This is a genomic window from Rhizobium sp. KNZ2-6A (genome assembly GCF_056755475.1).
Window position 1 is genome coordinate 1 of the sequence record NZ_JBNDIC010000009.1, and the last position, 115343, is coordinate 115343.

At 59.7% G+C, this 115343-nt stretch carries 100 protein-coding genes (1 of these 100 running past the window's edge); 52 read left to right on the forward strand and 48 right to left on the reverse strand.

The window, feature by feature from the left end:
• The coding region (locus ACPYOP_RS08425; protein WP_481409934.1) for an efflux RND transporter periplasmic adaptor subunit at window positions 1-826 on the forward strand (826 nt) is incomplete at its 5' end.
• Between the two features lie 9 nt (window positions 827-835).
• On the forward strand, window positions 836-3910 hold the full coding sequence (locus ACPYOP_RS08430) for an efflux RND transporter permease subunit (protein ID WP_481409935.1): 3075 nt from the start codon (window positions 836-838) through the stop codon (window positions 3908-3910).
• A gap of 57 nt (window positions 3911-3967) precedes the next feature.
• On the opposite strand, the gene ACPYOP_RS08435 is transcribed toward ACPYOP_RS08430, so the two are convergent.
• The 3 genes from ACPYOP_RS08435 to ACPYOP_RS08445 form a co-directional block, all read right to left on the reverse strand.
• Window positions 3968-5452 carry an MFS transporter gene (locus ACPYOP_RS08435; RefSeq protein WP_481409936.1) on the reverse strand — a complete coding sequence of 495 codons (1485 nt, stop codon included), beginning with the start codon at window positions 5450-5452 and terminating at the stop codon, window positions 3968-3970.
• 100 nt (window positions 5453-5552) lie between these two features.
• The gene (locus tag ACPYOP_RS08440) at window positions 5553-8702 is read right to left on the reverse strand and encodes a multidrug efflux RND transporter permease subunit (protein ID WP_481409937.1); all 3150 of its coding nucleotides are present in this window, start codon (window positions 8700-8702) and stop codon (window positions 5553-5555) included.
• Window positions 8703-8709: 7 nt separating this feature from the next.
• Complete coding sequence (locus ACPYOP_RS08445; RefSeq protein ID WP_481409938.1) at window positions 8710-9894, reverse strand: efflux RND transporter periplasmic adaptor subunit; 1185 nt, start codon at window positions 9892-9894, stop codon at window positions 8710-8712.
• Between the two features lie 241 nt (window positions 9895-10135).
• Here ACPYOP_RS08445 and ACPYOP_RS08450 point away from each other — a divergent pair, with 241 nt between their 5' ends.
• Window positions 10136-10828: a response regulator gene (locus ACPYOP_RS08450; protein ID WP_481409939.1), complete on the forward strand. Its 693-nt coding sequence runs from the start codon at window positions 10136-10138 to the stop codon at window positions 10826-10828.
• Between the two features lie 59 nt (window positions 10829-10887).
• Here the strand turns inward: ACPYOP_RS08450 and ACPYOP_RS08455 are convergent, their stop codons facing one another.
• Window positions 10888-11337, reverse strand: coding sequence for a hypothetical protein (locus ACPYOP_RS08455; RefSeq protein ID WP_481409940.1), 450 nt, complete (start codon window positions 11335-11337; stop codon window positions 10888-10890).
• A gap of 337 nt (window positions 11338-11674) precedes the next feature.
• Here ACPYOP_RS08455 and ACPYOP_RS08460 point away from each other — a divergent pair, with 337 nt between their 5' ends.
• The 5 genes from ACPYOP_RS08460 to ACPYOP_RS08480 all read left to right on the forward strand — a co-directional run bounded on the left by ACPYOP_RS08460 (window position 11675) and on the right by ACPYOP_RS08480 (window position 16478).
• A complete protein-coding gene (locus tag ACPYOP_RS08460; protein WP_481409941.1) occupies window positions 11675-12097 on the forward strand; it encodes an SH3 domain-containing protein in 423 nt (140 codons plus the stop codon).
• Between the two features lie 375 nt (window positions 12098-12472).
• Window positions 12473-13687 carry a TolC family protein gene (locus ACPYOP_RS08465; protein ID WP_481409942.1) on the forward strand — a complete coding sequence of 405 codons (1215 nt, stop codon included), beginning with the start codon at window positions 12473-12475 and terminating at the stop codon, window positions 13685-13687.
• 2 nt (window positions 13688-13689) lie between these two features.
• The gene (locus ACPYOP_RS08470) at window positions 13690-14826 is read left to right on the forward strand and encodes an ABC transporter permease (protein WP_481409943.1); all 1137 of its coding nucleotides are present in this window, start codon (window positions 13690-13692) and stop codon (window positions 14824-14826) included.
• Between the two features lie 4 nt (window positions 14827-14830).
• Complete coding sequence (locus ACPYOP_RS08475) at window positions 14831-15565, forward strand: ABC transporter ATP-binding protein (protein WP_481409944.1); 735 nt, start codon at window positions 14831-14833, stop codon at window positions 15563-15565.
• A complete protein-coding gene (locus ACPYOP_RS08480) occupies window positions 15552-16478 on the forward strand; it encodes an efflux RND transporter periplasmic adaptor subunit (protein WP_481409945.1) in 927 nt (308 codons plus the stop codon). Before ACPYOP_RS08475 ends, ACPYOP_RS08480 begins: the two co-directional genes overlap by 14 nt.
• Window positions 16479-16686: 208 nt before the next feature.
• On the opposite strand, the gene ACPYOP_RS08485 is transcribed toward ACPYOP_RS08480, so the two are convergent.
• The gene (locus tag ACPYOP_RS08485) at window positions 16687-17259 is read right to left on the reverse strand and encodes a cytochrome b (protein ID WP_481409946.1); all 573 of its coding nucleotides are present in this window, start codon (window positions 17257-17259) and stop codon (window positions 16687-16689) included.
• A gap of 432 nt (window positions 17260-17691) precedes the next feature.
• On the opposite strand from ACPYOP_RS08485, the gene ACPYOP_RS08490 reads away from it, so the two are divergent.
• Entirely contained in the window at window positions 17692-18720 is a 1029-nt protein-coding gene (locus tag ACPYOP_RS08490) for an ATP-binding protein (protein WP_481410057.1), read from the forward strand.
• A gap of 132 nt (window positions 18721-18852) precedes the next feature.
• Here ACPYOP_RS08490 and ACPYOP_RS08495 read toward each other — a convergent pair whose 3' ends face one another.
• Window positions 18853-20640, reverse strand: a complete 1788-nt coding sequence (locus ACPYOP_RS08495) for an ABC transporter ATP-binding protein (protein WP_481409947.1) — start codon at window positions 20638-20640, stop codon at window positions 18853-18855.
• Window positions 20641-21109: 469 nt separating this feature from the next.
• Here ACPYOP_RS08495 and ACPYOP_RS08500 point away from each other — a divergent pair, with 469 nt between their 5' ends.
• The 4 genes from ACPYOP_RS08500 to ACPYOP_RS08515 all read left to right on the forward strand — a co-directional run bounded on the left by ACPYOP_RS08500 (window position 21110) and on the right by ACPYOP_RS08515 (window position 24144).
• The gene (locus tag ACPYOP_RS08500) at window positions 21110-21700 is read left to right on the forward strand and encodes a TetR/AcrR family transcriptional regulator (RefSeq protein WP_481409948.1); all 591 of its coding nucleotides are present in this window, start codon (window positions 21110-21112) and stop codon (window positions 21698-21700) included.
• 76 nt (window positions 21701-21776) lie between these two features.
• Window positions 21777-22406 (forward strand): hypothetical protein, encoded by a 630-nt coding sequence (locus ACPYOP_RS08505; RefSeq protein WP_481409949.1) that lies wholly within the window; start codon window positions 21777-21779, stop codon window positions 22404-22406.
• A gap of 110 nt (window positions 22407-22516) precedes the next feature.
• Entirely contained in the window at window positions 22517-23371 is an 855-nt protein-coding gene (locus tag ACPYOP_RS08510) for a cytochrome b/b6 domain-containing protein (RefSeq protein WP_481409950.1), read from the forward strand.
• Window positions 23368-24144 (forward strand): molybdopterin-binding protein, encoded by a 777-nt coding sequence (locus tag ACPYOP_RS08515; RefSeq protein ID WP_481409951.1) that lies wholly within the window; start codon window positions 23368-23370, stop codon window positions 24142-24144. The genes ACPYOP_RS08510 and ACPYOP_RS08515 overlap by 4 nt, the downstream gene beginning before the upstream one ends.
• 158 nt (window positions 24145-24302) lie before the next feature.
• On the opposite strand, the gene ACPYOP_RS08520 is transcribed toward ACPYOP_RS08515, so the two are convergent.
• A complete protein-coding gene (locus ACPYOP_RS08520) occupies window positions 24303-24920 on the reverse strand; it encodes a TetR/AcrR family transcriptional regulator (RefSeq protein WP_481409952.1) in 618 nt (205 codons plus the stop codon).
• Window positions 24921-25026: 106 nt separating this feature from the next.
• On the opposite strand from ACPYOP_RS08520, the gene ACPYOP_RS08525 reads away from it, so the two are divergent.
• The 6 genes from ACPYOP_RS08525 (at window position 25027) to ACPYOP_RS08550 (ending at window position 32136) form a co-directional block, all read left to right on the forward strand.
• On the forward strand, window positions 25027-26103 hold the full coding sequence (locus tag ACPYOP_RS08525) for an efflux RND transporter periplasmic adaptor subunit (RefSeq protein ID WP_481409953.1): 1077 nt from the start codon (window positions 25027-25029) through the stop codon (window positions 26101-26103).
• The gene (locus ACPYOP_RS08530; RefSeq protein WP_481409954.1) at window positions 26100-27170 is read left to right on the forward strand and encodes an efflux RND transporter periplasmic adaptor subunit; all 1071 of its coding nucleotides are present in this window, start codon (window positions 26100-26102) and stop codon (window positions 27168-27170) included. Before ACPYOP_RS08525 ends, ACPYOP_RS08530 begins: the two co-directional genes overlap by 4 nt.
• Before the next feature lie 12 nt (window positions 27171-27182).
• Window positions 27183-30233: an efflux RND transporter permease subunit gene (locus ACPYOP_RS08535; RefSeq protein WP_481409955.1), complete on the forward strand. Its 3051-nt coding sequence runs from the start codon at window positions 27183-27185 to the stop codon at window positions 30231-30233.
• An 11-nt stretch (window positions 30234-30244) separates the two neighbouring features.
• The gene (locus tag ACPYOP_RS08540; protein WP_481409956.1) at window positions 30245-31465 is read left to right on the forward strand and encodes an alpha/beta hydrolase; all 1221 of its coding nucleotides are present in this window, start codon (window positions 30245-30247) and stop codon (window positions 31463-31465) included.
• A 75-nt stretch (window positions 31466-31540) separates the two neighbouring features.
• The gene (locus ACPYOP_RS08545) at window positions 31541-31846 is read left to right on the forward strand and encodes a type II toxin-antitoxin system RelB/DinJ family antitoxin (RefSeq protein ID WP_481409957.1); all 306 of its coding nucleotides are present in this window, start codon (window positions 31541-31543) and stop codon (window positions 31844-31846) included.
• Window positions 31843-32136, forward strand: a complete 294-nt coding sequence (locus ACPYOP_RS08550; protein ID WP_481409958.1) for a type II toxin-antitoxin system RelE/ParE family toxin — start codon at window positions 31843-31845, stop codon at window positions 32134-32136. Before ACPYOP_RS08545 ends, ACPYOP_RS08550 begins: the two co-directional genes overlap by 4 nt.
• A 181-nt stretch (window positions 32137-32317) precedes the next feature.
• Here ACPYOP_RS08550 and ACPYOP_RS08555 read toward each other — a convergent pair whose 3' ends face one another.
• Together ACPYOP_RS08555 and ACPYOP_RS08560 are read right to left on the reverse strand one after the other, a co-directional pair.
• Window positions 32318-32746, reverse strand: coding sequence for a DoxX family protein (locus ACPYOP_RS08555; protein ID WP_481409959.1), 429 nt, complete (start codon window positions 32744-32746; stop codon window positions 32318-32320).
• 172 nt (window positions 32747-32918) lie between these two features.
• Window positions 32919-34070, reverse strand: a complete 1152-nt coding sequence (locus ACPYOP_RS08560) for an ROK family transcriptional regulator (RefSeq protein WP_481409960.1) — start codon at window positions 34068-34070, stop codon at window positions 32919-32921.
• A gap of 262 nt (window positions 34071-34332) precedes the next feature.
• On the opposite strand from ACPYOP_RS08560, the gene ACPYOP_RS08565 reads away from it, so the two are divergent.
• Window positions 34333-35364, forward strand: coding sequence for an AraC family transcriptional regulator (locus ACPYOP_RS08565; protein ID WP_481409961.1), 1032 nt, complete (start codon window positions 34333-34335; stop codon window positions 35362-35364).
• A 35-nt stretch (window positions 35365-35399) separates the two neighbouring features.
• On the opposite strand, the gene ACPYOP_RS08570 is transcribed toward ACPYOP_RS08565, so the two are convergent.
• The 3 genes from ACPYOP_RS08570 to ACPYOP_RS08580 form a co-directional block, all read right to left on the reverse strand.
• Complete coding sequence (locus tag ACPYOP_RS08570) at window positions 35400-37721, reverse strand: putative bifunctional diguanylate cyclase/phosphodiesterase (protein ID WP_481409962.1); 2322 nt, start codon at window positions 37719-37721, stop codon at window positions 35400-35402.
• Window positions 37722-37786: 65 nt separating this feature from the next.
• Complete coding sequence (locus tag ACPYOP_RS08575; protein WP_481409963.1) at window positions 37787-38248, reverse strand: hypothetical protein; 462 nt, start codon at window positions 38246-38248, stop codon at window positions 37787-37789.
• A gap of 408 nt (window positions 38249-38656) precedes the next feature.
• Window positions 38657-39781 (reverse strand): NAD(P)/FAD-dependent oxidoreductase, encoded by a 1125-nt coding sequence (locus ACPYOP_RS08580; protein ID WP_481409964.1) that lies wholly within the window; start codon window positions 39779-39781, stop codon window positions 38657-38659.
• 212 nt (window positions 39782-39993) lie between these two features.
• Between ACPYOP_RS08580 and ACPYOP_RS08585 the strand changes: the two genes are divergently transcribed.
• From ACPYOP_RS08585 to ACPYOP_RS08600, 4 genes are read left to right on the forward strand one after another with little or no spacing between them, the layout of a single operon-like run.
• Window positions 39994-42075, forward strand: coding sequence for a hydantoinase/oxoprolinase family protein (locus ACPYOP_RS08585; protein ID WP_481410058.1), 2082 nt, complete (start codon window positions 39994-39996; stop codon window positions 42073-42075).
• Between the two features lie 6 nt (window positions 42076-42081).
• The gene (locus tag ACPYOP_RS08590; RefSeq protein ID WP_481409965.1) at window positions 42082-44070 is read left to right on the forward strand and encodes a hydantoinase B/oxoprolinase family protein; all 1989 of its coding nucleotides are present in this window, start codon (window positions 42082-42084) and stop codon (window positions 44068-44070) included.
• Window positions 44067-44390 (forward strand): (2Fe-2S)-binding protein, encoded by a 324-nt coding sequence (locus ACPYOP_RS08595; RefSeq protein ID WP_481409966.1) that lies wholly within the window; start codon window positions 44067-44069, stop codon window positions 44388-44390. The genes ACPYOP_RS08590 and ACPYOP_RS08595 overlap by 4 nt, the downstream gene beginning before the upstream one ends.
• The gene (locus ACPYOP_RS08600; protein WP_481409967.1) at window positions 44387-45757 is read left to right on the forward strand and encodes an FAD/NAD(P)-dependent oxidoreductase; all 1371 of its coding nucleotides are present in this window, start codon (window positions 44387-44389) and stop codon (window positions 45755-45757) included. The genes ACPYOP_RS08595 and ACPYOP_RS08600 overlap by 4 nt, the downstream gene beginning before the upstream one ends.
• 31 nt (window positions 45758-45788) lie before the next feature.
• Here the strand turns inward: ACPYOP_RS08600 and ACPYOP_RS08605 are convergent, their stop codons facing one another.
• Complete coding sequence (locus tag ACPYOP_RS08605) at window positions 45789-46688, reverse strand: LysR family transcriptional regulator (protein WP_481409968.1); 900 nt, start codon at window positions 46686-46688, stop codon at window positions 45789-45791.
• A gap of 59 nt (window positions 46689-46747) precedes the next feature.
• Window positions 46748-48073, reverse strand: a complete 1326-nt coding sequence (locus ACPYOP_RS08610) for an NAD(P)/FAD-dependent oxidoreductase (protein WP_481409969.1) — start codon at window positions 48071-48073, stop codon at window positions 46748-46750.
• 225 nt (window positions 48074-48298) lie between these two features.
• On the opposite strand from ACPYOP_RS08610, the gene ACPYOP_RS08615 reads away from it, so the two are divergent.
• On the forward strand, window positions 48299-48775 hold the full coding sequence (locus ACPYOP_RS08615) for an Lrp/AsnC family transcriptional regulator (RefSeq protein WP_481409970.1): 477 nt from the start codon (window positions 48299-48301) through the stop codon (window positions 48773-48775).
• 20 nt (window positions 48776-48795) lie between these two features.
• Here the strand turns inward: ACPYOP_RS08615 and ACPYOP_RS08620 are convergent, their stop codons facing one another.
• The 7 genes from ACPYOP_RS08620 to ACPYOP_RS08650 all read right to left on the reverse strand — a co-directional run bounded on the left by ACPYOP_RS08620 (window position 48796) and on the right by ACPYOP_RS08650 (window position 57297).
• Complete coding sequence (locus ACPYOP_RS08620; protein ID WP_481409971.1) at window positions 48796-50451, reverse strand: ABC transporter ATP-binding protein; 1656 nt, start codon at window positions 50449-50451, stop codon at window positions 48796-48798.
• 2 nt (window positions 50452-50453) lie between these two features.
• On the reverse strand, window positions 50454-51305 hold the full coding sequence (locus ACPYOP_RS08625) for an ABC transporter permease (RefSeq protein WP_481409972.1): 852 nt from the start codon (window positions 51303-51305) through the stop codon (window positions 50454-50456).
• Window positions 51302-52252 carry an ABC transporter permease gene (locus ACPYOP_RS08630; RefSeq protein WP_481409973.1) on the reverse strand — a complete coding sequence of 317 codons (951 nt, stop codon included), beginning with the start codon at window positions 52250-52252 and terminating at the stop codon, window positions 51302-51304. The genes ACPYOP_RS08625 and ACPYOP_RS08630 overlap by 4 nt, the downstream gene beginning before the upstream one ends.
• A 196-nt stretch (window positions 52253-52448) precedes the next feature.
• The gene (locus ACPYOP_RS08635) at window positions 52449-54059 is read right to left on the reverse strand and encodes an ABC transporter substrate-binding protein (RefSeq protein WP_481409974.1); all 1611 of its coding nucleotides are present in this window, start codon (window positions 54057-54059) and stop codon (window positions 52449-52451) included.
• 63 nt (window positions 54060-54122) lie between these two features.
• Window positions 54123-54839: an HAD-IA family hydrolase gene (locus ACPYOP_RS08640; protein ID WP_481409975.1), complete on the reverse strand. Its 717-nt coding sequence runs from the start codon at window positions 54837-54839 to the stop codon at window positions 54123-54125.
• Window positions 54840-55070: 231 nt separating this feature from the next.
• On the reverse strand, window positions 55071-56447 hold the full coding sequence (locus ACPYOP_RS08645) for an aminotransferase class III-fold pyridoxal phosphate-dependent enzyme (RefSeq protein WP_481409976.1): 1377 nt from the start codon (window positions 56445-56447) through the stop codon (window positions 55071-55073).
• Window positions 56448-56460: 13 nt separating this feature from the next.
• The gene (locus ACPYOP_RS08650; protein WP_481409977.1) at window positions 56461-57297 is read right to left on the reverse strand and encodes a GNAT family N-acetyltransferase; all 837 of its coding nucleotides are present in this window, start codon (window positions 57295-57297) and stop codon (window positions 56461-56463) included.
• Window positions 57298-57622: 325 nt separating this feature from the next.
• Here ACPYOP_RS08650 and ACPYOP_RS08655 point away from each other — a divergent pair, with 325 nt between their 5' ends.
• Window positions 57623-58291, forward strand: coding sequence for a haloacid dehalogenase type II (locus ACPYOP_RS08655; protein WP_481409978.1), 669 nt, complete (start codon window positions 57623-57625; stop codon window positions 58289-58291).
• A 14-nt stretch (window positions 58292-58305) separates the two neighbouring features.
• Window positions 58306-59580, forward strand: a complete 1275-nt coding sequence (locus ACPYOP_RS08660) for an NAD(P)/FAD-dependent oxidoreductase (RefSeq protein WP_481409979.1) — start codon at window positions 58306-58308, stop codon at window positions 59578-59580.
• Window positions 59581-59825: 245 nt separating this feature from the next.
• Here the strand turns inward: ACPYOP_RS08660 and ACPYOP_RS08665 are convergent, their stop codons facing one another.
• Window positions 59826-60389 (reverse strand): TetR/AcrR family transcriptional regulator, encoded by a 564-nt coding sequence (locus ACPYOP_RS08665; protein WP_481409980.1) that lies wholly within the window; start codon window positions 60387-60389, stop codon window positions 59826-59828.
• 84 nt (window positions 60390-60473) lie between these two features.
• Between ACPYOP_RS08665 and ACPYOP_RS08670 the strand changes: the two genes are divergently transcribed.
• Complete coding sequence (locus tag ACPYOP_RS08670; RefSeq protein ID WP_481409981.1) at window positions 60474-61538, forward strand: aldo/keto reductase; 1065 nt, start codon at window positions 60474-60476, stop codon at window positions 61536-61538.
• Between the two features lie 204 nt (window positions 61539-61742).
• Here ACPYOP_RS08670 and ACPYOP_RS08675 read toward each other — a convergent pair whose 3' ends face one another.
• The 6 genes from ACPYOP_RS08675 to argE form a co-directional block, all read right to left on the reverse strand.
• Window positions 61743-63200 (reverse strand): NAD-dependent succinate-semialdehyde dehydrogenase, encoded by a 1458-nt coding sequence (locus ACPYOP_RS08675; RefSeq protein WP_481409982.1) that lies wholly within the window; start codon window positions 63198-63200, stop codon window positions 61743-61745.
• A 21-nt stretch (window positions 63201-63221) separates the two neighbouring features.
• Window positions 63222-64262, reverse strand: coding sequence for a tartrate dehydrogenase (locus ACPYOP_RS08680; RefSeq protein WP_481409983.1), 1041 nt, complete (start codon window positions 64260-64262; stop codon window positions 63222-63224).
• An 11-nt stretch (window positions 64263-64273) separates the two neighbouring features.
• Window positions 64274-65737: an aldehyde dehydrogenase family protein gene (locus ACPYOP_RS08685; protein WP_481409984.1), complete on the reverse strand. Its 1464-nt coding sequence runs from the start codon at window positions 65735-65737 to the stop codon at window positions 64274-64276.
• A 159-nt stretch (window positions 65738-65896) separates the two neighbouring features.
• On the reverse strand, window positions 65897-66253 hold the full coding sequence (locus ACPYOP_RS08690; protein ID WP_481409985.1) for a cupin domain-containing protein: 357 nt from the start codon (window positions 66251-66253) through the stop codon (window positions 65897-65899).
• Window positions 66254-66275: 22 nt separating this feature from the next.
• Window positions 66276-67199: a 2-hydroxyacid dehydrogenase gene (locus ACPYOP_RS08695; protein ID WP_481409986.1), complete on the reverse strand. Its 924-nt coding sequence runs from the start codon at window positions 67197-67199 to the stop codon at window positions 66276-66278.
• Between the two features lie 28 nt (window positions 67200-67227).
• A complete protein-coding gene (gene argE / locus ACPYOP_RS08700; RefSeq protein ID WP_481409987.1) occupies window positions 67228-68352 on the reverse strand; it encodes an acetylornithine deacetylase in 1125 nt (374 codons plus the stop codon).
• Between the two features lie 238 nt (window positions 68353-68590).
• On the opposite strand from argE, the gene ACPYOP_RS08705 reads away from it, so the two are divergent.
• The 3 genes from ACPYOP_RS08705 to ACPYOP_RS08715 all read left to right on the forward strand — a co-directional run bounded on the left by ACPYOP_RS08705 (window position 68591) and on the right by ACPYOP_RS08715 (window position 70457).
• Window positions 68591-69490, forward strand: a complete 900-nt coding sequence (locus ACPYOP_RS08705) for a GNAT family N-acetyltransferase (protein ID WP_481409988.1) — start codon at window positions 68591-68593, stop codon at window positions 69488-69490.
• Window positions 69491-69601: 111 nt separating this feature from the next.
• On the forward strand, window positions 69602-69898 hold the full coding sequence (locus tag ACPYOP_RS08710) for a hypothetical protein (RefSeq protein ID WP_481409989.1): 297 nt from the start codon (window positions 69602-69604) through the stop codon (window positions 69896-69898).
• The gene (locus ACPYOP_RS08715) at window positions 69888-70457 is read left to right on the forward strand and encodes a type II toxin-antitoxin system VapC family toxin (RefSeq protein ID WP_481409990.1); all 570 of its coding nucleotides are present in this window, start codon (window positions 69888-69890) and stop codon (window positions 70455-70457) included. The genes ACPYOP_RS08710 and ACPYOP_RS08715 overlap by 11 nt, the downstream gene beginning before the upstream one ends.
• A 206-nt stretch (window positions 70458-70663) precedes the next feature.
• On the opposite strand, the gene ACPYOP_RS08720 is transcribed toward ACPYOP_RS08715, so the two are convergent.
• The 4 genes from ACPYOP_RS08720 to ACPYOP_RS08735 all read right to left on the reverse strand — a co-directional run bounded on the left by ACPYOP_RS08720 (window position 70664) and on the right by ACPYOP_RS08735 (window position 74969).
• Complete coding sequence (locus ACPYOP_RS08720) at window positions 70664-71224, reverse strand: N-acetyltransferase family protein (protein ID WP_481409991.1); 561 nt, start codon at window positions 71222-71224, stop codon at window positions 70664-70666.
• Window positions 71225-71245: 21 nt separating this feature from the next.
• Window positions 71246-73603, reverse strand: a complete 2358-nt coding sequence (locus ACPYOP_RS08725; protein ID WP_481409992.1) for an Orn/Lys/Arg family decarboxylase — start codon at window positions 73601-73603, stop codon at window positions 71246-71248.
• 177 nt (window positions 73604-73780) lie between these two features.
• On the reverse strand, window positions 73781-74173 hold the full coding sequence (locus tag ACPYOP_RS08730) for a copper resistance CopC family protein (protein ID WP_481409993.1): 393 nt from the start codon (window positions 74171-74173) through the stop codon (window positions 73781-73783).
• Window positions 74174-74324: 151 nt separating this feature from the next.
• On the reverse strand, window positions 74325-74969 hold the full coding sequence (locus tag ACPYOP_RS08735; RefSeq protein ID WP_481409994.1) for a response regulator transcription factor: 645 nt from the start codon (window positions 74967-74969) through the stop codon (window positions 74325-74327).
• A gap of 219 nt (window positions 74970-75188) precedes the next feature.
• On the opposite strand from ACPYOP_RS08735, the gene ACPYOP_RS08740 reads away from it, so the two are divergent.
• Window positions 75189-75371, forward strand: a complete 183-nt coding sequence (locus tag ACPYOP_RS08740; protein ID WP_481409995.1) for a hypothetical protein — start codon at window positions 75189-75191, stop codon at window positions 75369-75371.
• Window positions 75372-75545: 174 nt separating this feature from the next.
• Here the strand turns inward: ACPYOP_RS08740 and ACPYOP_RS08745 are convergent, their stop codons facing one another.
• Window positions 75546-77147, reverse strand: a complete 1602-nt coding sequence (locus tag ACPYOP_RS08745; protein WP_481409996.1) for an MFS transporter — start codon at window positions 77145-77147, stop codon at window positions 75546-75548.
• Window positions 77144-78256 (reverse strand): HlyD family secretion protein, encoded by a 1113-nt coding sequence (locus tag ACPYOP_RS08750; protein ID WP_481409997.1) that lies wholly within the window; start codon window positions 78254-78256, stop codon window positions 77144-77146. The genes ACPYOP_RS08745 and ACPYOP_RS08750 overlap by 4 nt, the downstream gene beginning before the upstream one ends.
• Before the next feature lie 431 nt (window positions 78257-78687).
• Here ACPYOP_RS08750 and poxB point away from each other — a divergent pair, with 431 nt between their 5' ends.
• The gene (gene poxB, locus ACPYOP_RS08755; protein WP_481410059.1) at window positions 78688-80418 is read left to right on the forward strand and encodes a ubiquinone-dependent pyruvate dehydrogenase; all 1731 of its coding nucleotides are present in this window, start codon (window positions 78688-78690) and stop codon (window positions 80416-80418) included.
• 225 nt (window positions 80419-80643) lie between these two features.
• On the opposite strand, the gene ACPYOP_RS08760 is transcribed toward poxB, so the two are convergent.
• A complete protein-coding gene (locus tag ACPYOP_RS08760; RefSeq protein WP_481409998.1) occupies window positions 80644-81090 on the reverse strand; it encodes a hypothetical protein in 447 nt (148 codons plus the stop codon).
• Window positions 81091-81574: 484 nt separating this feature from the next.
• On the opposite strand from ACPYOP_RS08760, the gene ACPYOP_RS08765 reads away from it, so the two are divergent.
• The 5 genes from ACPYOP_RS08765 (at window position 81575) to ACPYOP_RS08785 (ending at window position 86339) form a co-directional block, all read left to right on the forward strand.
• Window positions 81575-81901, forward strand: coding sequence for a hypothetical protein (locus tag ACPYOP_RS08765; protein ID WP_481409999.1), 327 nt, complete (start codon window positions 81575-81577; stop codon window positions 81899-81901).
• A 38-nt stretch (window positions 81902-81939) separates the two neighbouring features.
• A complete protein-coding gene (locus tag ACPYOP_RS08770) occupies window positions 81940-83187 on the forward strand; it encodes a cupin domain-containing protein (protein WP_481410000.1) in 1248 nt (415 codons plus the stop codon).
• A 655-nt stretch (window positions 83188-83842) separates the two neighbouring features.
• Entirely contained in the window at window positions 83843-85267 is a 1425-nt protein-coding gene (locus ACPYOP_RS08775; RefSeq protein WP_481410001.1) for a PAS domain-containing sensor histidine kinase, read from the forward strand.
• Window positions 85260-85937, forward strand: coding sequence for a response regulator transcription factor (locus ACPYOP_RS08780; protein ID WP_481410002.1), 678 nt, complete (start codon window positions 85260-85262; stop codon window positions 85935-85937). The genes ACPYOP_RS08775 and ACPYOP_RS08780 overlap by 8 nt, the downstream gene beginning before the upstream one ends.
• A 33-nt stretch (window positions 85938-85970) precedes the next feature.
• Window positions 85971-86339, forward strand: coding sequence for a response regulator transcription factor (locus ACPYOP_RS08785; protein WP_481410003.1), 369 nt, complete (start codon window positions 85971-85973; stop codon window positions 86337-86339).
• 108 nt (window positions 86340-86447) lie between these two features.
• Here ACPYOP_RS08785 and ACPYOP_RS08790 read toward each other — a convergent pair whose 3' ends face one another.
• Genes ACPYOP_RS08790 through ACPYOP_RS08800 form a run of 3 tightly spaced genes read right to left on the reverse strand, consistent with a single transcriptional unit; the run spans window position 86448 to window position 90025 of the window.
• Window positions 86448-87278 carry an alpha/beta hydrolase gene (locus ACPYOP_RS08790; protein ID WP_481410004.1) on the reverse strand — a complete coding sequence of 277 codons (831 nt, stop codon included), beginning with the start codon at window positions 87276-87278 and terminating at the stop codon, window positions 86448-86450.
• A 16-nt stretch (window positions 87279-87294) separates the two neighbouring features.
• The gene (locus ACPYOP_RS08795; protein WP_481410005.1) at window positions 87295-88782 is read right to left on the reverse strand and encodes an NAD-dependent succinate-semialdehyde dehydrogenase; all 1488 of its coding nucleotides are present in this window, start codon (window positions 88780-88782) and stop codon (window positions 87295-87297) included.
• A gap of 16 nt (window positions 88783-88798) precedes the next feature.
• Complete coding sequence (locus ACPYOP_RS08800) at window positions 88799-90025, reverse strand: iron-containing alcohol dehydrogenase (protein ID WP_481410006.1); 1227 nt, start codon at window positions 90023-90025, stop codon at window positions 88799-88801.
• A 338-nt stretch (window positions 90026-90363) separates the two neighbouring features.
• Between ACPYOP_RS08800 and ACPYOP_RS08805 the strand changes: the two genes are divergently transcribed.
• The 5 genes from ACPYOP_RS08805 to ACPYOP_RS08825 are packed head-to-tail and all read left to right on the forward strand — an operon-like array spanning window position 90364 to window position 95325.
• Window positions 90364-91065, forward strand: a complete 702-nt coding sequence (locus ACPYOP_RS08805; RefSeq protein ID WP_481410007.1) for a GntR family transcriptional regulator — start codon at window positions 90364-90366, stop codon at window positions 91063-91065.
• Window positions 91066-91087: 22 nt separating this feature from the next.
• Window positions 91088-92656 (forward strand): sugar ABC transporter ATP-binding protein, encoded by a 1569-nt coding sequence (locus ACPYOP_RS08810; protein ID WP_481410060.1) that lies wholly within the window; start codon window positions 91088-91090, stop codon window positions 92654-92656.
• A complete protein-coding gene (locus ACPYOP_RS08815) occupies window positions 92653-93645 on the forward strand; it encodes an ABC transporter permease (RefSeq protein WP_481410008.1) in 993 nt (330 codons plus the stop codon). The genes ACPYOP_RS08810 and ACPYOP_RS08815 overlap by 4 nt, the downstream gene beginning before the upstream one ends.
• A 55-nt stretch (window positions 93646-93700) precedes the next feature.
• Window positions 93701-94651, forward strand: a complete 951-nt coding sequence (locus ACPYOP_RS08820) for a substrate-binding domain-containing protein (protein ID WP_481410009.1) — start codon at window positions 93701-93703, stop codon at window positions 94649-94651.
• A 59-nt stretch (window positions 94652-94710) separates the two neighbouring features.
• The gene (locus ACPYOP_RS08825) at window positions 94711-95325 is read left to right on the forward strand and encodes a DJ-1/PfpI family protein (protein ID WP_481410010.1); all 615 of its coding nucleotides are present in this window, start codon (window positions 94711-94713) and stop codon (window positions 95323-95325) included.
• A 203-nt stretch (window positions 95326-95528) separates the two neighbouring features.
• Here ACPYOP_RS08825 and ACPYOP_RS08830 read toward each other — a convergent pair whose 3' ends face one another.
• A complete protein-coding gene (locus tag ACPYOP_RS08830; RefSeq protein WP_481410011.1) occupies window positions 95529-96725 on the reverse strand; it encodes an oxidoreductase in 1197 nt (398 codons plus the stop codon).
• A 653-nt stretch (window positions 96726-97378) separates the two neighbouring features.
• A complete protein-coding gene (locus ACPYOP_RS08835) occupies window positions 97379-98584 on the reverse strand; it encodes an ROK family transcriptional regulator (protein ID WP_481410061.1) in 1206 nt (401 codons plus the stop codon).
• A gap of 275 nt (window positions 98585-98859) precedes the next feature.
• Between ACPYOP_RS08835 and ACPYOP_RS08840 the strand changes: the two genes are divergently transcribed.
• From ACPYOP_RS08840 to ACPYOP_RS08865, 6 genes are all read left to right on the forward strand, one after another.
• Complete coding sequence (locus ACPYOP_RS08840; protein WP_481410012.1) at window positions 98860-100131, forward strand: ABC transporter substrate-binding protein; 1272 nt, start codon at window positions 98860-98862, stop codon at window positions 100129-100131.
• A 64-nt stretch (window positions 100132-100195) separates the two neighbouring features.
• Entirely contained in the window at window positions 100196-101080 is an 885-nt protein-coding gene (locus ACPYOP_RS08845) for a carbohydrate ABC transporter permease (RefSeq protein WP_481410013.1), read from the forward strand.
• A complete protein-coding gene (locus tag ACPYOP_RS08850) occupies window positions 101080-101931 on the forward strand; it encodes a carbohydrate ABC transporter permease (protein WP_481410014.1) in 852 nt (283 codons plus the stop codon). The genes ACPYOP_RS08845 and ACPYOP_RS08850 overlap by 1 nt, the downstream gene beginning before the upstream one ends.
• Before the next feature lie 57 nt (window positions 101932-101988).
• A complete protein-coding gene (locus ACPYOP_RS08855) occupies window positions 101989-103134 on the forward strand; it encodes an ABC transporter ATP-binding protein (protein WP_481410015.1) in 1146 nt (381 codons plus the stop codon).
• Between the two features lie 20 nt (window positions 103135-103154).
• Window positions 103155-105296 (forward strand): beta-galactosidase, encoded by a 2142-nt coding sequence (locus ACPYOP_RS08860; protein WP_481410016.1) that lies wholly within the window; start codon window positions 103155-103157, stop codon window positions 105294-105296.
• Between the two features lie 239 nt (window positions 105297-105535).
• Entirely contained in the window at window positions 105536-106489 is a 954-nt protein-coding gene (locus ACPYOP_RS08865) for an NAD-dependent epimerase/dehydratase family protein (RefSeq protein ID WP_481410017.1), read from the forward strand.
• Window positions 106490-106950: 461 nt separating this feature from the next.
• Here ACPYOP_RS08865 and ACPYOP_RS08870 read toward each other — a convergent pair whose 3' ends face one another.
• From ACPYOP_RS08870 to ACPYOP_RS08905, 8 genes are all read right to left on the reverse strand, one after another.
• Window positions 106951-107178 (reverse strand): hypothetical protein, encoded by a 228-nt coding sequence (locus ACPYOP_RS08870; protein ID WP_481410062.1) that lies wholly within the window; start codon window positions 107176-107178, stop codon window positions 106951-106953.
• Window positions 107141-107326 (reverse strand): hypothetical protein, encoded by a 186-nt coding sequence (locus ACPYOP_RS08875; protein ID WP_481410018.1) that lies wholly within the window; start codon window positions 107324-107326, stop codon window positions 107141-107143. Before ACPYOP_RS08875 ends, ACPYOP_RS08870 begins: the two co-directional genes overlap by 38 nt.
• A gap of 211 nt (window positions 107327-107537) precedes the next feature.
• Window positions 107538-108335 carry a maleate cis-trans isomerase family protein gene (locus ACPYOP_RS08880; RefSeq protein WP_481410019.1) on the reverse strand — a complete coding sequence of 266 codons (798 nt, stop codon included), beginning with the start codon at window positions 108333-108335 and terminating at the stop codon, window positions 107538-107540.
• Between the two features lie 38 nt (window positions 108336-108373).
• Window positions 108374-109096 (reverse strand): ABC transporter ATP-binding protein, encoded by a 723-nt coding sequence (locus tag ACPYOP_RS08885; RefSeq protein WP_481410020.1) that lies wholly within the window; start codon window positions 109094-109096, stop codon window positions 108374-108376.
• Window positions 109093-109854, reverse strand: coding sequence for an ABC transporter ATP-binding protein (locus ACPYOP_RS08890; protein ID WP_481410021.1), 762 nt, complete (start codon window positions 109852-109854; stop codon window positions 109093-109095). Before ACPYOP_RS08890 ends, ACPYOP_RS08885 begins: the two co-directional genes overlap by 4 nt.
• On the reverse strand, window positions 109847-110740 hold the full coding sequence (locus ACPYOP_RS08895; protein WP_481410022.1) for a branched-chain amino acid ABC transporter permease: 894 nt from the start codon (window positions 110738-110740) through the stop codon (window positions 109847-109849). The genes ACPYOP_RS08890 and ACPYOP_RS08895 overlap by 8 nt, the downstream gene beginning before the upstream one ends.
• A complete protein-coding gene (locus ACPYOP_RS08900) occupies window positions 110733-111626 on the reverse strand; it encodes a branched-chain amino acid ABC transporter permease (RefSeq protein ID WP_481410023.1) in 894 nt (297 codons plus the stop codon). Before ACPYOP_RS08900 ends, ACPYOP_RS08895 begins: the two co-directional genes overlap by 8 nt.
• A gap of 69 nt (window positions 111627-111695) precedes the next feature.
• On the reverse strand, window positions 111696-112790 hold the full coding sequence (locus ACPYOP_RS08905) for an ABC transporter substrate-binding protein (protein WP_481410024.1): 1095 nt from the start codon (window positions 112788-112790) through the stop codon (window positions 111696-111698).
• A gap of 238 nt (window positions 112791-113028) precedes the next feature.
• Between ACPYOP_RS08905 and ACPYOP_RS08910 the strand changes: the two genes are divergently transcribed.
• From ACPYOP_RS08910 to ACPYOP_RS08920, 3 genes are all read left to right on the forward strand, one after another.
• Window positions 113029-114312 (forward strand): D-amino acid dehydrogenase, encoded by a 1284-nt coding sequence (locus ACPYOP_RS08910; RefSeq protein ID WP_481410025.1) that lies wholly within the window; start codon window positions 113029-113031, stop codon window positions 114310-114312.
• A 9-nt stretch (window positions 114313-114321) separates the two neighbouring features.
• Window positions 114322-114675, forward strand: coding sequence for a RidA family protein (locus ACPYOP_RS08915; protein WP_481410026.1), 354 nt, complete (start codon window positions 114322-114324; stop codon window positions 114673-114675).
• A 114-nt stretch (window positions 114676-114789) separates the two neighbouring features.
• Window positions 114790-115343: the 5' portion of a GntR family transcriptional regulator gene (locus ACPYOP_RS08920; RefSeq protein WP_481410027.1), read on the forward strand. The gene runs 121 nt beyond the window's last position; 554 of the gene's 675 nt are visible here — the first part of the coding sequence; it begins with the start codon at window positions 114790-114792; the stop codon falls past the right edge of the window.

Genomic DNA, 115343 nt, shown 5'->3' on the forward strand with positions numbered 1-115343 from the left:
TCAGCAGATTGCAACGCTACAGCAATACCAGGCATCGGCGACAAACGCGCAGATCGCCTATGAGCGCGATTCAAAGCTGATCAAGGCAAATACTATCGCACAAAGCCAGGTCGATAGTGATCTGGCCACATGGAAGGCTGCGCAGGCACAGGTTGCGTCGCAGCAGGCCTTGATCGATCAATATTCGATCCGCGCGCCTTTCGATGGACATCTCGGCATCCGGCTGGTCAGCCTCGGCGAATATTTGGCGGCCGGAACCGCAGTCGTCACATTGCAGTCGCTCGATCCGATCCAGTTCGATTTCTCGATGCCGCAGCAGGCTTTGTCGCAACTGAAGGTCGGACAGGCGGTGACGGCGACGGTCGATGCCTATGGGAACCAGACCTTCGAGGGGAAGATCACGGCAATCAGCCCGCTGGTGGATACCCAAAGCCGCAACATCACAATCCGGGCGACCTTCCCGAATTCCGATCGCAAACTCCTGCCTGGGATGTTCGGCAACGTATCGGTAACGGTTGGAGAGCCGAAAGATTATATCGCCCTGCCGCAGACCGCCGTCACCATCAATCCCTACGGCAACGTCGTCTATGTCGTGGCCGACAAGGGCGGCGGACAGGATGGAAAGCCGCAGCTCGTCGCAAATCAGAAGTTCGTCAGCACCGGACAGGCGCGTGGCGATCAGATCGCCGTGACCAAGGGGTTGAACGCAGGCGAAATGGTGGTGACCTCCGGCCAGCTGAAATTGAACAATGGCTCACCGGTCATCATCAACAATGAGGTGCAGCCGTCGAACGATCCCAATGCAAGTCCGGCAAATCCCAACTGAGGTGTGGCGATGAATATCACCGATATCTTCATCCGGCGCCCCGTGCTTGCCCTTGTGGTCAGCGCGTTGATTGTCGTGATCGGCTACCAGTCGTTCCGCACGCTGACGGTGCGTCAGTACCCGCAGACCCAGAATGCCGTTGTGACGGTGACGACCACCTATCCAGGTGCGGCACCCGACGTTATCGCCGGCTTCATCACGACGCCGCTCGAAAACGCCATCGCCCAGGCGAACGGCATCGACTATATGACCTCGTCGAGCACCAGCGGTACTTCGACGGTCACGGTCAACCTGCGCCTCAATTATGATGCCGACGCGGCGATGACGGAAATTAATGCCAAGGTATCCTCGGTTCTCAACCAGCTGCCAACGGGCACGCAGCAGCCCATCATGTCGGTGTCGATCGGCCAGACGATCGACGCCATGTATATCGGCTTCCGCAGCGATGTTCTCGCCAGCAACCAGATCACCGACTATCTGACGCGCGTCGTCCAGCCGAAACTGCAGGCGGTCACCGGCGTGCAGACGGCCGAAATCCTCGGCGGAAGGACCTTTGCTTTGAGAGCTTGGCTGAAGCCCGACAAGCTTGCCGCCTACGGGCTGACGGCCGGCGATGTCAGGACCGCGCTAGCGAACAACAACTTTATTTCCGGTATCGGCACGACGCGCGGTCAGATGACGCAGACGGTGCTGACGGCGCAGACGGATCTGCATTCGGCCGACGAGTTCAGGGAGATGGTCGTCAAGCAGATCGGCGATACGATCGTTCGCCTGAAGGATGTCGCAACCGTCGCACTCGGCTCGCAAAATCCCGATGTCCAGATCGGGTTTGATGCCCAGGACGGCGTGTTCATGGGTATCCAAATTGCGCCGACGGCAAATCTGCTCGATGTGATCTCAGGTGTGCGTGCTGTGTTTCCGGCCATTCTGGCACAATTGCCGCAGGGGCTGGAGGGCTATATCGTCTACGATTCCAGTACCTTCGTCACCCAGTCGATCGACGAGGTCGTCAAGAGTCTGATCGAGGCTCTGGTGATCGTCATTTTCGTGGTGTTCGCATTTCTCGGCTCGCCGCGATCGGTCGCTATTCCCATCGTCGCCATACCGCTATCGCTGGTCGGTACTTTCGCGATGATGCTGATCTTCGGCTTCTCCATCAATCTTCTGACTTTGCTGGCTTTGGTGCTTGCCATCGGCCTCGTGGTCGATGACGCCATCATCGTCGTGGAGAACGTCAACCGCCATATCGAGGAAGGCGCGCCGCCGATGCAGGCGGCGCTGGCCGCGGCACACGAGCTGGTCGGGCCGATCCTCGCCATGACCGTCGTGCTGGTCGCCGTCTATGTGCCGATCGGTTTTCAGGGCGGCCTGACCGGCGCTTTGTTTACGGAGTTCGCCTTTACGCTGGTTGGCGCCGTCACCGTTTCCATGATCATCGCGCTGACGCTGACGCCGATGATGTGTTCGCGCATCCTGAAGCCCCATCTGACCGACCGCAGCGGCTGGGAGGAGCGCATTTCCGATTTCATCGACCGCCGCTTTTCGGAAATCCATCGGCCCTATGTGCGCATGCTGCATGGCAGCCTGAATACCGTGCCGGTGACGCTGGTATTTGCCATAATCGTGCTCGGCAGTATCTATTTCCTCTACGCCAGCGCCAAGAGCGAGCTGGCTCCCAATGAAGATCAGGGATTTCTTGCCTCTCAGGTGACCAACGCCCCCAATGCGACACTTCAGCAGAAACTGCTCAATTCCGACCAGGTCACGAAGATCTTCCGCAGCTTCCCGGAAACCGACAAGACCCTGCAGGTCGAGGTGCCCGGCACGTCTTTCGAGGGCATGGTGCTGAAGCCGTGGGATCAGCGCAACCGAACGGCTGACCAACTGCAGCCGCTGGTACAGGCGGATCTGGCAAAGATCGCCGGCGGGCAGGCGGTGGTTTTCCAGATACCGCCGCTGCCCGGCGCTAGCGGCTTGCCGGTACAGTTCGCCATCGGAAGCACCGGTAGCTTCGGCCAGCTCAACGAAGTGTCCAACACCTTCCTGCAGGAAGCGCAGAAATCCGGCGAATTCATCTTCCTGACGAAAGATCTCTACGTCGACAATCCGCAATATTCGATCCAGATCGACCGCAGCAAGGCGGCAACGCTGGGCTTGTCCATGAACAATGTCGGTTCTGCGCTTGCCGCGATGCTGGGCGGCGGCTACGTCAACTATTTCAGTATCGACAATCGCTCGTATCAGGTCATCCCGCAGGTGGAGCAGCGCTCGCGCCAGACCATCGATCAGATCATGAACTATCCGATCGCAAGCGTGAACGGTTCCAAGATCCCGCTTTCGGCGATCGCGACGGCGAAACTCGAGGCGACGCCGCGTTCGGTCGCGCACTTCCAGCAATTGAACTCCGCCACCGTCTCCGGCGTGCCGGCGCCGGGCGTGGCTGTCGGCGATGCCCTGGAAACCTTGAAGTCGATCGCGGCGCGCACGCTGCCACAGGGCTACTCGGTCGATTATGGAGGCCAGTCACGCCAATACGTGCAGGAATCCAGCGGCATGGCCACCACCTTCGCCCTCGCCTTGATCATCGTCTTCCTGGCGCTGTCGGCGCAGTTCAACAGCTTCCGCGATCCGCTGATCATTCTCGTATCGGTGCCGATGTCGATCGCGGGCGCGCTCGCCTTCATTAGCCTCGGCATCGGCGGCGCGACGATGAACATCTATACGCAGGTCGGCTTGGTGACGCTGATGGGTCTGATCAGCAAGCACGGCATCCTGATCGTCGAGGTGGCGAATACGCTGCAGGTGTCCGGAAAGACAAAACGGGAAGCGATCGAGGGTGCCTGCGGCATTCGTCTGCGTCCGATCCTGATGACGACCGGCGCGATGGTCTTAGGCGTCGTGCCGCTGATCCTTGCGACCGGCGCCGGCGCATCCGCCCGCTTCAACATGGGTCTTGTGATTGCAGCTGGGCTTGCCATCGGGACATTGTTCACGCTCTTCGTGGTGCCCGCCGTCTACATGCTGCTTGCCGCCGACCACCACAAGCAGGCTGCGGCAGAAGCAGAGCCGGCCCCGGTGCATTGATCGGCCCGCCTGAGGCGGCGGCCATCGGGCTCACACGCTACGTGGCCATGTCTTCTGCTAGTGCTGGTCGGCGGCCGGTGCTCCTCGAAGCGCGATGAAGACGACGAGGGCGAGGATGGCAATCATCGTGGCGACGAGGATCAATACCGATCCGTGAGCCTGCAGGAAGGCCGTTTTGGCTGCATCCGCAATTGAGGTGCCCATATCGCCGCCAAGATCCCTTGCTGCGGCCATCGCTTCCCCGATCGAATGCGTTGCGCTCTTTGGCGCAGCGGATGGTCCTGAAAAGGAAGACCGGTAGATCGAGTTTACGAGAACGCCGAACAGGGTGACGCCCAGGCCGCCACCCAGTTCGTAGCCCGTGCTTTCCAATGCACCGGCAGCACCGGCGCTCTCCTTCGGCGCGCTTCCCATGATCGCGATCGACGACGCCAGGAGGCCGACACCCAAAGCAAATCCCAAAATCGCCAACAGGAAGGCAACGAGGTAGTTGTGTTGCCCGAAGTCGGTGAACGAAATCGCCAGCAGCGACGCGGCAGACGCCGCCATCGACAGCGACGCGACCGCGCGGAGACCGAAGCGGGTCGCCAGCCTGCCGCCGAGCGGGCCGCCGACGGCGGCGGCGCCGACCAATGGCAGCATGAAGACCCCGGCTTCCAGCGGCGTCTTGCCGAGAACGAACTGCAGTTCCTGCGCCAGCACCAGTTCGAAACCGGCGAGCGATCCGCTGGCGATGAAGGCCATCAGCAGGCCGACGGCGATGGCGGGCTTTCTGAGCAAGGAGAGGTCGAGGATCGGGTTCCGGGAAGAGACCTGCATCCACCCGAACCAGACGAGTATCACGGCGCCGCCGAGCAGCGCTGCCGCGGATAATGCGTGAAGCCCGTCCTTGACGCCGGATTTGATGCCGAAGACCGTCAGGATCAACCCGGCAACCAGCACAAGCGCCTGCCATGGATTCCAGGCGGTTTGCCGGTCACCCGGCCACGATGGCACCAGGATCCAGACCATCGGGATGACCACGGCCATGACGGGAACATTGACGAGAAAGACCGAGCCCCACCAGAAACGCTCGAGAAGCAGGCCGCCGACGAGCGGACCGATTGCTGCACCCGCCGTGCCGACCACGCTCCAGATGCCGAGTGCGGTCGCTCGCTCGGCGTCGTCGTCGAATGCCTGCCGAACGAGCGCCAGGACGCAGGGCATGATCATCGATGATCCGATACCGAGGGCGGCGCGGACCGCGATCAGCACCGGAGCGCTCGGCGAGAAAGCCGCGGCGATGGAGGCGATGGTGAAGATGACAAGGCCGAGCAGCAGCATCCGGCGGTAGCCGACGCGATCGGCAAGCGTGCCCATGGGCACGAGAAGGCCGGCCATCACAAGCGGATATATGTCGATGATCCAGAGGACCTGGTTGCCGGAGGCTTCCAACGCGACTGTCAGCGAGGGGATGGCGATATGGAGGATGGTCATATCCACCACCACCGGGACGAAGGCCGCGATGACCGCGACGAGAACGAGCCAGGGATTGGGCTGCATGGGACACCTAGATACATGGTCTCGGAACGATTGTCTCGTTCGCCGAGATTGGGACGTTTGACGCCTGCCCGTCACCGGGCAGGCGCGCCGCCCATCCGGATCAGGGATGGGCGGCCGGTGCGGGCGGGACGTTAGCACCCGCACCTTTCTCTTCGACCGGTCTTTTGGTCCGCAGGAGGGACAGCACAAAGACGAAAAAGACCGGGACGAAGAAGACGGCAAGGATTGTGGCCGAGATCATGCCGCCGAGGACGCCGGTGCCGATCGCGTTCTGGCTGGCGGCGCTTGGTCCGGTGGCGATCGCCAGCGGCACGACACCAAGCGTGAAGGCAAGCGACGTCATGACGATCGGACGGAAGCGGACGCGTGCCGCCTCGACCGCCGATTCGAGAAGAGACCTGCCCTCGGCATAATAATCCCTGGCGAATTCGACGATCAGGATGGCATTCTTTGCCGACAGGCCGATGATCGCGATCAGGCCGACCTTGAAGTAGAGGTCATTCGGCATGTCACGAAGGATCGCCGCCAGCACGCAGCCGATAATGCCGAGCGGCACCACCAACATGACCGATAACGGGATCGACCAGCTCTCGTAGAGACCTGCGAGCAGCAGGAAGACGAAGAGGATGCTGAAGCCGAAGAGGATCGGCGCCTGGCTGCCGGAGGATATCTCCTCGCGCGACTGGCCGGACCACTCGTAGCCGAAACCTTGCGGAAGTTCTGCGGCGAGGCGCTCCATCTCGGCGATGGCGGCGCCCGAAGACTTGCCCCCGGCTGCTTGCCCGGTGAGGCGGATGGCCGGATAACCGTTATAGCCGACGATCTGCGGATCGCCCTTCCGCCAGTCGGCGGTCGCAAAGGACGAGAGCGGAACCATTCCGCCGCCGGCATTGCGGACATTCAGCTTCATCATATCTTCCACCTGCATGCGGCTGCGGCCGTCTGCCTGCACGATGACCTGCTGCATGCGCCCCGCATTCGGGTAATCGTTGATATAGGAGGAGCCGAGGTTCGCGGTGATGGCGTCGTTGATATCGGTGAAGCTGACGCCGAAGGTGTTTGCCTTCTCGCGGTCGATGACAAGCTTGATCTGCGCGGCCTCCTGCATGCCTTCCACGCGCACGTTCGTGACCACGCTGCTCTGCGCCGCCTTGGCGATCAGCTCCTCTCCAGCCTGCTTGAGCGCCTTCTGTCCGCGCCCGGCGCGATCCTGCAGCCGGAAGGAGAAGCCGCTCGTCGTGCCGAAGCCTTCGATCGGCGGCGGTGAAAGCGCGTATGAGGTGGCGTCCTTCAGGCCGGCGAGCTGTGTATTGACGCGCTCGGCGATTTCCGGCACCGAACTGCCGGCCGGCCGCACGCTCCAATCCTTGAGTGTCACGAAGGCGATGGCTGCGTTCGGCCCGTTGCCCGAGAAGCTGAAGCCCTGCACGGCAAAGATATTCTCGACGGCGGGTTCGGCCCTGAAGATGGCCTCGACCTGCTTCAGCGAGGCGATCGTGCGGTTGGCGCTCGCCTCCGGCGGCCCTTGTATGTCGACGATCAGGGTGCCCTGATCCTCCTCCGGCACGAAAGAGCCCGGCAGATTGACGAAAAGATAGCCGAGGCCCACGACAAGCGCGAGGTAGACGGCCATCATTCGCCAGGACCGTCGCGCAAGGCCGGCGGCCGTCTTGGTATAGCCGGCGGTCATCCCGTCGAACTTGCGATTGAACCAGCCGCCGAACCCCTTCCTGGCATGATGGTCGTCCTTGATCGGCTTCAGGAACGTCGCGCAGAGCGCCGGCGTCAACGACAGCGCCAGGAAGGCGGAGAACATGATCGAGACGACCATGGTCAGCGAGAACTGGCGATAGATGATGCCGGACGCGCCCGGAAAGAATGCCATCGGGATGAAGACGCAGGAGAGCACCAGCGTAATGCCGAGGATGGCGCCGGTAATCTGCTTCATCGCCTTCTGGGTCGCGGCTTTCGGCGGCAGACCTTCTTCCGCCATGATGCGCTCGACGTTTTCAACCACGACGATCGCGTCGTCGACAAGGATGCCGATCGCCAGAACCATGGCAAACATGGTCAGCACATTGATGGAGAACCCTGTCGCATACATGATCGCGCAGGTTCCGAGCAGCGCGATCGGTACGACCAGCGTCGGGATGAGCGTGTAGCGCAGATTCTGCAGGAAGACGAACATCACGATGAAGACGAGCGCGATCGCCTCCAAAAGCGTGTGCACGACCTTCTCGATCGAGGCGTTGACGAAGGGGCTGGTGTCGTAGGGTATCGAATACTCGACCCCTTTCGGGAAGAACTTCGACAGCTCGTCCATCTTCGCCTTGACGGCCTTGGACACCGCGACGGCATTGCCCGTCGAGGAAAGCTGGATGGCGAGGCCCGCGCTCGGATTGCCGTTGAGCCGGCTTGCCGTCGAATAGTTTTCCGCGCCGTCCTCGATGCGCGCGATGTCGCGCAGGCGAACCGTCGAGCCGTCCGGATTGGCCCGCAGGATCACCTCGCCGAACTGCTTTGCGCTGCTGAGCTGCCCTTCGACGATGACGGTCGCGGTCAGATCCTGGCTGATGGGATTCGGCGTGGCGCCGATCTGACCCGCAGCCACTTGCGCGTTCTGCGCGGTGATTGCGGCACTGATGTCGGCTGCCGTCAGATGAAGGCCGACCATCTTGTCCGGATCGATCCAGACGCGCAGCGCCCTTTGCGAGGCGAAGAGCTGCGCACGGCCCACGCCCGGCAGTCGCCGAAGTTCGCCAAGAATGTTGCGGTTGACGTAGTCGCCGAGCGCGATCTCGTCCATCTTGCTGTCGGTGGAGGTCAAAGCCGCGATCAGCAGGAAGCCGGCGCTGGCCTCCTCGACCTGGATGCCGCGCGTTCTGACCGTCTGCGGCAGCCTCGCTTCGACGCGGCGAACCGCGTTCTGCACGTCGACCGTCGCCTTGCCGATGTCCGTTCCGGAGCTGAACGTGGCGTTGATGCTCACCGAGCCGGAATTATCCGACGTCGACTCGAAATCGACGATGCCGTGGACGCCGTTGAGTTCCTCCTCGATCAGTCGGGTGACGCCCTGATAGATTTCCTGCGGCGAGGCGCCGGGATAGGAGGCGAAGATGGAAAGCTGCGGAGGCGCGACCGCGGGATATTGCGCCACCGGCAAAACAGGGATCGTGATGATGCCGGCGATCATGATGAAGAATGCGAAGACCCATGCGAGAACGGGCCGTCTGATGAAAAACTGTGCCATGTCCGGATTACTTTGCAGCCTGGTCTGAGATGTTCTGATCGGCCTTTTGCGGCAGCCAGGGTTCGGTGACGACCTTGCTCCCCGGCGTGACCTTCTGGATGCCGTCGGCGATGATGGTTTCGCCGTCCTTCAGTCCGGAAAGGACGATCCATTCGGGGCCGAGGGACGCGCCGAGAACGACGTTGCGCACCTGAGCTGTCTGGTCGCTAGCGATGACGAACACCTGAGGTTTTCCCCCGGCATCGCGCGTCACGGCTCTTTGCGGAACGGTAATGCCGCCCTGCTGGACGGCCTGCTCAATGCGCACGCGGACATACATGCCCGGCAGGAGATCGCCGTCCGGGTTGGGGAATTCCGCGCGCAGCATCACCTGACCCGTATTGGGATCCACGCTTGCGTTCGAAAACAACAGCTTGCCCGGCTCGTCATAGGCTTTTCCGCTGTCAAACACGAGCTCGACGCTTGCCTGCCCGGGTGCCGGACTTTGCAGCCTGCCTTCGCTGACGGCGCGTTTCAATGTCAGCAGATCCTGCGCCGACTGCGTGAAATCGGCATAGACCGGATTGATCTGCTGAATGAGCGCAAGATTGGACGCGCCTTCGGCGGTCACCAGCGTTCCCTCGGTCACGAGAGCGCCGCCGATAATGCCGGTGATGGGCGCCCGCACCTCGGTATAATCGAGATTGATCTTCGCCTCGTCGAGAGCCGCTTGCTGTGCTGCGACATCGGCGTCGGCCTGGGCGAGATTGACGGCGGCCGTATCATAATCGACCGCGCTTGCGACATTGCGCTCGCGCAGCGAGCGCTGGCGCTCAAGCTGCTGCTTGGCATTGGCCTGCACGGCTTTCGCCTTCTGCAGTGCCGCGTTGGCGCTTGCGACGCGGACCTGGAACAGCTTCGGATCGATGCGGTAGAGGATGTCGCCCTGATGCACGAGGCTGCCTTGTTCGAAGACGCGCTCCAGCAGAATTCCTGAGACACGCGCGCGCACCTCGGAAATCCTGGTTGCGGCAATGCGCCCGGGAAGCTCGCTCATGACCGGTACCGGATGTGCCTTGATTTCGAGCACGCCGACGGCCGGAGGAGGCACCTCGCTGCTCTCCTGGCTGCGTGCTTGGCCTGAAGCCAGCGCGAGCATGGCTGTCGCCGCCAAGAGTGCCTTCCAGCAAGGCAGTTCGAATGCAGATCGCATAGATATATTCCCAATTGACCGTGGCCGGGCGAGTTGGCTGCCGGCGCCTTGACGGCGAACCTATTCGAAGAAACCGCTTCAGCGCTCATTGCGAGCCGCAGGGGCACTTCGTCCGAGCCTAAGAAAAACACCTGCATTGTTGTCCTTTGGTCGACATTTTGTGGAGGTTTCGTGAAGGCGGGCGCGGGAGCGTTGACGCGGGGGCCCTGTCTGGCGTTTGTTTGTCGGCAAGGAGGTGCGGATGGAAAATGCACTGATACTGATCGTCGAGGACGAGGCGGAAATCTCGGATATTCTCGAGCGTTATTTCGAACGCGAGGGGTTTCGCGTGCTGACGGCGGCCGACGGCGAGATCGCGCTTGCCCATCATCAGCGGCTGCGACCGGATCTGGTCATCCTCGATATCAAGCTGCCGAAGCTCGACGGCCACACGGTGCTGGCCACCATCCGCCAGCGCGGCGACACGCCCGTCATCATGGTGACAGCACTTGCCGACGACCTCGACAAGCTGCATGGGCTGCGCTCCGGCGCCGACGATTATGTGGTCAAGCCGTTCAATCCCGTCGAGGTGGTGGCGCGGGCGCGCGCCGTTCTCCGCCGATCCTCGGGCAGTGCGAGCAACAAGGTCCTGCGGATCGGCAGGCTGGCGATCGATCCGGTGGCGCACATGGCCGTGGTCGAGGACGGCAAGAGCCGCATTGCGCTGAACCTGACGCGGACCGAGTTCCGCATCCTCGAATATATGGCGGGCTTTCCGAACCGGGCCTTCGAGCGCGGCGAGATCGTCGACGCCTGCCTGCCCGAGGGCGATGCGCTCGACCGGACCGTCGACAGCCATATGAGCAAGCTGCGCAAGAAGCTGGATGTCGCCGGCGTCGGCGAGCTCCTCAACGGCGTCAGGGGAGTGGGGTACCGCCTTGGCGATTTCGGTTAGCAACAGCCTCAATCGGCAGCCTACCGATATCGCCACCATTGCGGGGTGAAATGCGCGAATCAATGGGAAACAAGGTGGCCACCGACCATCGTGACAAGAATGATGCCACAGACCACGGCAATGAGGCAGATTGCCGGCGTATACTCAAGGGCGATGCTGAGGGCTCTGTTTCCCCGTGAACCTATTATGGTCGCCGGCTCGCAGGGCCGTGCCTGACCGCCATGGATGTTTAAAGTTTCCGTTTCCGGAGAGATCGCCCGCCGTAAATCTTCCGGCATCCACCAGTCAATTTGCAAACCAAGGGCGCGACGGCCGTCATCTGTAAGCACATAGCGCGCGCCATTGTTCCAGCCCGCGCTATCCTCTCTGATCACGCGGAGACTCAGTGCTTGTGCCAGCAGTTTTGTCGTCTTGCGATCGACATCGGCAAAATCGGAAACTTCATAGATGCCGTCGCGAAGAATTCTCCTGAGGAGCTTCAATAGATCGGATTCATCCGGCGTTTGCATGTTCCTGTCCAATAGCATCGGTCGTGTCATAGGCATTGGCAAACTCAGCATGATTGCGTGGACATTGCGTGGACGTTTGCGTGAGAATTTGCGAAGCGGCGGATCGTCAGCAGGCAGGCGACTGCTGACAGAAAATTGCATCTGTCCATACATCTGACATGACAGGAAGGCGCATATTCACTTTCCAGCGCCGTCTTCACCCGACATGCATGTGATCTCCACAGAACCTGCACAAAAGCGGGCTATATCGACGGCAATCATCGCGGAACCCCTCCCAGACATGGGGGTCACAGATATGGGGCAGCCGCAACATGGTCGAGAAGGATGCCATCGAAACATGAAGTTCCGAGCCGAAGCAAAGCAGATGCTACTCGCAAGTGTTCTGGCGGGTGCATGTCCGATGGTCGTTCATGCAGCTGCAACGGAATATTCGAAGACCGACGTGGTGCTTCGATCGGGACCGAACGTCCGGTTTCCGGCCGTCGGAATGGTGATGGCGGGCTCCCGCGTTCATATGTCCGGATGCACGAGAGAGTATCGGTGGTGCGATGTCACCGTTTCGGGGCGAAGCGGATGGATGCCCGCCGCCGATATCGACGTCGAATACAGCCACCAAAGACTGCCGATATCACGCTATATCCGCGTCGCGGAAAGACCGGGTATCGCAGTCGTTTCCTTCGATATCGATTCCTACTGGTCTCGAAACTACTCGCAATTGTACTTCTATACCGAGATCGGGAACTGGCGAAGCATCAATTAATATCACGACGGATATTTGATCGAATCAAGACATTGATGAGATGCGCATAAAGGCTGGAAGCCTATGCGACCACCAGGGCCACGAAATGGATCGCATAGTGACAAGATGATGATCGGCAGATCTTACGGAATTGCGTACCGACTGCGCGGCATACGCCAATGGCAAGCTCACCATGTATCGAATAGCGAGTTCAAGTGTTTGTATCTCTTGTCGATCATGGCCCTCACATCGATATTGCCGGCTTGTCAAACGATGGATTTAGTTCCGCCCGCCGCAGCTCCTCGCTTGCCCGAAGCCTATTCTGGAGCATCGCATGGGGTCTCTCGCGCGCAAGCAGGCGGCCTCGCATGGTGGGAAAGTTTCCACGACAAGACCTTGTCATCGCTTGTCTCTCGCGCGGCCACCAGCAATCTGACCGTTGCGCAGGCTCGGCAGAATCTCGCGGCGGCAAGGGCCATGGCTCATTCCGCGATTGCCGGCTATCGCCCCGAGATCGGCGGCGTTGCGCTTGCAAACGCTTCGACCGGCTCTCGGGTGAACAATGACTTCACACGACGCCCGCTGCAATTGAACCTCGAGGCCAGTTGGGAGGCGGCACTTTTCGGGCAGGACAAACTAACGCAGAGATCGGCTGACCTGAGCGCGGCAATCGCGGACGCGGATCTGGCGGCGGCAAGATTGGCGGTAACGGCGGAAATTGCCGCCAGCTATGTTCACCTGCGGGCGCTCCAGAGACGTCACGCCGACGCCGCTGAGATGATCGGCTTGCTGGAGAAGAATTCAAGGCTTGCGAGCGTCAAGGAGCAGGCTGGGCTGTCCACGGCAATCGAAACCGAACCCCAGAAATTAAGCCTCGATGCTGCGAGATCGAAGCGTCTCGAGCTGGAAAATGAGATAGCCATCACAGCGCAGCAAATCGCGACCCTGGAAGGAACCTCCACGCCGGCCGCGGACATTCTCAAGCCTCAATCGCAACCGGTCGTACAGGCAAGTCTCATCCAAGGCCGCCCTGCCGATCTCCTGCGCTCACGACCTGATGTGGTGCGAGCCGAACTCGCAGTCGCTCAGGCCGGTGCGCAGGTGGGTATTGCAAGAAGCGATCTTTATCCGAAATTGCGCCTTTCGGGAACGATCGGAATTGGCGCTCCGGCCGGTCACTCGTTGTTTGGCGTCGCCGGTGGGCCGTCGCTGCAAATGCCGATATTCGATCTCGGCCGGCGCAAAGATGTCGTCGCAGCAAGCGAAGCGAAATTCCGTGAGGCGGGCCTCGCCTACCAGCAGGCCGTTCTTGTCGCCTATGAGGAGGCGTCGAGGGCACTGCGTGAGTTCAATGCCGCGCGGCAGAGAACGGCAGAACTGAGATCGCGGTTGAAACGCGTTACCACAGTCCGCAATGGCGCCGACATTCTCGTTCGCGAAGGTCTTGAAGATAGATCGAAGTCCATAAAAGGGGCGCTCGACCTCTTAGAACTGCGGGCCTCATTGACCGACAGCATCGAAGACGAGGCTCGCGCCCTCATCGCCTTCCATAAGGCAGCGGGCATTGTAGAGCAGGACGTCCATTCACGCGCGTCGGAAAGGCGGATGTGATCATGGCCGTGCCGATCGCGCGAAAAACCCTCCTCTACGAATGGCGTCGTTTTCTGCCGGCCGTTGCGGCGGTTGCTTTTTCCGGGCTGCTCATGACGGCTCAAGGAGCACTTCTGTTGGGGATTGTGAGCGCGAATTCGCTTTACGTGTCCCAGTCGGACGCCAACTATTGGGTCGGCTTTCCGGGGACTCAAAGTGTCGAACTTGGGCGCACGGTCAAGGTTGGCGTCTTGACGAGCCTGTATTCGGAGCCTCTCGTCTCTCATATCGAGCCGTTGCTGCTTGGGTCGGGCGATTGGCGCGCGACCGGGGGCAATGGCGGCGTCAGTGTCACGGTCGTGGGTGTCGATACGCAAACCGATAGTGCCGGCCTAGCCCGCGTCGTTCCGGCGGATCTACGCAACCAGCTCCGCGAGCCTGGTACTGTGGTTGTCGATGCCTCGGATAGCGACAAGCTTTCCACCAAACCCGGCGATCGTGCGGAAGTGAATGGCCATGCCGTACGCGTCATCGGCCTCATTGACGGGCTTCGCGGTCTAGGTGGGGTGAACGTCGTCAGTTCGCTCGATACCGCGCGCATGCTCGATCAGACGCTGCCCAATGACGGCGCAGCAACTTATTTCCTCTTCGATGTGAAGGCCGGCAGCGATCCATCAGCGGTAATCGCGCGCCTCAATCGAAGAGCATCCGTCGAACGCTTCGAAATCTGGCCCTCGGGACAGCTGGCAAGCATGTCGACCAACTATATGCTATTCGATTCCGGTGCTGGCATCGCTTTTATCTTTGCAACGCTTATTGCCGCCACCATCGGGGCACTCATAACCAGCCAAACTCTAATGGCTGCCGTAGCAGGTGCACTCCCGCAATATGCCACGCTTCGAGCGCTTGGCGTACCATTTGGCAGCCTGAGAACCATTGTTGCCGAGCAGGCGGCCTGGGTCGGTATTTCAGGCTTGATCATAAGCGGCGGCCTGAGTCTTCTCATAGCCCTCATTGCGCAGCTCTATAAGGTTCCCTTCGTACTTGATAGCGCCGTTGTCCTTCTTGCTTCGCTCGTTGTGCTCGTCGTGGCAATTCTTGCGTGTCTTTTGGCAATTCATCGGCTGCGTCAGGCCGATCCCGCTTCCTTGTTGAGATGATCTCATGCGGTCCGCTATCTCAGCCTTCAATCTCCATAAATCGTTCACCGTCCAGAACGTGCGCACGCACGCGCTCATTGATATTTCCGTCGAGATCTATCGCGGTGAATTCACCGTGCTGAGCGGCCCTTCCGGCTGTGGCAAGAGCACGCTTTTGGCGACACTCGGCGGCATGACCAAGCCGGACAGCGGACTTCTGCGCGCTGGTGAAATCGATCTCTCGTCGTCGACAGATGCACAGCGGGATGCTTTTCGCTTGAAAAATTGCGGATTTATCTTTCAAGGCTTCAATCTGTTTCCCGCTCTAACCGCGCTCGAACAGGTTCAGGTGCCGTTGGACTACTTGAACATCCCTGAAGCCGAAGCTCGTGCGAAAGCGCTCGAGGCTCTGGAGCGCGTCGGCCTGCTGCACCGCCAGCATTTACGGCCCTCGCATCTGTCGGGCGGGGAAAAACAGCGTGTCGCCATCGCAAGAGCAATCGTCAAGGAGCCGGCCATCCTGTTCGCCGACGAGCCGACAAGCGCGTTGGACAGCAGCAACGGGCTGCGGATCGTCGAGATTCTGCGAGACACCGCAAGACAGTTGGGAACGGCGGTTCTGTGCGTTTCACACGATACGCGCCTGTTTTCGAAAGCAGATCGCCTCCTCAGGATGGAGGACGGACGCCTGCTGCCCGATGAGCGACCCGCCTCCGGACCAAACATTGACAAACGAGAGTACTGGCATGGATCAAATTAAGCGTTCCCGCCGTCTTTGGGTGACCGGCTTGTTGGGCTCGTCCCTGACGTTGGGCCTATTATGGATGACAGTTGGTGTCCCGCAGGCGGACGAAAACTCGAACACTATCGAGCGAGGGATGCCGGCAATCGCGGCTGCCGCGCGTGGGACGGTCGATGTGGAAGGAGGACTCTATCGAATAACTGCTGTGCGCGATGGTGTCGTTGCCGAGGTGCGGGCGATGGAGGGGGCTTATGTGCGTAAGGGGGATGTGCTTGCCACTCTGGATAGCCGGCAGGAAGAAGCCGCAGCCCGCATCGCCGAACAGGAGGTTTCCCAGGCGGATGATCACCACAAACTCCTCGAAATCAAGGAGAAGTACCTTTCCAAGACTTATGAAAGAATGCGCCGCGCCGCTGTGGGCATGGCCGTGTCGGATCAGGCGCTCGCGGATGCGCGCGACGCCTACGAGACGCAGGTGATAGAAGCCAATTCCGCCGCGACGGCTCTGACCATCGCGCGCGCGCGTCTCGAAATGGCCAAACGTGAGGTAAGTCTGCGCGCCATCAAGGCGCCGGCCGACGGCATCGTCGTGCGCCAGGCGGTGAAGGCCGGCGAAGCTGTTTCCGCACAGGCGATGAGCGAGATGTTTGTCTTGCTGCCAGATGGTCCGAAGATTGTGCGAGCAGACGTTCCGGAAGAATATCTCGATCTTGTCGGTCCCGGCATGACTGTGGAAATCGTTCCAGAAGGACGCACGTCACAAATCGTTCAGGGGCGCATCAGCCGAGTGTCCAAAGTGCTGTCGCATGCGAAATCGACGGAGAATTCTGGAGATCGGAGCGATATGAGAACGGCAAACTGCATCATCAGCGTCGCCGGCGATGCACACCTGGCCATTGGACAGCGCGTCGTCGTCCGCGTTCTAAAATGATGCGGCCGGTCCGTAACATACGACGTCAGTTACGTCGGATTTTGCCTAAACTATTCGCGGATCCGAACGATAATGCTCGTTGTGTAAAGTCGTCATCTATCTAAAGCTTAACCGCCGCGCGTATATGACTGGCTGCAATGGTCGATCTCAGATTACTTTGAACTCGCAACATATCAGCGACAGTCGTGCAATGGATGAACCGTCTTTGCTACAGCATCCGCGGCAGTACATCCGTATCTCCACCCTTGTCCGTCAGCTTGTGCTTCAATGTGCCAGCGCCATGCAGAAGGATACAGGTTAAAAGAACATAGGCGCTGTACCTATGCAGCATTTGAAATATCGCGAATGCTGCATCGTTCTTGGGCAGGAGTTCCGGAATTTGGGAAATGAAAAAGAAAGGTACGCCATCGCTCTGCGTGAAGCTGCTCGACATGGAATAGCCTAGCAACGGAGTGATCAATGTCAGGACAACGATAAGTCGGTGCGTGACATGCGCGAGCCATTTTTCCCAGGGTGCCAAGTGCGAAGGCGTGTTGGGAAGAGAGGCCGTATATTGCCAGCGCAAGATGAGATGTACCAAGGCCAGAAGCCAAACCAGAACGCCAAACTGCTTGTGGTTGGGATACAAAAAGCCTGATGTCGCGACGGCGTCTTCTGGAAGCCGGGTCATGTACCAGCCGGATGCCAGCAAACCAAGGATCAGAGCTGCACGCAGCCAGTGAAGAATCCGCATTGATAACGGATATTTCATAACGCCGCTTTTGCGCGGGTGTTCAGTCATGCCAACTCCTTTCCAGAACGGGGAATCCGTCTTGGTTTGTGAGGATTTGCGATGTAACGAGAAGAATGGAAAAGACAATGGCACACAGCATCGCGACCATTAAAATTCCGGGCAAAAAACGAACCATATCGACAACCCAGCTTCCTTCCCATCTAAGGCGATGATTGTGGACGCTGCGCTATCAAGTCGTGGAGATCTCGTGGAGCGGCGCGGCCCGCTCAGCAAAGAAAGCTGCCGATCGTTGAGGCGAAAGGGCGACTGAAGTGATAAATGAACGGCTTCGACATCCGGTATCGCGGTGTCTTGCCGTCCTTTGATTGTGCTTAGGATTACCTGCGGCAGTTGGTTAACATCCGACTGTTTCGTCGCAGGTTTCCGATAAAATGAGTGATCGTAATGATTAAGAGACTGAACGGCCACATCGTGAAGGCGATGCTTACCGTGGCGCTGATCGCCTTCATCGTCACCTATCTAGGCATCACCAGCTACTATATTTGGGTCGAGCCATGGCTTTATCCAAACGCCATTGACGAGACCCGATGGTCGATCGGTGATTTCGTCCTGATAGGAATTATCCTTGCGATTGGCCTGATGGTGGCCTCCATTGCCGGCTGGCGTCTCACAAAGACCATAGTCGAGCCTCTGGAGGCCGTTGCCTCCGCCGCGCGAGCGATCGCGGAGGGCGATTTCACGGCGAGAGCACCAAAAGTCAGATCCGCTTTCCACGAGGCCCACGATTTGGTCGAGGACTTCAATTCAATGGCGGAGCGCCTGAGCAAAGCGGAAACGGAACTCAAATATTCCAACTCGTCCATTGCCCACGAGCTGCGCACGCCGCTGACCATTCTTCGCGGTCGATTGCAAGGTTTGCTTGATGGTACATTCGAACCGAGCTCGGATCTTTACGGCCGGCTGATCGCGCACGTTGACGACTTGTCCACGATCGTCGAGGAGCTGCGCACGCTGGCACTGAGCAGTGCCGGAAAACTGGATCTCGAACTCGATACGGTTGATCTGGCAGGCGAGGTGAGGGGCATTCTCGACTCCATTGCGGAGGAGCTGAGACGCGCTGGAGTAACATTGGAGGGGTATTTCGCGCCGGCGGTCTCGACGGCCGATCGGACCAAGATCCGGCAGGCCGTGTTGGCGTTGCTGGAGAACTGCCGCCGATATGCGCCAGGCAGCAAGGTTAAATTGCACACCGGGCAGGAGTCGGATTACGCTTTCATACGAATCGCGGATACTGGGCCAGGGTTGGAGGGCACGGGCCGCGAACGCGCCTTCGAACGATTTTGGCGCGCTGATGAATCCCGGACACGCGCTCTAGGTGGTTCAGGATTGGGTCTTTCCGCGGTGCGCGGAATAGCCAGAGCACATGGCGGCGAGGCGCTCATCGTCGATCAGCAGGGTCCCGGATTGGCGATCGAAATTCGTTTGCCATTGAAGCACGTCCAAACGTAGAGCGTTCCATATGGTTGGCAGCGCTGACCCACGTTGCCCATTGGCGGGTCTCCTGTCTTTCAAGGCAACTGCTGAGTATTCCATGGGCATTGTCACCACCGGGGCCGCGATGATGAATGTCATCCGGTAAGATCAAGCCCCTCGCAGCAGTCCGGAATATAGGCCACCTGAGGCGACGAGGTCGTCATGCATGCCCTGTTCGACAATGCGTCCGGCCTGCATCACCACAATCTGGTCAGCCCGACGGATGGTTGAAAGCCGATGCGCGATGGTGATCGTGGTGCGCCCCTTCGACATTTCATCCAGCGCTATCGACATGGCGCGCTCGGTGCGGGTATCCAGAGCGCTGGTCGCCTCGTCCAACAGCAGAATGGGCGGGTTGCGCAAGATGGTGCGGGCCAGCGCGAGGCGCTGCTTCTCCCCGCCCGAAAAGCGATAGCCGCCTTCGCCGACCAATGTGTCGTAACCTTGGGGCAGCGATGCGATATGATCATGGATCTGAGCAATCTTGGCGGCCTCGACCAGTTCCGCCTCGGTCGCGTTCGACTTGGCAAAGCGCAGGTTCTCGGCCACCGACGTGTGCAGCAGGTAGGGTTCCTGCGATACCACGCCCAGCATATCCGACAGCGACTGGAAGCTGAGATCGCGCAGGTCGACGCCATCGAAGCGGATTGCGCCACTGTCCACGTCGTAAAGCCGCGCCAGCAAATATCCGAGCGTCGTTTTGCCCGAACCGGTGGGGCCGACGATGGCGACATGAGTGCCAGCGGCAATGGTCAGGTCGATGTCGTAGACTGCGGGACGATTGCCTTCGCGATAGGCGAAGCTGACGTGGTCAAGCCGCACCTCGCCACGCATTTTCGCGCGCGGCACGCTGACCGGGTCGGCCCGCTCGGTAATCTCGACCGGCTTGTCGAGATATTCGAAGATGCGTGCGAAGAGGGCGCGGGTCTTGCGCATGTCGCGGCCAATTTCCAACAGTTGTTCGAATGGCCACAAGAGCTGCTCCTGCAGTGCGATCATTGCGACCAGCGTGCCGATCGTGGCGGGATTGTCGGTCTGCATCAGCACTCCGCCCGCCAACAACGTCATCGCCGGCAGCACCGCCAGCGCGAAACTGATCAACGACCATTGCCACTCGCCGGCCGTGTGGGACTTCACCTCAAGCTTGGCCAGATCGCGCGAAATGCGGGCGAAGCGTTGTGACAGATGCGAGCCGCGGCCCATTGTGCGAGCAAGGATGATACCCGGTACGGAAAGCGTCTCCTGCACAGCCGCCGACATGTCGGCGGCGCGAGCCTGCTGCGCATAAGTCAGCGCCTCCCGCATCCGGGCCACGCGGTTGCTGATCAGCATCGTCCCCGGTACGATCAGAAGCACGAACAGCGCGAGCCGCCAGTCGAGCAGCACAATGGCGACGGCGGTCATGAGGGCCGAGCTGAGTGAGCGGCCAAGTTCGTTCGCGGTGTCGGTCACCAGCGATTGCAGTCCGGCGATGTCGCTGGCGATGCGCGACTGCACCTCGCCCACCCGCGCGCCGGTGAAAAACCGCAATGACAGACTTTGCAAATGCGCATAGAGCCGCACGCGCAGGTCATGCAGGATCGCCTGCCCGATATGGGACGAAAGGATAACCTGCAGTGCCGCGATTCCAGACGAAACCAGTGCGATCGCCACCATGCCCGCGGCCAGCCAAACCAGCAGCGTCAGATCGCGCTGCGGCAGGGCGGCGTCGATGATCGCGCGCAACAGGAAGGGGCCGACCAGGCCAATCGCCGAGGCGATAACCATCAGCAGCGCGACACCGGCGATCGATCTGCGATAAGGCCGAAAGAGCGACAATACTCGCAAGAGCGAGACATGCTGTCTGGCCAGGTCGGAATAGTCGTCGTCCTCAGGATCGGGGATGTCGCTGTGCATCAGGAAACTCGGTTAGATTTTGTTGCGATCCTCCACCTGAGACCGGCTTTCCTTGGTGGTGCGCTTATTCTTATCTCCAGCGTTTGCGACCCACCGGACAAGGAACAATGCCGATGCGAGCGGGATGCAAAGCAGAAGCAGTTTCGGCAGGGAATGATGCATCATGTCGGTTTGGGTTTGCTATGTATTGCGCCTGTTGACATGTGTTCATGGAAATCCGGCATGGAATTCATGGAGATTTCGTGGAAATGTGTCTGTTACCGAGAAAACGGCTGCGTAATGCAGAGTTAGGCCCGTGCTCGCAGGTTACCGAAACCCTGACGATCGCCGTCACCCTCACTCGCCGACATGTTTGGAAGCAGATCGTGCAGACAGTGTCGTGCCAGGGTCATTGTGCTCAAATGAAGAAAGATCAGGAATTTCCGCTTTCGCGCTTGACTGTCTTCCTACTAGAAGGTAGATAAAGTGCATGAGCAATCTTTTGACGACATCCGACGAAATTCTGGCGTCCGCGCGGACGCTGATCATGAGCGGAGGATATAACGGCTTCAGCTATGCCGATATCGCTGACGTGGTCGGGATTCGCAAGGCCAGCATCCATCACCACTTTCCGAGCAAGACCGACTTGGTCCGAACGCTTGTCATTCGATATCGCGAGGACGCCGAGCTGGGAGTGGCGGCTCTGCAGTGCAACGTGCAGAATCCTCTTGATCTTCTCAAGACCTATGCTGGCCATTGGTCAAAATGTATTGAGGATGCAAGCAGGCCTTTCTGCGTTTGCGCCCTGCTTGCGAGTGAACTGCCGGCGCTACCGACGGAAGTCGCGGTCGAGGTGAAGGCCTTCTTCCGTTTTATCTCGACATGGCTCACCTCCATCATGGAACGCGGCGCCAAGGACGGAACCTTGACGCTCTCAAGCGAACCCAAGGTTGAGGCCGAGATATTCATGGCTTCGGTCCATGGAGCCATGCTCTCGGCGCGAGCTTATGGAGAGTCTGAAGTGTTCGCCACCATTCTGGCGCCCACCTTGCAGCGACTGTCTCCGATGGTCGCTCGATAAAAGCTCGGGACGGTACGAACCCGCCCCGGGGCAAAACTGTACTTCGAAAGCTACCAACTAGTAGGAAGACCTCAACATGATCAAGATTATTCTCCCCGCGCTCGTGCTGGGCCTGTCCAGCATCTCCTCGGCGATGGTTCTAGTCTCGCCCGCCTATGCCGACGATATGAAGGCCGAACAGGTCCATGTCCGGGGCAGCATCGTCAACTACGCTGGCTCTACCCTCAAGGTGAAAACGCGCGAAGGAGAGACTGTCGACGTCGCACTTGCTGACGGCTGGAAAGTCTCGAGCGTCGCAAACGCAAAGGTAACCGACATCAAGCCCGGCGATTTCGTCGGCATCGCGTCCCTGCCGAAAGAAGGCGGTGGTGACGGGGCTCTTGAAGTGCTCATCTTCCCGCCGGCTTTGAAAGGTGCGGGTGAGGGCAGCTACGGTTGGGATCTTAAGCCCAACAGCAGCATGACCAACGCGACCGTGGCGGATGCTGTGAAAGGCGTCGACGGCCGGACGGTCACCGTCTCCTATCACGGCAAGGAAAAGAAGATCTCTATCCCGGATGGCACCCCCGTCGTGACCTTCGCTCCGGCGACCAAGGATGATCTCGTCCCTGGCGCTATTGTCTTCATCCCGGCGGAGAAGGTCGCGACCGGCACGACCGCCCATCAGATTCTCGTCGGAAAGAATGGCGTGGTTCCGCCTATGTGAGCCATGTCCTCGTCGCCGGCCGACCCTGGGCCGCCCCCAGGTTCGGCCGGCGACTCCCAGAAATGCCGCCCACCTAGGGCCTTTGGATTTAAAGGACGGAGAACGCCGTCATGAACGAGAAAATCATCGATGACCATGTTCGACATCCCCGGACGATCTTCATCCGCCGCCATTCCCTCATCACACGACTTACCCATTGGTTGAACGCGCTGTGCTTGAGTTTCCTCCTGTTGAGCGGGCTGCAGATCTTCAACGCCCATCCCGAATTGTACTGGGGTCACTACGGTGCTGACGGCGATCCCGCAGTCCTGACGATAGGCTCCGAGGGACAAAAAGACGAAACGCGCGGTTTCGTGCGTGTCGCAGGCGTGCAATTTGCAACGACCGGTGTTCTCGGCGTTTCGGACGTCGGCGGTGAGCGCACGGCGCGGGCCTTCCCGAGTTGGGCCACCATACCGTCGTTTCAGGACCTTGCGGCTGGACGCCGCTGGCACTTCTTCTTTGCCTGGCTATTTGTTTTCAACGGCATTCTCTACCTCGGCTTCAGCGTCCTCGGCGGCCATTTCCGGCGAGACCTCGCGCCGACGGCGAGAGAGCTTTCGCTGCGTCATCTGTGGCATGAAGTTCTTGACCATGCTCGTCTTCGCTTCCCGAAAGGCGAGGAGGCCAAGCGTTATAACGCACTCCAGAAGCTGACATATCTCGCAGTGATTATTGTCCTTCTACCCCTTATGATTCTGACTGGCCTGACCATGTCGCCCGGCGTCGACGCGGCGTTTCCTACGCTGGTCGATGTCTTCGGCGGGCGCCAATCGGCTCGAACCATCCACTTCGTCACCGCATCGCTTCTGGTGCTGTTCGTCGTCGTTCACATCGCGATGGTCGTGCTGTCCGGGCCCTGGAACAACATGCGCTCGATGATCACCGGCCGTTATGCAATCCGCGAAAAAGGTTCGAATTCATGAGCCAGTTCTTAACTCGCCGCCGGTTCCTGATTGGCAGTACGCTCGGTGCCGGTACGCTCGCCCTTTCCGGCTGCGATCTATTGGAGCAAAACACCGACGTCGCCACGGTTCTTCGTTCAGCCGAACAGTTGACGATGAAAGCTCAAAGGTTGCTTCAGGGTCGTAATGCCTTGGCCCGCGAATTTGCCGAGGCCGACATTTCCCCATCCTTCCGAGTAAACGGCACCAGCGCTCCCGACAGCGACGAATATGCCGAACTGGCCGAGGGAAAGTTCGCAAACTGGAAATTGAAGATAGACGGTCTGGTGGACCGGCCAACGGCATTTTCACTCGCGGACCTCAAGATGCTTGCTGCGCGTAGCCAGATCACCCGCCACGATTGCGTCGAGGGTTGGAGCGCCATCGGCAAATGGACGGGTGTTCCCCTTAAAAGCCTCCTGAGCCTGACCGGGCTCAAGTCCACGGCGCGCTATGCAGTCTTCCATTGTGCCGATGAGCTCGAGAAGACTTTGGATGGAAGCGGTCGCTACTATGAGAGCATCGATCTGATCGACGCTTTCCACCCGCAGACCATCCTTGCCTATGCGATGAACGGTCAGGACCTCAGCATCGGCCATGGCGCGCCGCTGCGTCTAAGGGTCGAGCGGCAGCTGGGCTACAAGCACGCGAAATACATCATGCGCATCGAGCTAGTCGACAGCTTTGCGGGCCTGTGGGGCGGAAACGGCGGCTATTGGGAAGATCGAGGATACGAGTGGTACGCAGGGATTTGACCCTTCGCATCACGTCCTAGAGTGGTTCAGCTTTTCACGGAATCTCTAAACCACTCTATCTCTTTGTTTCCTAGCAATTCCGGACGGAAAACCGCTACGCACTTTTCCTGGAATTGCTTTAAGCCTGCCAGTCTTTTCTTCAGCAAGAGAGCGATGGATCATGTCAGCAGTCCGTGCATGACAAGATCAATATGCGCTTGCAGATAGGTGGTTCTGTCGAGGGTCCGGCGCTCGTCGAAAAGAAGCTTGAAGAATAGAAAGGCGATGGCAGGCGCCACGATCGCATCGCCGAACGCAGCCGGTGCCGGCCGGAATTCCCCAAGCCTTATCCCTTCGTCGATAAGGGACTGCATTTGCCGCTCGAGAGGCTCGATAAATATGTCGTGGTGCCGATCGACGATCTGCGGGAATCGCGAACCTTCGGCAATGACGAACCTCATCAGCTCCCGCAATTTGCGCTCATTGATTATGAGATCGTAGATGAGCTCGATATTTCCCTGAAGCCGCTCGATTGCGGTCCCTTTCAGCTCATTCGCGCTTGCCAGCAGGTTTTCGAGAGGTTCGGAAATGTGCCGGATCATCGCTTCGAAAAGCTGTTCCTTGGTCTCGAAGTAAACATAGACGGTTCCCTTCGTAACGCCGATCCTGCTGGCAATATCTTCGACGCGGGTGGCGACATAGCCGCGCTCGACGAACTCTTCAAACGCGGCATCCAGGATCTGCACGGGGCGGCGGGCCTTTTGCTCCGCGCGCGTCAGTTTTTTTAGATCGGTCATGGTCCCACCTTGAGCGTTATTGACGGTTCGGCGTCAAGATAAATTCTATTGACTAATGGGTCAGTCAATAATATTCGTCTCGCCAACGGATGCAAGAGGTCAAATCATGAAAACTATCCTTGTCATCGCATGGCTGGGTGCGAGCGCGGTCGCGCTGTCTTCATGCGAAAAACAGGCCGAGAGCGAGGCAAAGCCAAAGAACGTGGAGACTGTCGTGGCCAAGGTCACGCCGGTCGTCGAAAGCAACGCCATCACCGGCGAGGTGAGTGCCCGCGTCGAAAGCGATCTTTCCTTCAGGGTTAGCGGACGTATCGTCGAACGTCTGGTTGACGTCGGCACATCGGTGAAGGCCGGGCAGGTGCTTGCGCGTATGGACGCCGAAGAACAGAAGGCCGATCTCGACGTTGCCACGGCGAACCTGCAATCGGCGCTTGCGCAGCAAACGCAGGCGCAATTGGCGTTCGACCGCCAGCAAAATCTCTTCAAGACGCAGGTGACGACCCGCGCCGCGCTCGATCAGGCCCAGGAAACGCTGCTGACTGCCCAGGGAAGCGTGAAATCGGCGCAAGCTCAACTCGACACGGCACAGGACGCGCTCTCCTATACGGAGCTGCGCGCTGACGCCGATGGCGTCATCACCGCCAGAAACGCTGAGGTGGGGCAGGTGGCGCAAGCCGCACAGCTGGTCTTTACGCTCGCGCATGACGGCCCTCGCGACGCCGTCTTCAACGTCTTCGAATCGCTCTATCTCGGGCGAAACCTGGAAAACCAGGTCGCTGTCAGCCCCCTTTCGGCACCGTCTCACAGGATGGAGGCTTCCGTGCGCGAAATCTCGCCGACGATCGATGCGTCGACCGGAACGATCCGGGTCAAGGTTGGTCTCGAAGCCGCGCCGGACATGCAGCTTGGCGCTCCGGTCGTCGGCTTGTTTCGGTCCACCGCGCGGGACGCAATCGAATTGCCATGGTCGGCAATGGCCTCAAAGAGCGGCAAGCCGGCCGTTTGGATCATCGATCCTGCTTCATCGAGCGTGTCGCTGCGCCAGATCGATGTCTCCAGCTACGAGACCGGCCGCTTCGCGGTGCGGACGGGCGTGTCTCCGGGCGAGATCGTCGTCGTCGACGGCGCGAAATTCCTGCGATCGGGCCAGGCCGTCACATACGACAAGGGAGCTGCAAAATGAATATTCGTATCACAGCCGGCCTTGCGATCCTCGGCTCATTGCTGCTGACCTCGTGCCAGAAACAGGAGGAAGCTCATTACGAGCCGGCGCGTCCTGTGCTTTCCGTTGTCGTCAAGTCCACCGCGGCTTCCGCGCTGACCCTGCCGGGGACCGTCGAGGCCAAGATCGAGACCCAGCTCGCATTTCGGGTCCTGGGTCGGGTCATCGCGCGCAAGGTCAGCGTCGGCGACATCGTCAAGAAGGGCGATGTCGTTGCCGCCATTGATCCGCTGTCGTTGGAGCTTGCGGTCAAGAGCTCGCAATCCGAGCTTTCGAATGCGCAGGCGCAATTGGCGAATGCCGCATCCACCGAAGAGCGCCAGCGATCCCTGCTCGAAAGCAGATCGGGAAGTGAAGCGGCCTACGAAGAGGCGGTGCTGGGGCGCAAAAGCGCCAGCGCCTCGGTTGCCAAGGCACAGGCCAATCTGGACAAGGCCGAAGAGCAGCTGGGCTACACACAGCTCAAGGCGGAATTCGACGGCGTCGTGACGGCGACTTCGGCCGAGGTAGGCCAGGTCGTCTCCGCCGGCCAAAGCATTGCCACCGTTGCCCGACCCGACCAGCGCGATGTCATCATCGATATTCCTGTCGCCAGCTTCGACGGTCTCAAGGTGGGGTCGCCCTTTGAGGTCGCTCTCCAGCTGGATCCGACCATCCGCGCGAGCGGTGTCGTCAGAGAAATCGCCCCGGAAGCCGAGGCGACGACCCGCACGCGACGCACGAAAATCACGCTCCTCGATCCGCCGGCCGAGTTCCGCCTGGGCTCCGTCGTCACCGCAACCGCGACTGTTGTTGCAGATCCGATGATCCTGCTGCCCTCTTCATCCGTCCTGATGAAGGACGGAAGGCCGAATGTCTGGGTGGTCGATACCACGGCGCGCAAGGTCTCCATTCGCGCGATCAAGTTCGACGGGGACCTCGTCGAGGGCGGCTCCGTGACGATCACAGATGGCATCAGCCCTGGCGAACGCATCGTCGTTGCCGGAGTTCACAAGCTTGCCGACGGCCAGGCCGTCAGGCTGGATTAAGGAAAGACCCCCGTGAAAAAATTCAACCTGTCCGACTGGGCGCTCGAACATCGTTCGCTTGTCTGGTACTTCATGATCGTCTTCATTCTGGCCGGCGCGTTTTCCTATATCGGGCTCGGCCGCGAGGAAGATCCCGCCTTCACCATCAAGACGATGATCATTCAGGCGCAATGGCCCGGTGCATCGGCCGAGGAAGTGACCAAGCAGGTCACCGACCGCATCGAAAAGAAGCTCGAGGAACTGGATTCGCTCGACTATACCAAAAGCGAGACGGTTGCCGGGCAGACGACCATTTTCGTCGAACTTCTGCCGACGACCAAAGCCAAGGATGTCAATGCCATCTGGATGCGGGTCCGCAACATGATCGGCGACATCAAGGGGAATTTCCCAAGCGGTGTCGTCGGACCGTTTTTCAACGACAGCTTCGGCGACGTCTATGGCAATATTTACGCCTTCACCAGCGACGGGCTGACACAGCGCCAGCTTCGCGATCTGGTCGAGGATGCGCGCGCAAAGGTGCTGACGGTTCCCAATATCGGCAAGGTGGACATTATCGGCGCGCAGGACGAGGCCATCTACCTCGAATTTTCCACGCGAAAGATCGCAGCGCTCGGGCTTAACCAGCAATCCGTCATCGACACGCTGCAGGCGCAGAACGCCGTCACGCAGTCCGGTTTCGTCGATGCCGGTCCCGAGCGCATCGCCTTGCGGGTCAGCGGTCAGTTCACATCAGAGGAAAGCCTTCGGTCGATCAACCTTCGCGTCAACGACCGCTTCTTTCCGTTGACCGATGTCGCGACGATCAAGCGCGGCTACGTGGATCCTCCCTCGTCACTGTTCAGATTTAACGGCCAGCCGGCCATCGGGCTTGCGATCGGCATGAAAACCGGTTCAAACCTGCTTGAATTCGGCAAGGCGCTCGACAAGGAGATCGAACAGGTCACCGCCGATCTTCCCATCGGCGTCGATGTCCAGCGCGTATCCGATCAGCCCGCGGTCGTCGACGAGGCCGTGTCGGGTTTCACGCGCGCTCTGTTCGAGGCGATCGTCATCGTGCTTGCGATCAGCTTCATCAGCCTCGGCGTTCGGGCGGGGCTCGTCGTTGCCATCTCCATTCCGCTCGTACTGGCGATTACCTTTCTCGTGATGGCCTATACCGGCATTTCGATGCAGCGTATTTCGCTTGGCGCGCTGATCATCGCCCTTGGCCTCCTTGTCGACGACGCCATGATTGCCGTGGAGATGATGGTTGCCCGGCTGGAGGTGGGCGATGATCTGAGAAAAGCGGCGACATATGTTTACACGTCGACCGCCTTCCCGATGCTAACAGGCACGCTGGTGACGGTCGCAGGCTTTATCCCTGTCGGCCTCAATACCAGTGCTGCCGGCGAATTCACCTTCACCCTTTTCGTGGTCATCGCCGTTTCGCTCCTGGTTTCTTGGGTGGTCGCGGTGTTGTTCACGCCGCTGCTCGGCGTGACGATCCTTCCGAAATCCATGAAATCGCATCATGAGCAGAAGGGCCGCTTCACACGCGCCTTTGCCTGGCTCCTGGGCGTGGCCATGCGCTGGCGCTGGATTACGATTGGTGCAACCGTTGCAACCTTCGCTCTTTCCATCGGCGGGATGAGCTTGGTGCAACAGCAGTTTTTCCCTTCCTCCGACAGACCGGAGCTGATCGTCGACTGGAACCTGCCGCAGAACAGTTCGATTTCCGAGACGAACAAGCAGATGGCCAGGTTCGAGCGCGAAATGCTGGCTAACAACAAGGATATCGATCATTGGACGAGCTATGTCGGCCAGGGCGCGCCTCGCTTCATCCTGTCCTTTGACGTACAGACACCCGACGTCTCGTTTGGACAGACGGTGATCGTCACCAAGGGGCTCGACGTACGCGACAAGGTCAAAAGTGAACTGCAGGCTTATCTGACGAAGACCTTCCCCGGCACCGACGCGTTCGTGAAGCTGCTCGACATCGGCCCCCCGGTCGGCAAGCCGGTGCAATACCGGGTCAGTGGCCCGAATATCCAGAAAGTAAGGGACATCGCCCAGCAATTTGCAGGCATCGTCGGTCAGCATCCCTTGCTGTCCAACATGACGTTCGACTGGAACGAACCGTCACGTGTGGTCAAGGTCGATGTCCTTCAGGATAAGGCACGGCAACTGGGTGTCTCGTCGCAGGACATTGCAACGGCGCTGAACAGCATCGTCGAGGGATCGGCGGCGACGCAGATCCGTGATGACATCTATCTCGTCGACGTGATCGGCCGCGCCGAAACCTCCGAGCGAGGCTCGATCGAGACGCTGCAGAACCTTCAGCTCGGCGGTTCCAATGGCAAATCCGTGCCGTTGTCCGCGGTTGCGAATTTCCACTACGAACTGGAGCAGCCGACGATTTGGCGGCGCACCCGCATACCGACCATCACCATCAAGGCTGCGGTCGTCGGATCGACGCAGCCGGCAACAATCGTCAACGAACTGCAGCCGAAAGTCGACGAGTTCCGTAAGAGCCTTCCGAGCGGCTACCACATCGTTGACGGCGGCTCGGTCGAGGAAAGCGCAAAGGCACAGGGACCGATCGTCGCCGTCGCGCCACTGATGCTGTTCATCATGGCGACGATTCTGATGATCCAGCTGCAAAGCTTCAGCAGGCTGTTCCTGGTCTTTGCCGTAGCACCTTTGGCGTTGATCGGCGTTGTCGCGGCATTGCTGCTCAGCAATGCGCCGCTGGGATTTGTTGCGATCCTGGGCGTCTTGGCGCTGATCGGCATTTTGATCCGCAACTCGGTGATCCTCATCGTGCAGATCGAGCATCTTCGAAGCGAGGGCGTGCCACCCTGGCAAGCCGTCATCGAGGCGACGGAGCACCGAATGCGGCCCATCATGCTGACGGCAGCCGCGGCAACGCTCGCGCTGATCCCGATCTCCAGGGAAATATTCTGGGGTCCGATGGCCTATGCGATGATGGGCGGCATTGTCGTCGGCACCGTCCTGACGCTGCTCTTCCTTCCCGCCTTGTATGTTGCCTGGTTCAAAATTCCCCGCGACAGCGCGCAGCACTGAAGAGGGAACCCATGTCACAGGCTGGAAGAACGGGCTTTGCCGTGCTGATGACGCTATCGGTATTGGCGGGTTGTGCGGGGCGGCTGGAGAATGTTCTCCAGCCCCTCGCGGCAGCAACTCCAGGCACGAGCACCGTGGACATGATGGTGGCGACCACCCGTCGTCCGACCGACAAGCCGGGCGAACTCTATTCCGGCGAACGCGGAACGGCGATATCCTTCAACGATATCGTCGTTTCCATTCCGCCGGATCGAAATCGCAAAATCGGCGAGGTGCAGTGGCCATCGCATGTGCCGGCCAATCCCGCGAAGGAATTCGTCGTTACGAAGGTCGGAAGGGTCGCATCCGAGCGCGATATTTTTGGGTGGTTCAGCAAGAACCGCAACGCCAAGCGGCAGGTCGTCATTTTCGTGCACGGCTTCAACAACACCTATTCCGACGCTGTTTTTCGCTTCGCTCAGATCATGCATGATTCCGGAACGGATGCCGCACCGATCCTCTTCACCTGGCCCTCGCGCGGGAATGTTTTCGACTATCTTTATGACAGGGAGAGCACGAATTTCTCACGGCGGGCGCTGGAGGATCTTATCCTGCAAGCCGCTAAAAGTCCGGATGTAGGAGAGGTAACGATCCTCGCCCATTCCATGGGGTCCTGGCTGACGGCGGAGGCATTGCGTGGCGTTGCCATGCGCAACAAGACAATCCCGGCCAAGGTGAAGAACGTCATTCTGGCATCGCCCGACATCGATATCGACGTATTTCGCCGGCAGATGATCGAGATGGGGCCGCAACGTCCGCATTTCACGATCTTTTCGTCGACAAAGGATAAGGCATTACAGATGTCTCAATGGCTATCCGGTGGCGTCAGTCGCGTCGGCGGCTTCGATTCGACGCCCTATGCCGCGGATTTGGCCAAGCTCGGGATCACGGTCATCGATACAAGTTCCGTGAAGCCGGACGATGCGCTGGGGCATAATACGTTTGCGGACAATCGGGATATGGTCCAGCTGCTTGGACGGCGGCTGGCGGGACAGTCGTTGGACACTGGACGAGTCTCGCTTGCGGACCGCGTCGGCATGGCGGCCGTCCGAACGGCGGACCTCGCAGGATCGGCCGCGAAAGTCGCGGTAGCAGCGCCCATGTCGATTGTCAGCGGTGATGCAAGGCAGGTGCTGAAGCAGCAATTTTCCTCTGGCCCATCGCCCATCGTCGACGGGCGCGTTTCCTATTGACCTCACTATTGGTCTGATGCAGGCGCTGGATTTTGTCATGCAATTGCATTACGTTGACGGCGAAGGAGATTCGCCATGGCCTCAAATGCACTTATCCAAACCCGAATAGACGCCGATGTGAAGGAGCGCGCCACAGCGGTTCTCGAGGGCATGGGTTTGACGGTGTCGGATGCTGTGCGAATTCTTTTAACTCGGACGGCAAATGAGGGCACATTACCGCTGGAACTCGTCAGCCACAGCGAGGCCTACGACGTTTGGTTTAGGGCTAAGGTATTGGAAGCACTACAGGACACGCGGCCCGATATCGACGATGCTGACGCCGATGCGCCATTTCGAGAGCGCCGGGCGGCGGCTCTGCGCAAAGCAGGGCGTGACGGATGAAGCTTGTTTGGGCGCAGTTTGCGCTTGATGATCGCGACGCTATCTTCAGCTACATAGAAAGAGAAAATCCTCGCGCGGCGGCTCACATTGACGAGAAGATTGTAAGGAGCGCACGTCGCCTTCTTGAATTTCCGGATAGCGGCCGGCTCGGTCGTATTGCCGGAACTCGAGAGCTCATCATAGCCGGCACACCTTATATTGCGGCTTATGTAGTGATGGCCGATCGAATAAGGATTCTGCGTATTCTGCATGGTGCGCAGATCTGGCCTGCTGCGTTGAGGTTCGACTGACGTTAGGTACGGGTCTGTAAACTAGATTCCATCAAGAGCGTCATCTGCGGCTTTGGTCATGGAGCTTGCCTGTCTGGTGGGATAGCAAGATTTGAACTTCGGTTCGTTCAAGGCGAACAATTCAAAACCAGCCGCTCTTTGCATGACCAAACAGGCAATTCATCGTTTATCGCGACGGATGTTACTTGGTTTCTCGGGCCGGCCGTCCCACCGTGGCGGCAAGCACGCTGCCCGGCCCATGTACGGCGGCAAAGAGCAAGCCAGCCACGAAAGTAAAGTGATCGATGAAGAAGCCGAATTCGGCCTGATTACCCGCCCAGTGCGAGGGGCCGTGGAATGAGAATCCAAGGAAGAGGACATAGAGAGCTGCAATGATCGCCGCAGGCGTGAAGAAGGCACCGGTTAGGAAGGCTATGACCAGCAGCGCCTCTAGAGCCGCTGCGCACCAGGCAAGGAATAGCGGCAACGGGAAGCCGGCGGCGGCGATGTAGCCGGCGGTCGCGCTCATGTCCATGAACTTGAATGAGACTGCCATCAGGAAGACGGCCGCAAAGATCAGACGGGCGATGAGAATGGCGGCGGTCTGCCAGGTCGATTGAGTGTTTTCCACGATGTACCTCCGGTTTGAAAGCGTTGATGCCCCAAGGACGGCCAGCGGAAGGAAATCCCGACAGAGGTCGGAAATTTTTTTGGAGCTATCCATCGTCGGAGGCGCATAGCTTCATGGGCGCCGGTCAACTCGTCTGGCACTGATGCCTCAAACCCGCCACGAGCCAAGGCCATCACAACACCGTTTCGAACAAGGGGACCAATGCCGCACCGATTGCGCCAGGGGAATCGATCATCTCTGCTACGGTCAGCTTAGGCACGTCTCGCAATGCGCCGTGACGAGGCAGATTGTTGATCTCGGTCCGTTCGATCATCATCCTCGCCAGCCGATGCGGAAGTTCGCCGCCAAGCACGATCAAGGCGGGGTCGAATACCGCACAGATCGCGTTGATGGCGCGATTATGCGCCGGCATCACGCGATCGACCCATTCGGCGACGTCATCCCAATTCAGCAGCTCTTCGCGTTTGAGATCCCTGAGGGTCAGATCCGGGTATCCTTTTGCACGAAGGTGTTCGAGCAAGACACCGAGCGCCGGGCGATCCTCGTAATCCTGGCGCTCGAAGAGAACCGAAAACTCGCCGGCATTGCCGAAACTGCCGCGAAACGGCATGCCTGCGGACACCAGGCCGCCGCCATAACCATGAAGATGCGCGATATAGGCGAAATCCGGAGCATCGCGACCGACACCAAAGATCGCTTCCGCCAAGGCCGCGGTCCTTGCAACATTGTCTGCCCAAACCGGCAAGCCAAGCCTGTTGCCGACGATCGGCGCCAGGTCGATCAATGACCAGTGAGCCAGCGGCAGCGGACAATTGAAGGCCGTTTCGAGCATGCGGTGCCCGGAAACTGCCAGGCCGACACCGAGGATATCGCCGCGCTTGGCATTCCGGCGGGCAAGAAGCTCTTCGAGCGCGGCTTCGATCCGGTCCAATTCTGCGGGAAGCGAGGATCCCGCCTGTGGTATTTCGATGCTTTCCAGAGGCTGTCCGAAACCCATGAGACAAAGGCCGATCGAACCGACGTTCACCGAGATTCCGAGTGTCAAGCACCAATCTCCGCACAGCGTCAATCCAGGGCTTGGCGGTCCGGGACGACGGGTTTCCGAGGCGGAAAAGACGATCATGCCTCGATCATGCAGTCGCCCGACAATTCGATGCAGGGACTGCTGGGTAAGGTCGAGCGGCTCGGTCAGGTCGGAACGCTCAATGCCGGGAGACTTCCAGATCAGCCGCAACAGGTCCCGTTCGTTCCGGGAAGCCACGCGTGGAGGTTGAAGGTCCCGCAAAAAATGGACGGCAACATCGTCTAGCGGATTATACTTCATTTTTTGGCCATTTTAATTTACACTATAAGTGTGAATCTTTTGAGGGCACTTCGTTTTTGTCAAGCTGAGAAACCCGATCCCTGATTTGCCGGTCCTGCTTACTTCATCAAGGTCGGCCCGGCCAGCGGAGATCGCGCCAATCCCGGCCTGTCAAAAGAGGCGGCATCGGAGCATTCAGGACGTCATATCGGTGTTGCGATAACCTTGAGCGAGATGCTGCATGCGAAGGACGAGTAGGCACGGGGAGTAAGAGCCAAGCTGCATGGTATCGTTGAGCTTCGACAATGTTGCGCGCTCTCATGACGCGTCAGCTTTTGATTTCGCGCCAACCCATAACGGCAGTGATTTCGAGTCGATGGTCGAGGCGTTTTCAGGGGCCTATGGCGTCTTTGGCGCCAGGCCATTGGGCAAGGACCGGGCCTTTACCTGGGCGGCGGATCTGAGAAGAAGCGGATCTCTCACAGCGGTCCATTCGGCATATGAAAGTCCCTGGGAAGTCCGGACGCTCGATGAAACTCCGCAACATCTCGGGCTTTATATACCCCGCGCTGGTTCGCTTCGACTGACCATTGGACGAAGGGTCGCGGAAGGCGGCGCCGGGCACATTCTCATGGCGAACAATCATGAGGCTCGCGATCGCTCGCTTCAGGGCGAGCCGAATAGCCTGGATGCTCTGTTGCTGGACTGGAAAGTCGTAAAGAGAATGCTCGCTTCTCTTCTGGAAACGCCGGTCCTCGAATCGTTGGACCTGGAACCCGTTCTCGATCTCGCAACGCCATCCGGCCAACTGATCGGCAACCTGGCACAAACAATCATCCAGGGCATGCGCAATGACGGACCGCTCTTATCCTCCCCACTTGCCGTGTCGACGATAAGCGAAACGCTTGCCGACCTTGTCATCAGATTTGGCCAGCATCGTCTTTCCTGCCATTTGAGCAAAGAGAAGGTGTCGATGGTTGCGCCGTGGCATGTGCGCCGTGCCATAGACTATATGCACGCCAACATCACCGAGCCCTTCACCATATCGACGGTGGCAGACGATGTCGGGGTTTCGCTTCGTGCCTTGCAGATGGGGTTCAAGGCGTTCAGAAAAACGTCGCCGGGTGCCTATCTACGCACAATCAGGCTGAAAGCTGCGCGCGATCAATTGCGAGATCCGTTGAACCGGCAATCCGTCCGCGAAGTTTGCGCGACGTGGGGTTTCTTTCATCCGGGCAGGTTCTCCATCATCTATCGCAGCACTTTCGGAGAGAGCCCAAGCGACACGCGCGCCAAAGCGGTGGGGCTGCGTTAACGGCGATGTCGCCCGGGGAACTTTCGGTGAAAGGGCTATGCGTCCAAGAAGACTCTTGTGATTGGTGTGGCCGCATTGAGAGCCCTGACCGCATCGGCATCCTTCCGGCTCGGCTCCGGGTGACCAAAGAAATAGCCTTGGACCTCGCTGCATCCTTCGGTCAGAACGCATTGGAGATGCGCTTCCGTCTCCACACCCTCGGCGACGGTCGTGACACCCAGCCGTTTGCCCAGATCGGCGATCGCCCGGACGAGGGCGGCCGATTCCGGTCGCCTCACGGCATCCCTCACGAATGAACCATCGATCTTGATCTTGTCGAAGGGAAAGGCTCGCAGATGGGTCAGGGACGAGTAGCCGGTTCCGAAATCGTCCAGGGCCACGCGAACCCCCATGTCATGAATACGCCGCAGATCTCCGATGCCCCCGTGCTCATCGTCGAAGATCGCGGTTTCGGTCACTTCGATTTCGAGCCGTTCCGGCGACAGCCCGGAAGACGCCAGGGCCGACGATACCGTGGAGGCGATCGTGCCCTTGCCGAGCTGAGAGGCCGACACGTTGACGGCCACGCGCGCGCCGTCCTCCCATTGGACGGCATCCCGACATGCGGTATTCAGGACGAACTCGCCAAGCTGTTCGATCAGTCCGTTCTGCTCTGCGACGGGAATGAATTCCGCGGGTGAGACCCAGCCCCTTTGCGGGTGATGCCAACGGATCAATGCTTCGCGTGCCGTAACCTTGTTGCTGTTGATGTCGACGATCGGCTGATAGAAGACGAACAATCCCCGGCTGTCCCGCAAGGATACCCGCAGCGTCGTTTGAAGCTGAATACTCTCCTGAATGCGATTTTCCATCTCTTCGGAAAACACCTTGTATGCGCTCTTGCCGGCGGCCTTTGCCGCGTAGAGGGCGATGTCGGCTCGCGCCAGCAAAGCTTCCCCGGTCTCGCCATGCATTGGCGCGTACACGATGCCGATCGATGCGCCGATTTGAACCTGGCTCACCTGGTCGAGATCGAACGGCATGGAGAGCGCATCGATGATCCGGCCGGCCAGCCGCGCCACCGTCACGGGTTCGGCATAGGGAACAAGCACGGCAAATTCGTCACCGCCGAGCCGGCCAATCGTCACGGCCGGCGCAGAGCAAATGGCGCGCAGCCGATCGGCGACCGCCTTCAGCAGGGCGTCGCCGACACGGTGGCCTTTGGTATCGTTGACCAGCTTGAAGCCGTCGAGGTCTATGAACAACAGCGATGAGCCATGGTCCGCCTTGCCGAGGCTCGCGTCAAATTGCGTATTGAATGTGGTGCGGTTTGCCAGTCCCGTCAGCGTGTCGTAATGCGCGAGCTGGCCTATGCGCCTTTCCGCCTCCACTTCCTTGGTGACGATCGCCCAGCTGAGCATCGGCCCGAGAAAGCTTCCGTCGTCGGCGGTAATTGCCGAGATCCTGAGATCGAGCACTTCCGGCCCGAGCTTGATGCGGGCATTGTGAGGCAGGTTAGCCGGATCCGCGAGAATGCGGCGTTGGTGCTCCGGATTCCTATGGAAAACATCGATCGAAGTGCCGAGCAGCTCGTCTGCCTTGATCGGCAGCAGATGCTCGATCTTGCGTATGAGGTCCTTAGAGGTCTCGTTGGCGTAGTTGATGATCAGCGTCTCGGGCTCAACCGTCATCACAGCGACGGGCATGTCATCGATCATCCGCAGCAGGCGGCTTTGCGCCGCCTCGCGTCGATGCGCTTCCGTCTGCGAGTTCACCATGCGCGCAAAGTCGCGATAATTGATGTTGAGGATGACGAGCATGCCGATGGACACCAATGCGATGTTGATCGCGGTGGCAATGAAGGTTGGCTGTTCGGTCGCACAGAAGAAGATGATGAAAGCGCCATTGACGATTGCGGTTACGGTGATGGCCGCCGAGCGAAGATGCATCAGGCAGAAGATGCAGGAGATCACCGTAATGGCCATGTAAAAGGCCAGGTGCGAACGCGTATATGCATCACCATAGGGAAAGAGCAGGAACGACCAGGCTGTAAAGGTAAAAGCAATTGCGAAAGCAAGGCGATTGGTCCGTCTCAGGGCATGTAGCGCCACCTCCGGGGTTGGATCCATGTGACGTGACCGCCACCAATGGCGGACGCGGAATATGGATGCCAATGTGAGGACAACAGGAGCTCCAATCGTGAGCCAGGACGGCGCGATCATGATGTGCGTCGCGGCAACCGCCCAGGTGCTCGACATCAGGATGAAATACATCATCGGTATCTGGCGTGAGAAAGCGCGGTATTGCGCTTTCAACAGCTCGGGATTGTCGACCGGTACCGCCATAAATCGTCGAACGCTGTTGAACATCTGCAACATGGAGGCGCTCTTTCCATGCGTTCCGAATCGTCTATGTGCCTTCTCGCCTATGCGTTGCGGGACGGTCATGGATGCAGCAATTTACTGATTGATAAAGCCACACGACCGCAGGCTGCCGCGAAGAACCAGCCGAAGATAAACGTCAGCCATCCGGGATTGAGTTGCACCAGCGAGTTGCCGAATTCTCGGGTTCCGGCGTTCAGGCAGAAAGAGGCGGTAGTCAAACTCATCACGACCCAGGCAATCCAGGACAGATTGAACATGAACCCGATGTTCTTTCGCTGTTTCTCCCGCCGCTGCAAAAGAACAAAGCTGGTAATGGGGATGCTTGTGCCCATCAAGACGAAGGGCGTCCATGAGGGGGAGAGTGCATGTGGAAAGCAAGCCATCAACAAGGCGGCAGCTGCAATAGGCCCAAGAAATACGAGGGCCGCGCTCAACGGCGATGCAGACAGGCTGCTTGTCAAACTATTCGAGTTACCAACTTCCGATAGCAATACTTCAGCATTCCTATCTGCGCTCTTCAAGTGCTTCCCCGATGGTTGTAAATGCTTGTTGTTACGCGCTCATACCTTCCGATAGTTTTAGAATGGTTGCGAAATGTTAATGATCTGTTGGTGTTTCCCGAACCCATAGCGCAGCGTCGTCGCTCGATCGGATTATTGCGTTACTTGGATATCTATTGCGCAAAATGCGGATCTAAGCTGGGACGAGGCTGGCTGAATTTCAGGGCCGACTTTGTTGTTTTCTCGCCGGTTCAGATCAGGGCAAGGCATAGTCATGTACTTGGCTGCGTTGTCCGACCTAGAGCCGGATGATTTCAGGTCGAATCGACCTGAAATCTGAATCCGTCTCTAAATCAAAAAGTTAGAGCGGGATGTCGCCCGAAAACCGCTCACACTTTTCGGCATCCCGCTCTAATCATAAGGGCTCGGTCACGCACCGCAATTCGGCTTTGCGAAGCGCTCGATGCGGAAGTCCTGCAATGGGATATCCGTTCGGCCCGTTGCCATGATTTCGGCCATGACGTCGCCGACGCCGGGTCCGAGTTGAAAGCCGTGGCCGGAAAAGCCGAACGCGTGGAAGAGGCCCGCTGTCGTCGACGACGGCCCCATCACCGGGAGACCATCTTCGACATAGCCCTCGCAACCAGACCAGGTGCGTATCACGGCAACCTCTTTCAACGCCGGCAAAATCGGCAGCAACGAACGAAGCTGGCCTGGCAAGCGAGCCGGGTCCGCCTTGGCGTACCCTGTATCGAGCGAAACATCGGTGCGATCGGCGCCGCCGCCGAAAACGATATTGCCCCTTTCCACCTGCCGCAGATAACCGCCGCCGTGATCATGCCCCCAGACGCCGACGACCGGGAGAATGCGATGGGGGAGAGGTTCGGTAACTCCCATTTGCGGACCTTTGGCAACGATCGGAACCGTTTCTCCGAACAGGCCCGCGACGCGCGCACCCCAGGCACCCGTCGCGTTCAGCAGCATCGAGGCTTCATGCGAGCCCTTCGACGTTTCGACCTGAAATCCATAGTCACTTTTTCTGATGGCCCCGATGCCGACATTCTCGACGATGTCGGCACCCAATTTTCGGGCGGCGTTTGCGAAGGCCGGTGCAATGAGACGCGGGTTGCCGCTTCCATCATTCGGAGAAAAGGAGGCGGCAATCGTGCCCGGGCCAAGGCCGGGAAAGCGCGACCGCACGTCCTTCGCGGTGAGCTCTTCCAGTTCCAGTCCCCACGGTCGGGCGTCCTTGATGAAGGACCGCATCGCCGCAAGTCCTTCCTGGCTGAAGACCAGCCGCAGATGGCCGGTTGCGCGGAATTCCACGTCGCGTCCGAGCATGGCCTCGGCCTGTCGCCACAGGGCAAGCGAGCGGTGAGCAAGCGGCAATTGCGGAATATATCGGCCGCTTCGCCTGACATTGCCGAAGGACGCCACCGTCGCGGCGCTTCCGACGCGATTGCGTTCGATGAGCGTCACGCGAATGCCGCGCCGGACGAGAAAAAAGGCGGAGGCGGCTCCCATGAGCCCGCCGCCCAGCACGATAGCGTCCATCGAGGATCTCCAGAGGCTCAAAACAACCTCCAGCTTGTCCGAGCCGGCTTGCCGCTGTCAAAGTCGGGATTACACAGCGCCCATAAGTCCGGCCTATGGGTTTTGCCGATCGTCAGAGCATAAGTCCGGCTTATGACCTACCGCATTTTCGGTCTTGGACCTCTCCGGCCCGTCCATGCCAGTTTCATGACAGGCAAATGAAAGGAACGGATATGGCGGATGCGGCAAGGCAAGCAGTAGAGGCTTCGCAGCAGGATTGGAAGATCGGTGTCGATATCGGCGGCACCTTCATCGATTTCTGCGCGCTGGAAAGCCGCTCCGGTCGCGTTGCCTCGTTGAAGGTGCTGACGACGCCCGATGATCCGGGTGCGGAATTGATGACCGGGCTTTCCTTGCTTGCCGAGCGCGAGGGATTGGCGCCGGAGGCAATCAGTCGCTTCGTTCATGGCACCACGGTCGGTATCAACACCGTCATCCAGAGGCGCGGCGTGTCGCTTGCCCTCGTGACGAATGCCGGGTTCGAGGATGTCATCGAACTGGCCCGCCTGAGAATGCCTGATGTCTATTCTCTCTTCTGCTCGCGGCCGGAACAGCTCATCGCACGCGACATGATCTTCGGCATCCCCGCGCGGTTGCGGGCCGATGGCAGCGAAGCGCAGGCGCCGGACATGAAGGCGGTTGCCGCGGCGGTCGCAGCCGCAACGGCGAAGGGCGCGGCGGGCATCATCATATCCTTTCTGCATTCCTGGCGCGACAATGCCCAGGAAACTGCCGTCAAGAATGAAATCGAAAAGCTCGCACCCGATCTCTTCGTCTTCACATCCTCGGAAGTGTGGCCGGTCATTCGCGAATACGAGCGGACGACGACGGCAATCCTCAACGGCTACGTCCATCCGAGGGTTTCGGGTTACCTGACGGCTCTCGAGGACAAGCTCGCATCGCAGGGAGTGACGGCGCCGGCCCTGCTGACGAAGTCGAATGGCGGCGTGATGAACGCGGCGGAAGGAAAGCGTTCCTGTGTCCAGATGCTGCTGTCCGGCACGGCCTCGGGCGTGATCGGCGCCGCCTGGCTGGCGCGCCTCGCCGGTGAGAAACATGTCCTCACACTCGACATCGGCGGCACCTCGGCGGACTTCGCGTTGATCATCGACGGCGAGCCGCAATTCGGGACCGGCGAACTGATCGGCGAGTTTCCACTGCACATTCCCTCGGTCTCCGTCAGTTCCATCGGCATCGGCGGAGGCTCCATTGCCAGCATCGACGCCCATGGCGTCCTGCGGGTGGGGCCGGAATCGGCCGGCTCGACGCCTGGTCCTGCCTGTTATGGCCGGGGCGGCGCGCAGGCGACCGTGACCGATGCCATGGCCGTCTGCGGCTGGCTGGGGCATAGCGAGATGGCCTACGGTCAGTTGCAGGTCGACGTCGGGCTGGCACGCACAGCCGTCGCAAAACTTGCCGAGCGTATCGGACGCTCGATTGAAGAGGTGTCCCAGGCCATTCTCGACATTGCGATCTCGGAGATGTTCGTCGAGGTGGAAAAACTGGCATCGCGGGCCGGCGTCGACTTGCGGGAGTTTACCCTCATGCCGTTCGGCGGCGGCGGCCCGATGCTGGGCGCGTTCCTTGCCCGCGAATTCCGCATGGCGAAGGTCATCGGGCCGCCGCGTCCGGGCGTGGTATCGGCTCTCGGCGGTCTGGTCGCGGATCTGCGCGGCGATTTCATCAAAACGGTCTTCACGCATCTGTCGCCGGAGGCCGTACCGTTGCTGCGCGGCTCTTCGGAGGCGCTGTCGGCCGAAGGGCGAAGCTGGCTTATCAACCAGGGCCACGAGGGTCCCGCCGAATTGCGGATTTCCGCCGACATGCGCTATGTCGGCCAGAGCTTTGAAATCGAGGTTCCGCTGCAGGCGGCCTGGGTGGGGGAAGGCAATCTGGCCGCGATGGAAGAGGCGTTCCACGCCATGCACGCCCGCCTCTATGATTTTGCCGACCCGGACGGCGAGATCGAAATCGTCAATCTCCGTCTGTCCGCCATCGGTGCCGGACCGGCGCTGGAAACGACCGTCGACCTCGAAGAGATTGCCGGCATGGCCGAACCGGAGCGCGAAATACCCGTCTATACCGGCAAGGCGTTCGAATGGATCGGACTATACCGGCGGGACCTCTTGCATCCGGGCGGACACTTCAGCGGGCCCGCCGTCGTAGCCCAGGACGATACGACCTTCGCCATTCCGGCTGGCACGCAGGTAACGATCGATCGCCACCTGAACCTTCATCTCACATTTTCGGAGTAGCGGCCCATGTTCGACCGTTCGAACCTTCAAGTGTTTGCCAACCACACCCGGGCCGCCGCCGAAAACATGGCCTATACGCTGCAGCGCACAGCCCATTCGGCCTTCGTCAAGGAGACGGAGGATTTCACCGTCATGCTGATCAATCGCAAGGGGGAAACCTTCGGCGTGCCGATGGGCCTCGGCGCGACATGGTATCCCGGGCTTACCTATACCCGGGCCATCGAAATGATTAGGGATTACAAGCCGGGCGACGTCGCCTTTACCAACGATCCCTATTCATGCTTCGTGGCCACGCACGCACCGGATACGCACCTCTGGAAGCCGGTTTTCTATGACGGCGAGATCATCGCCTGGACAGGCGGGCATATCCACAATACCGACATGGGCGGCGCCGTGCCCGCCTCCCTGTCGCGCGCGTTGACGGAGATCCATCAGGAAGGCATTCGCTTTCCGCCGATGAAATTGGTCAATGAAGGCGTCTTCGACGAAGACATCCTGAAAATCATGACCACGAATGTGCGCAAACCCGACCTCAACATCGGCGATATCAAGGCGCTGGTTGGGGCGCTCAACACCGGCGAGCGCAAGATCCTGGCCATGGTCGAAAAATTCGGCAAGGAGGCATTTCTCGAAGGCGCCGACGTGCTTCTCGATCACGCCGAAGCGCAGGCGCGTGATCTCCTGCGGACGATGCCGGATGGCACGTGGGAATTCGTCGACTATGCCGACGAGGATTCCGTCGAGGCCAATCCGTGCCGGCTGAAGCTGACGCTGACGATCAGGGGCGACGAGGCGATCCTCGATTTTACCGGATCCGATCCGCAGCTCGGCTCGTCGCTCAACGTTCCCTCGGGCGGCGATCCGCGCCACACCATGCTGCTGGTCGGCGTCTATTACATTCTCTATACGCTGAACCCCAAGATCCTGCTCAACACCGGACTGACCCGCCCCTTCACCTGCATTGCACCGCAGGGGAGCGTCCTTAATCCGATATCACCGGCGGCCGTCGGCATGCGTTCGCTCACCTGCGCGCGCCTACGATCCGTGATCTTCGGCGCCTTCTGCCAGGCGGTTCCCGAATTGTTGCCTGCCGCACCGGCCGGCAATAATTGCATCGTCAACGTCATGACCACGGACGAGCGGACGGGCCGCAGCGTGATTGCCGCCGTCAATCCGGTGGTCGGCGGCGGCGGCGGGATGCCGCATCGCGATGGAACCAACGGTTCGGGTGCCGATGCTGCCTATCTGAAGAATACGCCGATCGAAATCACGGAAACCGAAGTGCCGATCGAGTTCGTCAAATACGGGCTTGCCAGGGATAGCGGCGGCGCCGGCCGCTGGCGCGGCGGTCTGGCGACCGAGATGGCGTTCCGCGTTTTCGCGCCCGGGAGCCGCATTACGGCCCGCAACCGCGACCGCAGTTTCTTCCGGCCCTGGGGGCTGCTCGGCGGCAGGGCGGCAGGGCTCTCCGACATGGTATTGAACCCCGGACGTGATGATTATCGCCGGCTCGGCAATATCGATACCGCCGTCCTGCAGCCTGGAGATGTGCTCGAGATCCGCTCGGCCGGGGGCGGCGGCCGCGGAAATCCCTTGGAGCGCGAGGTCTGGCGCGTGCTACAGGATGTGGAGCGCGGCTATGTTTCCCTTGATGCCGCCGAGCGCGATTACGGCGTGGTCATCCGCGACGGCAAGGTGGATGAAGCCGAAACCTCCCGTCTCAGGAGATCGCGCGCGGCTCCAACGGCCCATTTCCATTACGGCGCGGAGCGAGACGGTTACGAGGCGCAGTGGACATCAGCTGCCTACGACCTGCTCACGGATATTCTGGCCTGCCTTCCGATCCACTGGCGGTTCTTTACCAAGACGGAGATTTTCCGCCGGATGAAGGGACGCGCCGGGTATGAGGGCGTTGCCGCGGCTTTTGCCGATGTTCGCGCACGGTTCCCGGAGATGCCCGAGGTTCGTCTTCCGGTCAAAGAGGCGGCCGAATGAGCCAGGATCTGCGTCCGGCCGGAGAAGCGGGGCGCATCGTCCGTCTCGCCGAGCAAGGCCGGGCACCCGTTCGCTTCCTGCTCGACGGCATCGAACGCGAAGGCTTGGCCGGCGACACGGTGCTGACGGCCATGCTGACATTCTCCCCGGTTCTTCGGCAATCCGAATTCGGGCCGGAAGGGCGGGCAGGCTTCTGCCTGATGGGCGCCTGTCAGGACTGCTGGGTCTGGCAACAGGATGGAACCCGCCTGCGCGCCTGTTCGACCCTCGTCGGCAACGGCGTGTCCCTGTTAACCCGGGCGCCGAGAGATTGGCCATGACGACGGCGGATGATCGGAAGGCAATAGTAATCGTCGGTGCCGGTCCGGCGGGCATCCGCGCAGTCGAGCTTCTGGTGGCCGCCGGTATCCGGCCCGTCGTCATCGACGAGGGGATGAAGGCGGGCGGCCAGATATATCGTCGCCCCCCGCAGGGTTTTGCGCGGTCGGCCGAGCAGCTCTATGGATCGGAAGCCGGCAAAGCGCTTGCGCTTCATTCCCTCTTCGATCGCATGGTGGCGCGGGGAGAGGTCGAATACCATCCTCGAAGCTCAGCGATGGCGCTCGCCGCCAATGTGCTGCAGGTGCTGACGCCAACCGGCCGACGGGAGTTCGCCTATGACAGGCTGATACTCGCAACCGGAGCGACCGACCGGCTGGTGCCGGTACCCGGCTGGCAGGCGCCCGGCGTCTACAGTCTCGGGGCTGCCCAGATCGCGCTGAAGGCGCAGGGCGTGGCCTTGGGGCGAAGGATCGTTCTGGCGGGCTCCGGGCCGCTGCTGACCTTGGTTGCGTTCCAGCTTTTGAAGGCTGGAGCGAATGTCGCAGCCGTCCTCGATACCTCTTCGGTTCGAAACCAGGCCCTTGCGCTTCCGGGCATGATGGCAAGGCCGGCTGTGGTTCTGCGTGGCCTGGCAATGCGGATGAAACTTGGCCGCCTATATCGCGCGGGCGTGACGTTGACGGATATCGTCAGCGACGAGAGTGGCCCGGTGGCCGTTCGCTGGCGGGATGCCGGCGGGCGCGACCGTCATACCGAATGCGATATGGTCGGCATTGGCTGGCACCTGAGAGCCGAAACGCAGCTTGCCGGTCTGGCCCAATGCAGCTTCGATTACGATGCGGGCTGGGCCCAATGGTTGCCGCACGCGGATCGGATGGGGAGGTCGACCGGTGGCGTCTATCTTGCCGGCGATGGCCTGCGGCTCCTTGGCGCCGATGGCGCGGAAGTTGCCGGACGGCTTGCCGCGAGCGCCTGCCTCGCCGATATGGGGTTGCCCTATCCTGATCCTGCGCGGGATCTCCGCCGGCTTGCCCGCTACGAACGCTTCGCTCGCGCCATTGCCCGCGCCTTTCCCTGGCCTGCCGGCATGGTCCGATCCGTTCCCGATGAAACGATGGTCTGCCGCTGCGAAGGCATCAGCGCCGGCGATCTGCGTGAGAGCGTCGACTATGCGGGAGGTGAAGCAAACCGGGTGAAGTCAATGGTGCGCGTGGGTATGGGACGATGCCAGGGGCGATTTTGTCAGCTCGCCGGCGCCGAACTGATTGCGGAACGCGCGCAAATCCCGGTCTGCGAGGTCGGTCGTCTGCGCGAGCAGGCGCCTGTTCGTCCGCTGCCGATCGGGTCCTGGATAAACGAGAGCTGACCAGGCGCGCTTTGACCGTATGGGCGCGATTTTACTCCGCGCCATCCTTCAGCACGCCGGCACAGGCCTGGCGCAGATAGCCGCGCATGGTAAGGTGGCTGCCCGTCAAGGGACGGTCCCGGCTGGTCAGCAGGGCGATCGGGACCGTCTTTCGTGGCAGCAGCGGCCGGCGCACGAGGCCGGGAAACTGTTCCCATGGCAGCAGACCATCCACGATCGCGACACCGAAACCATTGCGGACAAAGGGTAGGGCGGTAATGGAGATATCGATCTCGATCGCGGGATTGAACGACTGATTTTCCGCCGCCGCGGCATTGGCAAGCAGCTGACCGGGGAAGGTGTCGGCGCGGTAGGAAATCAGGGTCTCGTTCTGAAGATCGGCGAAGCCGATGCTGTCCCGCGCGGCAAGATGGTGCCCCTCCGGCACGATACAGATGAGTTCGGCATACCCGAGCGTTTCGACATCGATGCCGGGCCGCGCGATGTTGTTCATGACGATGCCGAGCGGCGCATCGCCATTGCGGATCATATCGACGACGTTGACCAGCGGCGCGATCAGCGAGCGCACGACGATATCCGGATAGGTGGTCTTGAAGGCGAGAAGCGCCTTGGGAACGATCGACATGGCAGGCGGCGTCGTTGCGGCGACCCTGATCAAGCCGGTCCGCCCGAAGCGCATGTCGGTCGTTCGGCGCCGGAGCGCTCCGAGCTCGGAGAAAATGCGCTCGGCTTCCGGATAGAGCTCTTCGGCTTCCCTCGTCGGGACCAGCTTGCCGCGCACGCGATTGAAGAGTTTGAACCCCAGCTGGTCTTCGGCATGCAGCAGGATCTGGCTCAGCGCCGGCTGCGTGATGTTGAGCATGGCGGCAGCACCGGTCACCGTCCCGGATCGCATGAGCATGCAGAAGACTTCGAGCTGACGGGCCTGCATCAGGAAATTCCGTATTGTCTGGTTCGGTCGTCGGCGGAGTCTAGCACGGACGAGCCATTTCAGAAGTCCGCCACCTTGCCCCATGCGGATTGCAGGAAGCGGTCGGGATGATAGGATTTCGGATCGACTATCGGCGCGGCACCGGTGACGATATCGGCGATCAGATGGCCGGCTCCCGGTCCGATGCCGAAGCCGTGGCCGCTGAAACCGGCCGCCAGCACGAAGCCTGGTATGGTTGCGATCTCGCCTATGCCGGGCACGCCATCCGGCGTCGAATCGATATAGCCGGCCCAGCTCGCGGTGATGCGGCGGCTTGCAATCGCGGGCAGCAATTCGCGCGCGCGGTCATAGGTCAGCCGGATCGTGCCTTTGTCGACGGCCGGATCGAGGATGCGCATCCGCTCCATCGGCGTCGGCTGGTCCAGTCGCCAGTGCGACAGGTTTTCGTGGCCGCTGCGAAAGCCCTCGAGGCCGCCCACGGACAGAGCGCGCCAGCGGCGAACGAACATCGGCAGAAACTGCGCGCCGAACCGGATGTTCTGAGGTGTCGGATCGACGCGGCCACGTCCGCTGATCGCGAGCGTATGGCCGCCGTCGCCTCTGCGCGTGACCGAAACATAGGCGGTATGAAGGGCATCTGGAAGTTCGCCGTCGCCGGCGCTGACGGAAAGGATCGATGAGCGGATCGACGCCTGTGGGAACCGGACGCCGAACTGGCGGCAGAAGGACGAAGCCCAGGCGCCGCCCGACAGGACGGCGATCCTCGTCCTGATCGTGCCTTCCTCGGTCACGACGGCGGAGAGCTTTCCGCCTTCGGTTTCTATGCCGCGCGCCGCGCAATTCTGCCGCAGGCAGCCGCCCAATTTCATCAGAGCGCGAGCGACTGCTGGGGCGGCATTGGCCGGATCGGCAATGCCATCGGTCGGGGAAAAGACGCCGCCCTTCCAATTGCGGCCGGTCGCCTTGCCGCGTTCGCTGGCTTCAGCGCTGTCGAGCATATGCGTGGTCACACCGACGCCGCGGGCAAAGTCGCGCCAGCGCGCCCATCCGGCAAGCTCTTCCTCGCTATTGCTCAGATAAAAGAGGCCGCAGCGGCGAAAGCCGGTGTCCTCTCCTGTTTCCGCGGCGAATTGGTCCCAGAGCTCGAGGCTTTTCGTCGCCATCGGCAGCTCGCGGGCGTCACGGTTCTGCTGTCTGCACCAGCCCCAGTTGCGGCTGGACTGCTCGGCGCCGACGCGGCCTTTCTCGAGGAGAACGACCGAGAGGCCCCGCTTTGCCAGATAATAGGCCGCAAAAACGCCGACAATCCCGGCGCCGATGACGACGACATCGGCAGAGGCCGGCAATTCCGGAGAGTTTTCGACAAGGGTAAGCGGTGCGGGCATGGATGCAGGTCTCCTATCGAGCCGACAGCATAGCGAAATGACCGGACATGAAGCTGCCGCACAACCGCGCCATGCGGCATAAGATTCTGCTCATGGCGAACCAAGCGGCTTATTGTGCCGGATCGATTCATGCAGAATGAAATAGACAAGACGGACCATGGTGTTATGCTCGATCTTGGAAAATTCGCAGCATAAAATGCTGCCTCATGTGGGAAAGATTTGCCGATGAAGCTCGACCGTATCGACATCAAGATCCTGTACGAACTTCAGAAGAACGGCCGCATCACCAACGTCGAATTGGCGGACCTGGTCAACCTGTCGCCGAGCCCTTGTCTGATGCGGGTCAAGAAACTGCAGCAGGAGGGCTATATCGAGGGATATTCGGCCCAGATCAATATCGGCAAACTGGGCCAGACGCTGACCGTCTTTACGGAAGTCACGCTCAAGAACCACCGGCAGATCGACTTTGCGCGGTTCCTCTCGGCGGTGGAGAAGGTCGATCAGGTCGTCGAATGCCACCTCGTCTCAGGTGGCTACGACTATATGCTGAAGTTCGTGACGGCTGGTATCGGAGAGTATCAAACGATCATGGAGCGCCTGACCGACCTGGATATCGGCATCGACAAGTATTTCAGCTTCGTGGTGCTCAAGTCGCCGATCGTCAAGGCGCATATGCCGCTGACCAGCCTGTTTCCCATGTAGCGCGGCTCAGATATTTCCGGCTAGCCGTGGCCATATTCACGCTTGAGCTCCGGATCCTGGACAAGATTGTCGAGCCAGGTCGGATCAAGCTTCGGAACAGACCCGAACAGCAGTTGGGAATAGGGGTGACGGGGCGTATTTGCGGCTTCGCGCGTGATTTGTTCAACTTTTCTGCCGCCATACATCACGACGATCTCGTCGCAGATCGCCTCGACAACCGACAGATCGTGGCTGATGAAGATGTAGGACAAATGCAGTTCACGCTGCAGTTCCTTGAGCAGGTCGATGATCGCCGCCGCAACGACGGTGTCGAGGGCGGATGTGATTTCATCGCAAATGATCAAGCTTGGTTCGGCGGCAAGCGCGCGGGCGAAATTCACGCGCTGCTTCTGTCCACCTGATAATTCCGACGGATAGCGATAGCGAAGCGCGCGCGGCAATCGCACCATATCGAGCAATTGGTCGACCCTGGCCTCCCGAGCCTTGCGGTCCATCCCGTGATAGAAGGCCAGAGGCCGCTCGAGAATATCGGCGATCGATTTTGCCGGATTGAGCGCCGTATCGGCATATTGAAAGACGATCTGCATCTCCCGCAACTGATCGCGCGAACGCAATTTCGCGGCGCGATTCATCTCGCTGCCGTTGAAGCCGATAGTGCCTGATATTGCGGGCAGTATGCCGGCGATCGCACGCGCCAGCGTCGACTTTCCGCATCCGGATTCGCCGATGATGCCGAGATTTCTGCCCTTCTCCACCTCCAGGCTCACGGATTGAACCGCGCAGACCGCCGGCAGGCCGCTGGGCTGAATATCGCCATAGCCGGCAACCAGGCCGTCGATCCTCAGCACGGGTGCAATCGAGCCGCCCATGCTGCTGCTGCGCAATGCCTGTTTCGGCTCGAAGGCTGCCAAGAGCTCGCGCGTGTAGGGATGGCTTGGCCGTGTGAGGATCGTTTCCGTCGCCGCCAGTTCTTGGATCTCGCCGCCCTTGAGCACGGCGATGCGATCGGCGATCTGAGCGACGACCGCCAGATCGTGTGAAACATAGACGCCGGCAATATCGCCGGCTCGGATGACGGATTTGAACGCTTTCAGCACGTCGATCTGCGTCGTCACATCGAGAGCGGTGGTTGGTTCGTCGAAAATGACCAGCTTGGGCTCGCCGATCAAAGCCATGGCCGCTGCCAGCCGCTGCAACTGGCCGCCGGAGACCTGATGCGGATATCGTTCGCCGATCGTCTCTGGATTCGGCAAGGAAAGAGCTCGGAAGAGCTCGATGGCGCGCCGGCGCGCTTGTTCGGGGGGCATCAGCCGGTGAATGCGGGTGACCTCGATCACCTGCTCCATGATCTTCGTCGCCGGGTTGAAGGCCGCTGCCGCGCTTTGCGGAATATAGGCAACCGTGGTGCCGCGGACCTTCGAGCGCTCGCTTTCGGAAAGGGCGGCCATGTCCCGTCCATCGACCTTGACGGTGCCGCCGGAGATGCGACAGCCCTCGCGCGCATGCCCCATCAGCGTCAGCGCGATCGTCGTCTTGCCCGAGCCGCTTTCGCCGATGAGTGCGACAATTTCGCCCTTGGCGATATTGAAACTGACGCCCTTGATGATCTCGACGATGCGACCAGAGTCGGTCGTCGCCTCGACCTTCAGATTTTTGATTTCAACGAGCTTGGTCATCGTCATGCGCTCCTGTCTCTGATCTTGCGCGGCAGGTTGTCGATCAGCAGGTTGACGCTGATGGTGAGGCTGGCAATGGCAAAGGAGGGCACGAGTACAGCCGGCGCGGCGAAGGGCAGACCGCCGATGTTTTCGCGGACGAGAGCCCCCCAGTCAGCATAGGGCGGCTGCAGGCCGAGGCCGAGAAAGGAGAGGCCGGACAACAGGAGAACGACGAAGACGAAGCGCAAGCCGAAATCCGCCAGAACGGGGCGGATAATGTTGGGCAGAATTTCCGAACCGATGATGTAGCCGACCCGCTCGCCGCGGGTGCGTGCGACCGTGATGAAATCCATCGTGTTGATGTTGACGGCAAGCGCGCGGGCAAAGCGATAGGCGCCGGGCGTGTAGATGACGCCGAGCGTGATGATCAGCACCGGAATGGACGAGCCGACGGCGGCAACGACGACCAGACCGAACAGCTTGCTTGGAATGGAATTCAGGGCATCGAGAAACCGGCTCAGGATCGTGTCGAACCATCCGCCGACAACAGCCGCGATCATGCCGAGGGTCACGCCGCAAAAACAGCATAGCGCGACTGAAGCCAATGAAATGCCGACCGTATAGCGTGCGCCCATCAAAACGCGCGAGAACATGTCACGGCCGAGATAGTCCGAGCCGAGCCACAATTGCCGGCTTATCGGGCCGAAATAGTCCGTATCGACGATGTCGCCGACAGAATAGGGAAGCATGTAGGGCGCGAACAATGCAACGATCGTCCAGCCGAGGATGATGGCAAAAGCCACGATGCCGACGAAGCTGACATTATAGCCGAGAAGGGAAGGGGTGCGGGAAGCCAAGCTGTTCGTGGTCATCGCAGCCTCGGATTTGATAGGATTGCGACGATATCGGCGACGGTGATCAGCAGGAGATAACCAAGGCAGAAGATCATTGCGCAGCTCTGGATGAGCGGGAGATCGCGGGTCGCGACGGCGTCCACCATCAATTTGGCGATGCCCGGATAGTTGAAGATGGTCTCGACGATGATCACGCCGCCGACGAGATAGGAGAGCGAAAGCGCGACCGCGTTGACGATCGGCCCCAGCGCATTGGGCAATGCGTGCCTGAACACCATGCGGCCACGCGAGGCGCCCTTGAGCAGGGCCATTTCCACATAGGGCGTCTTCAGCGTCTCGATCAGAGCCGCCCGCGTCATGCGGATCATCTGGGCCGATATGACGAAGGTCAGCGTAATGACCGGCATGGCGTAGATCTTCAAAAGATCGAAGACCGTGTGCGCCTCGCTGACGGAAGACAGCGCCGGCAGCCAGCGCAGATAGACGGCGAATAACAGCACGGCAAGCGTTGCGACCATGAATTCGGGCACCGAGATGACGCCGATGGAAACGACCGTGACAATCCGATCGTAATAGGAACCGCGAAGCATGGCCGAGGTAATGCCAAGCAGGAGTGCAAGCGGGACCGAGACGAGCGTCGTGATGGCGGCAAGCTCCAGCGTCGCCACTAAGCGGCGGCCGATCAGGTCTGCAACGGGCATGTTGTTTGCGTAGGAGATACCGAGATCACCCTTCATCAGGCCCAAAAGCCATTGCAGGAACCGCAGGATCGCAGGTTCGTCAAGATGCATCGCCTTGCGCAGACCGGCAACGGCTTCGGGCGTCGCCGCCTGGCCGAGCAGGATGGAGGCCGTGTCTCCCGGCAGCATGCTGGTTGCGAAAAAGACGGCGAACGACACGATCAGCAAGGTGATGACCGCAATGAAGAGCCGGTTTAGGACAAGAATGGAGACCTCGGATCTCAAAGGCAATGCTCCTGCGGCGATCTACGAAACGAACGGCGTTCGCGAGCGGAGGTCCCCGGACGGCTTTGCGCCGTCCGGGGAGGTTCAGCGGCAGCTAGAGCATTTCCGCTTTTCCTTAAATCGCGAAAACGCTCGATCTCTTTGTTTTCCAGCAATTCCGGATGGAAAACCGCTGCGCACTTTTCCTGGAATTGCTCTAGGCGTCGAGCCACAGATACTCCGCCATTGCATAGCCCATCATGCCACCGAGCGGATTGGCTTCCAATCCGTGCACCTTGCCCGAAAGCGCATCCACATTCGAGATATAAGCCGGGATGATGGTACCGGCTTCTTCGGCAATCATCGCCTGCATTTCGGCGTAGATCTGCTTGCGCTTGGCCTGATCCAGCAAGCCGCGCGCTTCGATAAGCATCTTGTCGAATTTTTCCGACTTGTACTGACTTTCGTTCCAGGGTGCATTCGAAGCATAGAGAAGCGAAAACAGGATGTCCGGCGTCGGGCGCGGATTGATATTGCCGAAATGGATCGGCGCCTTCAGCCAATAATTGTCCCAATAGCCGTCGGACGGAACGCGCTGGACGTCAAGCTTCATGCCGATGTCGGCGCCGGCCGCCTGGATGATCATCGCCATGTCGATCGACGAAGTTGCCGCGTCAGAAGCGATAACCGGAATGGGTTGCCCGAGCACGCCTGCCTTTTGGAAATGGAACTTGGCCTTGTCCGGATCGAAGGCCTTCGGCTTCAGATCGTTGTTATGATAGAGATTGGCGGGAGAAACGGGCTGATCATTGGCAACTTCGCCAAGGCCGCGCAAGGCCGACTTGACGATCTGCTCGCGATTGACCAGCGACTTCATGCCGTCGATGAAGTCCTTCTTGTTGCCCGGCGTCATGTCGAGGCGCATGTTCAGATTGGTATAATTGCCGCTCGTCGTTTTCGACAGCGTAAAGCCCGACTGCCCGTCGATCAGCTTCATGGCGCGGGGATTGATCGAAGCGGCGTAGTGAATGTCGCCCGAAAGCAATGCATTGACGCGGGCATTGTCGTCGCTGATCGCGAAGAATTCAAACGAGTCGAGATAGGGCTGGCCGGACTTCCAGTAGTTCTTGTTCTTCTCCACGACCGAGCGATTGCCCGGATCGAAGGTTTTGAGAACGAAGGCTCCGGTGCCATTGCCTTTCGAGAAGTCGGTCGTCCCGTCGGCGACGATCATGAAGTGATGCAGGGCGAGAATGGTCGGCAGGTCGGCATTCGGGTCGGCCAGGGTGATTTCGACAGTCGACTTGTCGACGGCCTTGAAGCCGGTCATCTGCGCGGCAATCTTGGCGACTTTCGAGCCGACGCCGGGATCGAGATGGCGCTTCAGCGAGAAGACGACATCGTCGGCCGTCAGCTCCTTCCCGTCATGGAATGTCACGCCCTTGCGCAGCTTGACCGTCCAGGTCTTGGCGTCCTTGCTTTCGATGCTTTCGGCGAGTTCCATCTGCGTCACGCCGGCCTTGTCGATGAAGGTCAGGCGATTATAGAGCGAACAGCAGCGCACATAGTCGGTGGAAAGTGATGCCTTGGCGGGATCGAGAGTGTCGGCGGTCGAGGACGACCAGCCGGCCGCTTTCAGATGGCCACCGGATTTGGGCGTGGCCGCGACCGCATTCGATGCCCTGCCGAGCACTAGGCCGCCCGCCGACATGGCGACACCGCCTGCCAGAAGCATTGTGAGCAGTTCGCGGCGGGTGGCGCCTCGACGAATGGCATTTTCGACCATTGCGTCGTCCGAGGCAGTCCAGTTCATGATCTTGTCGTTCATGTCATTCCCCTTTTTCTGGTTGGCAATCTGCTTTTTATTGGATGCGACGATGGTGACGGTCGGTCAGGCCGCCTCAAGCGCCCTCACGGCTTCGGCGAGTTCGGCCATGGATTTGAAGTGGAAGTCCGGCGTGGTGAATTCCGCCGGTTCGATCGTGCCGCCATATCCGGCCTGTGCGTGACGGCGTTCAATCCAGCAATTGGTCATCCCCAATTGGCGGGATACGCCGATATCGTGGTACTGGCTTTGCGCCACGTGGAGAATGTCGTCCTTGTTGGCATTCTCACCGGCCACGAAGTCGAAAACCTTGCGAAAGAAGGCGGGATCGGGCTTTTCGGTGCCGGTGTCGTCGGCGGTGAAGGCAGCATGGAAGGGATGTCCAAGTTCCGCCGAGAAATGTTCGAAGGCCCAACGGCGGGCGTTCGTCATGGCGATAAGCCGATATTGGCGGGCGAGCTGCGCCAGGGCTTCGACACTGTCGGGAAAAGCTTTCCATTGCCTGGCGGAATCGCGCAGACGCCGACCATGGGCCTCGTCGACCGGTAAACCGAGTTTCGGGGCGATGGCGAGATAGACACGCACGAGATCATCGGGAAACAGATCCGCATTGTCGGCATAGCGCGCGGCTCGATAGAGCGCGAGCGCCTCTTCGCCATCGATCGTCACCTTCGCTTCAGCTGCAATTTCGCTAAGGCAGGCTTTCAGGCCGCCTTCGAAGTCGATGAGCGTTCCGACGACGTCGAAGCTCATATATTTGAATTCTGCCAATGACTTGGTCATGTCTTACCCCAGTCTGCTTGCTGGCGGCACCGGGCGGCCGCCTGGCGGAAGATTATGCTGTTCCCAGGCCCACTTGTTTTCTTAATGTTCCCGAATTTGTCGGGCTGGACCTTCATTAAGGGTAAGTTTGGCACTTCGACCGCACCGTTTGCGCCGAATCGGACTAGTGGTGCGGCACAAAATTCTGAAAAATGCCTGCTCGCGGTATATCGGTCCTGGGCCTTGGCGGGTTCAGTCCTTGAGCGCCCGACGGACGTCGGGATCCTCGAGCGTCTGGTCAAGCGTCTTTTCCGTTCGTTCGATGATCGCGTCGATATCGGCGTCCGTGCAGCAAAGCGGCGGGGCGTAACCCAAAACGCCGTTGTTGAAGGCGCGGATCACCAGGCCGTTTTCCCAGGCCCGGTCGAAAATCCGGCGCGACGGCTGGGCCTCCGCCGGCAGCGGCGTCTTTGCGGCCTTGTCCACGACCAGTTCGATCGCAGCCAGCATGCCTCGACCCCGGACGTCTCCTACCAGGGGATGATCTCTCAGGCTTTCGAGACCGGCCATCAGCCGTGCGCCGGCCTTTATGCCGTTTTCGAGCAGTCCGCCTTCGTAAAGTTTCAAGACTTCCAGGCCGACGGCCGCACTGACCGGATGGGCCGAATAAGTGTAGCCGTGACCCACGGCGGAGGCTCCCGCTCCATCGGCAATGACCTGATAGACGTGATCCGCCATGAAGACCGCGCCCATCGGAACGTAGCCGGAGGTAAGCCCCTTCGCCGTTGTCATGAAATCGGGAACGATCTCGTCTTCGGAACAGGCGAAAAGCGGGCCTGTCCGGCCGAAGCCGGTAATTACCTCGTCGGCGACGAAGAGAATGTCGAGCTCTTTGCAGAGGTCGCGCATGGCCTTCATCCATCCTTTTGGCGGGACAATCACCCCGCCCGAACCCTGGATCGGTTCGGCATAGAAGGCGGCAACCCGGTTTGCTCCGATCGCTTCGATTTTCGCCCTGAGTGCCGCGAGCGAAGCCTGAATGATGGCGTTCGCATCCTGCCCGACGGGATTGCGATAAGGATAGGGCGATGGAATCTTGTGCTGCCAGTCGAGCGGAACGCCGAAGCCGGCATGGAAGCCGGGCAGGGCGGTCAGCCCCGCGCCGACCGTCGAAGAGCCATGATAGCCCTGCTCAAGCGAGATGAACTGATCGCGCTGCGGTTCGCCGCGCGCAAACCAATAGTACCGGATGAAGCGGACGGTACTGTCGATGGCATCCGAGCCGCCCAGCGTGAAATAGATGTGGTTGAGGTCGCCGGGAGCACGTTCGGCGAGCTCGGCGGCAAGGCGGATGGCCGATTCGCAACCAAGACCGAAATAGGCCGTCGCATAGGGAAGCTCGCGCATCTGGCGAGCGGCGGCCTCCACGATCGTTTCGTGACCGTAGCCGGCGTTGACGCACCAAAGTCCCGCGAAACCATCTATCAACTGCCGGCCCTGAGCATCGGTGACCGTCGCTCCCTTGGCGGATGAAAGCACCCGCACGCCTTGTTGCTCATGGCCGCGATAGGAGGCGACCGGGTGCACCAGATGGGCGCGATCGAGCTCGATGAGGGAATTGCTGTACATGTTCTTCTCCGGATCAGCCGAGCGCCTGGTTGGCGAGGGCGAAAGTGGTGACGGTCGAGGAATTGCGGTTGATAACGGGGTTCGCCATGGTGATGCCGCCACCGACATGGACAAGCGAATGGCTGGCCAGCCACGGTCCAAGACCGGTTTCCGTGCCGGTGTCGACGCGCAGGAACGCGCCGGTTTTCCGGCTCATGAAGTGCGACAGCAGCGATTTCGCATCGTCGGTGTCTGGCGCAACGACCGGTCCCACGACCTCGCCTCGGCCGAAGGGACGAAGGCAAGCGAAGGCGGCGACTTTACCGTTACGACGGATGATTGCGAATTCACCCAGATCGGCAAATCGCGCAATAAGAGCGGAGCGGTCGGCGCCGAACGCCTCGCGGTCGAGGGCTGTAATTGCCGGAATATCGGCCTTTGTTGCCGCTTCGGTGTTTCCAGGCTTTTCGGTTGGTGCGACGGGCCCTTGGTGTTGAACGACGGCGCCGGTCTGGCAAAACCCCAGCTTTTCATAGAGAGGCAGGCCATCGGTGGTCGCGGTGAGACGCAGGGGACGGTCATCCGCGAGAGCCAAGGCGGCCTCCATAAGGCGGCGTCCCAGCCCGCGTCCGCGCATGCTTGCAGCGACGATCACCATGTTGATCGTCGCGCAGTCCGTTTCATAAGGCGTCAGGAGGGTGGTGCCGACCACCTCACCATCGGCCCCGATTGCAATCACACCCCTGCTGAGGTCTAGGGCGACTTTCCAGTCCTCCAGACGATGAGGCCAGCCGGCCTCTTGCGACAAGCGGACCGCAGCGTCCAAATGTTCCGGACCGAAAGGTCTGATTTCTATCTGTCGCTCCTGCATGGCGCTCCTCATATTTCTTTTGCGCAAGTGTCGGAGCGTCGGTGCCGGAAGATTATCTGAAGGCGATGCCCTTGACGGTATCTTTCGCCGTAGCTGCTTGCCCTTGCCGCATCTTATGCCGTCACTGTCGTTGACGACGATGCCGAAACTGGGAGCGAAAGGCGTCTTCGTCGGTCGTCCCTGCAAGCAAATGCCAAACCGACGCCGCTATACGAAACTTTCTGCTCCGAACCTCGCAAATTCAGTGGGCTCACACGCCGAAAGCAATCCTATTATCGTGTTCTCCACCAATCGCCTCGAGGGGCAGCACGTAAGGACGAAGCGCATGACCACCTTCCGCCCGAAATATATCACCTTCGATTGCCACGGCACGCTCATCAATTTCCAGATGGCGGAAGCTGCCCGTGACCTCTATGGCGATCGCCTCGACGAGGCGGCCATGCTGCAGTTCATCAACAATTTCGCTGCTTATCGGCTCGACGAGATCATGGGCGCCTGGAAGCCTTATGCTGACGTGGTGCACAATTCGCTCGAGCGGACGTGCAAGCGCAACGGCGTTGCCTTCAAGGAGGAAGACGCCAGGATGGTTTATGAGCGCGTGCCGACTTGGGGGCCACATGCCGACGTTCCGGCTGGCCTTGCCAAAGTGGCGAAGGAAATTCCGCTTGTCATCCTGTCGAACGCGATGAATAGCCAGATCATGTCGAATGTCGCAAAGCTCGGCGCGCCCTTCCATGCCGTCTACACGGCAGAGCAGGCCAATGCCTATAAGCCGCGCTTCCAGGCCTTCGAATACATGTTCGACATGCTGGGCTGCGGCCCGGAAGATATCCTGCACTGCTCGTCTTCCTTCCGCTACGACCTCATGTCGGCGCATGATCTCGGCATCAAGAACAAGGTCTGGGTCAACCGCGGTCACGAGCCGGCCAATCCTTATTACGGCTATGTCGAAATCGCCGGCATTTCCGGTCTGCCCGGCGTCGTGGGGCTCTGAGAAAGGGCAACCAGATGAAGTATTCCTCTTATTGGCACGATACGGCTCCCCGCTTTGCGGGAGCTGCCGCCGGTCCCGTCGAGGGGCATTATGACGTCGTCGTCGTGGGCGGCGGCTTCACCGGGCTTGGCGCCGCCCGCCAGCTCGCCCTCGCCGGCGCGAAAGTCCTTGTTCTGGAGGCCGAGACCGTCGGCTTCGGCGCGTCCGGGCGCAATGGCGGCCATCTGAACAATGGTCTGGCGCATAGTTACATCGCGGCAAAGGCGGAATTGGGCAAGGAGCGGGCCATCGCGCTCTACCGTGCATTCGATGCTTCGATCGACACGCTCGAAGCGATCATCGCGGAAGAGGGGATCGACTGCAATTTCCGTCGCGCGGGCAAGCTGAAGCTTGCCTCAAAGCCGCAGCATTTCGAGGGGTTGGCGAGGAATTTCGAAGCGGTGCATGCCGAGGTCGATCCCGATACCGCGCTGCTGTCCGCCACCGATCTCAAGGATGAGATCGGTTCGCCGTTCCACGGCGCGATGCTCTCGAAGAAAAGCGCCATGATGCATATGGGCCGCTATGTCGTCGGATTGGCCGAGGCGGCCAGGCGACGCAGTGCTGTTATCGTGGAGGGCGCTGCCGTGACGGAGCGCAGCCAGGCCGGCGGCAGGCATGTGCTCAAGACAGCCAAGGGCACGGTGACCGCCGACCAGGTCATGATCGCGACCGGCGCCTATACGACAGCCAATTTCAGTTACTTCCGCCGCCGCATCATGGCGGTCGGCAGTTTCATCGTTGCGACCCGGCCCTTGACCGATGCGGAAATTGCCTCGGTAATGCCCGGCAATCGCACCTGCGTGAATACGATGAACATCGGCAACTACTGGCGTCTGTCACCGGATAACAGGCTGATCTTCGGAGGGCGAGCCCGCTTCTCGGCGACGTCGGATCAGCGCTCCGACGCCAGGAGCGGCGAGATTCTTCGCGAAAGCCTTGCCCGCATATTTCCCCAGCTCGCCGGGGTCGAGATCGATTATTGCTGGGGCGGTCTCGTCGACATCACCAAGGACCGCTATCCGCGCGCCGGCTATCATGACGGCATCTGGTACGCCATGGGCTATTCGGGCCATGGCGCGCAGCTTTCCACGCATCTCGGCATGACGATTGCCGATGCGATCCTGGGAAGGCCTGATCGCAACCCGCTCAAGGGGCTCGATTGGCCCGCCGTTCCCGGCCATTTCGGCAAGCCATGGTTCCTGCCCTTGGTCGGCCTGTATTACAAAACGCTCGACAGATTTCAGTGATATCAGCCGGCGGCGGGTTTTGGCGAAAGCGTCATCGCAAAAGAGGGTGGTCGCGCTTGCGCCAGCCGCTAGCGCATTTCGGCTTTTCTTCGAATCGCGAAAACGCCCTATCTTATTGTTTTTCTTCGTATTCCGGACGGAAAACCGCTGCGACCTTTTCCTGGAACTGCTCTAACTTAAATGTGGAATCGTTGGCCTGACATACAGGTTACTCCCGACGCAGTTCCATGGTTCAGAAAGCCAGCCTAGCCACTCTTGGCGCCCAACCCCCTGAAGATGAGCGCTATTATCCTCGCCGACTGAGCATCCCTATCGGGATGGGATGGAATCTGCCAAAGTACTCCCAGAAGCATCAAAACGTCGTCGGCATTTGCTCCGGGATCAATCACACCTGAGGCCTGACATGCGTCCATGAGGGAACGCACCGCCAAGACTATTTGCCGATAGGTCTCGCGTTCATCATACTCAGAAATGGCGCCCTGCAGAAGTTTTGCTACTCCGCGCTTCATCGCACTGGAAACTGCCAACTGGGCACACCATAGACGAAACGCCTCAAGCGGAGGGTGCTCATCCAGGAGTGTGGATGCAAGAGCCACAACGGCGCTGATCTCCTTGCGGTAGATGGCCAACGCCAGAGCTTCCCGCGTCGGGAAGTGGCGATAGAGTGTGCCTTGCCCAACTCCGGCTGCCTTGCTGATAGCGCTGAGTGGAGTTTCGGGATTGGCGGTTAAAGCCTCCCGCGCCACCTCAAGTATACGATCACGGTTGGCGCGGGCGTCTGCTCGCAATCCATCCTCTTCTCCAGCCATATCGCCTCTTGACTAAACGGACAATTGTCCGCTACGTAACGATAAGCGGACATTTGTCCGAATATAGCGTGTACGGAGATGGACATGCAATATGCTAAGCTCGGCCGGACGGGCCTCGATATTTCGCCTATCTGTATTGGCTGCATGGGGTTCGGAGAACCGTCCCGAGGCTACCCCTCTTGGTCACTCGACGAGGAGGCAAGTCGACGCCTCATTCGCCATGCACTTGAGGCGGGCATCAATTTCTTCGACACCGCCAATCTGTATTCAAATGGTTCCAGCGAGGAGATCCTCGGTCGGTCGCTGAAGGACTTTGCTCACCGTGAAAACGTTGTAATCGCCACCAAACTCAGCGCACCAATGCGCGACGGACCTAATAGTATAGGGCTATCGCGCAAGGCGATCATGACCGAGGTCGATATGAGCCTCAAGCGCCTGGGCACCGATTATATCGACCTCTACCAGATCCATCGTCGTGACAGGACTACCCCTTGGGAGGAAACGCTCGAGACCCTGAACGATGTCGTCAAGGCCGGCAAGGTCCGATACCTCGGTGCATCGTCTATGATGGCCTGGGAATTTGGCAAAGCGCTACACCTGCAGAAATCCAACGGTTGGGCCCGGTTCGTGTCCATACAGGATACCTACAATCTGCTTAACCGCGAAGAAGAGCGCGAGATGCATGCGCTTTGCATCGACGAAGGGGTACAGACCATTATCTATAGCCCTCTCAACCGTGGTCGACTGGCCAGACCGTGGGGAGAGACCACGCCAAGAGCGGAAATCGAAGCCGTCTACAATCTGGGTGCAGCCACTGCCGACAGCGACGAGCTGATTATCGACGTGGTGGGCGCCATTGCGGAGGAACGGGGCGTCGGGCGGTCAATGATTGCGCTTGCCTGGCTGCGTCGCAATCCTGTGGTGGCAGCTCCGATCGTTGGTGCGCTGAAAGCAAAACATATCGATGACGCTGTGGCCTCCCTGTCGATCAGCCTTACCGATGACGAGGCTGCAAGACTGGAGGCGCCATATACGCCGCGGCTCGACCATCAGGGAGTGTCAGACCCGGCCATCCTGCGGCGGGCCGCTGAAGCTGCTACAGGACACAGCATCAGCCGTCTCCCGGTCCGGGCATCGCTCGCCAACTGACGTCAGCTCTCAAGCGCGCCTTAGCCAAGATCGTACGTCTCCTTCCCACCAATCTTGGACATGTCCATATCAGTCTTGCAATAGCGGCTTAGGGCCATCAGCGGTCACGACTGAGAAATGTGGAACCGTAAAATTTTCGGCGATTCCACATTTACGCTGGTGGCTGGCGCGCTTGCGACCCCTTTCAGTCTGACAAGCGGCAGCTCAGGTAAGGCCACCGATGTGGAAGGCCTTTGTTTCCAGATATTCCTCGATGCCGAGCTGCGAACCTTCACGCCCGAGTCCTGATTGCTTTATGCCGCCAAACGGTGCGACCTCCGTGGAGATCAGTCCGGTATTGAGGCCGACCATGCCGAATTCGAGCGCTTCACCCACTCGCCATGCGCGCTTCAGGCTCTCCGTATAGAAATAGGCTGCAAGCCCATAGGGCGTGCCGTTGGCGATGGCGATCGCCTCGTCCTCCGTCTCGAAGCGGAAGAGCGGCGCGACCGGGCCGAAGGTCTCCTCGGCGGCGAGTTGCATGGCGGTGGTGGCCCCGGTCAGGACGATCGGTGCGGTATATTGCGGGCCGGTCGGCAGGTCCCGCTTGGCTGTGACGATCGTTGCGCCCTTCGAAAGCGCGTCGTCGACATGGCGATTGATCTTGGCGATCGCCGCTTCGTTGATCATCGGACCGATCGCAACACCGGCTTCGGTGCCCGGACCGACCTTCATGGCATCGACGCGGGCTGCGAGCTTCTTGGCGAAAGCATCGTAGACGCCGGCCTGGACCAGGATGCGATTGGCGCAGACGCAGGTCTGGCCGCCGTTGCGGAACTTGGAGACGATCGCTCCCTCGACGGCAAGGTCGAGATCCGCGTCATCGAAGACGATGAAGGGAGCATTGCCGCCGAGCTCGAGGGAAAGCCGCTTGATGCTGCTGGCTGCTCCGCGCATCAGCAGCGAGCCGACGGGCGTGGAACCGGTGAAGGAAATCTTGCGCACGGTCGGATTGGCAAGAATCTCGGCGCCGATCTCGGACGGCATGCCGGTGACGATATTGATGACACCGGCCGGAATGCCGGCCATTTCCGCAAGCACGCCGAGCGCCAGGGCCGAGTAGGGGGTGAATTCGGAAGGCTTCACCACGACCGTGCAACCGGCCGCGAGCGCCGGCGCAAGCTTGCGCGTGATCATCGCATTCGGGAAATTCCAGGGCGTGATGATGCCGCAGACGCCGACCGGCTCCTTCAGCACAAGAATGCGGCGGTCGGGCGTCGGGGAGGGAATGGTCTGTCCGCCGATGCGGCGCGCTTCTTCCGCGAACCACTTGACGAAGGAGGCGCCGTAGCGGATTTCGCCCCGGGCTTCGTCGAGAGGCTTGCCCTGTTCGATCGTCAGGATGAGCGCGAGATCGTCGATATGCTCGAGCATCAGATCGTGCCAGGCTTCCAGCTGCGCCGCGCGCTCGGCATGGGTGCGCTTCTTCCAGGGGGCATAGGCCGCCTCTGCGGCCTCGATCGCCGCCCGGGTCTCGTCACCGGCCATATCTGGCACGGTTCCGATGATGGCCTGCGTTGCCGGATCGACGACAGCAACAGTCTTGCCCGAGCGGGCCGGAAGCCAGTCGCCACCGATCAGCGCCTGCTCACGGAACAGGGATGGCATTTTCAGATTTTGCATGTTCGGATCCTTGATGAGACGTCAGATTGCGGCGAGCAGCGCGGCGGTGATCGCGTCGGTCCGGTCCTTGCCCGGAACCGTGCCGATACCGCTTGCGGTTGTCGCCTCGATCGCCGCCATGACGGCATTTGCCGCGTCCCGCTCGCCCAGATGTTCGAGCATCATGGCCCCGGACCACACCGTTGCGATCGGGTTGGCGATGCCGAGATGGGCAATATCGGGCGCCGACCCGTGCACAGGCTCGAACATCGACGGAGCGCTGCGCTCGGGATTGATATTGGCCGATGCCGCGAAACCGAGGCCGCCCTGGATTGCTGCGCCGAGATCCGTGAGGATGTCGCCGAAGAGGTTGGATGCGACGACCACGTCGAGGCTTTCCGGCGCCATCACCATACGTGCCGCCATGGCATCGATGTGGTAGCTCGTGACCTCGACATCGGGATAATCCTGCGCGAGCTGGCGGGTGATTTCGTCCCAGAAGACCATCGAATGCTTCTGGGCATTGGATTTCGTTACCGAGGCGAGCTTGCCGCGCCGGGCCCTTGCCTGCTCGAAGGCGAAACGCAGAATGCGCTCGACGCCTTTGCGGGTGAAGATCGACGTCTCGACCGCGACCTCATCGAGCGTGCCTTGATGAATGCGGCCGCCCGCGCCGGAATATTCTCCCTCGGTATTTTCACGGATGCAGAGAATGTCGAAGGCGGTAGCCTTGAGCGGCCCCTGGACGCCCGGCAGCAGGCGGTGCGGGCGAATATTAGCATATTGCACGAAGTTCTTGCGGATCGGCAGTAGCAGCCCGTGCAGGGATACCGCATCCGGCACTTCGGCCGGCCAGCCGACGGCTCCGAGCAGGATGGCATCGAAACCGCGCAGCGTTGCGATGCCATCGGAGGGCATCATGGCGCCGGTTTCCTTGTAGAAGGCGCAGGACCACGGAAATTCGGTGCCGTCGAGCGTAAAGCTACGGGTGCCGGCCGCCTTTTGCAGAACCGACCAGGCAGCGGCGGTCATGTCGCGACCGATGCCATCACCCGGTATCAAAGCGATCTTATGGGTTTTCATGTTCGCTGTCCTCAAAGACTGATCAAGACGCTCTTGCTCTTGCGATTGGCCTGAAATGCCTCACGGCCGAGATCCTTGCCGATACCGGATTGCTTGTAGCCGCCGGTCGGCAGGATGTGGTCACGTGAGCGGTTATAGCGATTGACCCAGACGGTGCCGGCTTGCAGACGGCGGGTCAGCCGGATGGCGCGCGAGAGGTCGCGGGTGAAGAGGCCCGCCGCGAGCCCGTAGCTCGGATGGTCGGCAAGCTGCAGGGCTTCCTCTTCGTCCTCGAATGTCTGGAGCGTCAGCACCGGGCCGAAGATCTCTTCGATGATGGCAGGAGAATTTTGATCGATGCCGACTATCAGAGTCGGGGCGTAGAAATAGCCTGGCGCGTCCATGCGCGTGCCGCCGGCAAGGCATTCCGCGCCGGCTTCGATAGTGGCGGAGACGATCGTATCGATGCGCTGTGTCTGCTTCTCCGAGATGATGGGGGAGTACCGGCTCGCCGCATCCCAGGTAGGACCGGGAGCGACGTCCTTCATCCGCTTCCGGATGGCGTCGATCAGCTGTGGCGCTATCTTCTTCTCGACGATCAGCCGCGATCCGGCGACGCAGGCCTGGCCGGCATTGCCGATAATACTGGCCGTAACCGCAGCCGCGGCCTTGTCGAGGTCCGCATCGGCAAAGACGATCTGGGGGCTCTTGCCGCCGAGTTCCAGCGTCATCGGCTTTACACCCGTGCGGGCGATGTTCTCCATGATGGCCGATCCAGCCCGGGTCGAGCCGGTAAAGCTGATCTTGGCGATCTCGGGATGGCCGGTGATCGCCTGGCCGGTCGTCATGCCATCACCCAGCACCACATTGATCAGACCGGCTGGAAGGCCGGCGCGAACGGCGAGTCGAGCCAAATAGATGGACGAAAACGGTGTCATTTCGGACGGCTTCAGGACGACGGCGTTTCCGGCGGCCAGCGCCGGGCCAAGTTTCCAGGCGGCCATGTTGATTGGAAAATTCCAGGGCGTGATGGCGCCCACCACCCCATAGGGTTCCGTCATGATCATGCCGATATTGCCGTCGTCGGTCGGCACGAGGTCGCTGCCTTCCTTGTCGGCGAATTCGGCAAAGAAGCGGATCTGCTCAGCCGAAATCGCGATATCGCCATCGACGAGCTGGCCCACGGGTCGCGTCGAAGCGACGGCCTCCAGCCTCGCCAGCGTTTCGGCTTCCTGTTCGATGAGATCGGCCCAGCGGTGGAGCACGTTCAGGCGCTCGCGCGGGCGGACGCCGCCCCAATTGCTTGCCTTCAATGCGGCCTTGGCCGTCTGCACAGCCTGGTCGACGACGGAGGCATCCGCGACCGGGCATTCGGCATAGGCCTTGCCATCCGACGGGCGGTGCATGGGAATGACACCGTTCGCGGCACTGAAATGCTCGCCGATAAAATGTCCGACGGGAAGCGAAAGACTGTCGGGATCGAAGCTCAGGTCCATAATGATACCTCCGGTCAATTTACCGAGATGCTATAGGATCGGCGAAGTAGCTTGATCCGATCGCGTCGATTACCGCGGCGGAAAAACCCGTTTTGAGGCGGTCCGGCAGCGTATTCTTCGGCAAGGCCGACGGCGCGGGTTGAAAGCCGCGCCGTGGCCTCAAGGGGTAACGGTCACGTAGATCTTGCGGACCGTTTCGATCGTCTTCCAGATGCCGACGAAGCCCGGCTTCATGACGAAGCTGTCGCCCGCTTTATAGACGACGGGTTCACCGCCGTCCGGGGTCAATTCGACGATGCCGGAGAGAATATGGCAGAATTCGAAGGTTTCGCCCTTGATCGAACGGCTGGTGCCGGGGGTCGCCTCCCATACGCCAGTGTGCACCGTCTCGTTGCGGGCGGTATCTTGTGCCCAGGTCTTGAGTTTCGGATCGCCCGAGATCAGCCGCTCCGGAGCGACAGCGTTTTCGCGCGGCGTGAAGGCGGGGTTGGGATCGATCGTCTTCAGGAGGGACATAGGGTTCCTTTCGAGGGTGAGGTCAATAACCGCGGCGGCGGTCGGCAAGGCCGAGCGGGTCCATGCCCGCCCGGATCCGCTTGATATTGTCGATGACGGCGCGCGCGGCGCTATGGGGCTGGGTGACGCTCGCGATATGCGGCGTCAGCAGGATGCGTTCGTGGTTCCAGAACGGATGTCCGGCGGGCAGCGGTTCGGGATCGGTGACATCGATCACGGCGCCGGCAAGCCGGCCACTATCGAGCGCGGCCAGGAGATCTTCCGACACGAGCTGCGGTCCGCGGCCGACATGCACAAGGCCCGCGCCCCGCGGCAGTTTCTCGAAGAGACCGGCGTTGAGAAAGCCACGTGTCTCGTCGGTCAGCGGTAGGAGGCAGATCAGGATGTCGGTCGTGGAAAGCATGGCCTGGAGCCCCGTTTCGCCGGCGAAACAGGCAACGCCTTCCAGTTCGCGTTGGCTGCGGCTCCAGCCGGAAAGCACAAAGCCGAACGGCTTCAGTCTTTCAAGCACGGCCTGTCCAAGGTTCCCGAGCCCCAGCACGCCGATGCGGCGTTCGGTTGCCTGAACCTGTGGCAAGGCATTCCAGACCTGACGGCGCTGCTGGCTGAGATAGGCCAGCAGATTGCGGTGGAGCGAAAGGACGCCAAGCGTCACATATTCCTGCATCATGCGGGTGATGCCGTCTTCGACCATCCGGACGATTTTTACGTGAGCGGGGATCTGTGCCGCGTCGAATTGATCGATGCCGGCGCCGATGGAAAACAGAACGTCGAGATTGCGGTAACGTGGCAAGTCGTCAGGAACCGTCCAGCTTATCAGATAGCGCACGGCGTCGGGATCGACCGACAGCGGATCCATGGAAAACGAGATATCCGGCAGCTCCCGGGCGAAGGCCTGCTGAAAGATATGGCCGCGGCGGGCATCCGAATTAAAAAGGAAGGTCATGGGCTGTTCATCCTTCGGTCTTGCGGCATCACGCGCGGCAACGGCGGCCGAGAGCCTCGATCATGGCCTGGCAGGCGGCGAGTTCGTCCATGAGGATGAATTCGTTCGGTTTGTGCGCACGCCCGATATCGCCCGGACCACAAATGATAGCTTCGAGGCCGGCGTGCTGATAGAGCCCTGCTTCGGTGCCGTAGCTGACGGCCGCCAGCGGCTCGATATCAGTCAGCTCGGTCAGCAGACCGGCAAGGGGGGCTGTCCGTGAAAGGGAGAGGGCGGGATAGGAGCTCAGCTCCTCCCATTGGACCTGAAATCCCCGATGTTCAAGCGCGGCAGCGGCCTCGCGCACCGGTAAGAGCAGTGCTTCCGGGTCCGCGCCGGAAATTGCCCGTGCTTCGACTTCGAGCGTGCAGAGTTCCGGAATGATGTTAAGGGCTTGGCCGCCGTGAATGGTGCCGACCGAGATAGATGAATAGGGCGGCTCGAACTCCGCTTCGAATGGTCCCTGGGCAAGAGAATGCGCGGTCGAAACGGCTGCCTGCAAGACCTCGGCGGCGGCATGAATGGCGTTGAGACCCTGGTCGGGCCGTGACGAATGACCGGAGCGTCCCTTCAGGATGATGCGGGCGGCGGACTTGCCCTTGTGTGCGAGGATGGCGCGCATGTTGCTGGGCTCTCCGACAATGACGCCGAGCGGCGTTTGGCAAAGCTCCGGCAGGCGTGCAATGAGATGCGGCACGCCGCGGCAGCCGGCTTCCTCGTCATAGGAAAAGGCAAAATGGATTGGCAGCAGGAGGGGGCTCGCCGCGAGCATCGGCGCAGCCGCCAGGGACGCGGCCAGAAAGCCCTTCATGTCGCTGGTGCCGCGGCCATACAGCCTTTCGCCATCGACCCGCAGCACGAAGGGATCGCTTACCCATCCCGCCTCGTTGGCCGGAACGACATCCATGTGACCTGAGAGGACATAACCCGGCTTGTCGCGAGGGCCGATCGTTGCAAATAGGTTCGACCGGTCGCCCTCCGGGCCGGGAGTAATATCGACCGTAGCGCCGAAGGACTTCAGGTAGGCGCCGATCCACTCCACGACGTCAGCATTCGGCGTTCCGACGACGGAATCGAAACCGACCAGTTTTGCCAGGATGTCCTGTACCTGCATTGGTGTTGCCAATCTCCGATTGCGCTCTAGACTTGCGCAGGTGACGTTTCGATCAAGGGAAAGGTTAAGCGTCCGCCAGAAGAATACCTGCCGAAAGCGTGGCTCATACGGTCAATTCTTGCGTCGGTATTTGCATACGCAGTGAAATGTTTTGCGCGGTCTCGGCTAAGGTCGCCAAAGCATGATGCCGGCTTGCGCGAACAAGCAGCCGGAAGACCGGATGGCGGCTGGACCACGAATGGATACAAAAGTACCCGAAAAACTGCATGTCGATGCATTCGAACTGCGTTTTGCCGACATAGCAGATGTCGCTCTGTCACAGCTTCAGGCTCTCTCGATCTCGGTCGGGTGGCCGCATCGATCGCAGGACTGGCAGCACCTGCGGGATGTCGGCCGCGGCTTCGTGGCGCTTGACGAAATCGGCAGGGTTTCCGGCTCGACCATGTGGTTTCCGCATGGAGAGAACTTCGCCACACTCGGCATGCTGATCACCGCGCCGCGCCTGCAGACGAATGGTACGGCCGAGTGGCTCGTCAAGCGGATGCTGGAGGAGTGCCATCAGAAGCGATTAAGGCTGAATGCGACAAGGGCGGCGCGCCGGATGTGCGCGACACTCGGGTTCATGCCGAAACAGACGGTCTTGCAATGTCAGGGGGAGGTTCTATCCGTGCCCGAAGTCGGCAATATCAAGCCGGGGCTTCGGCTGCGGCGGCTCGAACGCAGCGATCTGGATGTCGTTGCGGCCCTGGACGAGCCCGCTTTCGGTACGCTGCGCCACCACCATCTCAAGAGATTGTTTGAAAGCTCCATCTGCTACGGTCTTTATGAGGGCGAAAAGTTGATGGCTTATTCCATGCGCCGCCGCTTCGGCCGCGGTCATGTCGTCGGTCCCGTCGTTGCTTATTGCGAGGAAGATGCAATTTCCGTCGTTCATCCGCATGTCCTCGCGCATGTCGGCGGTTTTCTCCGGCTCGATACCCATTACGGTACCGGCTCATTCGCCGGTTTCGTCCAGCAAAGCGGCATGTCCGTCTTCGATACCGTGACAACAATGGTTTCTTCCGAAGCCGCCGCCTATGGCAGCCCGAACACAGGTTCTCCGATCGTATTTGCACTTGCGTCGCAGTCTTTCGGATAATTGCGAAGCGGTCTTCGCGCAATAAATCGCCGCTGGGTGAGCTGAAGCCGAACATGGACCTTGTTTCCACGTTGAACGGTTTGTATATTATGTTCAACATAGGAGACTGTCATGGCTACCCAAACCAATCCTGCCGCAGGGAGCGAAGCGGAGGTCGCCTTGACCCGCAACAAGCTCGTGCTTGAGCAAGCGAGGGCAATAGGCCTTCTCGGCGCAGCAAAAAATACTCGCTTGTCCGGGCGCGTTCCATCCGAGCTGGTCGAGGCGGCCAAGAAGCGAGCCCACGTGACTTCGGACACCGAGTTGTTGGAGCTGGCGCTGTCGCGGTTGGCGTTGGAGGATGATTTTGGCGCCCAGCTTGTTAGGCGCAAGGGCAGCATTCCATCGGATATCGATCTTGAGATTTGATCTTGGAGAAACCCTTCGATCACTCAAACCGCAGAAATACAAAGGAACGCTTGAGCGGCGATCCGATGGCGAACTGATTTGGGTCGATGACGAGCCGATTATAGGTGGACCATTGTTTCTCGACACCACCGTCTATCTCGATGTGCTGAAGGGGCAGTCGCCGGTTACGGTGGATACGCTCCTGACGTATCGGCTGTGTCACCACTCGTCTGTTTGTCTTTCTGAGCTGACCCACATCTTTGGCCGTCTGGATCCGAAGTATCCGTCAACGAAGACGGTGTTGAAAACGGTCCAGGCAACCATTGACGATATACCGGAGCACAGGCTTCATGCGCCGGACGCGGCTATCTGGGGGCAGGCAGGGGTCCTGGCTGGTTTGCTTTTTCGGATGAGTCATTTGCCAAAGGGTGAGGGCCACGAGCGTAGGTTCATCAACGACGCTTTGATTTTCCTACAGGCGCGGCAATTGGGGGCAAGTGTACTGACCGGAAACATTCGTGATTTCGATTTCCTTTCGCAGCTTGTTCCAGCCGGGCGCATCCTTCTCTACCGCTCTTAGGGACAAAGGCGGGTCGGAAGTGTCACAAATCATGACCGCAGTGCTCGCCGTGACGGGGCCGCTGGCGATCCCGAACGGCTTGCCGGCATCGATCCGGCTAGAGCGGTTCAGCTTTTCACGGAATCTCCGAACCGCTCTATCTCTTTGTTTCCGTCGCAATTCCGGACGGAAAACCGCTGCGCACTTTTCCTGGAATTGCTGTAGTTTCAGCGGGTGGAGAGAGCCGGCGGTGGCGGTGGCATGGTCGAGCCGGCGGCGAGTGAGCGTTGAACCATCACAGTATCGGCCCAGCGGCCGTAGCGATAGGCAACCGCCGGCAACAGGCCGACGCGGGCGAAGCCGAAGCGTTCGTGCAGTGCGAGCGAAGCGACGTTGTCTGCGTCGATATAGCCGATCATCTGCCGGAAGCCGGCCGCGGCGCAGGTGTCGATCAGCCCGCGCATGAGCAGGCTTCCGACGCCCTGGCCGACATGGTCGTGATGCACATAGATCGAATGCTTGACGGTGTAGCGGTAGGCCGGGCGTTTGCGGAACAGCACCACATACGCATAGCCGACGACCTTCTCGCCCTCGATCGCAACCACATGCGGGAAGCGGCGGTCCTTTAAATTCTTGCGCCGTTCCCGCAGATCGTCGGGTTGCGGCGTGTCGCTATCGTCCACTCCTGCCTCGACGCCGCGGTGAATATGGCGGCGATAGATCGCCAACATGGCATCGACGTCGCTCTCCCGGGACGGGCGAACGACGATTGCTTTATCCTGCTTCATGACCAATCCGAATTTTCCAGCCTATTCCGCGACGACGTAGGTATAGAGCCGGATTTTGCCGGATGCATCGATCTCGCGATAGAGCCCCTGGATCTCCACCTCGAAGCCGGGGAAGGTGTTGAAGCAGGTCTCGAACATCTTGAGATAGTCGATCATCGGCTTTGCTTGCTCCGTCAGGCGCTCGCCGGGCACGATGGTCGCGATCCCCGGCGGGTAGACGACGAACGGCGTCGTTGCGATGCGGCCGTCGATGGCGTCGATCGGCAGATAGTCGACATCGTTGCGCACCAGGCAGCGCGCGGCATCATGCGGCGACATGGCGATCGGCGGCAGGTGATCGGCGGAAAACTGCTTGGTCTGGAGCGCGCTGACATCGGCCTGACGGAAGAAATTGTGCATTTCCGCGCAGAGATCGCGCAGCCGCACGCCCGCATAACGGCCCGGGCGACGGCGATAGAATTCCGGAATTGCCTCCTCCAGCAAAGCATTGTCGTCATGGAGTTTCTTGAAGGCGACAAGACCGCTGATCAAGGTGCCGGCCTTGCTGGCCTCCACACCGGGAGTGAGGAGGAACAGCAGCGAATTGAGATCGTTCTTTTCCGCAACGATGCGGTTTTCGCGCAGATATTGCGCAACGACAGGCGCCGGTATGCCGTGCTCGGTATATTTGCCGCTCTTCCGGTCGAAGCCGGGGGTGAGCAGGGTGAGCTTATTCGGATCGGTCATGGCGAAGCCCGGTTCCATGCTGGAAAAGCCGTGCCATGCCGCGTCGGGCGTCAGGTGCCAGAAGGCGGGATTGGTGGCGAGCTGGTCGGTGGCGACACCCTCCCAAGGCACGTCATGCACCGCGCCGGGGCTCGACACATCCGGGATCGCCACCCGGTCCGGCACAAAGGGCTCGAAGAACCAGCGGCGCTCCGGGCGATGCTCCTTCTCCTCGAATTCGCGGCGTACGGCGCGGATCTTCTTGCGTAGCTCGATGCCGAGGCGGATCGTGTCGTCCCAAAGCACTTCGCCCGAGCGGCCCTTCATCATCTGCGCGCCGACATCGAGGGAGGCAAACAGCGGATAGAAGGGCGAGGTCGAGGCGTGCTGCATGAAGCTTTCGTTGAAGCGCCGGTGCTCCACGCGGCGCTTCTGGCCGGTAATATGCCGGTCCTTCATGTGGATCTGCGAGGCCTGCGAGAAGCTGGCGAGCTGTTTATGGGTCGATTGCGTGGCGATAATGCCCGGCGCGTCCGGGCCGAGATCGGAAAGGCCCATGGCAAACCGCCCGGCGTAGAGCGGGTGAAACTTCATGAAGCCCGCCCATGCCTCGTCGAAGAGGATGTAGTCGCACAAATGGCCGATGCGCTTGAGGATCATCTCGGCATTGTGGATGGTGCCGTCATAAGTGCACTGCTCCACGACCGCGACGCGGAACGGGCGCGGCTTCTTGGAGGCTTCGGGGTCCTTCACCAGCGGATGCGTGCGGATGCGTTCACGCAGCGCCTCCTCATCCATTTCGGCAAAATCCATGGGGCCGATCAGGCCATAGAGGTTCCGCCTGGTCGGCAGATAGACCGGAATACCGCCCGAGATCATCAGAGCGCCGTGATGGGCGGCCTTGTGGTTGTTGCGGTCGAACAGTACGAGATCGCCATCGGTGACGAGGGCTGACAGAGCGACCTTGTTGGAGGTGGAGGTGCCGTTCAGCACGAAATAGGTCTTTTCGGCACCGAAAATCTTGGCCGCTTCCTTCTGCGCGGCAAGCGCCGGTCCCTCATGGGTCAGAAGGTCGCCGAGGTCGAGCACGGAATTGTCGAGGTCATCGCGAAACACCGCTTCGCCGAGATGCTCCATGAAGACCCGGCCGATGGGGCTGCGGCTGTAGAAGATGCCGCCATTATGCCCGGGGCAGGTCCAGAGGTGGTTGCCCTCTTCGGCATAATCGACCAGCGCACCGAAAAACGGCGTCTTCAGCGTTTCGGCATATTGCTTGAGCCGGCTGATAAGGCTTTTCGCGATGAAGGCGGGCGTCTCTTCGGACAGGAAGACATAGCCGTCGATGAAATCGAGGACTTCGACCGGCACGTCCTCGAAGCGCTTGCGGCGGATCAGTAGGATAATGGGGAATTCGAGGCCCCGCCGGCGCATGAGATTGATGAGAGAGGCCGTCTTGCCTTCGAGCCCCTTCTTGCCCCAGTCGACCAGCATGCAGCCGATGGCGGCATCTGTCTGAACGGCGATCTCCGCATCTTCGAGATTGCGCGCGCGTACCACTTCAAAGCCTGAGCGTTCGATCTCCTCGACGATCTGATTGTAGCGGGCACCCTCCAGATCCTCATTGTCGAAGGTTGGCGTTGCGAACAGGAAGTTGAAACGTCTGAAATAATCCATCTGGGTACCCGCTTTTGATCTGGCACGAGGTGTCGACGTATTTCATGACATGGATGTGACAAAATATCGAATGCCCGAAACATGCAAACCCATTCAAGAAGGTCGATCACGCGAGGTCCGCTGCTGCGCTGACACGGAGCCATGCCGATCGGGAGGGCTCGACCTATGTGATCGATTTTATCGCCCACTCGCAGGCGTCAGCGCAGCCTTGCTGACGCCTGTTTCCGATACGATAACCGTCGAGATGCCCTCGGCGGGGACGCCTGAGCGCGAGACGACATGCCAGAAGACTTTGTAGACGCCTGCCGGCAGCGGTGCGCTGACCGGTGCCACCAGGTCACTCCCGGTTGCGTCCGTGCGAAGTGGTTCCGTCGCGATCATCTGTCCCGTTGGAGCCATGACCCGGATCGAGGAGCGTCCAAGATCAATGGGACGGGTAAAGGCCAGGGTAAAGTCCTGCCAGCTATGGGAAGACGGTTCGTCATAGGTCGATTCCAGCCTGGCTTGCGCCCCGTCGCCAAGGGCAATGATGGACAGAAAAGCCAATGAAATCAGCGAAACCTTGAGCATCGCGCGTCTCCTTACAGTCATATATGCAAGCAAGTCCGGAGGCTTCCTGCATTCCCCATCGAGCTGTGATTGAGCCAACATGTCAGCTTCGCGTGGGCTGCGGTATTATATGAAGGTCCAGGTCGGCAGAGGCTTTGGTCTGAGACGCTGATCAATCCGGCTTCGTCAGGCCGAGCATTTCGGAAACGCGGACGAGGTCGGCAAGCGACCGAACGTCCATCTTGCGCATGACATTGCCGCGATGAAGCTTGACCGTCACCTCGGTAATGCCAAGCTCGAAGGCGATCTGCTTGTTCATCAGCCCTCGCACGACCAGCTGCATGACCTCCTGCTCCCGCCGTGTCAGGCTGTCGAAGAGGGCGGTGGCAGCCTCATTGGCTGTCTTGCTCTTCCTGATTTCGGCGTCGCGAGCCAGCGCCACGTTGACGGCATCAAGCAGTTCGCTTTCGCCGAACGGCTTGGTCAGGAAATCGGAAGCGCCAGCCTTCATCGCTCTCACGCTCATCGGTATATCGCCGAAGCCGGTCATGAAGATGATCGGCATCTTGTTGCCTTTGGCGTTTAGGTGTGCCTGCAGGTCCAGACCGTTAAGGTCGGGCAGGCGGACATCAAGCAGGATACAGCCCGCCCCCGGCCTTGCGGCGGCGAGGAAGGCTGCTGTGCTTTCAAAGGCTATGGCTGCGATCGGGACCGATCGAAAGAGGTCGACCAGAGCGTCCCGCATCGAAACGTCGTCGTCCACGATGTAGACGATGGGTTGAAGGGAAGGGTTCTCAGGCTTTTGTGGCGCGACCATGAAGTCAGATTTTCCATTGCCCCGTCATCTGTCAAGAGCGGTGCGCGGGTCAGGCTCCCGCCGAACGAGCGATCGTCATCTGTACCCCTTATAGGCTGGTTTCAAGCCTCCCTATATCTTCGTATGGTGTCCGTCGGACCGTCAAAGCGCTATTGATAACGGCAGATCATCTCATCGATTGAAAGGCCTAGGGGGCGAACAATGGACTACGAGCTAACCTTGTCTGAAATCCTGACCGATCCGCTCATCCGTCTGGTCCTCGAGGCCTACGGGACGTCGATGAATGACTTCTCCAGCTTGCTGCATGAAGCCGCCGTGCGAATGAAGCCTCATTCAAAAGCCTCGCTCAGCAACAGCTCCGATCATGTGGGTGCCCGTTCGGCTTGGCCGAAAAGCTTGTAGATTCCAGGTGGCTGGCGCGTAGACCGAATAGACCAGGTCGCAATCGCGGCAATGATCGCGGAGGTGTCACTACCGCAGATGACAGCACCAATCCGGATGGCACGGCCGCGCGGTCCTAAGGTCGACCGCCGATCTCCCCTGTGATTCAAATGCCGGCCTGAAGCCATGGGGGCTTCATTGTCGCGCTTCGCCGGCCTGCAGCCGGGAAAATTCGGGGTGCAGTGGACCAAGAGGCATCGCGCCCGTGAAGGCGGTGACCGCCAAGCCGACGATCGCTGACCAGAAGGATAGGATGAAGAGGTCGCTGTAAGCGAGAACGTAGGCTTGGTTTCTGATCTGCGCAGCGATAGTGGAAAGGCTGTCCAGATGCCCTCGCGACGAGACGCCGAAGATCGGCTGGAGCTTCTGCACCAAGACATGCAGATGTTGGGACGTGGCCGTGATCGGATCATCCAGAATAGCGGAGTGATATTGCTCCCGGCGACGGAGCAAGGTGGTCATGACGCTGGTCGCAAACTCAACGCTGCCGAGCCTGATGACCTGTATGTAGGCCGAAGCCGCCGTCGATCGGGTCGGATCGGAATTGCCGATCAAGTAGACGACGGCCGCGAAGAAGGCGAAGGATTGTCCGGCCGTGTGGAGAAGGACGGTCGGGAAGAAATTCCATGGCGCCCAGTCGGGCGTCAGTCGCGACCCGAACTGGGAGCCGAATGCCATCAGCGACAAGCCGATCACGATGCACAGCCGCGCGTCGAACCTGCGCAGCAAAGCGATCGCCAGTGCGATGAACAGGAAGACCGGGATTACCGCGCCGGCAAGATAAAGTGTCGAGATTGCGATCGGGCGCAGGCCGATGACGGTCTGTAGAAATCCCGGGACTGCGATCGCGCTCCCCGCGCTTGAAAGCGAGAAGCACATGATGATCGCGTATCCCAGGCCGATATTGCGCGACAGGATGATGCTGGCATGCGCCCATGGATGCTGGACAACACTTTCATTGACGAGAAAGCCGATCGCCAGCACCGTCCCGCCGGCAATGAGGGCGATGATCGTTCCGGAATGAAACCAGTCCAGCCTGTTTCCCTGATCGAGGCCGACATAGAGCATCGTCATCGATGAGCCGAGCAAGAGCATTCCGCCCCAATCCGCATGTTCCAGGAGGCTGAAATTGATCTCTTCACGGGGTGCTGCAACGATCAGCAGGAGCGCGATCAGCGGGGCGACGATCACGTCTTGCCAGTACATCCATTGCCAGCCGAGATAATCGCCATAGAAGCCGACGAGCACGAAACCAAGGTTCTGTGAGAGCGGAACCCGCAAAGCATAGATCGCGATACCGATCAGCCAGTATTTTTTGTCGAGATTTCGGAAAATCACCATAATCGTCGCGGGGATGAAGACGCCAAGCAACAGCCCCCTGATGGCATGCAGCGCAAAAAGCAGCGCATTGTCGTGTGCAAGGGGAATGGCGAGCGACACGCAGGCATAGATCAGGGCAGTCGGAATCATGATTCGGCGAATGCCGAAAACGGTGGCGAGCCAGGCAACCCCGGAAGCGATCAGGATCTGCGGCGCGTTGGCTATGGTATTGAGCCAGGAAGCCTCATCGACGCTGAGAGCATAGGCACCGCGAAGATCCGGAAGTCCGACCACAAATACGCGCGTATCGAAACCGACGACGAAGGACGCCAGCAAAAGCGCCGCCACGATCAGATGGGGCCGGCCGGCGGTCGTGCCGCTGGTGACGGGGCCGAAGGAGCGGACTGTATTTTTCATCGGCCCGCTTCGCCCGACGTATCGACCGCAACGGTTGCGGACATGCCGGGCCGAAGTTTTTCGACCAGCGGCTGATCGGGATCGATCGCGATCTTGACCGGGAGCCTCTGCACCACTTTGGTATAGTTGCCGGTGGCATTGTCCGGTGGGAGCAGTGCAAAGACCGAGCCGCTCGCTGGCGAGAGATCGACGATCGTGCCGCGCAAGCTGTGCCCAGGAAAGGTGTCGATGGCGATCTCAACCCTGTCGCCCGACGCCATCCGTGACAGCTGCGTTTCCTTGAAGTTTGCCGTTATGTAGACGTTCGGAAGCGGCACCTCTGAAAGGATAGCGGTGCCGGCGCCCACAAAATCGCCCTGATGGACCAGCTTGCGGCCGACCATGCCGTCGAACGGAGCGTAGATCCTGGTATAGCCTTGGTTGATTTCAGCGGTTTCAAGGTTGCCGCGCGCGGCGTCCACTTGGGCACGCAATAGGGGTTCTTGGCCTTGAAGCACTTTGAGCTGTGCCTTTTGCTGTTCAATCGCGGCGGCGGTCGAGCGCACGGCGGCCTCGGCCTGCAAGTCGGCGGCTTGCGCCTGCTGCAGCATCTGCTGGGAGGTGGCGTCGCCGAGTTTGACCTGGCGCTGATATTCCTCGTCAGCCTGCGTGCGCTGTGCGACGGCGGAGGCATTCTGGGCGATGGCTGCCTCGATTGCCGCCGTCTGCAGGTCGATCTGGTTTGCGAGATTTGCAAGGGCGCCATTGGCCTGGTCGAGGTTCGCGGTTGCGATTACGACGGCGGCTGCGTAGCTCCGCGGATCGATTTCCGCGAGCAATTGCCCTTTCTTTACACGCTGATAATCTGCCACCGGCACGCTGCTGATCGTCCCGCTGATCTGGGCGCTCAGTGTCGATATGTCGGCGTTGACGAACGCGTCATCGGTTGATTGGCGAGCCGCGCCGGCGATCCAGGAATCCCAGTCCATCATGATGGAGGCGATGGCCGCCCCGACAATGATAACCGCCAGCAGTGGGATCGCGACACGCCGGATTGTCGCCAATGCTGGGGATGGTTCCTTTTTCGGCGGAGCGAAACTGCTACTCCCGGCGGTAGTCTGATTGGTCATTGTGAGTTCGGCCCATCCTGCTCAGCGGCGATGCAATTGTTCGCGAGCAGGGTAACAAGATGCGCGGGAGCTGCCCACTATACGGAGGCATAGGTTCGATGCGGTAGGAGGCATCGATCACTGACCGTGTGTTCGCGAACGCTGAGAGCGTAAAATTTCCCTTTCGGCTTTCCGGCAGTCCCGTCGAGACATATTTTGCGCATAGCCGATCTATACCTACGTCTAGTTGCGGCACTGGCTCCTAGCCTCGAATGTGATGCGAATACCCTGTCGGCGGCATCAGGTGAAACGAACACCATTTGCCGGGACAGACGGAACGGCTTTTCGGAAGGTCCATCCCTTCGAAAGTTTCGCGCGATGATCGCTGATCCGGGCGACCGTCAGATGGCCGCCCGGCGGCGATAGAAGCAAATTCATCACCTGAGGAGTGCATCATGACAATGAAAGCAGCAGATCTCATCACCGAAGTTCTCCACGCCGCCGGTGTTCGCCGGATCTACGGCGTGGTCGGGGACAGCCTGAATGGCCTGACAGAATCCCTCCGCGTGCGGAAGGACATCGAATGGATCCATACCCGGCATGAGGAGACGGCAGCCTTCGCCGCCGGCGCTGAAGCGCATCTTACCGGCGAGCTCGCTGTTTGCGCCGGCAGCTGTGGACCTGGCAATCTGCACCTGATCAACGGTCTCTTCGATTGCCACCGTTCCCGCGTGCCGGTCTTGGCAATTGCCGCTCAAATTCCCTCCGCCGAGATCGGCCGGGGTTATTTTCAGGAGACGCATCCGGATCAACTGTTTCGCGAATGCAGCCATTTTTGCGAGATCGTCACTCATCCCGAACAGCTTCCCGGCGTATTGGAATCCGCGATCCGGGCCGCAATCGGAAAACGTGGCGTTGCTGTGATCGTCATTCCCGGCGATGTCGCGCTCGCGGACTTCACCGGAAAGATCTCGCAGCCGGCTGCGTTCACGCTTCCTCAGCCGGTGACGACGCCTCAATCGAGTGAAATCGCGCGCTTCGCGGCCATGCTCAACGGCGGCTCCCGTATCACGCTGCTATGCGGGCGAGGATGCCAGGGTGCACATGACCAGCTTCTGCAGCTTGCGGAACGACTGAAAGCTCCGATCGTGCACGCCCTTGGCGGCAAAGAACATGTGGAATGGGATAATCCCTTCGATGTGGGCATGACGGGCCTGATCGGCTTTTCGTCCGGATATGAGGCGATCCGCGACTGCGATACCCTCGTCATGCTGGGGACCGATTTCCCATACCGGCAGTTTTATCCGGCGGATGCAAAGGTGGTGCAGGTCGATGTGCGGCCGGAAAACCTCGGACGGCGCGTCGCCCTCGATCTCGCATTAATTGGCGACGTCAAATCCACGATCGAAGCGGTTCTGCCGCTTGTCGAGGAGCATACGGAACGCGCTCATCTTGACCTGAGCAAAGAGCGCTACGCAAAGGCCCGCGCCGGCCTGGATGATCTTGCAACCGGCAAGGCGGGCAGAAAGATCCATCCGCAATATCTGGCGAAGCTCGTCAGCGATCATGCGACCGACGATGCGGTCTTCACCTTTGATGTCGGAACGCCAACCATATGGGCGGCTCGCTATCTGAAGATGAACGGAAAGCGGCGGATGATCGGCTCCCTGGCGCATGGGTCGATGGCCAATGCCATGCCGCAGGCCATCGGGGCGCAATCGGCCTATGCCGGGAGGCAGGTCATCAGCCTCTCCGGGGATGGCGGCTTCTCAATGCTGATGGGGGATTTCCTGACGCTTGTGCAGCAAGATCTGCCGGTCAAGGTTATCATCTTCAACAATTCCGTGCTCGGCTTCGTTGCGATGGAAATGAAGGCCTCCGGCTTTCTGGAAACCGGCACTGAGCTTAAAAATCCGGACTTCGCAGCCTTTGCCCGGTCGGTCGGTGTGCATGCAAAGCGAGTGGAGGATCCCTCCGAGCTGGAGGCAGCCGTCAAGGAGATCCTGGCGCATCCCGGACCAGCCCTGCTCGATGTGGTGACCAACACGCAGGAACTGGCGATGCCGCCGCAGATCCAGGCGGCACAGGTCAAGGGTTTCGGTCTATGGGCACTGCGCACGGTGATGAATGGCCGTGGAGACGAGTTGTTGGATCTGACGGTGTCGAATTTTCTCGCTCGGTGATCCTGGCAAGAAGTCCGATTTCGAGACCGGGATCCGCAAGATTTCCCAAACGGGCCTCGCGCCAATGGCGCGGGACCGATTGCCATCATTAGAGCATGATGCCGGAGTGAAGGCGGTTTCGCACGACATCATGCTTTGCCTATTTGATTCTGACGCCGGACCGTGGATCTGACGTGGAGGAGATCCGCGGCTTAGGGAAGACATTGCGCGGCCAGCTTGCAAGGCTCAGCCGATGCGGGATGCGATCTCGCGGATGATCAAGGGCAGCGGAAGGGCCCAGCCACCGTCTCTCTCGATGAATGTATTCACGTTGCCATCGGCGATTTCGGCGTTCGAGCACGGAAGCAGCAGTGTCGTTCGTCCACGACGCAAGTGATGGCGCGCCAACGACGACACAAGATGGACCATCAGTTCCGGAGGCTGGTCGAGTGTTGCACCCGTCACGGACTGTAAACCCTTCCAGGCTGAAGCCCTGGAGCCGGAGCCAAGGAGTTGTGGCCTCGCCGTCGAGGAAAACGCGATCGAAAAGCCGCTCTCCCATCCCGAAGCGAACGCCTCGATGACCTTCGTCTTGTCGAGCTGCAATTGCTTCCGATAGGTTTGAGCGATCAGATGGAAGCATTGTCCCCATTCGACCGCATCGAACCGATCCGAGAGCTCGTTGTAGATCATCGGTAGCGCCAATCTTCCTGCATCGAACAGTTCGCGATCGTCCAGGCTGCAAAGCCTCGAATAGGAGTTCAGACTGAAAAAGAGCGGACCTATCTTGGCCGAGGGCGGGTGGAGCTCAGCCGGTACCCAGCCTGACCTATCGTTCCCAGCGATGTTTGCTTGTTCCATTTGTCTGTCTCGCCCAGCCTATTGATGTACCGGCGCAAGCCTAATCGCCGTGGACGGCTGGCGATATCATACGAAGGTGTAGAGCAAATTTTGCAGAGTAGGTCGGGTTCGTTGACGCACGCGGCGCCGTGGGATTTCGGCTGGCACTCCCGCTGCGCAGCCTGACGAGGCTTTGGCGAAATTCTGCAACGAGCACGGACCTATACGATCCGATCGCACTCCTACACCAAGGTATGATTTTGCCACCAATGGATGACGGCTACGGTTCCGGCAGCTCAAACATCACGCCCACGGTTCGGGCAAGGGAGGCTGCAGGATGTACGAAGATTCCACCAACAGTTCTTCGCAAGCGCACAGCCGCAAAGTGCATCTCGTTAAAACCCAGCTCCTTGCGTTCTTGATCAGGCCCGCCAGGTCGGGGGCCTATATCGGCATCGGCAACGTTCTGATCGGCGTGCTGCTGCTTGCCGGTCTCATCCATCTCGGCGGCGGCGCCTGGTTCACGCTCGGCAATCTGATCGGTGGCGCCGTCTTCATGATGCTCGCTTACCCGGTGCCGTTCCAAAGCAGTGGCCATGTTTCGTTCACGCCGGTCGCCATTCCGGTCAGGGCCTGCGTAAAGGCCGGCCGCAGCAGCCGGTAAACCCCATCCGATTTCAAATCAGCAAGAAAGGAATGATCATGAACAGCCTAACACGACGTCACATGCTTGCACTGGGTGCCGTGAGCGGCGCGACGCTGGCCGTGACCACTGCAAATGCCGCTACGTTCGGCAATCCCGACCGCCCGCCGGAAGGCGCGGTCAACGCCAATCCCGGCAGCCTTACCGATCCGGGGCCGAAAAACCCGGCGCTCAATGAGCAGTTCCCGTCTTTCCAGAACCCACCGGCAACCGATGTCGGCGACATGCAGCTATTCTGGGCCTCCTTCAACAACGCGCCGAAGCGCGTCCAGAACGGCGGATGGGCGCGACAGGTGACGAAAGCCGACTTTGCCATTTCCGATGCGGTGTCGGGCGTCAACATGCGCCTCAGCGCAGGCGGCATCCGCGAGATGCATTGGCATCGCGCCGCCGAATGGGCGATCATGACCAATGGTCGCTGCCGTATCACCGTGCTCGATGCGAAGGGCCGCGCGTATGTTCAGGATGTCGGCGCCGGCGATCTCTGGTATTTCCCGGCAGGCTTTCCGCATTCGCTGCAGGGCCTCGGTCCCGAAGGCTGCGAATTCGTGATCGTTTTCGACGAGGGCGACCAGTCCGAATACGGTACGCTGCTTCTGACCGACTGGCTGGCGCACACGCAACCCGAGTTGCTTTCCAGAAATTTCGGCATGCCGCAGGATGCTTTCAAGTCGATCCCGCTGAACGATCTATGGATCTTCCAGGGAACGGAGCCCGGCCCGCTGTCGGCCGACCAGGCAGCGGTCGCTGCCGCCGGCCAGCCCGACTATCCCTTTACTTTTCGCCTGACGGCATCCCCACCCGTCAAGCAAAATCCCTCGGGTACCCTGCAGCTTGCCGACAGCAGCACCTTTACCGTGTCGAAGACGATCGCAGCGGCGATCGAGACGATCAAGCCCGGCGCGGTCAGGGAAATGCACTGGCATCCGAACGCCGACGAATGGCAATATTGGATCAAGGGCGAGGGTCGCATGACGGTCTTCGATGCCGGGCCGCGGAGTCAGACGGCCGATTTCCGGGCCGGCGATATCGGCTACGTGAAAAAGAGCCAGGGCCATGTCATCGAGAATACCGGCAAGACCGATCTGCAGTTCGTCGCCGTCTTCAAGGTGCCGGAATATCAGGAGGTAGGGCTCTCCTCCTGGCTTTCGCATACGCCGCCGGCGCTGGTCGCCCAGCATCTGAACATGAGCCTGACCGACATCGCGAAAATTCCGAGCAATCAGCCAGGAATCATGCCGGAGTGATCGTCTGATCTGACCTGCGCCTTCGTAGGGCCGCAACCCGGTCTCTGGCGGGCTGTATCCCGATGCTTTCCATGGAACGCCGCCCTAACAGGCCCGATCACCAGCGTCCTGCTGCCGGTCGGGCCTGGTTCAATAGCCAGGCCAGATATCACCCTCGACAAAACGATATATCAGCCAACACCTAAGTATAGTTACGCTTCACTCTCTCAAGAGGTAGCTTTCTCTTCGTTACCTCGATCGCCGCCCCTCGACGAGGTCGGTGGTGCCCAAGCACTACCAGGTCCAAGCAATCCCTCCCCTTGGACCCCATTGCGGATACCGCGATCCGCAGCAGGCCGCCTTTCTCCGCCGGAAAGGCGGCCTTTCCTTTAGGGTTCATAAATTCGCCAGGTCCAGTTTGACTAGCTCCAGCATAACGTACCGGATTGACTAGACCATTGTATAGGTCCGGCGCAAATCGAGAGCGGGTATTCTTGGTCACGGGAAATGAGATTGATTGATGGCGAAGGTTGCGGAATTGACATTAGGAAGACAAGAGGCCGGTCGGCATGCTCTCCTTTTTGGCGGTGCGGCTATCGTCATTGCCGGAGCGATATTCGCCGTCGATACCCTGACGGAGATCGAGGGCGCGATCGCCGTCCTTTACGTTATCGCTTTGCTCCTCGCCGCCGAATGCCTCAACCGCGTCGGCCTGGTGATCCTGAATTTTATCTTCATCGGCCTTTCGCTGATGTCGTTCTTTCTGACCCATGGCCCGGATCCCGACTTCCAGACATTCTTGCGCCTGAGTGTCGCGCTGGCAGCGCTTTGCGTCACCACAGCGCTTCTCCTGCGCGCCGATCAGGCCCGCACGGAACTGCTTCGGACAAATGTGGCATTGCGGGAAAGCGAGGCGCGCTACCGCTCGATCTTCGATCGCGCTCGCGTTGCCCTTTGGGAGCGAGACTACTCGAAGCTGCGCGACCATCTGGTGGACCTGAAATCGCGCGGTGTGCATGATATCAAGTCATACGCGCAGTCTCACCCGGGGATCATCCCCGAATGCATCGATATGATCGAGATCGTTGCCGCCAACGAAGCGGCAATCGAGCTTCTGGGACCGTCCGCAAGTCAGTCGCCGGGTGCGATGAGCAGCATTATCCCTGCAGGCAGCGAGAAGTTCCTATCCATTTTGCAGGCGATCATGGATGGCGCCACCTACTTCGAGAGCAACGCGGAGGTGGTAGCCGAAGACGGAGAGCACAGAATGGTCCTCCTGGGTATCAGTTTCCCGGCAGACCCCAAGGCCTTCAACCGTGTGGTCGTCAGCATGGTCGACGTCACGCAGCGTGAAGAAGCGCGCAAGGCGCTGGCAGAGGCGCAGTCGGAGTTGAGCCGCGCGTCGAAGGCGGCGACGGTCGGAGTGCTCTCCGCATCGCTCGCGCATGATCTTAACCAGCCACTTGGGGCGATCGGCGTCAACTCTCAGACCCTTATTCGGTGGCTCGACCGGGATCCGCCGGATCTCGACGCGGCGAAGCGATCTGCCGAGCGCATCTTGCGCGATAGCCGCAGGGCCAGTGACATTGTCAAGAATACCCGCTCGATACTATCGGCGGCGCCAAAGCAAATCGAGACGATCGAGCTCGGCGCTCTCGTCAACGATACTCTGGTGTTGATGGAGGATGATCTCCGTCGTGAGCGCACTGCCGTCGAAGTCGTTCAGAAAAGTGATCTTCCGACGATTTCCGCCGTCAGAATAGAGATGCAGCAGGTTCTTATCAATTTGATCTCCAATGCCGCCCAGGCGATCGACGCCGCGGCCGCGAAACAACGGCTGGTCACGATTGTTCTGGATGCTCCCGTGGATGGCGAACATATTTCGATCGCGGTTCGTGACACAGGAAACGGACTGGGATCGGAAGTCAAAGAGAAGATATTCACGCCCTTCTTCACGACCAAGGCAAACGGCATGGGGATGGGGCTGTCGATTTGCAGAAGCACGATTGAAGCACGAGGGGGTTCACTCGAAGGGAGCAATCATCCCGATGGGGGAGCGCTGTTTGAAATTCGATTGCCGAAGGAGACGGCCGATGCTTGAGATGAGGACCAAAAAGAAAAACTGCGAAGATCCGATCATCTACATTGTCGATGACGATATTTCGATGCGGGAATCTCTGGTCGATTTATTCAAATCGATGCAGATCGAAGCCCAGGCTTTCGCCAGTCCGGATGAGTTCTTGACGCGGGCCGAGCTTGAGCGGCCTGGCTGCATTGTGCTCGACGTCAGGCTCCCCGGCGTTAACGGCCTTGATTTCCAAGTGCATCTCGAGCGGCTGGGTAGTCTTCTTCCCATCGTTTTCATGACCGGTTTCGGGGATATCTCGATGAGTGTTCGGGCGATGAAGGCCGGCGCCGTTGATTTTCTGGCAAAACCGTTTCGTGATCAGGATATCCTCGACGCAGTGCTCGCCGCCGTCGAACGCGACAGCGTTCGCCGGCAAGAGGTGCGACGCCACCAGGAGGTTATATCCCGCTTTGACACCCTGACGGTTAGGGAGCGGGAAGTGATGGAGGCCGTCGTCGAAGGTCTCATGAACAAGCAGATCGCCTTCAGGCTCGGAATCAGCGAAATCACGGTGAAACTCCACCGCGGCAATGTCATGCGCAAGATGCAGGTAAAATCTGTCGCCGATCTGGTTCGCGCGAAGGAGAACGCCAATGAGCATCTTGCGCGCAATTCGCAACCTTTAACAATGCGCGTGGCTTGAGCCCGATGCACGGCAAATGAAAGTCGGAATACTGTGTCTCAATCGTCTTTAATCGCCATCGTCGATGATGATCTGGCAATCCGGGAAGCGCTCGATGACCTAGTTAAGTCCCTGGGCCACCAGAGCCTGTTGTTCACCTCGGCCGAGGAGTTCCTCGATTTCCAGCCCCGGTCCTCGATCGACTGTATGGTTGTCGACGTGAAGATGGGAGGCGTCAGCGGCATCGAACTTCAAAGCCGGCTGAACCAGGAAGCGGACCGCCCGCCGATGATTTTCATGACCTCCTATCATGACGAGCGCATGCGCGCGACCGCGCTCGATGGTGGTGCGCTTGCATTCCTCGGCAAGCCGGTTGACCTGGCCAAGCTCATCCGTTGTATCGAGGGCGCGCTGCAACATTAGAGCATATGCCGAAAAGTGTGAGGGGATTTCGGACGACATCATGTTCTAGTTCTTTGATTCTAGAGTGGATTCAGATTTTAGGTCGAACAGACCTAAGATCATCCGGCTCTAGCGCATTTTCGCTTTTCCTCGAATCACGCCCGCAAGCAGAGCGCCCGTCTCGGTTTCCGCGACGCCAAGATCGCGAACGCTGCTCATGTGATTGCCGCCGACGATCGCCCGCTTGACGACGCCGAGTCCCTGTTGCTCCATCACGGCGGCAATTTCGTCTGCCTGTTTGTGGAAAGGCGGCGTCTCGTCGGTACCGACGGCGATAACCACCTGGCAGTTCTCGTCGTAGGTATGGGCGAGCGGCGAGAACGAGGCGACTTCGAGGTCGGTGATGCCGATTTCACGATCGAGGAATGAGGTTTGCAACGGTTTGAGGTCATAGATGCCGCCGAGAAGCAATGCCGATGCAATTTTCGATCCCGCGGCCTCCCGGTGAAACAGGAAGCTTGCCAGATGGGCGCCGGCGGAATGACCGCTGACGGACAGACAAGCCGGATTGCCGCCGTGGGATTCTATGCGTTCCAGCACCCATCTCTTTGCGCGGCGAATCTGTTGAACGAGCACATTCATCCGGACGCCCGGCATCAACGCGTAGTCGACAATGACGGCGATTGCCCCGGCGCCGGTAATGGTATCGGCGACATAGGAGTAATCCTTCTTGGAAAACATCCGCCAGTAGCCGCCATGGATGAAGAGGTGGACGGGCAGGTTCTGCCGGTTGCCCTCCGGGAAGAAGATGTCGAGGGTTTCGCTGGCGGTTTCTCCGTAAGGCACGTCCGGCACCATCGGCAGGGTTGCCCGCGTCCTGACGCTCGCTTGGGCGATGTCTTCCACGATCGTGTCGAATTCCGCGACATGGCCACGGATGCGGAACGGGTCGGTCTCCAAGATTCGCTCCTCCGGTTCAGAAGCTGGTTGCGATATATTTGGCTTCCATGAATTCAGCGATTCCGTGGTGTTGACCTCCTTCACGCCCAAGCCCGCTCTGCTTCACGCCGCCGAAGGGTGCCGCCGGATCGGAAACCAGTCCCCTGTTCACGGCGATCATTCCCGCTTCGATCCCCGAGGCGACGCGCAGCCCGCGGGCAAGATCACCGGTATAGACGTAGGCTGCAAGACCGTATTCTGTATCGTTGGCATGGTTTACGGCCTCTTCTTCGGCTTCAAAACGATAAAGGGGCGCGACAGGTCCGAAGATTTCCTCATGGGCCATTTCGGAGCCGGCCGGAACATCGGCAAGAACGGTCGGCGGATAGAAGAAGCCGGCATCCGCGGGTTTTTCGCCGCCACAGAGGACGCGGGCGCCCTTCGCCTTGGAATCCTCGACGAGGCGGTCGATCTTCTCGACGGCCTTACGCGTAATCATCGGGCCACATTCGGTCTGCGCATCGACGCCCGCTCCAACCTTCAGCGCCTTCATCCTCTTCGTGAGGCCTTCCGCGAAAGCGTCATAAATTCCCGATTGGACATAGAACCGGTTCGCGGCGGTGCAGGCTTCGCCGGCATTGCGCATCTTGGCGATCATGGCGCCATCCAGCGCCGCCTCGAGGTCGGCATCATCGAACACGAGGAAAGGAGCGTTGCCACCCAATTCCATCGAGCAGGAAACGACGTGTTTGGCCGCCTCCGCCAGCAGAAGGCGGCCGACGCCGGTGGATCCGGTAAACGACAGCTTCCTGACGCGAGGATCCGCCAAGACCTCCGAGGTTACGGGTCCGGGCGTGCTTGTGGTCAGCACGTTGACGACGCCGGCCGGTACGCCGGCTTCCTCGTAGAGCGCGGCGAGAGCATAGGCCGTCAGGGGCGTCTCGCTGGCGGGCTTCAAAATCACGGTGCATCCGGCAGCCAGAGCGGGGGCGATCTTGCGGGTTGCCATGGCGGCGGGGAAATTCCAGGGCGTGATCAGCAGGCAGATGCCGATCGGCTGATAGTCGACGATAATCCTGTTGGTTCCGGACGGCGCGATACCAAATTCGCCGGTTATGCGAACGGCCTCCTCCGCATTCCACCGGAAAAATTCGGCCGCATAGGCGACTTCGCTGCGCGCGTCGCGCAAGGCCTTGCCGTTTTCCATCGAAATCAGGGTTGCCAGACGTTCAGAGCGTTCGATCATCAGTTCGAAGCAACGACGCAGGATCTCCGATCGCTTGCGCGGCGGCGTCGCACGCCACGCCGGGGCCGCCGCGGCCGCCGCCTCGATGCTTGCCCGCGCATCCTCGATGGTGGCATCGGGAACCGTTGTGAGCATAGTCCCCGTCGAGGGATCGAATACTTCGATCATCTGCCCGCTCGAAGACGGGCGCCAGCCGCCGTCGATATAGAGGCCGAGGGCGGCCGCCCGAACGTCTGACAGTTGATGATCGGCCTGGGGCGTTTGCGGGGCAATGGTCATGTGGTTCTCCCGATGATTAGTTGGCGGAAGCGGCGAGGTCGCCGTTGTAAGCTGCGCGCACAAGACGCTTCATGGCGTCGAGATCGAAGGGTCTCGGATTGTTCTTGATCAGCCTATCGATGCCGAGGGCCTGTTCGGCGGTCCAGTCAAGCTTGTCGGCGGAAAGCCCGAGATCGGCAAGCGTTGGGGTAATGCCGATCGACGCGAAAAGTCTGCGGATCTCTTCGATCGCGGCCTCGGCCATTTCATCCGTGCTTCGTGTCGAGCTATCGATGCCGAGGGCTGCTCCAATCTCGGCCATCTCCACGGCGGAGACCGAGCGGTTGTAGTTCATCACGTAAGGCATCATGGTCGCAACACCGAGCCCATGTGCCGTGTGGGTGAGGGCGCCTGCGGGATATTGAATGGCGTGAGCGGCGGCTGTACCGGCCGTCCCGAAAGCGCAGCCGGCCGCCAGTGCTCCCATCATCACGTCAGACCGCGCATCCTCGTCTGAGCCGTCGGTGCAGGCCTTCTCCAGGCTGCGCCCAAGAAGCCTGATGGCAAGCAGCGCGAAATGATCCGTCAGCGCGCTCTTGCCGATGAAGACGTGCCTTTGTGCCAGAAGAGGATCGCTGCCGCGCCGTGCCGCCGTGAATGCCTCAATGGCATGCGTCAGGGCGTCGGCACCGGCGACCGCCGTCAATCCGGGCGGGCAGGACATCGTCAGTTCCGGATCGCAGATCGCCACCGTGGCGATAAGATACGGGCTGGAAATCCCGATCTTGAGGGTCCGGTCGGGATCGGTGATCACCGCGACGGGCGTCACCTCCGAACCCGTGCCGGCCGTGGTCGGCACGGCTATCAAGGGGAGGGTAGGACCTGGAACCTTGTATTCTCCATAATAGTCCTGCAGCTGGCCTCCGTGGCTCAGAAGCAGGGCCGCGCATTTCGCCATATCCAGGCAGCTTCCACCGCCGATGCCGATCACCATCTCCGGATGGAAGCTGCGTGCGTCCTCGATGCATAGCGCGACCGTGTCGCGGGGAACGTCAGGCTGCACGTGGTCGTAAATCAACGCCTCGACCGATGCTTCTTCGAGAGCCTTGACGATTTCGGCGAAGACATCCGTTGCGGCGAACCGTTCGTCGGTGCAGATCAGCGCGCGTTTTCCCAATCTGGCGGCGACGCTCGCCAAGGCATGTCGCTGTCCTTTGCCAAATAGAATTTCCTGGGGCAGCCGAATAGCGGCAAAGAGGGTCATTGTCCGTGTCCTTTGACAATCGGTTTGCTGGATAGGGATAGAGCGTGCAATTCGCCCCAAAGCCTGGGCGGCATGTCGAATCCCTCGGCGAGGGCATGCCGGCGAGGAGTCGAAGCACCTTCTTCAGCCTGTTTGAAAGCACAGACAGCAACGTGATGCAGCAATTCGGGTCGGGTGCCGATGTCGATCGGCACCGCGTCCTTGCTGAATGGGGTCTCCGCTTGCAACGCTCTTTCTCTCGTAACCCTCATTCGCCACCAATATTAAATCCTATAGGATATTAGATTGCATATCGTCGAGCATCGTGTTAGCGATTGTTCGTGTCAAGAGGCAAAAACATGCAGAGCAGAAATCAGACGATGCCCAACGAAGTTCTCGATACGAGCGGTTTCATCCAGCGAGCCAACAGCTTGGCCGGCAGTGTGTATGAGGCGATTTTCGCGCAGTTGATGTCGCTGAAGATCGCGCCCGGCTCGCGGATCACGGTCGACAATCTGGTGCGTGAGCTGAATGTCTCGCAGACTCCGATCCGCGAGGCGCTCGGTCGGCTCGAAGGCGAGGGTCTTGTCGTCAAGACCCATCTCATCGGCTACAGCGCCGCACCGCAGATCAGCCGCCGCCGCTTCGACGAACTTTATCAGCTTCGGCTGCTTCTCGAGCCAGACAGCGCCGCGAGAGCGGCGATCGCCATGGATGAAGCTAAGCTTGCCGTCCTTAGAGAGGCGGCGGGCGTGATGGGGCGCCGTGAGGGCAGTGATGAACGTCTGCGCTATTCGACTTTCGCGCGGCAAGACGCTGTGTTCCATGACAGGATTCTGGAATTTGCCGGCAATGAGCTGATCCGCGAGACGCTCAATCATCAGCACACCCACTTCCACATCTTCCGCCTGATGTTCCATTCACGCGTGACTGAGGAAGCGCTGGACGAACACGAAGCCCTGCTGGCCGCGTTTGCCGCCGGTGACGCGTCGGCAGCCGAAAAGGCGATGCGGGTCCATCTCGAGCATTCGCGGGACCGGCTTCTGCCGGCCTTCGATTGAGGGTCGGTCGATGTCCAACGTCATGAGCATCGAGAGAGCAGGGAGGTCGGACGTGACGCAAGTCGACGACAAGATCGAACGCCCCGTCTTGCGCGCGGAAGGTCTCTCGAAACAATATGGTGCCGTGACTGTACTGTCGGAGGTGACGCTTGATATCCTTCCCGGCGAGATCCACGCGATCATCGGGGAGAACGGCGCCGGCAAGTCGACGTTCATGCGCCTCCTGTCGGGCTATGCCGAGCCGACGGAGGGAGCGCTTTCGATCGCCGGCAGGCAGATCCGGTTCAGCAGGCCGGAGCAGGCTCAGGCTGCCGGGATCGTGCTGGTCCACCAGGAAATCCTGCTCGCTGAGGCGCTGACGGTTGCCGAGAACCTTTTTCTTGGTCGGGAGCTGATGCATGGCGGTGTAGTCGACGATCGCACCATGCGGCGTCTGGCTGCAGAGAAGCTCGCGGAGCTCGGCTGCCTCGTGTCGCCAAATGCGCTGGTGCGCAACATCTCGCTTGCCGATCGCCAGCTCGTCCAGATCGCTCGCGCCCTGCTTGACGACTACAAGCTCGTCATCTTCGATGAGCCGACCGCCGTCCTTACCGGCGAAGAGGTCGAAAGACTGCTGGCCATTATCCTGCAGTTGAAGGAGCTTGGTGCCGCCATCCTCTACATCAGCCACCGCCTGGACGAGGTGCAGCGGCTTGCCGACAAGGTCACGGTGCTGCGCGACGGAAAAATGATCGGGACCTATCCCGGCCGGACTCTCAGCCAGATGGATATGGCCCGCCTCATGGTCGGTCGCGAGCTTGCGGCGCTCTATCCGGAAAAGACGGTCGCGGGCCTAGCCGAACCGATGCTGACGGTTCGCAATCTGTCGGTTCCGGGGTTCGTCAAGGACGTCTCGTTTCAGGCACGCAAGTCGGAGATCCTCGGTTTCGCCGGGATGATCGGCGCCGGCCGCACGGAACTGTTTGAAGGAATCATGGGACTTCGTCCGGCCACGGGTATGGTCGAGCTCGAGGGCAGACCCATCAACATCCGTTCACCACGCGCCGCGATGGACGCCGGTATCGGCTACCTTACGGAAGATCGCAAAGGCAAGGGTCTCCTCCTTCAAGAAAAACTCGCGCCGAACCTGACCCTTTCGGCTCTTGCCCGGTTCCATCCGGGTCTTTTGATGCATCGCCGCCGCGAGCAGTCGGCCTTGAGCGAAGCAGTCGGAGAATATGACATCCGGCTGAAGAGCCTCGGCGTCAAGGCAGGCCAGCTTTCCGGCGGCAATCAGCAGAAGCTGCTTCTTGCCAAGGTGCTGCTCACAAACCCTTCGGTCGTCGTCATCGATGAGCCGACGCGCGGCATCGATATCGCCAACAAGGCGCAGATCTACGCCTTCATTCAGAGACTTGTGGCGGAGGGGAGGGCCTGCATCGTCATCTCTTCGGAAATGCAGGAGCTGATCGGCATCTGCGATCGGATCCTGGTGATGCGGGAGGGGCGCATTGCAGGCGAAGTTTCGGGCGATCAGATGACGGAACACGATGTCGCGCTTCTGGCAACGAGCGACGCGGCCGCGGGAAGCGGCAAGGGAGGAAAACAATGACGGTCATTACAGGCGGAACGCCGATCAGGCCGGAACGTGAATGGAATATCGGCTGGACCGACGTCGGACCTTTCATAGCGCTATTCGCGCTGATGGTAATCGGGTTTGCGATCAACCCGGATTTCCTTTCGGCCACCAACCTCGGCAACGTGATTACGCGAAGTGCGTTCATCGCCATTATCGCCGTCGGCGCGACCTTCGTGATCTCGTCTGGTGGTCTGGACCTGTCAGTCGGCTCGATGGCGGCGTTCATCACCGGCATAACGATCATGTTCATGAACCGGATGGCGCCCGACTGGGGCGTCCTGGCAATCCCGGCCGGCATAGCGGTGGCGATTGTGGCCGGGACGCTCTGCGGCCTCATGAACGGTCTGATCGTAACCATCGGGAAGATCGAGCCGTTCATTGCAACTCTCGGCACGATGGGAATATTCAGGGCGTTGATCACCTACATGTCCGACGGTGGCACGATTCCGATCGATCGCGGCCTGCGCGACGCCTATCGGCCCGTCTATTTCGGCACGCTTGGCGGCATACCGCTCCCGATCGTCATCTCGATCGCGGTCGCGGCGATTGCCTCCTTCGTCCTTTACAAGATGAAATACGGCAGGAAATGCGCCGCGGTCGGCGCCAACGAAGATGTCGCCCGTTATTCCGGCATCTCGATCGTCAAGACGCGCACGATCGCCTACGCAATCCAGGGCGCGTGTGTCGCCGTCGCCGCTATTTGCTACGTGCCGCGCCTCGGCGCCGCGACGCCGACGACGGGCGTTCTTTGGGAGTTGCAGGTCATCACAGCCGTGGTCATTGGCGGAACCGCCTTGCGTGGAGGCAAGGGGCATGTGTGGGGGACCGTTGCCGGCGCCGTCATTCTCGAACTGATCGCCAACCTGATGGTGCTCTCCGACTTCGTCTCGGAATATCTCGTGGCTGGCGTCCAGGGCGTCATCATCATCATCGCAATGCTTATTCAGAGGTTCTCGAAATAGCTCGTGTCAGGACCGCGCGAGTTCATGATTGTGGGTCCAATTCTGGGAGGAATGAATGTCTAGTAGGAAATGGATCGCGGCTGCGGCCGTGGGAAGCTTGCTGGTCGCCGCTCAAGCGCTGGCTGCCGACAAGAAGGTCGTCGCGGTTTCGATCCCGGCGGCGGACCACGGGTGGACAGCCGGAATAGTGTATCATGCGCAGGCGGCCGCCAAGGAAATCAACGCCGCATTTCCGAATGTCGAAGTCGTCGTGAAGACCTCGCCATCCGCGACGGCTCAGGTGAGCGCTCTGGAAGATCTTTCCGCGGGGCGCAAACTCGACGCCCTTGTCATACTGCCTTACACGTCGGAAGAACTGACGACTCCGGTCAAGGCCGTCAAGGACGCCGGGACCTTCATCACGGTCGTCGACCGCGGCCTGAACGACCCGACGATCCAGGACCTCTATCTCGCCGGCGACAACATCGCCGTTGGTCGCAACACGGCGAAGTTCATGATCGAAAAGCTCGGCGGCAAGGGAAATCTCGTGGTTCTCCGCGGCATTCCCACTGTTATCGACGACGAACGCATCCAGGGATTCCAGGAGGCCATCAAGGGAACGGACCTCAAGGTGCTGGACATTCAGTATGCCAACTGGAACAGCGACGAAGCCTTCAAGCTGATGCAGGATTACCTCGCCAAGTATCCCCAGATCGACGCCGTTTGGGCGAATGATGACGACATGCTCCTGGGCGTGCTTGAAGCCGTGAAGGAATCCGGCCGCAAGGATATCAAGCTGGCACTCGGTGGCAACGGCATGAAGGATATCATCAAGAAGGTTATCGACGGCGACGCGATGACACCGGTCGAGACGCCCTATCCCCCGGCGATGATCAAGACCGCGATCTACATGACCGTGGCAAATCTCGTTGGCCAGGCCCCGGTGCGCGGCGCCGTCAAGCTCGCCGCGCCGCTGATTACCAAGGAGAATGCCAAGGAATACTATTTCCCGGATTCCCCGTTCTGACACTAAACTCAACATCGGGGCGCTCGCCGCCCCGCCGCATGAAGCAAGAGGAGCAAATCATGCCAGGCAAGAAGATACTGATGCTGACCGGTGAGTTCACCGAGGAATACGAAATCTTCGTCTTTCAGCAGGCGATGGAAGCCGTGGGACATACCGTCCATGTGATCTGCCCGGATAAGAAGGCAGGCGACCTTATCAAGACCTCGCTGCACGATTTCGAAGGCGACCAGACCTATACCGAGAAGCTCGGCCACTTCTTTACGATCAACAAGACATTTTCGGAAGCCGAGGCGCAGCTCGAGCAATACCACGCAGTTTATGCTGCGGGCGGTCGCGGTCCCGAGTACATCCGGACCGACAAGCGGGTGCAGGCGATCGTCCGGCACTTCCATGAAAGGCAGAAGCCGATCTTCACCATCTGCCACGGCGTTCAGATCCTGATCGCGGTAGACGGCGTGGTGCGGGGCAAGAAGGTCGGCGCTCTTGGGGCATGCGAGCCAGAGGTCACGCTCGCCGGAGGCACCTACATCGATCTCTCGCCAACCGAAGCATATGTCGATGGCACGATGGTGTCGGCGAAAGGGTGGACCGCCTTGGCAGCCTTCATCAGGGAATGCCTGAAGGTGCTGGGGACGGAGATCCGTCATAGCGAGGACGTGGCAAGGGCCGCCTGATCCCCATTCTGCCTCGATCAGGCATGGCCGAAGGATAATGATGGCCGATCGAGCTGGTCGGCCATCATCTGGATCGAGCATCCGCGGGAGACGCTCACCTGCTGGATGCTGGCATCTGAAACGGCTGCCGCATGTCTTCGGAAAAGTGATTGCAATGGCAATGCGGAGATCGATGCATTAACGAAGCCAAAGCGACGATAGGTTTACTCACCGGCCTCGAAGTCGGTCGATACGGTCAGCGTCTCCCAGGCGTTCAGTTCCACCCGCCGCATTTCGCTGGCGGCGCGAATGGCCTTGATCGCGTCGCTGCCGAGAGTCAGCCTGAGCGGAGGAGAGCTGGATTGGGCAATCTGCAATATCGCCCGGGCCGCTTTGCTGGGATCGCCGGGCTGGCGACCGTTATACGCTCGCTGACCACGCGCAGCCGCGCCGACGACGGCATCATATTCCGAATGCCCTTCGTTCAACCTGGTCGAGGAACCGGCAAAGTCCGTTCGAAAGCCGCCTGGTTCAACAATCGTCACCTTGACGCCAAAGAGCGCCATCTCTTTTGCCAGAACTTCCGAGAAGCCTTCCACTCCCCATTTGGCGGCCGAATATGCGGCGCGCCCTGGTGCGCCAAGTCGACCGCCGACGGACGAAAAGTTCACGAAGTGTCCGCTCCTTTGCTTCCTGAAGACCGGGATCGCCGCTTTCGTGACAATGATGGTCCCGAAAAGATTGGTCTCGATTTCACGTCGAATGTCGGCGAGACTGGCGTCCTCGATCGAATTGACGTTGCCGTAACCGGCATTGTTGACGACGACATCAAGGCGGCCGAAATCCACCACGGCTTGCTGCACCGCCGCTGAGGCGGCAGCGGCGTCCGTAACGTCGAGAGGACAAAGAATGATCCTGTCGCCGAATTGCTCCGAAAGGTCCGACAGTTGATCGATGTTTCGCGCGGTCGCGATCACTTTGTGCCCGGCCTCCAGGGCGGCCTGCACCAGAGCCCGACCCATGCCTCTGGAACTGCCGGTCACAAGCCAACACTGCTGCATGCGATACTCCTTGATGTAGGTATTGTTTATGTGCCGGAGGATCGTACGAAGATGTATCTGGTCTATTTCATAAAGCAATCCATTAGAAACGTTTTGTAACGTCTCCGCTCGGCGATACAGATCGATACAATGTAAGGCCGAGATGTCGATTTGACGCGTGGCGTTGCTGCCTGCTTGGCTTTTGGCGTGCCGTCCAAATCTCGGCGTCGAGCAGCTTGGGAAAGCAGAAAGTCTCGCGGTCCCCCATTTCATTACATACGAAACATAATTTTGCGTATCTGAAACGAAGCATCGGCTTTTCGGATGCACTTCTTTGATCAGGGCGGAAGCTGCTCGCATCGCGATCCCGCTCGGAAGCATTTCGACTTCCGTTGATGCGGAGTAAACAAGGGAGCCCGGCGGAGCGGCATGGGCCGTCATGTCGGGCGGACGCGACAAAGGGGAGAGGCCGATTTCAATGAAGGTTCAAGCTGCTAAGTTTTCTTTTACCGGAAGATATCCATGCTGAATTGCAGGCATAAATTCAGAATTTTCTTGGAGAGCACGCGATGAGGGGAGTGTTCGTCGTCGTTCTTGTCTCCTTGGTTTTTGCCGGAAATGTCATTTGCAATAGTGACGGGAAAGTCTTTGGCCTTCCGATTTTCTTCGTATGGAATGTGTTCAGCGTGTTTCTGATATCAGCTGGCATGTGGATCATTTTTCGACTTGATCCCAGGAACAAAGACGGTCATTGACGCCCCCGCCGCCGGTCCAATCCCGTTCCGTTCGGGTCTTGTACAGTGGGATACCTAATCGCGGCCTTCTTGAAATTCGGCAGATACAATTTCCGACGATCGTAAGCTCGACCGAACGATCGGTAGCGGGAGTATCTGATGGAGCTGCCATCCTCGCCGCGGCCGCTGTTGTGGGCCGATAGTTTCGCAACGTGGCTCGCCTCGCCCGAAAGCAAGCGGCTATAGTTTTTCGCTCGGTATCACCGAGCCGATGCTCGAGCCGCCTCTCCAGGCGTCCGATCATGCGAAGTAGGCTGGCGGGAGCGGCTCACTCAATCCGGTTGTTCCGTCCGCTGTTTCGAAGTCGAAAAATTTCTGGGTGACGAGGGCGGCGGCGCCGCGCGCCCAGGAATTGTCTTCCCAATCGGGCAGAAGAGGCGGCGAGGCGAAGAAGGTGCGGGCGGCCATGCTGGCTGCCAGGGGACCGAAAAGAGTGTCGCCGAACGAAACGGCCTCGCCTCCGACGACGATGACTTCGGGGTCGGTGATGTTGACGAGATTGGCGAGCGCCGTGCCGATCCCGGCTCCTGCGTCGCGCAGGATCCTGTTGACTTCCGCATCTCCTGCTTTTGCTGATTCCAGCATGTCGGAAAGGTTATGGTGGTCGTCTCGCTTGGTCGCCTCGCGCCATGCGCGCAGCATGGCCGGTTCGGAATAATAGGCCATCAGGCAGCCGCGCTTGCCGCATTCGCAAAGCCGGCCGTTCTCCTCATGCAAGGTATGGCCGAATTTGCCGGCCGCGCCATGGGCGCCGCGGTAGAGCTTTCCATCGACGATGACGGCGCAGCTGATGCCGACGCCGATCGCAAGCACGGCCATATTGCGATGCTGCCTTCCCGGGCCAAAAAGCTGTTGGGCGATGGCATAGGCATTCGTGTCGTCCTCAAGCCAGACCGGTACCTTGACCTTCTGCGCGACCATCGATGCGAAAGGCACATTGTTCCACTTGAAACGAAAGCTGCGCACGCAGACGGCCTGGCCGTTGTCAATGACGCCGGGCATCGAAACGCCAATGCCTGCCAGTCGCGCGTGAGGACGCCCCGCGGCCTTGACGAGCTCAGGCACGGCTTTAGCCAGCGTCGTTGCAACGTTTTCCGGCTCGTTGTCGTCAAGGGACAAGCGGCAGGAGGCGAGCGGGTTGGTTGCAAGATCGGTGACGACGCATTCGACCGAGCCGACCATCAGCTTGAAGCCGATCGCCAAGCCGTTGGCGTAATTGATCTCGACGGGTATGGGGCGCCGGCCCGAAAGCCCGGCCACGGCCTTGCCTTCGGCGACATGGCCTTCCTCGATCAGATCGGCAATGACGAAGGTGACGGCCGCTGGACTGAGGCCGGTGATCGTTGCGATTTCGGCACGGCTTTTCGGCCCTTCCTGCCGCAGAAGGTTAAGGATGAGCCGCCGGTTGAGAGCCCGCGACGTGCTCTGGTCGCCTTTCAGCTTCACGATTTCCATTTCTTAATTTTGTAAATTAATTATTGCGTCCGTTTCTGACTTATGCATAACTTCACTTGTCGATCAACATCCGGCATGTGCGCAAGCACGAAGAAGTCAGCAATAGGACAAGGTTTCTCGAACCGATGGTTCCGGGCGGTGCAAATGCATTGCGGCGGCAGGTTTGTTGCGACCATCGCGTAGGGGGCAAGAGGGGTGTCCGCCGCGCATTCCGTCCGGTTCGCTGGCTACGGACGAGGATAGATACCACAACGGGAGGAGTTCAAATGACGTTCAATTTGCTTGGAAGGCCGGCGAGCCGGCGCAATTTTTTGAAGGGGGCAGGGGCGGTTTCCGCCGCAGCGCTCACCGGTTTTCCCATGCCAGCCATTGCGCAGGCGCAGGACATCAACATTATTTCCGACGAGAATAACGCCGATGCACTGGCGATCCTGCGCAAGATGGCGGAGGATTTCGGCAAGCAGGCCGGCGTCAAGGTCGTGGTCAACAATATGGATCACGAGGCGCACAAAACCGCAATCCGCAATTATCTGGTCGCCGGTGCGCCCGACATCTGCTTCTGGTTCTCGGGAAACCGCATGCGTGCCTTCGTCAAGCGCGGCCTGTTCGACGACATCTCCGATCTCTTCGAAAAAGAGAAATACAAGGATGTCCTTGGCGCGGCGGCCGGTTCGGTCACGGTCGATGGCAAGCAGTACGGTCTGCCGACGGGCGGCACGCTCTGGGGCATGTTCTATCGCAAGGACGTCTTCGCCCAGCTCGGCACCGCTGTGCCGGCGAGCTGGGACGACTTCCTCGCCTATGGCGCGAAATGCAAGAGCGCCAATCTGACCCCGGTCGCGATGGGCACAAAGGAATTGTGGCCTGCCGCCGGGTGGTTCGATCAGATGAACCTGCGCATAAACGGTCTCGACAAGCACATGGCACTGATGAACGGCGAGATGAGCTATCTCGATCCGGCGCTGAAGCCGGTGTTCGACATGTGGGAAACCCTGATCAAGCAGGATTTCTTCACGCCGAACAATACATCCTTCGGTTGGCAGGAGGCGGGTGCGCTGCTGTCGCAAAAGAAGGCCGGCATGATGAATCTCGGCGCCTTCGTCCGCTCCACTTTCCCGAAAGAAGAGCTCGACCAGCTGGCTTTCGCTCCCTTCCCGACGATCGATCCGAAGATCGGCCGTTTCGAGGAATTCTCGTTGAATTCGGTGCATATCCCGGCCAATGCCAAGAACAAGCAGGGTGCGCGCGAATTCCTCGCCTATTTCTATCGGCCGGAAAATCTCGGCCCCTATCTGGAGCCCGGCGGCAACGTGCCGCCCCGCAACGACCTGCCGCCGAGCAAGGACCCGCTCGTCAACGCAGCCGTCGAAACGCTGAAGACGGTACAGGGGACCTCGCAATATTACGACCGTGACAGCGATCCCGACATGGCCCAGGCCGGCCTCGTCGGCTTCCAGGAGTTCATGGCAAAGCCCGAACGGCGCGATGCGATCCTGAAGCGGCTCGAAGGTACGCGCAAGCGTATCTACAAGATCTGACCTTCCTCCCAGCGACCGGCAGGCGGGGCTGCTGCTCCGCCTGCCCATACCAAAAGAGGATAAGATGATGAGATTTTGGCGTCGCCATCGCTGGTGGCTCACCCCGACTTTGTTGATATTGCCCGCGGCCGTTCTCTTTTCGGTCGTGATCCTGTGGTCGGCGATCGAAAGTCTCTGGATCAGCCTGCACGAATGGGATGGCTTCAGCCCGATGGTCTGGATCGGCTTCGGCAATTATGTCGAGCTGTTCAACGACCCGCAATTCTATGTCTCGTTGAAGAACAACATCATCTGGCTGGTCATGTTCATGGCAGCACCGCCGCTTGGGCTGGCGATCGCCCTATTGGTCAACCAGAAGATCCGCGGCATGCGGTTCATGAAGTCGCTTTTCTTCATTCCGCTGGTGCTGGCCTCGGTCGCCGTCGGCGTCGTCTTCACCTGGGTCTATACGCCGCAACTTGGTTTGCTGGCGCTGGTCTTCGGCTTTTTCGGTGCGACGGCACCCGCTGTTCTGTCGGACGAGCATTTCGTCACCTTCGCGATCGTGATTGCAGCGCTCTGGCCGCAGATCGCCTTCTGCATGGTGCTCTATCTCGCGGGATTGAACAATCTCAGCGAGGAGCTGATCGGCGCCGGCCGCGTCGATGGGGCAAGGGGCTTGAACATGCTGCGCCACATCGTCCTGCCGCAGCTGACGCAGGTCACCTTCATCGCGATCGCCGTCACCGTCGTCGGCGCGCTGCGCTCGTTCGACATGGTTTCGGTCATGACGCAGGGCGGTCCCTTCGGCTCGTCTGAAGTGCTTGCCTACCAGATGTTCGAGCAATCGATCTTCTCCTATCGCTTCGGCTACGGCGCTGCGATCGCCTCGGTCCTGTTCGTGATCATGGCGGCGTTCATCGTCTGGTATCTCACCCGCATCATCCGCATCGAAGAAAGAGGGGCCTGATGTATCCGCGCCCAATTGCCGAAGATGCCATCTGGCGGCGTCGCTTCTATTTCATTGCCGTACTCGCCATCCTGATCCTCTGGCTCTGCCCGCTGTTTGCCATCATCCTGACGTCGTTCCGCTCGACGCAGGATGTCATGGGCGGCAACCTCTGGGGCTGGCCGACGCAGTTCGGCCTGGTGGAGAATTATACGTCCGTCTTCACCCAGACGCCGATGGCACGCTATTTCCTCAACAGCCTGATGATCACCCTGCCAGCCGTCCTCGGCGTACTGACCTTAAGCACGCTTGCCGGCTTCGTGCTGGCGCGCTATCGCTTCCGTGGCAACATGCTGGTCTTTGCCCTGTTCGTCGGCGGCAATTTCCTGCCCTATCAGATTATGATGATCCCCGTGCGCGATCTGATGGTGCGCATCGGCCTCTACGACACCCCCGTGGCGCTGATCATTTTCCACATTGCCTTCCAGACGGGCTTTGCGACGCTGTTTATGCGCAACTTCATCGCCGCTCTGCCCGATGAGCTGTTCCAGGCCGCAAGAGCGGAGGGAGCGACGCCTTTCCAGACGCTGGTTCACGTCGTCGTGCCTCTCGTGCGCCCGGCACTGGCAGCGCTCGCGATCCTGATCTTCACCTTCGTGTGGAACGATTACTTCTGGGCCGTGGTGCTGACCATCAGCGATACGGTAAAGCCCGTCACGGCCGGACTTGCCAACCTGCGCGGCGAATGGGTCTCCGCCTGGAACCTGATCTCCGCCGGTACCATCGTCGTCGCGGTGCCGCCGGTGGTCATGTTCTTCCTGATGCAGCGGCATTTCATTGCCGGGCTCACCATGGGCGCTGTTAAGGGATGAGTATTCCATCCGCCATATCCGCCCTCAGTGCAATCCTTTCCTTGCGAGCCTAGAAGCATGATCAGTCTCGAACTACGCCATATCAATAAGAATTACGGCGCCTATCATGCGCTGCGCGGTATCGATCTTTCCGTCGAGCAGGGCGAGTTCATCGTCATGGTCGGCCCCTCGGGCTGCGGCAAGTCGACATTGCTGAAGTCGATCGCCGGGCTGGAGACGATCTCTTCCGGTCAAATCCTCATCAACGACCGCGATGTCACCACGGCCGAGCCGGGCGAGCGCGGCATCGCCATGGTGTTCCAGTCCTACGCGCTCTATCCGCATATGACCGTCGCCGAGAATATGGGCTTCGGCCTGCGCATGGCCAAACGGCCGAAGGCGGAGATCAATGCGGCGGTAGCCCGCGCCGCCAAGATCCTGAGGATCACCGATCAGCTCGACAAGCGGCCGAAGCAGCTATCGGGCGGCCAGCGCCAGCGCGTTGCGATCGGCCGCGCCATCACCCGCTCCCCGGACGTTTTCCTGTTCGACGAGCCGCTCTCCAATCTCGATGCGGCATTGCGCACGCAGATGCGCGTCGAGTTGAGCAGCCTGCATGCCGAGCTCGGCGCGACCATGGTCTATGTCACGCATGATCAGGTCGAGGCCATGACGATGGCAAGCCGGATCGTAGTGCTCAACCGCGGCATCATCGAGCAGGTGGGTTCGCCGCTGGAACTCTATCGCAATCCGGAAAATCTCTTTGTGGCGGGCTTTCTCGGCGCGCCGCGGATGAATTTCTTCACCGTGAGCGTCGATCAGGTCTCCGGACATGGCGTGACCGTCTCCGCGCCCGGCCTTGCGCCGGTTGCCGTCGATCTCGCGCCCGCTTGTGAGGTTCGGCAGGGAGAAAAGCTCACCCTTGGCATCCGGCCCGAGAACATCTCCGTTGCTGAGGCCCAATCGGTCAATGCGCCGATTTCCGGCCACGTCCGCCTCGTCGAGCATCTCGGGCGGGAGACCATTCTCTATGTCGATGCCGGCGCGCTGCAATGCATCGGCTCTGAAAGCGGCACCGGCAACATCACTGTGCAGATCGGCCATGTTACCGGCATTGCCAACGATGCGCCCATCGATCTCAGCCTCGATCCCAAGGAAATCTACCTTTTCTCCGGCCAGGACGAGCGGACCATCACCGTCCGCAAGCCAATTCTCGATAAATAACAGTTCAGGAGCCTGATACCGTGTCAGTGAGCAGCAGTAAGAACGACCTTTCCGTATGGCGGACCATCAAGACAGACAGGTTTCTGGTCGGTGCGCCGCATTATCCCGAACATGTCGATGAGGGCTATTGGGAACGGGACGCCAAGCGCATGGCCGAAGCCGGCTTCAATGTCGTGCGTCTCGGGGAATTTGCATGGCATCTTTTCGAACCGAAGCTCGGCACATTCGATTTCGATCTCTTCGACCGAGCCATCGCGGTGCTGGCGCGCCATGGCATCGATACTATCATGTGCACGCCGACGGCGACGCCGCCGCGCTGGCTGACGGCCGCCCATCCTGAAATCCTGCGCGTCGACGGCAACGGCCGGACAATGAGCCACGGTTCGCGACAGCATGCCGACACCGCAAGCCCGGTTTTCCGCGAGCACAGCAAGCGCATCACGAAGGCGATGGCTGAGCATTATCGCGATCATCCGCATGTCATCGGCTGGCAGACCGACAATGAGCTCAACACCAGCATGCCGGAATCCTTCTCAGAGGCGACACTTTCGGAGTTCCAGGCCTTTCTTGCCGAGAAGTACAGGACGATCGACAAGCTCAATTTTGCCTGGGGCGGTGACTTCTGGGCAACGGCCTATGACGATTTCGGCCAGGTCGTGCTTCCGATCGAATTCGGTCCTACCTTCCCAAGTCCCGGCCACGTCCAGGACTATCATCGCTTCCTCGCCTTCGCGACGGCCCGTTTCCAGCACGACCAGGTGGAAATCCTGCGGGCCACTAAGCCCGAGTGGTTCATCTTCCACAATCTCGGCGGCCTTCGCGATATCGACTTTCGCGGGCAGTTTTCCACCGATCTCGATTTCGTCGGCTACGACATCTATCCGATGCTCTATGACGAATTCCAGCGCATCGGCAACCACGCCAAGGTACAGGCACTCCATCTCGATATCTGCCGCGGCTTCTCGGGAAACTACATCGTGCCTGAGCAACAGTCAGGGTTCGGCAGCCAGCCGGGCTTTTGCACGCTGACGCCGGAGCCCGGCGAAATGCGGCGCATGGCCATGTCGTCCGTTGCGCGCGGCGCCGACGGCCTCTTGTTCTTCCGCTGGCGCCCGGCGCATTTCGGCGCGGAAATCTACTGGATGGGTATCATCGACCATGACGACGTGCCCCGTCATCGCTATGACGAGGCCAAGCGCTTCGCGACCGAAATGACGGCGCTCAAGGATAAGATCCTCGGCACTCACGTGCGCATGGATGTCGGCATCGCCGGCTCGGACTTCGACAATCAGGAGGCACACAAGACCTATTCGATCGGGTTGCCGAGCCCGCAGGACGATGCCGTTCAGCTGCATCAATATTGCTATGATCGCGGCATCGCCTGCGGCTTCATCCATCCGGAAGACGATCTGTCGCAGCTGAAGCTACTTTATGTACCGCATTGGGTGATGTGGAAGGACGGCTGGACCGAGCGGCTTGAGGCTTTCGCTCGTAAAGGCGGCACCGTCATCATCGGCGCGCGGACCGGCACGCGTGATGAAAACAACCATGTCATCCGCGAGGCCGCGCCGGGCTCGTCGCTGACACAGTTGACGGGCGTCAAGGTCGAGGATTTCGGCCGTCTTGCCGCACCCGGCGCCAACGGACTTTTCGACGTCATGTCGCGGTCGGGCGGGCTTGTCGTTCCACCTGGCCGTCCGGCGGAATCCCATCGTCGCATTCGCCGCTTTACCTTCGGCAATCGCGAAATCGAGGCCGCGCATTTCTACGAGAACTTGACGGTGACTGACGATGTCGAGGTGATTGCGGCATGGTCGAACCGCTATGCGGAGGGGATGCCGATGGCAAGCCTGCGTCGGGTCGGCAAGGGCAGGGTCCTTTATCTCGGCACCTATCTGACGCCGGAGCTGACGGATGCCCTGGCCGATCGAACCTTTGCGGAGGCGGCAATTGCGCCGCTAGTCGGCGATCTGCCCGAAGGTGTCGAAGTGACGATGCGTCAGAATGACGAGCGGCGCCTGCTTTTCCTGCAGAATTATCTCGATCAGCGCGCCGAACTGCGCGAAGTCCCGGCTGGCATCAATCTCCTTGATAGTGGCAAGGCGGTATCGGGCGCCCTGTCGCTCGACGCCTATGGCTGCGCCATCATAGAGCTCCGCTAGATTCAGCCTTGCGGCACCCGCTCCCTTGGGGCGGGTGCCGATCGCCGCAATGCTTCGAGCCAATCGTGGACACTTTTATGCTTATTCTCATGGCCGCCTGTCGCGACACAATCTCAAGAAAATCGCGACTTTCTCCAGACGGAGGGTGACAAAGGCGCGCGCGCTCCTATTCTCACAAACGGAATACGTCTCGCATTTCGGCGGCAGCCGATTTTGATCTCGACTATTGGGAGGATATCATGACGCGCACGGTGATTATCGGCGCCACCGGCCATGTCGGCACCTATCTCGTGCCGCGACTGGTCGAGGCTGGGCATGAAGTGGTGGCGGTCAGCCGCGGACAGGCCAAGCCCTACTCGCCGAACAAGGCCTGGAGCGAGGCCGAGACACTGGTGATGGACCGTGCCGCCATGGAGAAGGATGGCAGCTTCGGTCCGGCCATCCGCGCATTGAAGCCGGATATCGTCATCGACATGATCTGCTTCACGCTCGATAGCGCAAGGCATCTGACGGAGACGCTTGTCGGTCATGTCGGCCATTTCCTGCATACGGGCACGATCTGGACGCACGGCTTTTCGACCGTCGTTCCGACTCCGGAGGAGGCGCCGAAGCGGCCGTTCGGCGACTATGGCACCCAGAAAGCAGCCATCGAGGTATATTTGCTGGAGGAGGCGCGCCGCAGGGGATTTCCCGCGACCCTCATTCATCCCGGCCATATTGTCGGTCCGGGCTGGGCTCCCCTCAACCCGGCCGGCCATTTCAATCTGTCGGCATTCTCGACATTGGCGCGCGGCGAAACGCTCGCGCTTCCGAATTTCGGCCTGGAGACGGTTCATCACGTCCATGCGGATGACGTCGCGCAGATGTTCATGGGCGCGATCGCCAATTGGCGCGTTTCGACCGGGGAGGCCTTTCATGCGGTTTCAGGCGGCGCACTGACGCTGAGAGGCTACGCCGAGGCCATGTCGCGCTGGTTCGGGCATGCGCCGAAGCTGGAGTTCCTGCCCTATGAGAAATGGGCCGAAAGCCAGGCGCCGGAGGACGCACAGGCGACCTGGGAGCATATTGCCCGCAGCCCGAATTGCTCGATTGTTAAGGCCGAGCGGCTGCTTGGTTACAGGCCTCGCTATACGTCGCTGCAGGCCGTTCAGGAATCGGTTGCCTGGCTGATGGAGAGGGGCCGGATCGGCTGAAGGCCGCAGGTTCAAATCCTGCCCCGCAACCACGCTACAGCACGCCGCGCTAACCCATAGTAGCCGAAACTACGATTTCCCACGACGTGGCACCGCAGCGGATTTTAAATGATTATAAACAAACATAAAAATTAAATCCACAGATGTAAAGCGGGGGAGGCGCAAGGACGTGACCCCGTTTGACTCCAGCAGATCTGGTTTGCGGGCGTCCGACGTCGGCGGCGGGTGGTGCTGCCTGTCATCATTGGAGTGTCTATGCCGTATCGCTTCCTTGTATGTCAGCATTGTGGGAGTTTCACTTCCAAAAATCGCAGCGCGAAGAAAGCAAAATCACGCCACATTTGCTCTTCCAAACCCGATACTGATGATCTTTTGCAGATAAGGTGCAAGTCGCCGACCGTCACCCAAGTGCTACTTGGTCTGACTGATGCAGCATGAGGTCTCGACTGCGTCTGAATGGATCAGCCCAAGACCTGCGATTGGTATAGATCGAGGTGCGATAAGACTACTTGCGCGGCGAAGGCGTCCTCAATAGCTGCGCCTACCGAAATGAAGACCGTCGTCGCCGCTCTGTCGATTTGACACCGGCCAGTGAGAATTTCACCCAGCTCCGCTGCGATTTCCGCACCAGAGCACAGAATGTCGCCGGATTCAGCAAGAGCCGTCTCCCGCGACTCGACAATGACCAGTGTTCTTCATGACAGTGTCGTCAAGCTCGCGGCCTTCCCGTCCATTCCAGCCCACAGCCGAACCATGAGCGCCTGCTTTAAGCCATTCACCACGAAGAATAGGCCGCGCCGCCGACGTTGTTGTGCAGACCACATCAGCATCACGCACCTTTAACGATAAAATGCTCCGCCAAGGCCGGCATCACATAGAACGTGCCGTCCCGTTCGGCGGGCGCGGACCTGCGTGCGCAACGGTTGGCTCACCTTTCCAAGCGAAAGTGCCGCGAGGGCCTCGCCCATAGCATCGACAAGTTCTTTGCCATTCATGGCTTGATCGACCCGAGCGCCGTCGATGAAGGGAATTTGCCCTGTCGAACCCATCAGGCAAGCTCCGTCCTGAATAACTCTCCGAGACCATTCATCGGTCCAGTGACACCAGCAAGACGAAGCATGTGCCAGGCGAGCGCATGGTTGCTCGACGTGACGGGCTTGCCCAGTTTCGACTCGACGCTCTTGACAATGCGCGCAACCCGAAGACTGGTGCAGGATACAAACACGGCATCGCATTCGGGTGATTGACCGAGATCGAGGATCGCCTGCTCGATCGCCTCTGGCGTAATCCGGGCAACGAGATTGTCGTCAGGCTCGTTGAATGAACCCATCACGGGGATGTCCATGCCGCGCGCCATAAGGGAGGCGCGGAGATTGTGGTTGATCTGCGGAAGGTAGGGCGTGAGCAAGGCTACTTTCTTCACCCCGAGCGAAGCCAGTGCAGCGCTTGCGGCAGCGACCGGATTTGTGACCCTGACGCCGGGAAGCCGCTCGTGAACCCGGCCGGCGATTGTCTCGTCACCGATTACCAAGGCACCAGAGGTACAGCCAAATCCGATGACGTCGAATTTAACGTCGGGAAGCAATCCGGTAGTGCCCGGAATCTCATCGGACATTTTTAGGAGGTTTGCCGGTGTGATCTCCACGTCGCTATAAAGACGCGCCCCATAAAGGCCAACGCCCGATGCGGGCAATGCAAACCGGAACTCGTCCTCGATGGTTTGGTCAGTACGCAGAACCAGCAAGCCCAAATTCGCTTGAGTGCCCACGCCATTGTCCGTCGCGAACGGCAGGTTTTCTTTGTTCTCGATGAGTGGTGAGATATCGGCAGGGGTCTGAACGTTCATGTCTGTCGTCTTCCGTTGAAGCTTGAATGTCAGGCTTGTTAGTGGGCTGTCTCGCCGCCAAGGTAGAGCGAACGCATGGCAGGATCCTCGAGCAGATCTACAGCTTTCCCCTCGATAGCCACGTTCCCGAGTGACAGGACATAGGCGGTGTCCGAGACATGCAGGGCCTCGAAGGCGTTCTGCTCTACCATTAATATGCAGATGCCATCGCGACGGCGTATTTCATGGATCACCTCGAACACTTCGTGCATCATGCGCGGGGAAAGCCCGGCAGAGGGCTCATCGAGAAGCAGGATCGAGGGGTTGGCGATCAGTGCGCGGGCGAGTGACAACAGTTGCCGCTCTCCGCCCGATAGCGAGGATGCCCGGCTGTTCTTCTTTGCTGCCAGTGAGGGATATTGCTGAAGCAGTTCATCGAAACGTTGCTCTCGATCGGCCTTTTCCATGAGACGTCCGCCAAGCAGTATGTTCTCCGATACGGTCATTGTGGCGAAGACATTGTCCGTTTGCGGAACGAAGCCGACATGGTGATTGCGAACTTTCTCGTAGGTGGGCAAATGGGTGACTTTTTCGCCCGACATTCGCACCTCTCCCGAACGGGGCGGAACAAACCCGGCAATGCATTTCAGGAGCGTGGACTTGCCGCAGCCGTTGGGACCTAGAATGGTTACGATTCGGGCCGGATCCGCTTTCAGAGAGATTCCGTTGAGAATATCGGGACCATCGCCATAACCGGCGCGGACGTTTTGGACTTCGATCATGGTACCTTCGCTCCCTTGTCCCTGGCGTTGCCCAGATAGGCTTCGACAACGCGCTCATTCGCGGTCAGCTCTGCTGGAGGGCAGTCAGCGATGACGCTGCCGCGATCAAGAACGACGCAGCGGCTGCACAATTCGCGAATGAAGTGCATGTCATGCTCGACGATCAGCAACGTCACGCCGGAGGCGTTGACCCGCTTGAGCAGAGCTACCATGTGCACACGAACGTTGGGATGCACGCCGGCAGTGGGTTCGTCCAGGCAGATCATCTTCGGCTTGGTTCGAAGGGCAAGCGCAATCGAAAGCAACTTTTTTTGGCCGCCGGATAAGGATGCAGCGGGCAAGTCCTTCACATCAGAAAGAGACAGCTCCTTCAAAAGACTCTCCACATCGGCACTATCGTTACTGGAGGCCTTGAATAGGCTTAAGAACCCCGCACCTTCGGCTGCGGCACCTCGCAGAACTTGCGCGACAGTCATTCTTCTTGGCACTGAGGGAAGCTGGAATGTTCGCACCAAACCGGAGCGAGCTACCCGATCGACCGGCTTGCCGGCGATCCCGCTGCCCGAGAACCGTATCGCTCCCTCATCGGCCGGAACGAAGCCGGAAATGACGTTCAGCAAGGTGGACTTGCCGCAGCCATTGGGTCCGAGCAGTCCAATGATCTCGCCTGGCTGTATGGCAAAATCGACCCCCTGCAACACTCTGTTCGCACCGAAAGACTTGTGAATCGCAGAAACTTCCAAAATCGGTTCAGGCATGTCGCTTACCCCCTACACGGTCGGGCAGAAGACCCGACTGCCGCCACAGGATGAACACAATCAGTGCCATTCCCGTCAAAAACAGGCGGGCCGCCGCAACGAATTCGGTTGGCAGGCCGACCAGATCCTTGAAGAAGGGGATGAAAGCGAAGGTGAATTGCAGGAGGAACGCGCCAAGTATTGCGCCCGCATGGTTGCCGACACCGCCGATGACGATCATGGCCCAGATGAGGAATGTCTCCGAGCTCATCATCTGGTCGGGACCAACGAAGCTGACATAGTGAGCGAAGACAAAGCCGGTGACTGCGGCGATTAGTCCAGAGACGATCATGCACTGGCGTTTCAGCGCTATGGTGTCATAGCCGAGCGACGCGGCCAGTTGCGGTTCCTCACGCATGATCTTCAGGCCCAGTCCGTACCGGCCGTCGGTGACATGCCGGCAGAGAAGATAGGCGATGACGACGAGAACGAGAACGGTCGCCAGGATCGCGAGTTGCTGGTTAGTACCCGCCAACGAGGTGAAGAAGGGTTTTACGCCACTGATCCCTTGCGCGCCGCCCGTCAACCAATCCTCATTGGTAATAATGATCCGGAGAACTTCCGCGAGTGCCAACGTGACGATACCCCAATAGTCGGCCTGCAAGTTTCTCCCGATGCTTGCAAAAGCCCATCCGACGATCGCCGCGGCGATCATCCCGAGGATCAACCCACCGAGCATCCCGATGTCCGCCTGAAATGCCAGGCCAGCTCCGTAGGTGCCGCAGGCGAAAAGCGCGATCTGTCCGAAATTCATCAAGCCGCCGAAGCCGGTTTGAAGATTTAGGCTGAGCGCCAGGAGCGAGTAGAGCCCGGCCATGATTGTTACGTGGATCAAAAAATCAAACACGTTTCACCTCGTTCACGAAGAGGCCGCGCGGGCGCCAAATCAGGGTGACGACGAGCAGCAGGAATGATCCGGCCGTCGCATAGGCAGCAGGGAGAAACACGACACCTCCGCCAAGCAGCGGGCCAAAGTTGACGTTCGTGATGATGGTTTCGGTGATAGCGATCAGAACAGCCCCTGCTACCGCGCCGAAAGGATTGCCAAGGCCTCCGAGAATTGCAGCGGCAAAGACTGGCAATAGAAGGTCAAGGCCGGTCTGAATGTTGACTTCGCCCTTGAGCGCGATGGCGATCCCGCCGAGAGCGGCTATAATGCCGCTAATCAGGACGATGATCGTCTTCGTTCTCCGCGTGTCAATACCTGTCGCGTCCGCCAGTAACTCGTTGGTCGAGGTGGCGCGCATGCAGCGACCGAGATCGGTCCGGAAATAGAGAAGCGCGAAGATCACCAGGACCGCAGCCACGATCGCAAAGGTGATGAGCTGCTGCTCCGTGATCCGGGCACCAAGTATGCGCAGCGGCCGCGTGACGGCGATATTGAATCTGTTGGGATTTGGCCCGACGGTGATCAGGAAAACCGCGGATATCACCATGCTGACGGCAAGGGAGCCGATCATAGCCGTCGATGAGCCCGCATCGAGCATCCGATTGAAGAGAAATTCGTTCAGCAGAACAGCAAGCAATGCCGTCAGTACAACCGAGACAGCTATGGCTACATAAAGAGGTATGCCATTTTTCTGTAATACGATGGCCAGCAACCCACCAAGCGCCGCATACTGAACGAGAGCGACGTTGGGAAACTTCATCAGGGAGTAGACGGCACTCATTCCCATTGCGACCAACATCAGGTCGCACGAGCGCATCAATACATCGACCACGAACTGAATCATTCAGGAAATCTTTCGTTTTCGAGGACAGCGTGAACCGGCGACGAACATAGGTGTCGCCGCCGATCGTCCTCATTGGTTCGGCGCGACCTTTCCGCCTGCAATCTTGAGACGCAGATAGGGCTGCTTGGTACGCTGTCCGTCGGCATCGAATACGATCGAACCGGTTACGCCTTCGTAGTTCTTGCCGATCTCGGCGATCGCCTTCTTGATCGCCGCCGGATCCGTGGACTGAGCTTTGTTAATTGCTGCCGCAGCAAGCATCACGCCATCATAGGCGAAGCCGTTGAACGTCGAGGTGAAATCGCTCTTGAACTTGTCCTCGTAGGCCTTTTGATAGTCTGCGCCGTTCGGGCCAACGTAGTTCAGGTCCATGCCGATCTGACCCTCGACATATTGCGGGTCGCTGTCGGCAGTGCACATTGCGAGATATAGCGCGTACCATTTCTTCTCGTTCAGGCCGAGCTCGAAGCTTTCGCGATTGATGGTCGCCGCTTCCTTGCCGTAGGCGGTGTAGACGAAATAGTCGGGTTCGCCAGCATCGAGCTGTTGAATCTCGCGGCGGTAGCTGGTCTGACCTTCTGTGTAGAGGACCTTCGAGACGATATCGCCGCCAAGAGCCTTGAATTTCTCCTCGAAAGCCTCGGACAGCCCCTGGCCGAACGCGTTGTTCGGTGCGATGATCGCTACCTTGCGCGCTCCAAGAGCGAAAACATCGTTCGCGCCGAAGGCGCCGGAAACGTTGTCGAGGCCGATCACGCTGAACGAGCCTTCCGGCAGGTTGCGAAGCTTCCCGCTGGTGCTCGCCACGTTGATGTGAGCCAGACCTTGCTGAAGGATATATTCTGCGATCGGGATGGTGATCCCGGATGAGAACTCGCCGACGATCAGCGGTACCTTGTTGACAGTTACCAGTTTCTTTGCCGCGTCGAGACCGGTTGCGGCTCGTCCGGCAGAGTCCTCTGTGACGATCTTGAGCGGCTGCCCAAGAACGCCGCCGGAGGCATTGATCTTCTCCAGAGCGAGTTCCATCCCGCGGCGTTGATCGTCGCCCTGGGTCGCACTGGCGCCCGAAAGCGGGATCACTGCGCCGACGGTGACATCCGCGGCGTGGACCCAGGACGTAAAGCTCAGCAGCATCAAACCTGTGGTCAGAAGTTTCTTCATCGACATTCCCCTTTTTTGCTAGTTGATATTGTCGACAATAGAAACGACAAATGCGTTTGGTCAATGGGGCGCGGCACAAAATTTATCGACGCCTAATATTTCGTCATTATGACTATAAACCTCGCATTGATAAAGGTTCTTGATTTGCGATATCTCAGAATGGCGATAAGGGAAGTTGACATATCATTTGCCTTTCCAGTAATTGTCGACAATGAAAACGACAATATAAGGGGCGGCAATGCATGTTCTCATTCTTGGCGGCGGCGTCGTTGGCGTTACCGCCGCCTATCAACTTCAGCGGGATGGCCACGATGTAACCGTGGTCGAACAGTTGGATGCGGTTGCCGAAAATACCAGCTGGGGAAACGCAGGCATGATCGCCCCAGGTCATTCGTTCGTCTGGTCCTCACCGGCTGCGCCGAAGATTCTCGTGAAATCCTTGTTCATGAAAAACCAGTCGTTGCGGTTTCGTCTGTCCGCTGATCCGCATCTCTACACCTGGTCGTGGCGCTTTCTCATGGAATGCACGGCCGCCAAGGCCCGTAGGAATACGCTTCTCAAGCATCGGCTGGCGGTTCACTCCCAATCGGTTCTGAACGAGGTCGTCACGCGCGAACGGATCGAATACGATCGTACGAACTCGGGAGTCATCTACTTTCATCGCAACAAGGCTGCTCTGGATGTCGGCATCAAGAACATGCGGCTGCTCGAGGAAGACGGCCAGGAAATTCGCGTCGTAGGGGCTGACGAGGTCGCGACAAGGGAGCCAGCCCTTGCAGCCTCCAAGCATCTCATAGCGGGAGGGATTCTTTGCCCGACCGACGAGACCGGAAACTCGTCTCTGTTTACCAAGGCGCTGGCCAAAATCGTTGTCGAGCGAGGTGGCCGGATTCTCACGGGTACTCATATCCAGCGGATATACCGCAAGGGCGATTCGATCGATCATATCGCTACCGACCGCGGTGAGTTCAGGGCCGATGCTTATGTCCTGTGCCTTGGAAGCGAGAGCCCGATCCTTGCGCGAAAGATCGGGCTGTCGTTGCCGATCTATCCGGTCAAGGGTTACTCACTCTCTATTCCGGTGACCGATCCCGACCTTGTGCCCAAGGTACCTGTGCTCGACGAATACAACCTTGTCGCGTTCACCCCCATGGGGAAAATCCTGCGCGTTACGGCAACCGCCGAGTTTGCGGGCTATGATCGTACGCACAAGCCATCCGACTTCGCTTTCATGCTTCAGCTGACCAGGGAACTCTTCCCGAAGGGCCTGGACTTCGACAACGCGCATATGTGGGCCGGCTTGCGACCGATGACGCCCGACAACCTTCCAGTCCTCGGGCAGCGCGGTATCCGCAATCTGTGGCTCAATACCGGCCACGGTCACATTGGCTGGACTATGTCCCATGGTTCCGCACGCATCCTCGCCGATCTGGTCGCGGGGCGTGCGCCTCCCATTCCGCTCGACGGGATATTACCTCGGCAGCAATCTGCTTCGCCGGTCTTTCCAATCATTCCACACTAAGGAGTTACTATGACTGAAATCAAACGCCTTGCACCAGGCCCGCGGATGTCTCAGGCTGTCGTTGCCGCCAACCTCGTTTTCCTCGCCGGACAGGTTGCGCTTCGCGCTCCGGGTACTTCGGTTGCGGAACAGACCCGTGACATTCTCGCTCGCACCGACGAGCTACTGGCCGAAGCTGGTACGGACAAGACGAAGCTGGTTTCTGCCTCGATCTGGCTTAGTGACATCACCACCTTCAGCGAAATGAATGACGTATGGGATGCTTGGGTGGCGCCCAACGCCACGCCGGCTCGCGCATGCGTTGAGTCCAAGCTCGCTGCACCGCAGTTCACGGTCGAAATCGCTGTGATCGCGCTGGCCTAGTTGCTCCGGGCAGCGGGACAATTACTCCTTCCGATGCCATCTCATTGACACATGGTCTAAACCCGATTCTTTACCTCATGATGCACTTCCACCCACTGCGAGGAAATTCAGACCATGCTTGAACCGAAACCCACGAAGACAGGCCCGAGAATCTACGAACAATTGCGCCGCATGGCGATGGAATACCGGTTCAAACCGAATGAGCGGATCAATGAATTGGAGTTGGCGGCAAAGCTAAATGTGAGCCGCAGCCCAATCCGGGAGGCGCTCCAGCGACTGGTCATGGAGGGCTTGATCACCTTCAAGCCCAATCACGGGTTCTTTTGCCGCGGCTTCGATGTCGATGAGATTTTGAACCTGACAGACGTCCGCATTCTCCTCGAAGAGCGCGCGGTCCACCTAGTCGCCAATCGCGCAACGGACGATGAATTGCGCGACCTGCTGGCTTGGTGGCAAAAGACATCTCTTCGAGCGGACGCGCTCTCGAGCGCGGATCTGACCGCAAAGGACGAGGAGTTTCACATGAGGATCGCGAAGCTCTCGGGCAATCCGGAGCTCGCCAAAATCATTGAAGGTATCAACACCCGAATTCACTTTGTGCGAGAAATCGAGGTCGAAAAGCATCGCCGTTTATCGACAACTTTTACGGAGCACAACGATATCGCCGA

Bases quoted from the DNA above. Each gene is read 5' to 3' on its own strand.
- ACPYOP_RS08480 (WP_481409945.1), top strand. From the start codon at position 15,552: ATGGATCAAATTAAGCGTTCCCGCCGTCTTTGGGTGACCGGCTTGTTG.
- ACPYOP_RS08650 (WP_481409977.1), bottom strand. From the start codon at position 57,297: ATGCAGGAGCGACAGATAGAAATCAGACCTTTCGGTCCGGAACATTTG.
- ACPYOP_RS08840 (WP_481410012.1), top strand. From the start codon at position 98,860: ATGACGTTCAATTTGCTTGGAAGGCCGGCGAGCCGGCGCAATTTTTTG.
- ACPYOP_RS08760 (WP_481409998.1), bottom strand. From the start codon at position 81,090: ATGATCTACAACGAGCTCTCGGATCGGTTCGATGCGGTCGAATGGGGA.
- ACPYOP_RS08880 (WP_481410019.1), bottom strand. From the start codon at position 108,335: ATGAACGTTCAGACCCCTGCCGATATCTCACCACTCATCGAGAACAAA.
- ACPYOP_RS08595 (WP_481409966.1), top strand. From the start codon at position 44,067: ATGAGCCAGGATCTGCGTCCGGCCGGAGAAGCGGGGCGCATCGTCCGT.
- ACPYOP_RS08800 (WP_481410006.1), bottom strand. From the start codon at position 90,025: ATGACCCTCTTTGCCGCTATTCGGCTGCCCCAGGAAATTCTATTTGGC.
- ACPYOP_RS08865 (WP_481410017.1), top strand. From the start codon at position 105,536: ATGACGCGCACGGTGATTATCGGCGCCACCGGCCATGTCGGCACCTAT.
- ACPYOP_RS08500 (WP_481409948.1), top strand. From the start codon at position 21,110: ATGAGCAATCTTTTGACGACATCCGACGAAATTCTGGCGTCCGCGCGG.
- ACPYOP_RS08640 (WP_481409975.1), bottom strand. From the start codon at position 54,839: ATGACCAAGTCATTGGCAGAATTCAAATATATGAGCTTCGACGTCGTC.
- ACPYOP_RS08475 (WP_481409944.1), top strand. From the start codon at position 14,831: ATGCGGTCCGCTATCTCAGCCTTCAATCTCCATAAATCGTTCACCGTC.
- ACPYOP_RS08685 (WP_481409984.1), bottom strand. From the start codon at position 65,737: ATGGACCTGAGCTTCGATCCCGACAGTCTTTCGCTTCCCGTCGGACAT.
- ACPYOP_RS08645 (WP_481409976.1), bottom strand. From the start codon at position 56,447: ATGTACAGCAATTCCCTCATCGAGCTCGATCGCGCCCATCTGGTGCAC.
- ACPYOP_RS08515 (WP_481409951.1), top strand. From the start codon at position 23,368: ATGAGCCAGTTCTTAACTCGCCGCCGGTTCCTGATTGGCAGTACGCTC.
- ACPYOP_RS08550 (WP_481409958.1), top strand. From the start codon at position 31,843: ATGAAGCTTGTTTGGGCGCAGTTTGCGCTTGATGATCGCGACGCTATC.
- ACPYOP_RS08580 (WP_481409964.1), bottom strand. From the start codon at position 39,781: ATGGACGCTATCGTGCTGGGCGGCGGGCTCATGGGAGCCGCCTCCGCC.
- ACPYOP_RS08610 (WP_481409969.1), bottom strand. From the start codon at position 48,073: ATGCCCGCACCGCTTACCCTTGTCGAAAACTCTCCGGAATTGCCGGCC.
- ACPYOP_RS08805 (WP_481410007.1), top strand. From the start codon at position 90,364: ATGCAGAGCAGAAATCAGACGATGCCCAACGAAGTTCTCGATACGAGC.
- ACPYOP_RS08490 (WP_481410057.1), top strand. From the start codon at position 17,692: ATGCTTACCGTGGCGCTGATCGCCTTCATCGTCACCTATCTAGGCATC.
- ACPYOP_RS08730 (WP_481409993.1), bottom strand. From the start codon at position 74,173: ATGCTCAAGGTTTCGCTGATTTCATTGGCTTTTCTGTCCATCATTGCC.
- ACPYOP_RS08655 (WP_481409978.1), top strand. From the start codon at position 57,623: ATGACCACCTTCCGCCCGAAATATATCACCTTCGATTGCCACGGCACG.
- ACPYOP_RS08705 (WP_481409988.1), top strand. From the start codon at position 68,591: ATGGATACAAAAGTACCCGAAAAACTGCATGTCGATGCATTCGAACTG.
- ACPYOP_RS08745 (WP_481409996.1), bottom strand. From the start codon at position 77,147: ATGAAAAATACAGTCCGCTCCTTCGGCCCCGTCACCAGCGGCACGACC.
- ACPYOP_RS08820 (WP_481410009.1), top strand. From the start codon at position 93,701: ATGTCTAGTAGGAAATGGATCGCGGCTGCGGCCGTGGGAAGCTTGCTG.
- ACPYOP_RS08710 (WP_481409989.1), top strand. From the start codon at position 69,602: ATGGCTACCCAAACCAATCCTGCCGCAGGGAGCGAAGCGGAGGTCGCC.
- ACPYOP_RS08675 (WP_481409982.1), bottom strand. From the start codon at position 63,200: ATGCAAAATCTGAAAATGCCATCCCTGTTCCGTGAGCAGGCGCTGATC.
- ACPYOP_RS08830 (WP_481410011.1), bottom strand. From the start codon at position 96,725: ATGCTTCCGAGCGGGATCGCGATGCGAGCAGCTTCCGCCCTGATCAAA.
- ACPYOP_RS08570 (WP_481409962.1), bottom strand. From the start codon at position 37,721: ATGTTGCAGATGTTCAACAGCGTTCGACGATTTATGGCGGTACCGGTC.
- ACPYOP_RS08780 (WP_481410002.1), top strand. From the start codon at position 85,260: ATGCTTGAGATGAGGACCAAAAAGAAAAACTGCGAAGATCCGATCATC.
- ACPYOP_RS08485 (WP_481409946.1), bottom strand. From the start codon at position 17,259: ATGACTGAACACCCGCGCAAAAGCGGCGTTATGAAATATCCGTTATCA.
- ACPYOP_RS08430 (WP_481409935.1), top strand. From the start codon at position 836: ATGAATATCACCGATATCTTCATCCGGCGCCCCGTGCTTGCCCTTGTG.
- ACPYOP_RS08825 (WP_481410010.1), top strand. From the start codon at position 94,711: ATGCCAGGCAAGAAGATACTGATGCTGACCGGTGAGTTCACCGAGGAA.
- ACPYOP_RS08850 (WP_481410014.1), top strand. From the start codon at position 101,080: ATGTATCCGCGCCCAATTGCCGAAGATGCCATCTGGCGGCGTCGCTTC.
- ACPYOP_RS08540 (WP_481409956.1), top strand. From the start codon at position 30,245: ATGTCACAGGCTGGAAGAACGGGCTTTGCCGTGCTGATGACGCTATCG.
- ACPYOP_RS08725 (WP_481409992.1), bottom strand. From the start codon at position 73,603: ATGGATTATTTCAGACGTTTCAACTTCCTGTTCGCAACGCCAACCTTC.
- ACPYOP_RS08505 (WP_481409949.1), top strand. From the start codon at position 21,777: ATGATCAAGATTATTCTCCCCGCGCTCGTGCTGGGCCTGTCCAGCATC.
- ACPYOP_RS08845 (WP_481410013.1), top strand. From the start codon at position 100,196: ATGATGAGATTTTGGCGTCGCCATCGCTGGTGGCTCACCCCGACTTTG.
- ACPYOP_RS08440 (WP_481409937.1), bottom strand. From the start codon at position 8,702: ATGGCACAGTTTTTCATCAGACGGCCCGTTCTCGCATGGGTCTTCGCA.
- ACPYOP_RS08460 (WP_481409941.1), top strand. From the start codon at position 11,675: ATGAAGTTCCGAGCCGAAGCAAAGCAGATGCTACTCGCAAGTGTTCTG.
- ACPYOP_RS08770 (WP_481410000.1), top strand. From the start codon at position 81,940: ATGAACAGCCTAACACGACGTCACATGCTTGCACTGGGTGCCGTGAGC.
- ACPYOP_RS08435 (WP_481409936.1), bottom strand. From the start codon at position 5,452: ATGCAGCCCAATCCCTGGCTCGTTCTCGTCGCGGTCATCGCGGCCTTC.
- ACPYOP_RS08810 (WP_481410060.1), top strand. From the start codon at position 91,088: ATGAGCATCGAGAGAGCAGGGAGGTCGGACGTGACGCAAGTCGACGAC.
- ACPYOP_RS08665 (WP_481409980.1), bottom strand. From the start codon at position 60,389: ATGGCTGGAGAAGAGGATGGATTGCGAGCAGACGCCCGCGCCAACCGT.
- ACPYOP_RS08510 (WP_481409950.1), top strand. From the start codon at position 22,517: ATGAACGAGAAAATCATCGATGACCATGTTCGACATCCCCGGACGATC.
- ACPYOP_RS08450 (WP_481409939.1), top strand. From the start codon at position 10,136: ATGGAAAATGCACTGATACTGATCGTCGAGGACGAGGCGGAAATCTCG.
- ACPYOP_RS08470 (WP_481409943.1), top strand. From the start codon at position 13,690: ATGGCCGTGCCGATCGCGCGAAAAACCCTCCTCTACGAATGGCGTCGT.
- ACPYOP_RS08905 (WP_481410024.1), bottom strand. From the start codon at position 112,790: ATGAAGAAACTTCTGACCACAGGTTTGATGCTGCTGAGCTTTACGTCC.
- ACPYOP_RS08620 (WP_481409971.1), bottom strand. From the start codon at position 50,451: ATGACCAAGCTCGTTGAAATCAAAAATCTGAAGGTCGAGGCGACGACC.
- ACPYOP_RS08900 (WP_481410023.1), bottom strand. From the start codon at position 111,626: ATGATTCAGTTCGTGGTCGATGTATTGATGCGCTCGTGCGACCTGATG.
- ACPYOP_RS08525 (WP_481409953.1), top strand. From the start codon at position 25,027: ATGAAAACTATCCTTGTCATCGCATGGCTGGGTGCGAGCGCGGTCGCG.
- ACPYOP_RS08445 (WP_481409938.1), bottom strand. From the start codon at position 9,894: ATGCGATCTGCATTCGAACTGCCTTGCTGGAAGGCACTCTTGGCGGCG.
- ACPYOP_RS08600 (WP_481409967.1), top strand. From the start codon at position 44,387: ATGACGACGGCGGATGATCGGAAGGCAATAGTAATCGTCGGTGCCGGT.
- ACPYOP_RS08615 (WP_481409970.1), top strand. From the start codon at position 48,299: ATGAAGCTCGACCGTATCGACATCAAGATCCTGTACGAACTTCAGAAG.
- ACPYOP_RS08890 (WP_481410021.1), bottom strand. From the start codon at position 109,854: ATGCCTGAACCGATTTTGGAAGTTTCTGCGATTCACAAGTCTTTCGGT.
- ACPYOP_RS08795 (WP_481410005.1), bottom strand. From the start codon at position 88,782: ATGACCATTGCCCCGCAAACGCCCCAGGCCGATCATCAACTGTCAGAC.
- ACPYOP_RS08680 (WP_481409983.1), bottom strand. From the start codon at position 64,262: ATGAAAACCCATAAGATCGCTTTGATACCGGGTGATGGCATCGGTCGC.
- ACPYOP_RS08545 (WP_481409957.1), top strand. From the start codon at position 31,541: ATGGCCTCAAATGCACTTATCCAAACCCGAATAGACGCCGATGTGAAG.
- ACPYOP_RS08885 (WP_481410020.1), bottom strand. From the start codon at position 109,096: ATGATCGAAGTCCAAAACGTCCGCGCCGGTTATGGCGATGGTCCCGAT.
- ACPYOP_RS08720 (WP_481409991.1), bottom strand. From the start codon at position 71,224: ATGAAGCAGGATAAAGCAATCGTCGTTCGCCCGTCCCGGGAGAGCGAC.
- argE (WP_481409987.1), bottom strand. From the start codon at position 68,352: ATGCAGGTACAGGACATCCTGGCAAAACTGGTCGGTTTCGATTCCGTC.
- ACPYOP_RS08455 (WP_481409940.1), bottom strand. From the start codon at position 11,337: ATGCAAACGCCGGATGAATCCGATCTATTGAAGCTCCTCAGGAGAATT.
- ACPYOP_RS08625 (WP_481409972.1), bottom strand. From the start codon at position 51,305: ATGACCACGAACAGCTTGGCTTCCCGCACCCCTTCCCTTCTCGGCTAT.
- ACPYOP_RS08530 (WP_481409954.1), top strand. From the start codon at position 26,100: ATGAATATTCGTATCACAGCCGGCCTTGCGATCCTCGGCTCATTGCTG.
- ACPYOP_RS08910 (WP_481410025.1), top strand. From the start codon at position 113,029: ATGCATGTTCTCATTCTTGGCGGCGGCGTCGTTGGCGTTACCGCCGCC.
- ACPYOP_RS08565 (WP_481409961.1), top strand. From the start codon at position 34,333: ATGGTATCGTTGAGCTTCGACAATGTTGCGCGCTCTCATGACGCGTCA.
- ACPYOP_RS08765 (WP_481409999.1), top strand. From the start codon at position 81,575: ATGTACGAAGATTCCACCAACAGTTCTTCGCAAGCGCACAGCCGCAAA.
- ACPYOP_RS08695 (WP_481409986.1), bottom strand. From the start codon at position 67,199: ATGACCTTCCTTTTTAATTCGGATGCCCGCCGCGGCCATATCTTTCAG.
- ACPYOP_RS08605 (WP_481409968.1), bottom strand. From the start codon at position 46,688: ATGCAGGCCCGTCAGCTCGAAGTCTTCTGCATGCTCATGCGATCCGGG.
- ACPYOP_RS08560 (WP_481409960.1), bottom strand. From the start codon at position 34,070: ATGAAGTATAATCCGCTAGACGATGTTGCCGTCCATTTTTTGCGGGAC.
- ACPYOP_RS08750 (WP_481409997.1), bottom strand. From the start codon at position 78,256: ATGACCAATCAGACTACCGCCGGGAGTAGCAGTTTCGCTCCGCCGAAA.
- ACPYOP_RS08735 (WP_481409994.1), bottom strand. From the start codon at position 74,969: ATGGTCGCGCCACAAAAGCCTGAGAACCCTTCCCTTCAACCCATCGTC.
- ACPYOP_RS08495 (WP_481409947.1), bottom strand. From the start codon at position 20,640: ATGCACAGCGACATCCCCGATCCTGAGGACGACGACTATTCCGACCTG.
- ACPYOP_RS08635 (WP_481409974.1), bottom strand. From the start codon at position 54,059: ATGAACGACAAGATCATGAACTGGACTGCCTCGGACGACGCAATGGTC.
- ACPYOP_RS08590 (WP_481409965.1), top strand. From the start codon at position 42,082: ATGTTCGACCGTTCGAACCTTCAAGTGTTTGCCAACCACACCCGGGCC.
- ACPYOP_RS08660 (WP_481409979.1), top strand. From the start codon at position 58,306: ATGAAGTATTCCTCTTATTGGCACGATACGGCTCCCCGCTTTGCGGGA.
- ACPYOP_RS08915 (WP_481410026.1), top strand. From the start codon at position 114,322: ATGACTGAAATCAAACGCCTTGCACCAGGCCCGCGGATGTCTCAGGCT.
- ACPYOP_RS08585 (WP_481410058.1), top strand. From the start codon at position 39,994: ATGGCGGATGCGGCAAGGCAAGCAGTAGAGGCTTCGCAGCAGGATTGG.
- ACPYOP_RS08690 (WP_481409985.1), bottom strand. From the start codon at position 66,253: ATGTCCCTCCTGAAGACGATCGATCCCAACCCCGCCTTCACGCCGCGC.
- ACPYOP_RS08855 (WP_481410015.1), top strand. From the start codon at position 101,989: ATGATCAGTCTCGAACTACGCCATATCAATAAGAATTACGGCGCCTAT.
- ACPYOP_RS08815 (WP_481410008.1), top strand. From the start codon at position 92,653: ATGACGGTCATTACAGGCGGAACGCCGATCAGGCCGGAACGTGAATGG.
- ACPYOP_RS08520 (WP_481409952.1), bottom strand. From the start codon at position 24,920: ATGACCGATCTAAAAAAACTGACGCGCGCGGAGCAAAAGGCCCGCCGC.
- ACPYOP_RS08670 (WP_481409981.1), top strand. From the start codon at position 60,474: ATGCAATATGCTAAGCTCGGCCGGACGGGCCTCGATATTTCGCCTATC.